We start from the raw sequence: 113,611 nt of genomic DNA on the forward strand, positions 1-113,611 counted from the left end.
AAACAAAATGGAGCCGCGGCTCGCCCCGCTGTACCGGGCCATGGACATCCTGGGGGAGCCGAACAAGGCGTTCCCGATCATCCACGTGACCGGTACCAACGGCAAGACCTCAACGGCCCGGATGATCGAGGCCGGGCTGCGCGCCCACGGGCTGAGCACCGGCCGGTACACGAGCCCGCACCTGTCCAAGGTCACCGAACGGATCAGCATCGACGGCGAACCGGTCCCGGACGAGACGTTCGTGCGGATCTGGGACGAGATCCGCCCGTACCTGGAAATCGTGGACAACGAACTCCTCGCCGAAGGCCAGCCCCGGCTGACGTACTTCGAGTGCCTGACCATCCTCGGATTCGCCGTCTTCGCGGACCAGCCGGTCAACGTGGCCGTGATCGAGGTCGGCCTGGGCGGCATCACCGATGCGACCAACGTCGGTGACGGCCAGGTTGCCGTGGTGACCCCGATTTCGCTGGACCACACGGAGCTGCTGGGGGAGACCACCGAGGAAATCGCCTACGAAAAGGCCGGCATCATCAAACCGGGAGGCTTCCTCGTCAGCGCCGCCCAGCCCGTCGACGCGGCGCAGGTGCTGCTGGAGAAGGCCCGCGAAGTGGATGTGCCGTTCCGCTTCGAAGGAGTGGAGTTCGGCGTCGAGTCCCGCACGGTTGCTGTCGGCGGCCAGATGGTCACCATTCAGGGCCTGGCCGGGCGCTACGAGGACCTGCTGGTCCCGCTGCACGGGGCGCACCAGGCAGAAAACGCTGCCGTCGCCGTGGCCGCGCTGGAGGCTTTCTTCGGCGCCGACAAGCCGCTGGACGCCGAGGTGATCCAGGAAGCGTTCGCCTCCGTCACCTCGCCGGGCCGCCTGGAGGTGCTCCGTACCGCGCCGACCATCATTGTGGACGCCGCACACAACCCGGAAGGGATCCGGGTCTCCGCCGAGGCCATCCACGAGGCGTTCAGCTTCAGCAAGCTGGTGGTGGTGGTTGGTGTCCTCAAGGAAAAGGACGCCGAGGAAATCCTCCGCCAACTCAAAGATTCACTGGGCGACCTCTCCGCCGAGTACTGCCTCACCCAGTCCAACTCACCCCGCGCCGTCCCCGCCGAGGACCTCGCGGAGCTTGCCGTGGACCTGGGCTTTGGCGAGGAGAACATTCACATCGCCGAGAAGCTGGACGATGCCCTCGAATGGGCCGTCGAACGGGCCGAATCCAACGATGACCTCGCCGGCGGCATCCTGGTCACGGGATCCATCACACTCGTGGCCGAAGCCCGGATCCTGCTCGGCAAGGACGGCGTGTAACCATGGCGCGACTGACAAAAGCACAGCGCGAATGGCGTCCCGGCATGCCCAAGAAGCGCCGCTCCACCAAGGTGATGTTTGCCTCCACCGTGCTGCTCCTGGAGGCGTTCGTGGCCGTCTTCGGCACCTTGGCGGTCTTCGGCCTTCGGCGCGGCGAACTCGCGCCGGGGCTGATTTTCGGGGTAGGCCTCGGCCTGAGCGTGGTCCTCGTCCTGGCCTGCGCGGTGCTCTCGAAGCCGTGGGGTGTGGCCTTGGGCTGGATCCTGCAGGTGATCCTGATCCTCACCGGCTTCGTGGAGCCCACCATGTTCATCGTGGGCGGCCTGTTTGCGATCTCCTGGTGGTACGGAATCAGGACCGGCATCCGGATCGACCGGGAAGCGGCCCAGCGCGAGCGTGAGCAGGCGGCCTGGGAGGCCGCCAATCCTGAAGGCCAGACCAACTAGACTTGTTCCCAAACCCCACCCCAACATATTGGAGCAGCTGTGAGCACTGAGCGCACCCTCGTCCTGATTAAGCCCGACGGCGTCGCCCGTAACCTGACCGGCAGCATCATCGCCCGGATCGAAGCCAAGGGATACACCCTGGCGGAACTGAAGAAGGTCAACGCGAGCCGCGAACTCCTCGAACAGCACTACGAAGAGCACGTCGGCAAGCCGTTCTACGAGCCGCTGGTCGAGTTCATGCTCAGCGGTCCCGTGGTGGCAGCCATCTTCGAAGGCCACCGTGTTATTGAAGGCTTCCGCTCCCTCGCCGGTACCACGGACCCGACGACGGCGGCGCCCGGCACCATCCGCGGCGACTTCGGCCGCGACTGGGGCGTTAAGGTCCAGCAGAACCTGGTCCACGGCTCCGACTCGGCGGAGTCCGCCGAACGCGAGATCAAGATCTGGTTCTAGGATTTCCCGCCCCGCCGCCGGGCAACAGTAGCAACAGTAAAGGCCAATGTTCCTATGTGAACATTGGCCTTTACTGTTGCCCCGGTGGCGGTTAAAGCCTCAGTAGCCCGAGGTCCCGACAAACACCTGGATGAATGCGAAGAAGATCGTGGCGATAACTGCTACGTAAAGAAGCGCCGTGAGGATCCAACCGGAGTCTCCGACGATGCGGGCCGCGCCGGCCGGCAGCGGGATGACCCCGTGGCTGATATTGCGGACCGTGACCCAGACGAACAGCGGGATCATGGCCGCCCAGACGATCATGCAGAAGGGGCACAGGATATGGATCGAGTACAGGGCCTGTGACCAGAGCCAGACCACAAACACAAAGCCCAGGGTGACGCCGGCCTGCAGGCCAAGCCAGTACCACCGTGCGAATTTGGCGCCAGCCAGGATGCCCATCGCCGTGGTGATGATGATCGCAAAGGCGACGATGCCGATGAACATGTTCGGGAAGCCGAACGCGGAGCTTTGCCACGTCTGCATGACCTGCCCGCAGGAAATCCACGGATTGACGTCACAAACCGTGACGTGATTCGGGTCCTTGAGGACTTCCAGCTTCTCCAGCACCAGCGTCCCCGAAGCCAGCCAGCCCACAACACCGGTGATCAGCAGGAGCCAGGCGAAGGGTCGGTCACGCGTCATCAGCGGAAGCGGACGCTCCGCTGCGGCCGTGCCGGCGGCGCGCTCAGGGGCGGCCACATCGCCGGTGGCGTGGGAGATGCTGGGCATGGGATTTCAGTCCTTTGCGTCGGGAGCTCTTGGGCCGATTCTATCGCCGGAGCCTGAACATACGCGGAGAGTGCCCGTTCCGGAGCCGTGATTCGCCGGCGGCGCGGACCGGCCGGCCTCCTTACCCCTGCTTTGACGGCTGTTGTGAGACAATGAACCTGGCTGGGACGCGATCCACATTCGGGTCTCAGTCCGGCGACATTGTTTTCAAGACCGCCAATGATGAGCAGGGCATACTTCGGATCCCTCGATCCGGCCTATCCCGCAATGCCATTGGACGGCACCTGGTTGTGATGTACAGATCAACGGGTTCAGGGCAATCTTGCCGGCCTTCCAGGGCTGCCGCACCCCACTGCCGGTGCGAACCTGGAGGTATCCAATTGACTTCTGTCAATGCCTGCGGGTGTTGACAAATATTTGCCCCCGCGGGTGCCGGATGTGGCGGCACATCAGGGGCAGGAGTGTCGCCACATATGGATAATGACCAGCTAGTAGCCGGTAACAACGAAGCAGCCGCTACCGGGGAAGCACCGGAAACCACCGCCGCGGCGGAAGCCCCGAAGAAGGCAACCCGGACCCGCCGCAAGGGCGTGCCGAAGACGGCCGCCGAGCCCGCCGCAGAAACCCCGGCCGACGCAGCCGTTCCGGCGGAGGACGCCGTCGACGCCCCCGCTGCCGACGCCCCCGAGGCCGCTCCGGAAGCGAAGGCCCCCGTGAGGCGCAGCCGGGCACGGAAGAAAGTCGAACCCGAGGCGGAGGCCGCCGTCGTCGACGCAGCCGTTCCGGCGGACGACGCCGCCGACGCAGAGCCGGCCGAACTGCCCGCCGCAGCACCGGAGAAGCCGGTCCGTCGCCGGGCGTCCCGTGCCAAGGCCGCCGCCCCGGCCCCTGTGGAGGAAACCGCCGCTACGGCCGAAACCGCCGCCGCCGAGATCCAGCCGACGGAGCCGGAAGCCGAAACTGTCGCGGCTGCTGAGTCGGCGCAGGCCACTGAAACCGCCGAGGCACCCTCGCTCTTCCTCGCACCCGGCGCCGTGACGTCGATGATTTTCCAGGCCCCGGACCTGAGCACCGTTGTCCGCCCGGTTCCCGCAGCTGCCGAGGAAGCCCCGGCCGACGAGGACGAAGAGGACGAAGACGGCGACGACGCCGGAAACCGCCGCCGCCGCCGCAGCCGTGGCCGCCGCGGCCGCAGCCGCACCGGTGAGGCCGACACTGAGACCGATGGCTCCGACGAGTCCGCAGACGAATCCGAAGGCACCCTTGAGGACGGCGTGACCTCCCGCCGCCGCCGCCGTCGCCGCCGTGGCGACCAGGACCTCGAACTGACCGGAGGCGGGGACGACGATCCGCCCAACACTGTGACCCGCGTGCGGGCGCCCCGGACGGTCAGCGAGGCGCCGGCCAGCAACCGCGTCACCTCCGTCAAGGGCTCCACCCGGCTCGAAGCCAAGAAGCAGCGCCGCCGCGAATCCCGCGACACCGGACGCCGCCGCACCGTTATCACCGAGGCGGAATTCCTGGCCCGCCGCGAATCCGTGGACCGGCAGATGATCGTCCGCCAGCGTGACGACAGAATCCAGATCGGTGTCCTGGAAGACGGCGTCCTGGCCGAGCACTTCGTGTCCAAGACCCAGCAGGACTCCCTGATCGGCAACGTCTACCTGGGCAAAGTCCAGAACGTGCTCCCGTCCATGGAAGCCGCCTTCGTTGACATCGGCCGCGGCCGCAACGCCGTGCTGTACGCCGGCGAAGTCAACTGGGACGCTGTGAACCTTGAAGGCAAGCAGCGCCGGATCGAAAACGCGCTGAAGTCCGGCGACTCCGTGCTTGTCCAGGTCACCAAGGACCCGGTCGGCCACAAGGGTGCCCGCCTGACCAGCCAGATCTCCCTCCCCGGCCGCTACCTGGTGTACGTGCCCGGCGGATCCATGACCGGCATCTCCCGCAAGCTGCCCGACGTCGAACGCAACCGGCTCAAGCGGATCCTCAAGGACCGGCTCCCGGAAGACGCGGGTGTCATTGTCCGCACCGCGGCCGAGGGTGCCTCCGAGGAGGAACTGACGCATGACATCAACCGTCTGCGCGCGCAGTGGGAAGGCATCGAAAGCCAGTCCACGTCCACCAAGATCCTCGCGCCCGAGCTCCTTTACGGGGAACCTGACCTGACCATCAAGGTGGTCCGCGACGTCTTCAACGAGGACTTCTCCAAGCTGATCGTCTCCGGCGAGGAAGCCTGGGACACCATCGAGGCCTACGTCACCTACGTGGCACCGGACCTGGTGGGCCGGCTCGAGAAGTGGACCAAGGACACCGACATCTTCGCCGCCTGGCGCATCGACGAGCAGATCCACAAGGCGCTTGACCGCAAGGTCTTCCTGCCGTCCGGCGGTTCGCTCGTGATCGACCGCACCGAAGCCATGACCGTGGTGGACGTCAACACGGGCAAGTTCACCGGCAGCGGCGGCAACCTCGAGGAAACCGTCACCAAGAACAACCTGGAAGCGGCCGAGGAAGTTGTCCGGCAGCTGCGCCTGCGCGACATCGGCGGCATCATCGTCATCGACTTCATCGACATGGTGCTCGAATCCAACCGGGATCTCGTACTGCGCCGCATGGTGGAGTGCCTGGGCCGGGACCGGACCAAGCACCAGGTCGCCGAGGTGACCTCACTCGGCCTTGTGCAGATGACCCGCAAGCGGATGGGCACCGGGCTCCTGGAAGTCTTCGGCGAGCAGTGCGAAGCGTGTGCCGGCCGGGGCATCGTCACCCACGACGAACCCGTCGAGCACCGCCGCGCCAACACCGTCGCCGCTGAGCACCACGTCCCGCGGACCGAACACCAGCCTGCAGCCCGAAGTGAGCGCAAGCGTCGCCGCGGCAAGGGCGGCCAGGGGAACGGCGAGGCCATGCCGTCCACGCCGGCCGTTGCAGCCCACCCCGAGCCGACGGAAGCGGAACGCCACGCCAAGGCGGAGGCAACCCGCGCGGCACTGGCGAACATCGCCGCCGCCGCGCACGCCGCCCACCTGCACGACGGCGACGCGCATTCCGCGCCGGACGCCGCCACCCGGCAGGCCGCGCTCGATGCCGCGGTAGAGCTCGCTTCGACGGAGGAAGCCGCCGGACGTCCGGCCGCGGTCCTGACCTTCGGCGGCGAACAGGTCGCCCTGCCGTTCGTCGAGCACGCCGAGGAAACCCGGCAACCGGCGCTGACCCTGGACCTGCTGACCGAGGCTTTCGCGAGCCTGGGCGACTCCGAGTCCGGTGCGCAGACGGCGGCGGCCCCTGCGGTCGAGACGGCTGCAGCCGAAACTCCGGCGGCCGGGACCGCCGGCGAGGCCCCAGCGGCGTCGCCCCGTGCCACCCGGGGACGGGGACGGGCCCGCACTGCCCGGATCCAGCCGCCAGGCACCCGCACCCGCGAAGAGCAGGCATCGGCACGCCAGGAGGCCGCCAAGGCCCCGGCCCAACAGGCCCCGGCACGCCAGGAGCCCGCCAAGGCCCCCGCGGCTAAGGCTCCGGCCGCAGCAGCGCCTGCTGCCAAGGCTCCCGTCAACCAGGCCCCTGCGGGTTCGGCAGACGGCACGGCACCCCGCCGGGTCCGCCGTAACCGCAGCGCCAGCCGCGCCCAGGGTGCCGCCAACGAGACGTCCGTGCAGCAGCGCGAGAACGCACCGTCGGTAGCAGCAGTCTCCGTCCACGAGGCCAAGGCGCCGGAACCGGCAACGCCCGCCGCTAAGTCCGCCGCTGCGGAACCGGTCATCCTCGGCGTCGGCGTACCGGCCTCGGAGCTCTAGGCCCGGGAAAACCCCACCGCCCGCGGGTATCGTCCGGGCCCGACGTAACATCACGTCGGGCCCGGACGGTGCCCGCGAGTGCGTTAACGGCCCGGAGCTGCGGGGCGGCTAGGCTGGGGAACTGACACGGGGTGCCGCGCATCGAGCCGGCTGAGATCCAGACCCGTTGAACCTGTCCGGTTAGCACCGGCGAAGGGATGTCTTATGCTTTCAACCACCCCGCAGGTAACCGCGCCCCCGGCGGCCCAGCCGGACCCCTCCCGCCCTGCCCCCATCCTGCATTCGGCGTTCCCGGGCCGGGCGGCAGCCCATACGCGGCCCGCTACCGCCCGGATACCCCGCGTCCTGGCCATCGCCGGGTCCGACCCGTCCGGCGGGGCCGGCATCCAGGCGGACCTGAAGAGCATCGCGGCGAACGGAGGCTACGGGATGGCCGCCGTCACGGCCCTGACCGCCCAAAACACCCGGGGTGTGCGGGCCGTGCACGTGCCCCCGGCCTCCTTCCTCACCGCCCAGCTCGAGGCTGTCAGCGATGACATCACCATCGACGCCGTCAAAATCGGGATGCTCGGCGACGCCGCGGTGATTACCGCCGTCCGGGACTGGCTCGAGAAGGTGCGGCCCGCCGTCGTCGTCCTGGACCCGGTCATGGTGGCAACCAGCGGCGACAGGCTGCTCCGCGAATCCGCGGAGGACGCCCTGAGGTCCCTCCTGCCCCTGGCGCACCTCATCACCCCCAACCTGGCCGAGCTCGCCATCCTGGTCGGAGAACCGACCGCCCGGGACTGGGCCGGGGCGTTGGAACAGGGCAAACGCCTCGCGGCGCAAACCGGGACCACGGTGCTGGTCAAGGGCGGACACCTGCCCGATGGCGGCACCTGTCCGGACGCGCTGGTCAACACCGGGGGAGTGCTCCGCGGGGAGACCGTGGAGGTGCCCGGTGAGCGGATCGCCACCCGCAACAGCCACGGTACGGGCTGTTCCCTGTCCTCGGCGCTGGCCACCGCCCAGGTCCGGTGCCAGGACTGGGAAGCGGCGCTGCGGGAAGTCAAACCGTGGCTTCAGGGGGCGCTGGCGGACGCCGGACGCCTCGAAGTTGGCACCGGCAACGGCCCGGTGCACCACTTCCACCACGTAACCGGCGCCCGGCCGCCGGCTGACGGCGACTTCGCCGAGGGCCTCGACGGGATCGCCACCGGCGGCCTGGACGCTATTTATGGTCTGGACTTCATCCGGGGGCTGGCCAGCGGCGCCCTGCCCGAACACGAGTTCGCCTACTACCTGCGCCAGGACGCCTTGTACCTCAACGGCTATTCACGGGTCCTGGCCCGCGCGGCCGCCCTGGCGCCGTCGGAAGCGGAACAGCTCTTCTGGGCCCGGTCGGCGCAACAGTGCCTCGAGGTCGAATCCGAGCTGCACCGGACCTGGCTGGCCGGACGCGCGGGGGAGGCGCGGCCCGGTCCGGTCACGAAGGCCTACGTGGACCATCTCCTCGCGGCCTCGCTGGGCAGTTACGGCGTCCTCACCGCGGCAGCGCTGCCTTGTTTCTGGCTCTACGCCGAGGTGGGCGCAACCTTGCACAGGCAATACCTCGACGCCGGCGCGCCGGCCGAGCACCCCTACGCGGAGTGGCTTCGCACCTACGCCGACGAGGCCTTCGCCGAGGCTACGCGGCAGGCAATCCGGTACACCGACGCCGCGGCCCGGCGCGGTTTCGAGTCGGAGCGGACCGCCATGACCGAGGCGTTCCGGCAGTCCTGCGACTACGAGGTGGCGTTCTTCGACGCGCCGAGGCTGCACGCCTGACGCGGCCCCGGCCCTGCGGCCGGTAACATTATGGGGCGCGGTTCCGGAAGTCGCCGCGGCAGCACCGCTCCAGCCCCTCGGGGACGGGGTGTGGCGGCCGTCACGCATCACTCTCCGGAGCCGGCCTCGTTTGCGGCCGAAGGCAAAATTAGCGTAGTCTAGATCTTCGGTGCTTACGCCAACACTTGGGTTATGACCTTGATGAACAGTTCACCCGTACTCCGGGCAGGACTTTCCACGGTATAGCTCATGGGTTCCCCCGGGGAATCCACCGGCGTTGAGGCACAGCGTGAGCCGGTCTACAAAATGTGGCCCCAGGTTCCGCACGCAAATCTAGTAATAAACGTCGAGAGAAGTGAGTCCCCCAAGTGGTGTACGCGATTGTCCGCGCAGGCGGCCGCCAAGAGAAGGTTTCCGTTGGAGACTTCGTTACCCTGAACCGCGTCGCCGGTGGCGCCGGCAGCACCATCGAGCTGCCCGCCCTGCTCCTGGTTGACGGCGAGAAGGTTACGTCCGCTGCTGCGGACCTGGCCAAGGTAACGGTTACGGCTGAGATCCTCGAAGACCTCCGTGGTCCGAAGATCGTCATCCAGAAGTTCAAGAACAAGACCGGTTACAAGAAGCGCCAGGGTCACCGTCAGGAACTGACCAAGGTCAAGATCACCGGTATCAAGTAACTAGCGTTACTGTTCAGGTTTTCAACAGATTCCCCAGAATTTTAAAGGCAGGCATTTCAAATGGCACATAAAAAAGGCGCGAGCTCCACTCGCAACGGTCGTGACTCCAACGCCCAGTACCTCGGCGTCAAGCGCTTCGGCGGCCAGGTAGTTTCCGCAGGCGAGATCATCGTCCGCCAGCGCGGCACCCACTTCCACCCGGGCGCCGGCGTCGGCCGCGGCGGCGACGACACCCTGTTCGCCCTGACCCCCGGTGCTGTCGAGTTCGGCACCCGCCGTGGTCGTCGCGTTGTGAACATCGTGGCTGCTGCAGCTGCAGAGTAACAACCAGTTCTAAATCGGTGGGGCGGACCAGTAGGTCCGCTCCACCGGTGTTTTAACCGCATTACAATCAACTTGGACCTTTTGCGGTCCGGGGAACAGCACTGAGGAGATCCACGTGGCGAGCTTTGTAGACCGGGTAGTACTGCACGTATCCGGCGGTACCGGCGGCCACGGGTGTGTCTCCGTACACCGCGAGAAATTCAAGCCCCTCGGCGGTCCCGACGGCGGCAATGGCGGCAACGGAGGCGACGTGATCCTTCGCGTCGACCCGCAGACCACCACCCTCCTCGACTACCACCACGCCCCGCACCGGCACGCCACCAACGGCGGCCCCGGCATGGGCGACTGGCGCGGCGGCAAGAACGGCGAAACCCTGATCCTGCCGGTTCCCGAGGGCACCGTCGTCAAGAGCAAGGACGGAACCGTCCTGGCCGACATGGTGGGCGAAGGTACCGAGTTCATCGCCGCGGCCGGCGGCATCGGCGGCCTGGGCAACGCCGCCCTGTCCTCGCAGAAGCGCCGCGCCCCCGGCTTCGCGCTGCTCGGCATTGAAGGCGAATCCAGCGACATCGTCCTGGAACTGAAGTCCATCGCGGACATTGCCCTGGTCGGGTTCCCCTCCGCCGGCAAGTCCAGCCTGATCGCCGCGATGTCCGCGGCACGGCCGAAGATCGCCGATTACCCGTTCACCACGCTGATCCCCAACCTCGGCGTCGTCCAGGCCGGCGACGTGCGGTTCACCATCGCCGACGTCCCGGGCCTGATCGAAGGTGCCAGCGAGGGCAAGGGACTGGGCCACCACTTCCTGCGCCACGTCGAACGCTGCGCCGCCCTGGTCCACGTCCTGGACTGCGGCACGCTCGAATCCGAGCGCGACCCGCTCTCTGACCTTTCCGTCATCGAAGCCGAACTTGAGAAGTACGCAGTCGACATGAGCTACGCCGGTTCCGACGGCGAAGTTGTGCCCCTGAACCACCGCCCCCGCCTGGTGGCCCTGAACAAGGTGGACCTGCCTGACGGCAAGGACATGGCCGAATTCGTCCGCCCGGAACTCGAAAGCCGCGGCTACAAGGTGTTCGAAATCTCCGCCACGAGCCACGAGGGCCTCCGCCAGCTGGGCTTCGCCATGGCAGAGATCGTCAAGGCCGCCCGTGATGCGGTGGCCGCGACCCCGCCGAAGGTCCAGGCACCCGTCCTGCGGCCCCGCGCCGTCAACGAAAGCGGCTTCACCATCCGCCGCGAGGAGAAGAACCTCGAGCCGCTCTTCCGCGTGCTCGGCGAGAAGCCCGTGCGCTGGGTCAAGCAGACCGACTTCACCAACGAAGAAGCCATCGGCTACCTCGCGGACCGCCTCGCCAAGCTCGGCGTCGAAAGCGAACTGTTCAAGCAGGGCGCCAAGCCGGGCGACACCGTGGTCATCGGCGAGGACGACGGCGTCGTCTTCGACTGGGAGCCCACCATGATGGCCGGCGCGGAACTCCTCGCCTCACCCCGCGGCACCGACGTGCGTTTCGCCGACATCGGCGACCGCCCCACCCGCGGTCAGAAGCGCGAGGAGCAGCAGGAACGCCGGGATGCCAAGGCCGCCGCCCGGGCCGAGCTCGAGGCCGAGCGGAAGGCCGGGATCTGGACCGAATCGGTCAGCTCCCGCCGCGCACCGCAGCCGCTCAAGGAGAGTGGACTCGGCGAAGCCGATGACGAGTAACACGGTCGTGGCGCCCGGAACCGGGGCGGCTCCCGGCCGGGCCCTGCTCGCAGGTGCCCGCCGGATTGTGGTCAAAGTCGGCTCCTCGTCCCTGACCTCCATCAAGGGCGGCATCGACGAGGAAGCCCTCACCGGCCTCGCCGACGCCCTGGCGCACAAGCGGAACGCCGGCACCGAGATCATCCTCGTCTCCTCCGGCGCGATCGCGGCCGGGCTCGCCCCGCTGGGCCTGGCGAAACGCCCCCGCGACCTCGCCACCCAGCAGGCTGCCGCAAGTGTGGGCCAGGGCCTGCTGATGGCCCGGTACACCCATGCCTTCGGCGCGCACGGCGTGACCGTGAGCCAGGTCCTGCTGACCGCGGACGACTTCATGCGCCGCAGCCAGCACACCAACGCGTTCCGTGCCCTGGACCGGCTGCTGAACCTCGGCGTCGTCCCCGTGGTGAACGAAAACGACACCGTCGCGACCCACGAGATCCGCTTCGGCGACAACGACCGGCTCGCGGCGCTGGTGGCCCACCTGGTCCGCGCCGACGCCCTGGTGCTGCTCTCCGACGTCGATTCGCTGTACGACGGTCCGCCTTCGCATGGAGCCAAACGGATCGCCAGCGTCACCGGCCCACGCGACCTCGACGGCGTCTCCATCGGCAGCACCGGCAAAGCCGGCGTGGGCACCGGCGGCATGGTCACCAAGGTCGAGGCCGCCTCCATCGCCGCCGGATCCGGAATCAGTGCGCTGGTGACCTCCACCCCCAACGCGGCCGCCGCGCTGGCGGGGGAGGACGTGGGAACCTGGTTCTCCGTCAACGGCGCCCGGAAACCGATCCGGCTGCTCTGGCTGGCCCACCTCGCATCCGTACAGGGGACCCTGGTGCTCGACGACGGCGCTGTCCGGGCCGTCCGGGACCGCCACACCTCGCTGCTGCCCGCCGGCATTTCCGCCGTGAGCGGCGACTTCGAAGCCGGCGACGCCGTGGAGATGGTCGGGACCGACGGGACCGTCGTGGCCCGCGGCCTGGTCAACTACGGCGCCGGGGAACTGCCCCAGATGCTGGGCCGCTCCACCCGGGAACTCGGCAAGGCGCTGGGGCGCGGCTATGACCGTGAAGTTGTTCATGTTGACGACCTGGTGCTGGTCTAAGCGGCCTGCTCGCCTAAACTTGGAGCATGACTGAGGCCCTGACTTCGCACCCCGACCTGCCGGTTCACGACGCGCCCTCCACGGGCCTGCCGCCGGCCGTGACGGACGTCGAGTCAGCCGTGCACGCCATCGCCGACCGCTCCCGGGAGGCCTCCCGCCGGATGGCCCGTGCCAACCGTGCCTGGAAGGACCGCGGACTGCGCGCCGTGGCCGCCGCACTGCTCCAGCACCAGGACCGAATCCTGTCCGCCAACGCCAGGGACGTCGCCGCGGGCCGGGACAACGGCACCTCCGCGGCGCTGCTGGACCGGCTGACCCTGACCGGCGCCCGGGTCCAGGCCCTCGCCGCGGCCCTGGAGAACCTCGCCAACCTGCCCGATCCGGTCGGCAACGTGGTTCGCGGCCAGACCTTGCCCAACGGCCTGCGCCTGCGCCAGATCAACGTGCCCATGGGCGTTGTCGCCGCGATCTACGAAGCACGTCCCAACGTCACCGTCGATATTGCGGGGCTGGCCCTCAAGAGCGGCAACGCCGTCATCCTCCGCGGCGGGAGCGCTGCCGCAGCGACCAACGAGGCGCTGGTGGGGATTCTCCGCGACGCCCTGGAATCGGTCGGCCTGCCCGCCGACGCCGTCCAGACCGTGGACCAGTTCGGCCGCGACGGCGCCAACGTCCTGATGAAGTCACGCGGCCGTGTGGACGTCCTGATTCCCCGCGGCGGACGCGACCTGATCCAGACCGTGGTCACTAACTCCTCCGTTCCGGTCATCGAAACCGGCGAAGGCAACGTGCACATCTTCATTGACGCCTCGGCAGACGAGCAGATGGCCGTCGACATCCTGCTCAACGCCAAAACCCAGCGCCCCAGCGTCTGCAACACCGTCGAGACACTCCTGGTCCACTCCGGCTCGACCGTGCTCCCGGCCGTCGCCGCCGCCCTGCGCGAAGCCGGTGTCACGCTGCACACGGACGACCGGATCCGGGCCGCGCTCCCGGCCGGCCTCGACTCGGTGCCGGCCACCAACGAGGACTGGGCCACCGAGTACATGGACCTGGACCTGGCGGTGGCCATGGTGGACAGCCTGGATGAAGCAGTCCGGCACATCCGTACCTGGTCCACCGGACACACCGAGGCGATCCTCACCAACGACCTCGCTAACGCCGAGAGGTTCATCGCCGAGATCGATTCGGCCGCGGTCATCGTGAACGCTTCCACCCGGTTCACCGACGGAGGGGAGCTTGGCCTGGGCGCCGAGGTGGGCATATCCACCCAGAAGCTGCACGCCCGGGGCCCGATGGGCCTCACCGAGCTCACCACCACGAAGTGGATCGTGCAGGGCGAAGGCCAGATCCGCGGCTAGTAACGCGGTAACATGGAACAGAAGCCAGGGACGAGGGCGCATACCGCCGTCGTCCAACAATCGTATTTTTTGTGAACTCACTAGGGGAGAACATGCTGTTCCAGCAGATCGCCACATCCATCGCCGCAGCGGTCGAACACGAGGAACTCGCGCCGCTCATCGCGCCGCCGTTCGTCATTGGCGGCACCATGTTCGTGTTCCTGCTGGTCCTGATGTTCATCACGCTCTCCTACGGCAACCTTGGCAAGCGCCACGAGGCCGTCGAGGAGCACGCGGACCCGCACCGCCAGCACCCGAACAAGCACGACCACGGCCAGGGCCACTAGTTATTTCCGCCACAGTGAAGCAGCACGGCGCGAAGCGCCGCCTGCGGCTGGGTGTGATGGGTGGCACGTTCGACCCCATCCACCATGGCCACCTGGTAGCGGCCAGTGAGGTCGCGGCGAAGTTCGACCTCGACGAAGTGGTGTTCGTCCCCACCGGGCAACCCTGGCAAAAAAGCAGCAAAAAAGTCAGCGAGGCCGAGCACCGGTACCTCATGACGGTCATTGCCACGGCATCGAACCCGCGCTTCACCGTCAGCAGGGTCGACGTCGACCGCCCGGGTCCCACCTACACGATCGACACCCTGCGGGACCTCCGCACGCTGCGGCCGGATGCGGACCTGTTCTTCATCACCGGCGCGGATGCCCTGGCCCAGATCCTGTCGTGGAAAGACATCGACGAACTCTGGTCCCTGGCCCACTTTGTGGGTGTCACCCGCCCGGGCCACGTGCTGGACGGCATGGGCCGCAAGGACGTCAGCCTGCTCGAGGTGCCCGCCATGGCGATCTCGTCGACGGACTGCCGGGCACGGGTGGCCGCAGGAAACCCCGTCTGGTACCTCGTGCCGGATGGCGTGGTCCAGTACATTGCCAAATACGATCTCTATGACGGCCAGGCCAGCCCCGAACCGGAACACCAGGAGCCCCGGCCGGCCCGCGAGACCCACCTAACCGCCAGCACCGAATGAGCCTTTAATGAGTCAGGAACAGCCTCCCATCCGCAGCCGCCGCGAATTGCGCCAGGCCAGGGATGAACGCCAGGACACCAAGCCCGGCGCCGGTACCGACGGTGCCGGCGCTGCTCCGGCTGCCCCGGGCCAGGAGGGCTCCGCGGGCTCCGCGGGCTCAGCACCACAGCCGGAGGAGGCCGCCCCCGCGTTCTCGGAACGCCCGGAGGCTCCTACGGAGGCCGAGACCACCGGCCGCCGCCGCATCCCCGGCCCCGTGGACTCCGTCCCTGCGTCCACCCCCGCAGAACGGTCATCCCAGGTCCGCGCCCGCGACCGCGCAGCACTGCGGACCATCAAGGAACTCGCGGAAAAGGAAGGCCAGCTCTCACCCGGCGGCCCGCCCACCCGCCGGCAGCTGCGGCTCCAGCAACTCGCCGAGGAAACTGCGCCCGCCACGTCGGCCAATCCGATCGTCCCGTCGCCGCGCACCCGCACCCACCCGGCCGTGCCGCCGGCTGCGAAGCGACCGGCAGACCAGCCCGAGGCCGCCCAGCACACGGCGCCCGCGGCGGACGCTGAGCCTACTCCGGGCACGTCGCCCGCGGCGCAGGCAGCTGAAGCGGGTAACGAACCGGACGGGAAGCTTCCGGAGGGAATGAGCGTGGAGCAGGCTCTGGCCGCGCGCGAACTCCTCGCCGCCCAGGCCCGGAACCAGGTGGCGAAGATGGAGCACATCGCTGCCACGGACCCGGACGCCGTCGACCCCGAAATGCTCGCCGAGCAGATCGCCCTGGCCGAGCGCGCAGCCGTCCTCAACCGGCGGGCCGCCGCCAAGCAAAAACTGGCCCAGCAGAACAGCCAGCCGGCGCAGCAGCGGACCGAAGCACCAAAGAACGACCCCTCGACGGCCAGCAACCTGGCCATGGTCACCCCGCTGGAATTCGTCCAGGTGCCCGGCGTGGAGCGGCCGGTCATGAAGCGGCCCGCCACCTCCTACGTCCCGCTGGTCACCAATTCCAGCCCGAAGGTGCAGCCTTCAAAGACCTCCCGTCGGAACGGCCAGCCGCGGAAGCGGGACGCAGCGGCGGTCAATGGCCGCGCGGGCGTCCTGGCCCGTGCCGAGGCGGCCGCGCAGGCCGCGTCAAGCCGTCGTCCGGCCCGCGCCGCCGAGCCGGAGAACGCCAGTGTCCAGGCAGTGGAAGAGGATTTCGCCGCACGGCCACCGGTAGCCGCCAATGCCGCCTACGGCCTGGATCCACTCGATGCCGCCACCGCGGGCCTCGGCAGGGCGCAGCGCCTCCGCGCCCTGCAGCTTGGCGTGCTGGCCCTGGGGCTGCTGGCGCTCATCGCCGGCATCATCCTGATTATCACCGGAATGGCGCACTAACCGCCGGGAAGCCCCGGCAGGTCCCGGCGTCGGGCCGGTGACCGCACCAGCGGATGAGCCTCCGCAACAATTTTCAATAATCACCAGGTTTTATCTTCAACAAGGAGTCCCGTGACTGCAACCGATTCATCCATCGCCACAGCCCGCCACGCAGCCCGCGCTGCCGCCGAAAAGTTGGCCGAGGACATTGTGGGCCTCGACGTCAGTGAGCGGCTTGCCCTCGCCGACGTCTTCCTGATCGCCTCCGCTCCGTCCGAGCGCCAGGTCAACGCAATCGTCGACGGCATCGAGGACGAACTGTCCAAGTTCGACCTCAAGCCCGTCCGCCGTGAAGGGCGCTCCGGCGGCCGCTGGGTACTGCTGGACTACGCCGACGTCGTCATCCACGTCCAGCACGAGGAAGACCGCGTCTTCTACGCCCTGGAACGCCTCTGGAAGGACTGCCCCGTCGTGGACCTGCAGCTCGGCGACGACGCCTCCGCGAAGGCCGGCGCAGCTACAGAAACCGACTAGGCGCCGCGTCCCTCCGGCGCGGAACCCCGAATATACCCGATTTGGAATTTTCGGAAGTGCTGGTCTAAGATATTTGAGTTGCTTCGGAGAGAACGAAACCGGGGCAGCGAAAATTCGGGGCTGTGGCGCAGCTGGTAGCGCACCTGCATGGCATGCAGGGGGTCAGGGGTTCGAGTCCCCTCAGCTCCACCGAATGATCCGCCGGAATCGTAAGATTCCGGCGGATTTTTTTGTGTTCCGACCGCCGAATGACGCCGGTTTCGGACGGCATCGACGCACACCCTCTGCCGATTAGCGTCCGCGGGAAATGTAGATTACGCTAATCAGGTTGCTTGATCGGCGGGCTTCTCCGGAAGCCCAGATGAACAACAAATTCGGGGCTGTGGCGCAGCTGGTAGCGCACCTGCATGGCATGCAGGGGGTCAGGGGTTCGAGTCCCCTCAGCTCCACCGAACGAGGTCCCGCTCACTGAGCGGGACCTCGAGTCATTTAAGCCTGGCTTAGGATGGGGACCGTGAACGAAACCCGGCCGCTTCGATTCGCCGATGTTGTGGTGATCGGCGCCGGACAGGCCGGGCTCTCGGCCGCCTACCACCTGCAGCGACGGGGCTTCGTGTCCGCGCTGCGGCCGGCGCCGGCGCCAGCCCAGGGTCCGGGCGATTCGGGCGACGACAGGCAACAGCGCAGCTATGTGGTGCTCGACGCCGAGGACGGCCCCGGCGGTGCCTGGCGGCACCGCTGGAAGAGCCTGCTGATGGCCACCGTGAACGGCATCAGCGACCTTCCGGGCATCCCGCAACCCTCCGTGGACCCGGCGGAGGCAAGCTCCAGCTTCCTCTCACGCTATTTCGGCGGCTATGAGACCCAGCTGGGCCTCGCCATCCAGCGGCCCGTTAAGGTCCACTCCGTTGCCCGCGAAGATGCCGACCCGGCCGGACGGCTCCGGATTACCACCTCCCGGGGATCCTGGTCCGCCCGGGCACTCATCAACGCCACGGGGACCTGGACCCGGCCCTTCTGGCCCATCTACCCGGGCCAGGCGAGCTTCCTTGGCCGCCAGCTGCACGTGGCCGACTACGTTTCGGCCGAGGAGTTCCGGGGACGGCACGTGGTGGTGGTCGGTGGCGGAATCTCCGCCGTGGGCCTGCTGGACGAAATTTCCCGGGTCACCAGCACCACCTGGTTCACCCGGCGGGAGCCCGTCTGGCGGGACGAAGCCTTTGACCGGCAAGCGGGCCACAACGCCGTCGCCCTCGTGGAGGAACGGGTCCGGCAGGGACTGCCGCCGCAGAGCGTGGTCGCCGTGACCGGCCTGATCTGGACCCCAGCCCTGCGCGCCGCCGAAGCCCGCGGGGTCCTGCAGCGCCAGCCCATGTTCACCGGCATAGAACCCGGGGGAGTGAGTTTGGCCGACGGCGGCTTCCTGCCCGCCGACGTCATCCTCTGGGCCACCGGCTTCCGGGCCGAACTGGAACATCTCGCGCCGCTGCGCCTGCGGGGTCCCGGCGGCGGCATCGCCATGGACGGCACGCAGGTCGCCGCGGAGCCACGCGTCCACCTTGTTGGCTACGGCCCGTCGTCCTCCACCATCGGGGCCAACCGTGCCGGGCGTGCGGCTGTGACGGCGATGGTCCGGCTGCTGGCCGGTTCCGATAACGTAGAGCGTGGCAATTGACCCGTGCCTGATCTGAGACGGCCCGACAAGGAACGGCGGTAAAGCCCCGCGTGGCGGACCACATTCTTGACTCCCTTTTCCCTCGGCTCCGGAGGTTTCCCGACGTCGAAGCGGCCAACCTGCAGGCCTGGGACGCCACCGACCGCCTGCTGCTGGACACCGCCTCGGACCTGAGGTCCGAGGCCCTGCTGCCGTCGGACGGACCCGTCGCCGTCGTGGGCGACCGGTATGGCGCGCTGACCCTCGGCCTGCTGGCACTGCGCCGTCAGCAGGGTACCGGGCCGGACACGGGCCCACAGAACGGCGCCGTGCGCGTGCACGAGGACCTGGTTACCGGCGAACGCGCCCTGCTCCGGAACGCGGCGGCCACGGGGCTCACTGAGGAATTCGTCCAGCTGTCATTGGAAGAGACCGTGGCGGGTGCCGGCGTCGTCCTCCTCCAGCTGCCCCGCTCGCTCGCCGAGCTGGAAGAGATCGCCGACGCCGTAGCCCGCCACGCGGCGCCCGGCGTGGTGCTGCTTGCGGGCGGCAGGGTCAAACACATGAGCCTGGGCATGAATGCTGTCCTGGACCGCTACTTCGGGTCGGTGCAGCCGCAGCTGGCCCGGCAAAAATCGCGGCTCCTGCTGGCCCGTGAAGCGCGGCCGGCCACCGGCCCTGCGCCGTTCCCCGTCACAGAGCGGAACGCCGGCCTCGACCTCTCAATCTGCGCCCGGGGGGCCGTCTTCGCCGGCACTGGGCTGGACATCGGCACCCGCTTCCTTCTGGACTTCCTCGACGACATACCGAGTGCTCGCCACGTCGTCGACCTCGGCTGCGGCACCGGCATCCTCGCGGCCATGTACGCGCGCCGCCACCCGGACGCCCGGGTTACCGCCACCGACCGGTCCGCGGCGGCCGTGGAGTCGGCACGGGCCACGGCTTTGGCCAACGGGCTCGAGGGGCAGATCGAGGTCCTGCAGGACGACGCCATGAGCACCATGCCGGACGCCAGTGCCGGGCTTGTACTGCTCAACCCGCCGTTCCACCTCGGGGCAGCCGTGCATGCCGGCGCCGGGATCAAGCTCATCGAAGCCGCCGCCAGGGTGCTGGCCCCGGACGGGGAGCTGTGGACGGTGTTCAACAGCCACCTGCACTACCGGCCGCTCCTGGAGCGACTGGTGGGCCCCACCCGCGAGATCGGCCGCAACCCGAAATTCACGGTCACCGCCAGCACCCGGCGCCCCGGCACGGGCGCTGCCGGCCCGCTCTGACGCTCCTTGTGGGGCCGGAGGCCGCCGGTAACGTACCATTCTGAGATCAGCAGTGCTTGGCCGAAGACGTTTAGAGGTATCAGTGACTGAGATCCGAACACCCTCGCCGCGGCGCGGGACGAACCTTCCACGGATGGGGGATTTCAACCTCACAGTCATCCTGGACGCAATCCGGCGCGCCCCCGGCGGGCTGAGCCGGGTCGAGCTCGCGCAGATCGTGGGCCTCTCACCGCAGACCATTTCCAACATTTCCCGCCGCCTGCTGGACCAGAACCTGATCGTCGAGGCCGGCAAGGAAGGCACGGGCCCGGGCAAGCCCAGGACCATGCTCCGGCTGAACCCGGGCGGGATGTACGCCGTCGGAGTCCACCTGGATCCCGCCGTCCTGACCTTCGTCCTGCTGGACCTGGTGGGCGCCGTCGTGATGCATTCACGGATCAAGACCCCGTCCCGCCCCGAGCCGCAGTCCATCATCGCCACCATCGCCGCCGAGATCCTGCAACTCATCGAGGACTCCGGCGTGGACCGGGCCAAGGTCGCAGGCCTTGGCATCGCCTCGCCGGGCCCGATCGATCTCGAGGAAGGCGCGGTGGTGGACCCGCCGCTGCTGCCGGGGTGGGAACGCGTTCCACTGAGGGACGCCCTGGCCGAGGCCACCGGGCTGTCCACGCTGATGGACAAGGACGTCACCAGCGCAGCCGTCGCCGAAACCTGGGCCGGCGGTCCCAGCGGCGCGGGCAGCTTTGTGTTTATGTACATGGGCTCGGGGATCGGCTGCAGCATAGTCCTCAACGATGAAGTGGTCCGCGGCACATCCGGCAACGCCGGGGAAATCGGACATATCATCGTGGATCCCGACGGGCCCCCGTGTGACTGCGGCCAGCGCGGCTGCGTGAAATCCTCGGCCATCCCGCAGGTCCTGGTGGCACAGGCCGAGGCTGCCGGGGTCCTTGACAGCGCCTCCGAGGACCGCAGTGCCCCCGTGATCCAGGAGCGCTTCGCCGAACTCTGCGCCCTGGCCTACGGCGGGAACACCGTGGCGCTGGACATCATCCGGAAATCCGCCGTCCTGGTGGGGCGGGCCATCTCCGCGGTGACCAACGCCCTGGACGTGGACCGCGTCGTCTTTGGCGGGCCTTTCTGGTCATGCCTATCCCCGGCCTACCTGGAGCTTATCCCGGGGTTCATCGCGGAGGGCAGCGCCACCCGTAAGATCCACGGCATCGAAGTGGTAGGCACAGGCGTGGGCGAGGACGTGGGCGCCGTCGGGGCCGCGTGTCTGGTCCTTGAGCACACGCTGGCGCCCCGCTCGCAGCGCCTCCTGCTGGACGGCTAGCCCGGAACCTTCAGTCGATGTCCTCGATGACGGTGCCGAACGGAATGGTGTCGTCCAGGTGCGCCTGATGGTCGTGCGGGTGCACCACCACCCGGACGCCGTGCAACCGGTCCGCCGCCGACTGCATCAGGATCGGCCGGACAGTGTTGATGAGGCTCTCGCTCTTACCGGCGAGATACTCCTGGTAGCTGGCTGGAAGCTGGATCATGCCCCCAGAATAGACCTGCGCCGCGTCCAGGGGGAGGGGCCGTGGTGCCCTGGTTCCGGTGAGGCGCTGGCCATAAAAGCAGCCTTTCCAACGAAGAATCTTCTGCCGCATGCCGCCAACAGGCGTAAAGTCTCGTCTTAATTCGGCTGCCGGCTTGAATGCCGCCCCGGCGGCCCCTAAAGTCGTACACAAGTTACCGCGGTAACGTGTCAGCGATCCTCCGCTGCAGGCCCGCCCGACGGAACATTCCACGGGCAGCCAAGGAGGGTGTGGGTGCCCCCATGTGGGCCTGACATTTGCTCACGGACAACTTCGTACCAGGCGTAACAGTCGCGGCTGCGCCCTGCTGAAGTTCCCTCCGTGTTCCCCAAACTCAACTCATTGGTGCCAGCAGGCCGCATCAGGCCCGGCAGGCACCAATGGCTCACAGCCAAGGACGCAAATGTCGCCACCAAGCCTCATTGACACCCATCCAAATCTTGCCGGCGCGGCCCCCGTCGCCCTGTCCTACGAACTGTTTCCGCCCCGCTCACCCGCGGCATCCAAATCGCTCTGGACCACCATCGGCGAACTCGAAGCCACCGGTCCTGACTACGTATCGGTCACGTACGGGGCGAGCGGCTCCAACCGGAACACCGCCGTCGAACTCATCAACCGGCTGGTGCAGGACACCACCCTGCGCCCCCTCGCGCATCTGACCTGCGTGGGCAACACCCCGCAGGAACTGGCCGACATCATCGGCGAACTCCTCGACGTCGGCGTCCGCGGCATCCTCGCCCTGCGCGGCGACCAGCCCAAGGACGGGGGAGTACCGGCCGAGGGATCCCTGCGATACGCCCAGGACCTGATCGAGCTCATCCGCCGGGTCGAACAACGCCGGTCAGCGCTGCTGTGCGCCGGGAAGGTCGCGGTGGGCGTGGCGGCGTACCCCACCCGCCATCCCGAATCGCCCAGTGAGGCCCACGACGTCGAGGTTCTGCTCGCCAAGCAGCGCTCCGGCGCCGACTTTGCCATCACCCAGGTCTTCTTTCACACCGAGCAATACGCGCAGCTGCTGTCCCGGGCACGCCGCGCCGGCGTGACCATCCCGATCATCCCCGGCGTGATGCCGCTGACCAGCATCCGCCGGCTCACCCGGCTGGGTGAACTGACCGGCGTCGAACCGGCACCCGAGCTGCTCGAACGGCTCGCCGCCGCGGACACCGACGCCGAACGGAACCGCATCGGGGTCAGCGCCACGGTGGACCTGGCCAACGCCGCCCTGGATGCCGGCGCGCCCGGCCTGCACCTCTACACCTTCAACGAGCACGCCAGTGCCCTCGACGTGCTGGACAAGCTGGCGTTGCCACGCCCGCACCGCGGCCACCAGCGCCCGTCCGCCCGCCGCCAGCTCGCCAGCTGAGCGGCAGCCCACACTTTCTTCCCACTGCACCACCCAACACTTAGGACTTCCCATGACTGATCAGAACACCGTTGTCCCCACCCCGTTCCCGGCCGCCTCGCTCCTCGGCTACCCGCGCATCGGACGCCGCCGCGAACTGAAGAAAGCCGTCGAGGCCTACTGGGCCGGCGCCATCGACGCCGCCGTCCTGGACGCCGCCGCAAAGGAGATCCAGCTCGGCACCGCCAAGCGCCTCCAGGACCTGGGCCTGGTGGAAGCCGCGGCTGTCCCCGGCACCTTCTCCTACTACGACCAGGTGCTCGACGCAGCCGCGCACCTCGGCGCCGTTCCCGCCCGCTTCGGGAACCTCCTCGACGCCGACGGCCAGCTCGACATCGACGGCTACTTCACCCTGGCCCGCGGCACCAAGGACCAGCAGCCGCTCGAAATGACCAAATGGTTCGACACCAACTACCACTACCTCGTCCCGGAAATCGGCCCCGAGACCAGCTTCGCGCTGACCTCCACCCGGATCGTGGACGAATTCGCCTACGCCCTCGCCAACGGGATCGAGACCCGCCCTTACATCGTCGGACCGGTCACCTTCCTGCTGCTGAGCAAGGCGTCGGACGACGCGCCGGCGGTCTTCAACCCGTTGTCCCGCCTGGAGGACGTCCTCCCCGTATACACGGCCCTGCTGGAGAAGCTCGCCGCGGCCGGAGCCAGCTGGGTCCAGCTCGACGAGCCCGCCCTTGTTGTGGACCAGGACACCCCGGCCGTCGAGATCCAGGCCGCCGTCGCCCGCTCCTACGAGGTCCTGACCGGCGCCGCGCACCGGCCGCAGCTCTTCGTTTCCACCCCGTACGGTGCACTGAACGGCCAGCTAGGCACCCTCGCCGCTACCGGCATCGACGCCCTGCACCTGGATGTCTTCAAGGGCGACGTTCCTTCCGCCGCCGCCCTGGCCGCGCTGGGCACCACCACCCTGGTGGCGGGCGTCGTGGACGGCCACAACATCTGGCGCAACGACCTCGCGGCCTCGGCGGCGAAAATCGCGGAACTGCAGAACTCGGTGTCCCGCCTCGCGATCAGCACCTCCACCAGCACCGCCCACGTCCCGCACGACGTCGAGGAGGAAGTCCAGCTCTCGGCGCAGCTGCGCAGCTGGCTCGCGTTCGCCGACCAGAAGGCCGTCGAAGTGGTGACCCTCGCCGGGCTGCTGAGTGACGCCGCGGCGGTCCAGCCTGCGATCGACGAGGCCACCCGCGTCATCGCCTCTCGCGCAGCCGCCGAGGGTGTCCGCCGGGACGAGGTCCGGGCCCGCACCGGAGCCCTGACCGACGCCGACTTCAGCCGTTCCGCCTACACCGTCCGCGAAGCCGCGCAGGCCGAGGCGCTGCACCTGCCGCCGCTGCCCACCACCACCATCGGGTCCTTCCCGCAGACCGCCGAGGTCCGTACTGCTAGGGCCCGCGCCAACCGCGGAGATCTCAGCACCGGGCAGTACGAGCAGCTGATGAAGGACGAAATTAAGCGCGTCGTGGAGCTGCAGGAAGAGCTCGGCTTCGACGTCCTGGTCCACGGCGAGCCGGAGCGCAACGACATGGTGCAGTACTTCGCCGAAAACCTCGAAGGCTTCGACGTCACAGTGCACGGCTGGGTCCAGTCCTACGGCTCACGCTGCACCCGTCCGTCCATCCTGTGGGGCGATGTCACCCGCAGCGCCCCGATCACGGTGGAATGGGCCAAGTACGCGCAGTCCCTGACCAACAAGCCGATGAAGGGCATGCTCACCGGCCCGGTCACCATCCTGGCCTGGTCCTTCGTCCGCGACGACCAGCCGCTCGGCGAGACAGCCAACCAGGTGGCGCTGGCCCTCCGCGACGAGATCGCCGACCTCGAGGCGGCCGGTATCAAGGTCATCCAGGTGGACGAGCCCGCCCTCCGCGAACTCCTGCCGCTGCGCAAGGCGGACCAGGCGGCGTACCTGGACTGGTCCGTGAAGTCGTTCCGCTTGGCCACGGCCGGCGCCGGCGACGCCACCCAGGTGCACACGCACCTGTGCTACTCCGAGTTCGGCGCCATCATCGACGCGATCGACGGCCTCGACGCCGACGTCACCTCGATCGAGGCCGCCCGCTCCCGCATGGAGGTAGTGCACGATCTCGAATCCCACGGCTTTGGCCGCGGCGTAGGCCCGGGCGTCTACGACATCCACTCGCCCCGCGTCCCCGGCGAGCAGGAAGTCACCGACCTGCTCAGCACCGCCGTCAAGCACGTTCCGTCGCGCCAGCTCTGGGTCAACCCGGACTGCGGCCTGAAGACCCGCGGTTACGCCGAGACGGAGGAGTCGCTGCGCAACCTGGTCGAGGCCACCAAGGTGGTCCGCGCAGGATTGCTGGAAGCGGCCAAGTAACACCAGGGTCCGCTCCAAAGCCCGTCTCACCAATCGACGGCACCAAACGGCGCCGGCCGGCCTCCCGCAGGGTGACCGGCCGGCGTCGTCCGTTTCAGTCATCGATTGCTGAGTAGGCGCCGTTCTGAGGGGTCAAAAGGGCATCCTCGGAGCAATCGATTCAGGATTCCCAGAGGATCTCGTCATCGACGACGCCGTCCTCGTCCGCCGAAGCGACCAGGATCTCGTCCGTAAAGTGCGCGCCGAGCGTGAAGTCCAGCACGAAGTACCGTTCCGGCTGGCCCGGGTAGATGCCCACGTGGCCGAGTTTGAGGGCCTTCAGGAAGACCTGGTTGGTCAGCTGCGACTTCTCCTCGACGCCGAACACCTGCTTGAGGTGTTCGGGCTTGAGCGCGTTGCAATGGAAACGGAGATACTCCTGCGGGCTGGTGCCGTCCTGCTCCAGCTCCTCGGCGATCATCTCGCGGACCTGGTCCACGAGCTCCGGAAGGAACCGCAGCCGGTAGTCGACCTTGTGCATGGCGGCCTCGTCGAAATGGTCATGGGCGTCGACGTTGAGGTCCAGCTCGAGGGGCTGGCCGGCCAGTTCGTGTCTAGCGGCGAAGTTGTGGTCACGCCCGTGGTTGAGCTCGATCTCCCCAAAGTGCCGGCTCGCTACCTTGCTCATGTCTTCAACATAGTCCTCAAAAGTGGTCCGTTCCAGCACCGCCCGGCATTTATCCGATACCGGCGGCGGAGTCCGGCGGGGGACCGGTACATTGATCGGATGCAAACTGTTGCCGCCGCCGTCGCCCGTGCCCGCGCCGTTTTCGACGGCGGAACCACCCGCCCGCAGGCGTGGCGGCTGGAGCAGCTCCGCAACCTGCGGCGGATGCTCACCGAGCGGCGGGGCGAGTTCGCCGCCGCCCTGGCCGCTGACCTGGGCAAGCACGGAACCGAGGCGCAGCTGACGGAAATCGGGTTCGTCACCGCGGAAGCGTCGCACCTCGAAAAGCACCTGGAAGCCTGGCTCCGGCCGCGCCCGGTTCCCGTTCCGCTGGCCGTCCAGCCGGCGAAAGCCTGGACCGAGCTCACTCCGCTGGGTGTGGTCCTGGTGATCGGGCCCTGGAACTACCCGCTGCAGTTGCTGCTCGCCCCGCTGGCCGGCGCCCTCGCGGCCGGCAACACCGCGGTGCTCAAGCCCAGCGAGCATGCCCCCGCCACCTCAGCGGCGCTGGCGCGCTGGATTCCGGACTACCTGCCCGGCGCGGCCGAGGTGGTCGAAGGCGGCATCCCCGAGGCGACCGCGCTGCTGGCTGAGCAGTTCGACCACATCTTCTTCACCGGCGGCGAAGCGGCCGCCAAGGTGGTGCTGCGGGCTGCGGCCGAACACCTGACGCCGGTCACCCTGGAGCTCGGCGGCAAGTCCCCGGCCTACGTCGACGCGACCACGGACCTGGCCAAGGCGGCCAAGCGGATTGCCTGGGGCCGGTTCATGAACGCCGGGCAGACCTGTGTGGCGCCGGACTACGTCCTGGCCGCAGAGGACGTCCTTGAGCCCCTGGAAGCCGAACTGGTCAAGGCCATCACCGCGCTGTTCGGGACGGACGCGGCGGCCAGCGGCTCCTACGGCCGGATCATCAACCGCCGGCACTTCGACCGGATCGCCGCGCTCGCGGACACCAGCACCGTGGTGCACGGAGGGGGCCGGGACGCGGCGAGCCGGTACTTCGAGCCGACGCTGCTGCGCCCGGCGCCGGGGGACGCCGTGATGGGGGAGGAGATCTTCGGCCCGCTGCTGCCGCTGGTCCCGGTCAACGGGCGGGACGATGCGATCCGGACCATCAACGCCGGTCCCAAGCCGCTGGCCCTCTACGTGTTCAGCGACGACGCCGACACCCGGCGGGCGTTCGCCGGGCAGACCTCCTCGGGGGCGCTGTGCTTCGACGTGCCTGCCGCGCACCTGATGGTGCCGGGCCTGCCGTTCGGCGGGGTGGGCGGCAGCGGGATGGGCGCCTACCACGGGGAGCACTCCCTGCGGACCTTCTCCCACGAGCGAGCCACGCTGTCCAAACCCACGCGGCCGGACACCCTGGAACTGATCTACCCGCCGTACACCACGCTCAAGGACCGGATCATCAGCACCCTGGTGGCTCCGGCCGGGAAGACGGCGGGCCAAGCGACCGGGAAAGCAGCCTGGAAGCGCGCGAAGAAGCGCCGGACCCCCTAGCCGTCACTCCCGGCGCGTGGTTCCCAGCTTGTGCAGCGTGTCCGAGAGCAGCTCCACGAACAGCTGGACCTGGGCCGTCTGCTGCTCCTTGGGAAGCAGGGCAAAAACGTTGCGGGCCAGCCGGATCTCGGGGACGTCCAGCACCACCACCCCGGCCGGCCGGTGCAGCAGGGCCAGTTCCGGAACCAGGGCCGCGCCCAGGCCGGCCGCCGCCATTTCCAGGCTGGCGTGGAAGTCGTCGCTGTACGCCACCACACGCGGGTGCAGGTTGCAGCTGGCGAACAGGCGTTCAATGACCGTGGCGTCGGACGTCCCGGGGTGGTGCATGATCCACGGCATGTCGGACAGGTGGTCGGCCGCAACCTTGGATCCGGGACCGATGCCCCAGGCCGCCGGCAGCACCACCCGGAAGTCGTCGTCACCAATCCACTGCCGGTTGACCGTATGCGGCCACGCCAGCCCGGACTGGCCCACCTGATAGACCAGGGCGACGTCGAGTTCGCCGCCGGTCCGCAGGCCCTGGATGGTCTGGCCCGGCTCGGCCACGGACACCCGCAGCTCGATCCCCAGTTTCTTCCAGTCAGGATTCTGCAGGATGCGGGGGAGCACATAGGTGGCAAGGCTCGGGAAGATGCCCAGCCGGAGCTCCTGGCTGGCGCTGTCACTGGTCCGGGCGGCCGCGGCCATCAGCGCGTCAATGTCCGTCAGGACCTTGGACGCGTGCCGGGTCATTACGACGGCGGCTTCCGTGGGATGGATGCTGCGGGCCGAGCGCTGGAACAAATCCACCCCGGTGTCCCGCTCCAGCGCCGACATCTGCTGCGACACCGCCGACGCCGTGTAACCCAGCCTGGTGGCGGCCGCGGCGAAGGAGCCCAGCCGGACCACTTCCACCAGCGTTCGGAGGTGCACGGGGTTGATCACGGACTGCCCTTCAGTGGTTACGGTGAGCCGGGACCGAAATCCCGCTTCATTCTGGCACATTGGACTGCAGGCAGCCGCTGGGAATTCGGACTCATCCGGCCGCCCCGCAGTTACGAATTGCCCTGTAGACGGTCCATGAGGACAATTCAGGCGAGGCAACAGGAGCAGATCAGTGCAGCAAGAAGCGAGTATTCCGAACGGGCGGCGCATTGCCGTGATCGGCAGCGGAGTGGCAGGGCTGACCGCCGCTTACGTCCTTAACCGTCGGGACCACGTCACCGTGTTCGAAGCTGATGCCCGTCTGGGCGGCCACGCCCACACCCACGACGTCGCCCAGGCTGACGGCCCCACCTTGGGTATCGACACCGGGTTTATCGTCCACAACAACCGGACCTACCCCACGTTGCTGCGGCTTTTCAAGGAACTGGGCGTGCAGACCCAGGACTCGGAGATGAGCATGTCCATCCGCTGCGACGGCTGCGGCCTGGAATACGCCGGCGCCCGGGCAGGAGCACGCGGCATCATCCCGCAGCTGTCCACCCTGCTGCGCGGGCGCTACCTGCTGATGCTCCTGGAAGTCACGCGTTTCTACCGCCGGGCCCGCGCGCTCCTGAACGAGGACACCACCCCGGGCGCATCCGAGCTGACCCTTGGCGAGTTCCTGGACCGGGAGAAATTCAGCAGCTACTTCATCGTGCACTTCATGACCCCGGTGGTCAGCGCGGTCTGGTCCTGCGACCCCGTCACCGCCCTGGCCTACCCGGCCCGCTACCTCTTCACCTTCCTCGGCCACCACGGCCTGCTGGGCGTCAAGGGCTCCCCGCAGTGGCGCACGGTCACTGGCGGATCCCGCAGCTACGTGGACAAGATCGCCGCGGCGCTGCCCGACGTCCGGCTCTCCAGCCCTGTCACCCGCGTCCGCCGCCACGACGGCGGGGTAGACGTGACCACCACCGGCTCCGCGGGCGGCCAGGAGAGCACCGAGACCTTTGACGCCGTCGTCATCGCCACCCACCCGGCGCAGGCCCTGCGGATGCTTGAGGACGCCACGCCCGCCGAGCGGGAGGCCCTCGCCGGCATGCCGTACTCGGTCAACCACACCGTCTTCCACCGCGACGACGCCGTCCTGCCCGCCAGTGACAACGCCAAGGCGTCCTGGAACTACCGGCTCCCCTCCTGCGACGCCCGCCCCGACCGCGTGCTGGTCAGCTACGACATGACCCGGCTGCAGCGGCTCGAGCCCGCCGACGGGAAGCGCTACATCGTCAGCCTCGGCGAATCCGAGCTGATCGGGGATGGCGCCGTCCTGGAGACGATGACCTACGAACACCCGCAGTACACGCCGGACTCCGTGCGTGCCCAGCAGCAGATCCTCAGCCTCGGCGACGGGAGCCTCGCGTTCGCCGGCGCCTACCACGGCTGGGGTTTCCACGAGGACGGGGCGCTCTCCGGAGTCCACGCCGCCGCGAAGCTGGGACGCGAGTGGGAAGACGCGGGCGCGCCGGAGCTGCAGGTCGCAGCCCTGGAGGGCGCATGAGCACCCGCGCGGCCATCTACCGCACCTCCATAGCGCACGTGCGGCGCACCCCGCTGCGCAACGCCTTCACCTACCGCAGCTACAGCTGGTACGTCGACGTCGACGCCCTCCCGGCCCTGCCGCGCTGGCTGGCGCCACTGGCCGGCTTCTCCGCGGCCGACCACCTCGGTGACCCCAACGGAACGCTGCGCGGAAACGTTGAGCGCTACCTCGCCACCCAGGGCATCGTGCTCGACGGCGGCCGCATCACCATGCTGGCCAGCGCACGCGTCCTCGGCCATGTGTTCAACCCGCTCAGCCTGTTCTGGTGCCACGACGCGGCCGGAAAGCTGCGCTGCGTCGTCGCCGAAGTCCACAACACGTACGGTGAACGGCACTGCTACCTGCTGGAGACGGACGACGCCGGCCGGGCCACCGTGCCCAAGACGTTCTACGTCTCGCCGTTCAACGACGTCGAAGGGCAGTACCGGATGAAGCTGCCCGAACCTTCGGATCGGCTCTCCGTCTCGATCGTGCTGGAACGGGAGGGCCAGAAACCTTTCGTTGCCACCATGGACGGCGCCCGCAGCGAAGCCACCGTGCCGAACATCCTGGCCGCGGCGCTCGCCGTCCCGCTGGCCCCGCTGCGCGTTGCAGCGCAGATCCGCTGGCAGGGAATCAAGCTTTGGGCACGTCGGTTGCCCATCATCAAACGACCACACCACCCCTCACAGGAGGCAGTCCAGTGACTATGACCGAAGCGACCGGACCCCGCCCATCGGCGCAGACCCCGGCGCAGACCACCCCGGCGGCCCTGGACCAGGTGCCGTCGACCCCGGCGGACCTCCAGCGGCCAGTTCCCTACACGGTTCCGCAGGCTCCCGCGACCATCGACGCCGCGATCTGGCCGAGCATCGCCGTCGTACCCTCCAGTCTCAAGGCCCGCGTTGCGGGCAAGGCTGCGGACGCGATTTTCCGCGCCGCGGTACGCCGCCTGCCGCTGGAGGTGCGCTACCCGGACGGCACCGTCCTGGGCACGGCCGGAGAGGGGTTCCCGGTCATGACGATGAACCGGCCGGAGGCCTTCGCCGCCCGGCTCGGCGACGGCGGCCTGATCGGGCTTGGCGAGTCCTACATGGCCGGTGACTGGGATGCCGATGACCTAACGGCTGTGATGGAGGTCTTCGCCGCCCGGGTGGGCACCCTGGTACCGGAGCCGCTGCAGAAACTGCGGGGCCTCTACCTGCCCCGCACCCCCCGGACCGAGCGGAACACGGAGCAGAACACCCGCTCCAACATCTCCCGCCATTACGACCTCTCCAACGACCTCTTCGCGACCTTCCTCGACAGCACCATGACGTACTCCAGCGCGCTGTTCCCGGAGAGCGGCGACGCGCTGCGGACCGTGGCGTGGGACGGGCTGGCCGGTGCGCAGCAGGCCAAGATCGACCGGCTGCTGGACAAGGCCGGAGTCACGGAGGGCACCCGGGTCCTGGAAATCGGCACCGGCTGGGGCGAGCTCGCCCTCCGGGCCGCCGCCCGCGGAGCGACCGTCTACTCCGTCACCCTCTCCAGCGAGCAGCAGGAACTCGCACGCCAGCGGGTGGCCGAGGCCGGCTACGCCGACGCCGTTACGATCGAACTCAAGGATTACCGCGCCGTCGAGGGCGAGTTCGACGCCGTCGTCTCGGTCGAGATGATCGAGGCCGTCGGCTATGAGTACTGGGCCACCTACTTCCAGACCATCGAACGTGTGCTGGCCCCCGGCGGGAAGGTCGCCATCCAGGCCATCACCATCGGCCACGACCGGCTGATCGCCACCCGGACCAGCTACACCTGGGTGCACAAATACATCTTCCCGGGCGGCGTCATCCCGTCCGTGCGGGCCATCGAGGAAGTCACCGAAAAGCAGACCGGCCTCCGGGTCCGTGAACGCCTCGCCATGGGCGAGCACTACGCCCAGACACTCCGGCTCTGGGAAGAGCGTTTTATGGCCCGGGCCGAAGACGTCCGGGCGCTCGGCTTCGACGCCGTCTTCCAGCGTATGTGGCTCTTCTACCTGTGCTACTCCCGCGCCGGATTTGAGACCGGCTACCTCAATGTCCAGCAGATCGTCCTGGACAAGGTGGCCGCCAAGCCCGCGGCGCGCGCCTCCGTTGCCGGTACCGGCGATCGGAACGCCAAGTGACGGCCGCTCTCGCGACCACCATCGCCGAGGTCCTGCGCCCGGTGGTCGGCGGCGAACTCCCGGTGCGCCTGGTGGCTTGGGACGGAAGCGAAGCCGGACCCTCCGGCGCCCCGGTGGTCCGGCTCAACTCGCCGGACGCCGTCCGGCGGCTGCTCTGGGCACCGGGTGAGCTGGGCGCTGCCCAGGCCTACGTCACCGGCGAGCTGGACGTCGACGGCGACCTCAATGCCGCGCTCGAACACCTCTGGAAGGTGGTCCGCGACCGCGGACTCACCGGGATCCGCCCCACCCCCGGCGTGCTTGCCGGCGTGGGACGGATCGCCAAGGCCGCCGGTGCCCTGGGCGCGCCGCCCGCGCCGCCCGCGAGCCAGGCCCAGGTGAAGGGGCGCCTGCACAGCCTGATCCGCGACCGCGCCGCCATCAGCCACCACTACGACCTCAGCAACGATTTCTACGCGCTGATCCTCGATCCGCAGATGGCCTACTCCAGTGGCTACTGGACGGATTCGTCCGACGGGTACGGGCTGGAGGATGCCCAGCGGGACAAGCTGGACCTGGTGTGCCGCAAGATCGGTCTGCGGCCCGGGATGCGGCTGCTCGACGTCGGCTGCGGCTGGGGTTCGCTGAGCCTGCACGCCGCCCGGCACTACGGAGTCGACGTCGTAGGCGTCACCCTCTCGGTCGAACAGAAGGCGTTCATCGACGCCCGGATCAAAGACCTCGGCCTGGACGGCAGCGGGGCCGGCGGCAGCGTGGAGATCCGGGTCCAGGACTACCGCGAGATCCCCGACGGGCCCTTCGACGCCGTGGCCTCACTGGAAATGGGGGAGCACGTCGGACAGCGGAACTACCCCGTGTACGCCTCCGCCCTGTTCAACAACGTGGTCCCGGGCGGCCGCGTCCTTGTGCAGCAGATGTCCCGGCGCGGCAAGCATCCGGGCGGCGGGCCGTTCATTGAATCGTTCATCGCCCCGGACATGCACATGCGGCCGGTGGGGGAGACGCTTGGCTTCCTGGAGGATGCCGGTTTCGAGGTGGAGGGAGTCCAGGCGATGCGCCGGGACTACGTTCGGACCCTGGAGGCCTGGTACGCGCGGTTCGAGGAGAACCACGGCGCGGCGGTGGAGATGATGGGCGCTGAAATCGCCCGGGTCTGGCGGCTTTACCTGGTGGGCGCGCTGCGCAGCTTCGCCGAGGGGCGGATGGGCGTCGAGCAGATCCTCTGCAGCCGCCCCGGATAGGGCCGGTTCAGCCGGTGAAGGATTTGCCCAGGACGGACGCGAACTTCCCGGGCACCTGCTTCGTGCCGCTGCAGCTGTTCGAAGCGTTGCTGCCGGGTTCGGGCTGGCTGCTGGCAGTGCACGCCTTATCCCGGTTGAGGGACCACATGGAAATCCGTCCCATGCCCCGCTCCGCGGCGTAACTGTTGAGGCCGGCCGCATCCGCCAGGGTGAAGGTCTGCCCTTTGACGTCGTTGGTGCCGATCATGGGGGTGAGGCCCATCCTGCGCCACACGGCCGCCGTGTCCAGTGGCTTCCCGGCGCGCTCATAGAGGGCAGTGAGCGTCTGGTGGGTGGACTCGGCCGCCATCGTCGCGGCGTTCAGCATGGTCTTGCCCGGGTCCAGGGGTTCGAAGTCCATCACCATAATGTTCACGCCGGCAAGATCCACGCCGGCGTCGAGCATAGCGGTGATGGATTTTTCGCCGTCGGGGGTGAGCCCATCCAGGGAGACGGGAAGGGTCAGCCACACCTTGAGCGGGTTGCGGTTGGGACGGGCGGCCTGCAATTTTGCGGCGGCAGCGGCGCGCCGTTCGGCAGCGGCACGGTCGGCGAGGCCCGTGCCTTCGACGTCGAAGTCCACGGTGTCGAGGCCGTACCGCGAGATGACCTTCGTGTAGGCCTTCACCAGCGCCGCGGTGTCAGTGCACGTCCCGGACAGTTCCTTGCCGAGCTGGCCGCCGAAAGAGACGGCAACGTCGTTGCCTGCCGCCCGGTAGGGATCGACTTGGGCGTCAACATCCAGCCGTCCGCCCGCCTCGTCAAGGGTGTGGGTGCCGTCCCACGTCGGCTCGCACGGCTTTTGCGGGTGGGCGCTGATGAAGGACAGGACCGTGGTGACGGAACCTTGCTTCGGCAGGTCCTGCAGCCGCAGGCCCGGCGTCAGCGTGACATCGATGTAGCCGCCAAACCACTGGCCGTTCGGTGAGGTCCTGCTCACCCCTTCCTCCTGACCGTAGTTGCCCGGCGGCGTGGAGGTGCAGCCGGCGCTGGCCATCACGACGGCCAGCGCCGCCACAGTGGTGGCCCATCGGCGGGGTGCGGGCACTTTTCGGGGTCGCATTAGTGCCCATTATGTCCGCCGGCCAGGGCGGCCGCCATGGGGGAATTGTTTCCCGCCCGCCGGGCCGGCGTTCACAGATGCGCCAACCGGTCCGCGGGAACGGGCGCGGGTGCCAGTGCGGCTGCGGTGGCGGGCGCCGCCGGCATCAGCGCGCTGTTGGTGCGCTCCGGTTTGTACCAGCCGACGGCGGTGCCCCGCAGTGCCAGGAGAGCCGAGCCGAACACCACGTACGCACGGAGGGGTTCGTAGATGAGCCGGTAGATGGGCACTACGAGCAGGTGCATGGGGCTCTCGCGGACCATTAGGACCGCCACGATCGAGATGAGCATGTGGGTGCCGGCTACGAAGGCCGAGAACCATGCGACGGCCTGCCATTCGCCGTGGATCAGGCTGTTGACTGCGACGATCACCGTCAGGGGCATAAAGATCAGGGGGACCACCACGGAAATCAGGGCGTACGGCATGGTCAGCAGGCCGAGCGCGCCGAAGCGCGGGTTGAAGAGCATCGACCGGTGCTTGTACAGGGTCTGGATGTTGCCGTAGGTCCAGCGGAGCCGCTGCTTGAACAACCCCTTCATGGTCATGGGTGCCTCGGTCCAGGCGATAGCGGAATTCTCCTGGACAATGCTGTATCCCAGTTGCTGAAGTGACAGGGTCAGGTCGGCGTCCTCAGCCAGTGTGTCGTGGGAGTAGCCGCCGGCCTCCAGGAGTGCCTCGCGCCGCCACGCGGCGCACGCGCCCGGGACAATGGAGATCGCGCCCATCAGTCCCTCAGCCATCCGGGTGACGCAGATGCCGGACAGGTATTCGAGGCTCTGCCAGGCGGTCAGGAGGTTGCGGCGGTTTCCGACCTTGACGTGCCCGGCCACGGCGCCCACAATCTTCCCGTGCCGAGGTGCCAGGAAATGCCGGGCGAACATCTTGATGGTCTGGGGCTCAAAGAGGGTATCGCCGTCCAGGGTCACCACAATGTCGCCCCTTGACTGGGCAATCCCGTGGTTGCTCGCTGCCGACTTTCCACCGTTGGGCTGGTCAATAACCCGCAGTTGGGGCCAGGTCTCTGCGTATTCGGAAAGCACGGCAAGGGTGCTGTCCGTGGAGCCGTCATTGATCGCCACCACTTCCAGGCGCGGGTAGTCGCTGGCTTTCAGGGCATCCAGGGTTTTGGACACCACTAGTTCTTCGTTGAAGACCGGAAGGACCACGCTTACGAACGGCCAGTCCTCGTCCTTGACGTCGGCCCATCGGCGCTTCTTCTGGCGGTTGTTGCTGATGACCGCCAGCACCACGTACAGGAAGGTCAGGATGGTCAGGGAACCGATGCCGAACCAGAACAGCCAGGTCAGCACTACGTTAGGGGTGACCAGATACGACGTCATTGCGGCGAGGGTGGCGTCGTCTGCGACCGATCCCTTAACGCCGGTCTGGGGAACGTACTCGGCCGGCAGGATGGGCTGGACCGTCGTGAAGGTGTAGCCCTGGGCTTTGGCCATGGGAATAAACGTCTTCAGCATTTCAATAGTTGCACTGCGATCGCCGCCGCCGTCATGCACCAGGACAATATGGCCCTGGCCATCCAGTTTCTGGGGTTTGATCGGCACGCCGGGGGGATAGGACCAGTCCCTCGTATCGAAATCCATATTGATGTGCAGGTACCCCAGTTGCTGGGCCTGAAGCAGGGCGAGCGAATTGTTTCCCGGGTCGCCGGTGGGGATCCTGAACAACCGCGTCGCGTAGTTGTCCGCGGCGCGCATCACCCGGTCCGCGCCAATGATTTGCTGGCGGTTGAAGGCGTCATCGTGGGCCCAGAAATCAATGTGGGACATTGTGTGGTTGCCCACCATATGGCCTTCCTTGACCATACGGCTGAAGATATCCGGGAATTTGACGATGTTGTCACCGACGGAAAAGAACGTGGCCGGCACTCCTTCGCGGGAGAGCAGGTCCAGGATTTGCGGCGTGTTGCGCGGATCCGGCCCGTCATCAAAGGTCAGCATCAGGGTGTGGTCCGCCGGCTTGCCGAAAGTTTCCATGGCGTACTTGCTGTTGCCGATCAGGTCGATTTCGTCCGCAGTAGCCTCCCGCCAGATGGTGCTGCTGAAGGGATCCTTCAGGTAGACCTTGCCGTTCTTCCGTTCAATAAGGGCAATGCGGTCAAAGGCAAAGCCCCCCTCGGGACCAATCCTGGGAATGTTCCGGAGGTCCTGGCTGGAGAGCAGCTTCCGCGGATAATCGGCGGCCTGGTTTTCCTGCACGTTCCAGACCGGAGCGCTGGCGGCCGGCAGGATCCAGACAATGGACAGGGCAATCAAAAGGATGCTCGCAACGAGGGCAGCAAGAACCCGCCGCCACCTTTTCCCGCTGGGGTCAAAGAAGACTGGTGCTGTGCCGGAAACAGGGGATGATTTCGTCATGGATTGCCTCGCCATGGAATCGTTTGCTGAAGTCCTGGCCTGGGCCAGGGCGTGAGCGCCACCGCTGGTGGCCGGGGATCCAACCCGGGCCTGGCGATCGATTTCCATGAGAAGAAACCGGCGCTCGTTTGATCTCTCCCCTGAAGCCCTACGGGCCGCCGGCCTATGGCGGGCCCCCTTGTCTTTTGAGGTTAGGAGCGCCCTATGGGGTCACACACGCGTGGGTAACACTCGCGTTTTTTGGCCGGTTCTACTTGTTTTCCGGCACCAAGTACGCCGTCTGATAACCGGTTTTTGGGGGCGCGCCGCGGCAGCCGGGCGGACACGCGCGGTTGACTTTCCAGGCCCGCGGAATTGGTGCTATCGCCATCGCGGAGGCAGGGGTAGCGTTCAACCTACGGGCCCGACTGAGTGGAGGCGGATGACCAATGCGCAGGGAAACCGGACTGCTGGCTGCCGCGCTGTCAATCCTCCTTGTGGCCGCTGCCTGTGAGAGTGCGCCCCCGGTACCGCCCGCCCCACCCGCCCCGCCGGCGTCGGCTCTGCCCGTTGCGCGGACGGCGGTTCCGGACACCTACATCACGGCCTACACCTGGTACGACAACACCCCCGAGGGTTCGCCGGACATCAGCCACCCGGTGCTGCACCGGAAAGCCGGCGGGACCGGGAGCTACGCGGACCCGGTGACCATCGCCGTCGGGCATTCCCTCGCAACGGGACGGGACGTCCTGGATTTCCCGGCGGGGACCCGGATCTATCTTCCTGACGTCCGCCGCTACTTCATTGTCGAAGACACCTGCGGGGACGGACCGACTCCCGAAGCCGGGCCGTGCCATGCCACCGCTTCCAGGCACAGGGGTGCCGCCAGGTGGGTTGACATTTGGATCGGTGGCCAAGGTGCCGGAGAGTCGTTCACCAAGCGGTGCGCGGACCAGGTGACCGGCGTGCGGGTTGCCGTCTTTAACCCCGCGGCCAACCTGGTGGTGGCGCCCGGAGCGGGAATCATCCACGACGGCAAATGCGACAGCGGCTACGGCAACCAGCTCTTCACGACGTCGACCACGACGACGCCGTCCGGCTGAGGTGTGGGATTTCCCACGATTAGCCACCCCGGCCGGGACAAGGTAACGTTTAGGTCACCGGTTGGCCCACATGCCTGTCGGAGTGTTTTGAATGCTCTTGCGTGTGATAAGTCCCGCGGCGGCAGCGCCCCTGCGCTCCGCAGACCGTGACCGATTCCGGGCGAGGCTTCCAGAGGGCTTTCCCGATTCCGCACTCCCATGAATAGGCTTTATTTTCCATGCGCAGAAACTATCTGCTGGCTGCCGGCATGCTCTCCGTCCTCCTCGCCACCTCGGCGTGCGGCGCGGGAGCCGGCGCCTCAAACTCATCCGCTCAATCCTCGGAGTCGGCCGCAGCCGGCGTTCAGGCCACCTCCAGCGCCTCGCCGGAGAAGACGAATCCCGAGGTCGGCGCCTCGCAGCGTGCCGCCGCCGAGAAGGCCAAGGCCGCCGCCGTTGCCGCCAAGAAGGCCAAGGCAGTGGCTGCTGCCGCTGCGCAGAAGGCTGCTGCCCAGGCGCAGGCCGCCGCGCAGAAGGCCGCAGCTGTGCCCGCTGCACCCGCCCCCGCGGTCCACGCCGTGGTTCCGGCGGCCCCGAAGCCGGCCCCGGCTCCCGTGGTGCCGGCGTCGTCCTCCGAGCGGGTCGTGAACACCACGTACACGACCGCGTACACCTGGTACGACAACACCCCCGTGGGCTCCGCCACGATCAGCCACCCGATCCTGCACCAGTCGGCTGGCGGCGCCGGGACGTACAACGACCCCATCACCATCGCCGTGGGCCACTCCACCGCTTCCGGCAAGGACGTGTTGGACTTCCCGGCCGGCACGCGCATCTACCTTCCGGACGTGCGCCGCTACTTCATCGTTGAGGACAGCTGCGGCGACGGGAACGATCCGCAGGGCGGCCCCTGCCACCAAGGCGTGAACGCCGGCGGCACCAACTCCACCATTTGGATCGACATGTGGATCGGCGGTCAGAGCATGAGCTCTGACGGGGCAGACGCCTGCGCCAGCCAGGTCACCAACATGCGCACCGCCGTCTTCAACCCGGCCAGCAACTACGCTGTGGCCCCGGGTGCGGGCGTCATCCACGACGGCAAGTGCGACGCCGGTTACGGCAACACGCTCCTGAAGCGGTAATCCACGCACCATTGAGCGTCCGGCTGAGATCGGAAGCTTCAGCGGGGACCGGCGACTCGTCGCCGGTCCCCGCTGCCGTGTTCCCTGCCGTGTGGATACACGGAGGCTGGATGAGGCCGGCCGATTCCCGGCCGGAGGCCCAAAGACCCTACTGTCCCGGTGGGGATGGACCAGAATAGGCGGAGTACTTGCACCCGGGAGGGGAGGGCGCCATGAGCCGGTCCGGTCCAGCCAGCAGGAGAGTTTCTGCCGCAGTCTTTGTTGCTGCACTGCTGACCGCCTGCTCGTCGCCCAGCAGCCTGCCGGTGGATCCGGGAACCTCCGCCGGTGTGACCACACCCGCCACCTCAAAGCCGGCGCCCAAACCGGCGAAGGCGTCGCCGCGGGCGTCCGCGCAGCTCGAATGGAAGACTTATACGACGCCAGACGGCAAGCTGATGTTCGACTACCCGTCCACCTGGACCGTCAAGGACAGGGCGCGTGAGGCGGCGCCGGGCGGAATCTTTGTCGAAGTCCTCACCGCCGCCGGAAAGTCCGTGGCGACGCTGCGGACCAACATCATCCTCAAAGCCGATTGCCCCGCGAAGTATCCCTATGCCCTGATGGACTCGGGGGAGGTGCCGGCCCTGGAGCAAAAGGGGACCGCACCCATGTTTGTCTTTGAGGGCCGGGACGACCAGGCGGCGTACCCGTCGCGGCCGGCGTCGCTGTCCTACGGCATTACCTCAGCGCCGCTGCCAACCGGACCGAGCGCGTGTCCGATCTTCCAGTTCTTCACCTGGCCGCCCGGTGTGGCGGCCTTCAGCGGTGTCTACGATCCGCTTGCCGCGATCCCCGGTGACACACCCAACGTCGATACCCCGGAGGCGTACACCGGGACCGAAGAGTACGAAGAGATCCGGCAGACCATCACCTCCCTCCGCCCGGCGGAGTAGCCGCCCGCAGGCAGCCTGCAGGCCGCCCGTAGGCCGTTCGCGGGACCGGCCGCCCGGCGTCGTCGTCGCCCTTGTGCCGTTAGGCACTACATGCAGTGCCATGTGCCACGTTGGAGCCTCTGGCGGGAGTACCGCGACACGCCGTCCAGTGCGCGACACGCGGGAGGGTTAATTGTGGCTAACTACTCCACAGGGTGTGGATTTCGTCCGTGAAAATGGCTGAAATCCGGACATTTTGAAGGCCCCCGGCTGTGGATTAAAGGTGCGTTAAATGACATACTTGTAATACATCATCTTGGGGTCCGCGCGGGACTCTTGCACTACATGTAGTATCGACATACAGTTCGAGCGGAGCGGTCGCTGACCGCTAAACGAGGCCAGTAACGGATAAGGATTCCTGTTCCGAGTCGGCCCCACCGGACACGAACCACAGACTTCAACAAAGGGGACCAGGACATGACCGTTACGGTGTACACGAAGCCGGCTTGCGTGCAGTGCAACGCCACCTACCGCGCGCTCGACAAGAAGGGCATCGCCTACCAGAGCGTCGACATCTCCCAGGATGCCGAGGCCCTTGATCGCCTCAAGTCCCTGGGCTACATGCAGGCTCCGGTCGTCGTTACGGACCAGGACCACTGGTCCGGATTCCGCCCGGACAAGATCGAAGAACTGGCACAGGCTGCCGCCGTCGCGGTTGCCTGAAAGCCCCTCCAAAGCACCACCACATCGGATGAGGTGACTCCCATGGCACTGGCAACCGCCGGCACGTCGCCGGCAGCAGTCGCCCGGACCACGGCCAGCCACCTCATCTACTTCTCCTCCACCTCAGAGAACACCGAACGCTTCGTCCTGAAGCTGGGTATCGACGCCGCCCGCATCCCCCTCCACGCGAGGGAACCGGCCCTGCTGGCGACTGAGCCCTTTGTCCTGGTGGTTCCCACGTACGGCGGAACCGGGGGAGAGGGATCCGTTCCGAAGCAGGTCATCCGCTTTTTGAACGATCCGAGGAACCGGCATCAGCTCCGTGGAGTGATCGGGGCGGGCAACACGAACTTTGGGGACAACTACTGCATGGCCGGCGACATCATCGCCGCCAAATGCCAGGTCCCGCACCTATATCGATTCGAACTCATGGGGACGCCGGAAGACGTCAGCCGAGTACAACAAGGATTGGAAGAATTTTGGACACGACTGTCGCAGACACCGCAGTAGACGCGGCGGGTGCCCCGGCGCCCTCCGCCGTCGAGAGGCACACCGAGAAGCACACCGTTCCGGGCGAGAAGCCCGCGCTGCCCGCCGCCTATCAGGGCCTGGGCTACCACGAGCTGAACGCCATGCTGAACCTTTACGGCGCCAACGGCGAGATCCAGTTCGAGGCTGACCGCGAGGCCGCCCACCAGTACTTCCTGCAGCACGTGAACAACAACACCGTGTTCTTCCACGACCTTGAGGAAAAGCTCGACTACCTCGTCAAGAACGAGTACTACGAGCGGGAAACCCTCGACCAGTACACGATGAACTTCATCCGCGAGCTCTTCAACCGCGCCTACAAGAAGAAGTTCCGCTTCGAGACCTTCCTGGGCGCGTTCAAGTTCTACACCTCCTACACGCTGAAGACGTTCGACGGAAAGCGCTTCCTGGAGCGCTACGAGGACCGCGTCTGCATGGTGGCCCTGCACCTGGCCCGCGGCGACGAGAAGCTCGCCACCCAGATGGTGGACGAGGTCATCGAAGGCCGCTTCCAGCCGGCCACCCCGACGTTCCTGAACGCCGGCAAGAAGCAGCGCGGCGAGCTGGTCTCCTGCTTCCTGCTCCGCATCGAAGACAACATGGAGTCGATCGGGCGTTCCATCAACTCCGCGCTGCAGCTCTCCAAGCGCGGCGGCGGCGTGGCGTTCGCGCTGACCAACATCCGCGAGGTGGGCGCGCCCATCAAGCAGATCGAGAACCAGTCCTCCGGCGTCATCCCCGTGATGAAGCTCCTCGAGGACAGCTTCTCCTACGCCAACCAGCTCGGTGCCCGCCAGGGTGCCGGCGCGGTGTACCTGCACGCGCACCACCCGGACATCTACCGGTTCCTGGACACCAAGAGGGAGAACGCGGACGAGAAGATCCGCATCAAGACCCTCTCGCTCGGCGTTGTGATCCCGGACATCACCTTCGAGCTCGCCAAGCGGGACGAGGACATGTACCTCTTCTCCCCGTACGACGTCGAAAAGGTCTACGGCATGCCGTTCTCCGATGTCTCGGTCACCGAGAAGTACTACGAGATGGTGGACGACTCCCGGATCAAGAAGACCAAGATCAAGGCGCGCGAGTTCTTCCAGACCCTCGCCGAGATCCAGTTCGAATCCGGCTACCCGTACATCATGTTCGAGGACACCGTAAACCGGGAAAACCCGATCGACGGCAAGATCATCATGTCCAACCTGTGCTCGGAAATCCTCCAGGTTTCCCAGCCCACCACCTACCACGATGACCTGTCCTACGACGCCACCGGCAAGGACATCTCCTGCAACCTGGGTTCGCTGAACATCGCCAAGACCATGGACTCGCCGGACTTCGGCCTGACCATCGAGACGGCCATCCGGTCCCTCTCCGCGGTCTCGGACATGTCCAACATCACCTCGGTGCCCTCGATCGCCCGCGGCAATGACCAGAGCCACGCAATCGGCCTCGGCCAGATGAACCTGCACGGCTACCTGGCCCGCGAGCGGGTCCACTACGGTTCCGAGGAGGGCTTGGACTTCACCAACATCTACTTCTACTCGGTGGTGTACCACGCTGTCCGGGCCTCGAACCTGCTGGCCATCCAGACCGGCCAGACCTTCGGCGGCTTCGAGAAGTCCAAGTACGCCTCCGGCGAGTTCTTCGACAAGTACACCGAGCAGGAATGGGTCCCGCAGACGGCCAAGGTTGCCGAGCTGTTCCAGAACATCCACATCCCCACGCAGGATGACTGGCGCGAGCTGAAGGCTTCCGTCATGGAGCACGGTATCTACAACCAGAACCTGCAGGCCGTCCCGCCGACCGGCTCGATCTCCTACATCAACAACTCCACCTCCTCGATCCACCCGGTGGCGTCCAAGATCGAGATCCGCAAGGAAGGCAAGCTGGGCCGCGTGTACTACCCGGCGCCGTACCTGACCAACGACAACCTGGAGTACTACCAGGACGCGTACGAGATCGGCTACGAGAAGGTCATCGACACCTACGCCGCAGCCACCCAGCACGTGGACCAGGGCCTGTCCCTGACCCTGTTCTTCAAGGACACCGCCACCACGCGCGACATCAACAAGGCCCAGATCTACGCCTGGAAGAAGGGCATCAAGACCATCTACTACATCCGTCTCCGCCAGCTCGCGCTGGAAGGGACCGAGGTAGAGGGCTGCGTCAGCTGCATGCTGTAGCAACCCTTCGCGGGTAAGTACGACGGCGGGCGCCCGCCCGCCGTCGTACGCTTTAACTTAGAGAACTAACCCAACATTGAGGGGATGACATGACCGAGAAGGTCAAGCTGCTTAGCCACGTCGAGGCGATCAACTGGAACCGCATCCAGGACGACAAGGACGTGGACGTCTGGAACCGCCTGGTCAACAACTTCTGGCTGCCGGAGAAGGTGCCGCTGTCCAACGACGTGCAGTCCTGGAACACCCTGACGCCGGCCGAGCAGCAGCTCACCATGCGCGTGTTCACGGGCCTGACCCTGCTGGACACCATCCAGGGCACCGTCGGCGCCGTGTCGCTGATTCCGGACGCGCTGACCCCGCATGAAGAGGCCGTCTACACGAACATCGCGTTCATGGAGTCCGTGCACGCCAAGAGCTACTCCTCGATCTTCTCCACGCTGGCCTCCACCAAGGAGATCGACGAGGCGTTCCGCTGGTCCACCGAGAACGAGAACCTTCAGAAGAAGGCCCAGATCGTCATGGACTACTACCAGGGCGACGATCCCCTGAAGCGCAAGGTCGCCTCCACACTGCTGGAGAGCTTCCTGTTCTACTCGGGCTTCTACCTGCCGATGTACTGGTCCTCGCGGGCAAAGCTCACGAACACGGCTGACCTGATCCGCCTCATCATCCGCGACGAGGCAGTGCACGGTTACTACATTGGCTACAAGTTCCAGAAGGGCTTGGAAAAGGTCTCCGAGGAGAAGCGCCAGGAGATCAAGGACTACACGTTCGAACTGCTCTTCGAGCTGTACGAGAACGAGGTTCAGTACACGCACGATCTCTACGACGGCGTCGGCCTGGCCGAGGACGTCAAGAAGTTCCTGCACTACAACGCCAATAAGGCCCTGATGAACCTTGGCTACGAGGCCATGTTCCCGGCTTCCGTCACCGACGTGAACCCGGCGATCCTCTCGGCCCTGTCGCCGAACGCCGACGAGAACCACGACTTCTTCTCGGGCTCGGGTTCGTCCTATGTGATTGGCAAGGCTGTTAATACTGAGGACGAGGACTGGGACTTTTAGGTTCCGCTTTCCACGAAACGCATCAGGCCCCGCACGTTGTCACCGACGTGCGGGGCCTTTGTTTGGCGGCGCGTTAGGTTCCGCTCTTGCCTGCAATTACAGGGGTGGCCGGCAGTCGTGGACTGCCGGCCACCCTTGCGTGCGGATTGCGATTAGAGGCCCGCGACTCCGTTTGGCGAGCCGACGCCGGTAGGTCCGTCCCAGCCAGTGCCTGCCAGGCACCACTGCGTAGTCGGGCAACTGCCCGTGGAACCTGCGGTGACATCGTTGAAACTGCTGGTGTGTGAATAGGGAATCGAGTTAGCCAGTGTGGAGGAGTTCCCGGTGTTTCCTGAGAGTGCATACATGGCGGCGATCAGGGGGGAGGAAAGGCTGGTGCCTCCGTACTGGGCCCAGGACGATGCAGAGCTGGTGGTCGGCGCATAGACCGACAGGCCGGTCTGCGGATCTGCGTCGGCGGAGACGTCGGCCGAGGCGCGCTTGCTGCAGCCCGTGCCGAATGACGCCGCTGCTGTCAGAGCCGCATTAACACTGGAGCATCCGGATCCCGAACCGGACCATGCGGATTCGCCCCAACCCCTGGTGCTCGAGTCCTTGACCAAAGACGTGCCACCCACTGCTGTGACGTAGCTCGATGATGACGGGTAGGACGATCCGGTGTAGCCGTTGTCGCCGGTGGAGGCCGTCACGGCGATGCCGGGGTGGTTGTAGTAGGCGCCGTAGCTGGAATCCGCGGAGTCGCCTCCGCCGTAGCTGTTGGAGATAGCGGCGACACCCGGCTGCTTGGCGGCTGTGGCGACAGCCGTTCCAAGATTGGCCAGGCTGGCTGTTGATGCCTGGACTACCAGGATTTTGCAGCCCGGGCAGGCGGCAGAGACCGCGTCGACGTCAAGGGCCGTCTCGCCAGCCCAGCCCGCGTCGAAGCGGGGAAGTTTACTGCCGCCGTTCTGGTCCATGATGGTTAGGCACTTGTTGCTGACAGTGCAGGCCGGCAGGCCAAACTGGGCGCGGTAAACGCCAAGGTCGCGCTCGAGGTTCGGATAACCGTATGCGTCCACGATGGCCACGGTACGCCCGCCGGGGTTGAGGCCGGCGATGTTATAGGCGCTCTGAATATCGGCCGGAGTCTTACCGGTGGGCGGCGGCGTGGTGGACGCGGGCTGGACCTTTCCACCCTGGGCTGCGTTTGCCGTGGCTGAGTCGTCGACAAGTTTTAGCGCAAAGCATGAGGCGTGACCGCTTGGAGCGTCGGCGCAGACTCTCTGCGCATGCCAGTTGGCGGATGGAGCCGGCTGGGCGTTTGCCGGCGGCGCGAACGACGAGAGCGCACCAGCCAACAGCAGTAAGGTCCCTGAGACGCTAAGAATTTTCTTCACAAACTCTCCCTGAGGATCAACGTGATCCGTGTTGACAAAACCTGTCAGCACGTCGTGACAGAGAGTGTTGCACTATTTGTGAGAGTTGTCACTCATTTATTTTTCGGGGGTGACAGCCCGTCCGAGAGCAGCGGGGGAGTGGTTCGGGGCGGAAGCGGACCGGCGATGGCGAATTGGGCTTTGTCTGAGTCGCCACCGAAATCGATCCGGATAATTTTCTTTAAGGAGTAGCGGCTCATTTCACGATGCCACCGCGCCTGAGCGTCGACTTCCAAGAGCCAGACATGCTTGTCCCCCAATTCACCGCAGCTCCGATGAAAGATTTGTCCGGCCACGTCCGCTCTGTGAGCGCTGACCGTCGGGAGCGCCTTCGTTCAAGTAACCCTCGCCCCGGGTATTCTGCGAGGGCCGCGAAAGTCCGACAGCAGTGGAGAGGAATGGGTGACGACGCCCCGTACGTTGACGCTCCGGCCCCTGTTTGTCACGAGGGCTGCCATGGGCGCCTTTGTGCTGACGTTTCTGGCCTTGGTTGTCGCCCAGGCGCCGCCTCCGCCGACTGGTCCCGAGGAGAGCGAATGGTTCGTGGCTGTACTTGATGTGGCGACGTTTGCGCTTTTCGTCGGTTTTCTCTTGTGGATGAGTTGGCGGAACTGGCGATTGGCCGTTCTCCTGTCCGAGTCCGAAGTAACGGTTCAAGGATTTTTCCGGCACCGGACCGTTCCGCGGGCGGCGGTGTTGGACTTAGTAGTGGACCAGCTTGTCTGGGAGCGGGCGGATGGGGAAATCCAGGTCACTCGGATCACGGCTTTCCTGACGCCCCCAGCGGGTCTGGCCGGCGTCGTGGTTCGCCACAACGAAAGATGCCTCGCCCTGTTACGCAGCGAGTTCCCGGGCATTTCCAGCGGGGAACCAGGGATCGGCGGTTGGAATGGCCGACTCCGGGCCGAGGAGGACCGTCATTACGACACACCAACTTTTCAACGCCCGCGACAGGGGGACGAGCCACCCAAGCATGCAGGGGCGTTTAGGTCCTGGCGGGATGCACTCCCCATGATGGCGCAGTTGGCAGGCAGTCTTCTCCTCACCGCCTTCGCCTTGTGGCAGCTGCTGAGATCGTTGGGAGGGGTGGCGGGCGCAGATGTTCCGAGTGCTAACGTTCCCGGCCCCTTTGCACCAGAGAACGTCCTCGGCGCGACCTTGCCATATTTGCTTATGGCTGCATTGGCGCTGGGCTCCACGGTCCGGCTTTTCCGCTTCGCTCTTCGAAAGCGTCCGAACTCAAAGTGAGACCCCAGCTGTGAGGCCACCCATGATACGCCCGAGCTTAGGCTTCCCGCTGCCGCTTGGATGGGGTGAATGCACTCATTGATTTCGCCAACACGATGCGCCAGCCGACGTGAGTATTAGCTAAAAAACCGCGAAATTACGGTGGTGCACATTTGGCGCTTTCCGCCATAAGTCTCACATTCATGCCGGGCGGACTGTTCCTTGCCTACTCCCGGGGCACGCCCGCGGCGGACTCGGCTACCTTCAGGGCCTCGCCGTACGCCGTGACCGCGGACCGGTAAGTGGCCACGCTGCCCTCCGACTTGGCCTCTTCGGCTTTCCTTCTGGCCCGGATCATGGCCGCAGTCGCGGGGAAGGCGGTATCGGACATGGCGGGGAAGTCGAACTGGAGTTTCGGGTCGACCTCGTAGGCCAGCCACCGGCTGTCAAGCTGTTTGTGCCGGGCGGCCACCGAAGCGAAGGCCTGGGCATCCACCACCGACAGGGCGCCCAGGGCCGCGGGTGCAACGCCGGCGGCTTCCGCGGCCTTCCAGACGGCCTCGCGCTGGCGCTGCAAGGCGTGTGCCGTCCCCAGTTCCCGGGGGTCTTTGAGCCGGTGTTTGAGCATCATGTTGTTCTCGTAGATCCGGATCTCCTCCGGCGTCAGGTTGTCGAGCTCCCCGGCGCTTTTGCTGACGACGTCGGCAGGGCCTCTTCGGCTGGCGATGCTGCTGCTCGGAATAGGGAACAGGAATTTGCCGGCCAGGAAGCCGCCGGCCAGGACAGCGAGGACAACCCAGTCCGGTGCACCTGCGGAGCCGCTCGAGCCGGCTAGAAAGAAGCCGCCCGCACTGGTGACCGCCTGGCCCGTGGTGAACGTCAGTCGGGTCTTCCTGAAGCGGCGTACCGTGCGATGCGTGGTGAGCTGCCTGTAATGACACGAGCGGGCATCAGCGATCCACTTGCGGGCTCGGTCCACCGGTTGCGGGCTTTCAGTCATGGTCCCGAGGGTACCGTGGACCACCGACGTCACCAGCCGCCGCGCGTCGACGTGTGACCTTTCCGGGCGTCGTCGGGCATCGCCATCTCAGCCCGCAGGCCCAGGAGCCGGATGGGCCGGTCCGCCTCGATGGCGGCAGCGAGGTCCAGGCTCTGCGCGAGGATGGTATCCCGGTCAAAAGTCTCCGGAATCTTCCGGGCGTGGGTCTTCGTCAGGAACGGTGCATAGCGAACCTTCAGGGTCAGTCCCACGACCGGACGGCCCTCGGCCACAACGTCCTCGAGGACCCGCGCTGTCAGGTCCCTCACGGCGTCATCCACCTGGACAGGGTCGGTCAGGTCCTGCTGGAAGGTGGTTTCCCGGCTGTGTCCCCGGGCGACCCAGGGGGTGGCGTCCACCGTGCTGGAGCCGTCGCCCCGGCCCAGCTCCGCGTACCAGGGCCCCATCCGGGGACCGAACTCGGGAACCAGGTCCTGGGGATCGGCCGCAGCGAGCTCGGCGACTGTCGTGATGCCAAGTTTGGCCAGGCGGCCGGAGACCTTGGTTCCGACGCCCCACAGCTCCTTGGTGGGACGGCTGCCCATAACCTCGAGCCAGTTAGCCGCGGTGAGGCGGAAGACACCGGCCGGTTTGCCGAACCCGGTGGCCACCTTGGCCCGGACCAGGGTATCGCCGATGCCCACGCTGCAGTGCAGCTGCGTGCGCTCCAGCACGGCGGACTGGACCTGCCGGGCATAGGCTTCCGGATCAGCCGTTTGAACGCCGACGAAGGCTTCATCCCAACCCAGCACCTGCACGGTGGCGCCAGGCTGCGTGCGAAGGGTAGCCATCACCACCTCAGACGCCGCGAGGTAGGCCTCCTGGTCGACCGGCAGGATCACGGCGTCGGGAACTTTCCTGGCCGCGATACGCAACGGCATGCCGGAGCCCACCCCGTAGGCCCGGGCCTCATAGGAAGCCGTTGACACCACTGCCCGTTCCGTGGGGTCACCGCGGCCGCCGACGATGATCGGCTTGCCGGCAAGCTCGGGCCGCCGGAGCACTTCGACCGCCGCGATGAACTGGTCGAGGTCGACGTGCAGCACCCACGGGATTCCGTTCACGCCAACAGTCTGCCCTAAACCGTCCTGGCCGGCATCCGTTCGCCGACGTTCCGTTCGCCAGAGTTCCGAGGGCCGTTCCGAAACACCCGGCAACCGGCCTACCGGATATGGAACGTTGCCAGGCCCCAGTAGATGAGCGCATTGCGGACACCCGGGAGCGCCTCGAGGGTGTGGGGGCCGGTCCCGTGCATCAGGATGACGCCGCCGGCCCGCGCGCGCGGGGTAAAACGGTCGCCGAACTGTACGCGCCGGATGATGGTGGCGGCCGATGAGCCGTCCCAGTCCCGGGTGTCGACGGTCCAGAAGGCAGGGCGGCAGCCGGCGCGGGCCAGGGCGTTGTAGACCCGGAGGCTGAATGCCCCGGCTCCATAGGGAGGCCGGCACAGTTTGGGCGATGTGGTGGGAATGACGCTGCCGAAGCGGCGGACCTCAACGTTGATCTGGTTGGCGGTCATCCGTGAGTAGTCGCCGTGGTCAAAGCTGTGGTTGCCCAGCAGTTGGCGGGCTCCGATGAGCTGCGCGCGGTACGTCGGGTGGGCCAGCATGCACTTGCCCGTGAAGAAAAAGATTGCCTGCACGTTGTACTTGCGCAGCCAGTTGAGGATCCCGGTGAGACGGGCCTGGGTGGCGCAATCATCAAACGTCAGGCGCACGTTCGCGCTGTGCGCGTAGAGATGAAGGATGTTGGACTGGTCGGCGGCCGACAGGCGGGCCGCGGTGAGCAGCTGCGGCATCGGGTTCGTGGCCATCCTGACCACGGCCGGATGCACGGCGGCAGCGGTCGGCGTCGGCGTCGGGGCGTTAAGCCCGAGGATGATCATCAGAGGGACGAGCATCAGCCGCAGGATCTTCATGTGCGCAGCCACCTCATTCTCAGGGAACAACCCGCGATTAGCACGCGGATTGGAGCGTTCCCGATTCAAGTCTGAGGCCTGTGCTCCGGCAGCACTAGGGCCAAGCGTCCCGTCGGCGGACCTCCGGGGGAGAGGAGACACGCAACAGGACTCATTACTTGACTTTTCAAGTATTAGTGGGAAACTATATGCATACGCATATAATAGCGTAGGGCGGGAGCGCCGGCCCGGATGCGCCCGCAACATTGCTCATAGATTGGACTGACTCATGCAGCTCGAGAACAAGGTCGCATTCATCACCGGCGGCGGATCGGGGCTGGGATTGGCTACGGCCAAGACCTTCATCGCCGAGGGGGCGAAAGTCATGATCTTCGACTACAACCCCAAGTCGCAGGAAGTGGCCGACGAAATCGGCGCCAAGTTCTTCCAGGGTGATGTCTCAAAGGCTGAGAGTGTGGCAGCGGCGGTGGCGCAGACCGTTGCGGAGTTCGGCGGCGTGGATATCGCCGTTGCCTCGGCGGGCGTCGGAGGCGAGGGCGACGTGGTCACCTCGACCGTCGACAACTGGGAGCGCACCAATGGCATCGATTACTCGGGGGTGTTCTACACCAACAAATACGTCATCGAGCAGTTGCTCAAGCAGGGCCGCGGCGGTGTGGTGGTGAACCTCGCCTCCATGTTCGGCCTTGTAGCGGTCTCGAACAACATCGCGTACTCCGCGTCCAAGGGCGGTGTGGTGAACATGACCCGCGCTGCCGGCACGATGTACGCCAAGGAGGGCATCCGCGTGAACGCCGTGGCCCCGGGTGTCATCCGCACCCCGCTCATCGATGAACCCACGCTCGAGCAGTACGCCGGCCTGCACCCGGCCGGCCGGGTCGGGGAGGCCCAGGAGGTTGCCGACCTCATCACGTTCCTCGCCAGTGACAAGGCGAAGTTCATTACCGGCGCCACCATTCCGATCGACGGCGGCTACACGGCTGTCTAGCCGGACGCCCGCTGCACCCCTGGCCGCGCTTCCTTTCGAGGAAGTGCGGCCATTCTTTTGACACTTGAACCTTCAAGTAAACTTGGATAGAATAGTTTCCATGACACAGACCACCGGCCGCCCTCCCGTCCTTTTCCTCAGCCATGGAGCGCCGCCCCTCGCGGATGACGCCACGTGGACCCGGGAGCTGAGCAGCTGGTCCGGCACTTTTGAGAAGCCGAAGGACATCCTTATGGTGTCCGCGCACTGGGAGAACGCACCGGTCACCCTGAGTGCCACGGAACGCAACCCCGGCCTGGTCTACGACTTCGGCGGGTTCGCGCAGAAGTACTACGACGTCACCTACGCCGCCCCGCAGGCCCCCGTTCTCGCCGCCGAGGTGGAGAAGCTGGTGGCCGGCCACGGCCACCACGTCGAACGTGACGAGACCCGCGGCCTGGATCATGGCGCATACGTTCCGCTCAAGGAGATGTTCCCCGAGGCTGACGTGCCGATCGTGCAGATGTCCATGCCCACCCTGGATCCGCAGGGCCTGTTCGACCTCGGCAAGTCCCTGGCTCCCCTGCGTGACCGCGGCACCCTCATCGTCGGGTCCGGTTTCACCACGCACAACCTGCGCTGGTTCAACCCCGCCGGCGGCCCGGACAGCACCCCGCCGTCGGTTTCCCGCGAGTTCGACCACTGGGCGGAGGAAGCAATGGCGCGCGGCGACGTCGACTCCATCCTCGACTTCCTGCACAAGGCCCCGGCCGCCCGCGAAGCCCATCCCCGCAGCGAACACTGGGCCCCGCTGTACGTGGCTCTCGGCGCCGCTTACGAATCCGGCGACCTGCACGCCAAAACGGCCATCGACGGGTTCTGGTTCGGCCTCTCCAAGCGCTCCTGGACGCTGACCTAAACTGTAGCCCGCACCTCCGACCGGCCGGCCCCCGGTCGGCCGGTCGCCAGATCGCCGGGCGTGCCGCGCCGGGCCAGGAAGTCCTCAACCAGGGCGGCGAACTCATCGGCCCGCTCAATCTGGGGCATATGGCCGGTCTTGGGGAAGACGTGCGATTCCGCGCCCGGCAGCGACGCCAGGGCGGCCTCGAGGTGGCTGAACGGCAGGACGTGGTCGTGGTCGCCCCAGACCACCAGCGTGGGAAGGTCCAGCCGCGCCACCGCGTCCAGCAGGGCCGCCCGCCACTCGGCCCGGATGCCCGAGATCGTACCGAGGTCGCGGGCAACGTCAAGGACTGTTTGGCGGTGCTGAGCCCGCTGCGACAAGGCAAAGGCATGGCCAATGCGGTCCTCGGTCACCAGCGTCCTGTCGTAGAAGATCGACTGGACGGTCCGGCGGGACGCCGTCGGGTCGGGGCGCATCAGCAGCGCCGCCAGCGGCCTGATCGCGAGCAGCCGAAGTGCCAGCGCCACCTCCTTCCCGAACCCGGCACTGTTCGCCAGCACCAGTGCGGACACGCGGCCCGGATGGTCGGCTGCCAGCTTCATGGCGACGGCGCCGCCGAGCGAGTTGCCCATCACGGGCACCGGGCCGTTGACCCCGACGGCGTCGAGGAACGCGGGCAGCGCGTCGGCAAGCGCCGCCAGCGTCGTCCGTCCCGGCAGCCGGTCTGAGTAAGCGAAACCGGGCAGGTCAACACTGATCACGGTGTGCTTCGCCGCGAGCCGTTCGTGCTGTTCGCTCCAGTCGTCCAGGCTCTGGCCAATGCCGTGCAGAAGCAGGACAGGGTCGCCGCTGCCGGTCCTTCGGAACCGCAGCCGGGTCCCTCCGGCGTTGATGTAGCCGGTGCCCGGAAGCCGGAGCGGATCCGCGAATATCTCCGGGGTTCTGGCGGCGGCGCGCTGCCCGCGCCGGCCGAAGCGGACATGGTCCGTAAGCCTCCCGGCCCGAAGGAGTGCGAAGTCGCGGAAGTAGTTCTGGTGCAGCCGCCAGGGGGAGACGGCACCCTGCCGCGGCAACTGGTCCGCCCCGCGGAAGATGTAGCCGGCCTTGAGGTCGATCAGGGAGCCCAGCTCGGCGTTGACCACCTCGGCCGGGGCGGCCGGCGCCACCCACTGCAGGTCTTTGCGGTCCAGGTGCTTCAGGAGCCGGCAGATGTAGCCGGCCACGAGATCCGCCTTCAGCGTCCAGGACGCATTGGTGTACCCGACGGTGAGCGCAAAGTTGGGGACGCCGTCGAGCATCATGCCCTTGTAGGTGAGGGTATTTCCCACGTCCACCGGGACGCCGTCGACGCTCAGCGCCATCCCGCCAAGCACCAGCAGGTTCAGTCCCGTGGCCGTGACAATCACGTCGGCCGGGATCGAGCCGCCGGAGGCCAGCTCAAGGCCGTCGGGCGTGATCCGGGTGATGCTGTCGGTCACGATGTCGGCGGTCCCGGCACTGATTGCCCGGTAGAGGTCGCCGTTGGGAATGGCGCAGACCCGCTGGTCCCACGGCTGGTACGTCGGCGCCAGATGCGTGTCCACGGCAAAGCCCGCGGGCAGTTTGGCGACGGCCGACTTCCGGAGGATGGCCTTCATGGTCTCCGGCCTCCGCCGGCTGAGCTGGTAGGTGAACATCGAAAAGAGGATGTTTTTGGCCCGGACGACGTCGTAGGCCAGTTGCGCGGGCACCTTGCCGCGGAGCCGGTCGGCGAGGTGGTCCCGGGACGGCACCGGGGCAATGTAGGTGGGGGAGCGCTGCAGCATGGTCACCTTGGCCGCGGACTTCGCCATGGTCGGTACGAGGGTCACGGCGGTGGCTCCGCTGCCGATGACCACCACCTGCTTTCCGGTGTAGTCGAGGCCGGCCGGCCAGTGCTGCGGATGCACGATCGCTCCGGCGAAGCTGTCGGCCCCCTCGATGGCCGGGGTGAACCCCTCGTCGTAGCGGTAATAGCCCGAGCAGACCGACAGGAACGAACACGTGAAGGTAACGTTCTCCCCGGCGTCGGGAGCGGCGTCGGCACTGTATTCGCCGGCCGCCGTGCGGACGGCGGTCACCGTCCACAACGCCGTGTCACTGGACCAGTCCGCCGCGACAACCCGCGTGTTCAGGCGGATCTGCGGTTCGAGTCCCTCATCTGCGACGGTGGCGTGGATGTAGTCACGGATGGAGTCACCGTCGGCAATGGCTTTGGCGCCTGCCCACGGCCGGAAGGAGTAACCGAGTGTGTACATGTCGCTGTCAGAGCGGATGCCCGGGTACCGGAAGAGGTCCCAGGTACCGCCAACGGCGCCGCGTGATTCGAGCAGCATAAAGGTTTTCCCCGGAAGGTCACGCTTCAGCCGGCTGGCGAAACCCACGCCGCTCAGCCCTGCTCCGACAATCAACACATCCACGTGCTCGCTCATCCCGCCAAGGTATCGACTCACAGTCGAGAGAGTCAACACCGTGTTGATTGGGAGGGTTAGGATGGGCGCATGGCTCAACGAGGACGACGCAGCGCACGGGTCTCGGGGGACGAACGCCAGGACGGAATCCTCGTGACTGCCGAGGCTCTCCTAGGCGAAGGGTCCTTCGATGACGTCTCGATCGAGGACCTCGCCCGCGGGGCCGGGATCTCCCGGCCCACGTTCTACTTCTATTTCCCGGGCAAAGACGCCGTCCTGCTGGCCCTCCTGGACCGTGTCATCACCGAAGTGGAGCACCGGGTGGGGGGCCTGCCGCGGGACTTCGACAGTGACCCCGCCGGAGCATGGACCCGGTCCATCGGCATGTTCGTCGAGGTGTTCGTTGCCCACCGCGGGGTGGCCACCGCAGCCATCGCCGCTCGGGCACGCAACGAGGAAGTCCGTGAGCTCTGGTCCAGGTCGATGCAGTCGTGGGTCGACTACTCCAGCGGCGTGATCCGGTCCGAGCGGATGCGCGGCGCCGCTCCGGAGGGGATCGACGCCCACGACCTCGCGGTCAGCCTGAACCTGATGAACGAACGGGTGATCACCGCCGTCCTCAACCGGGAGACCCCTGCCATCACTGAGGCGCACGCCCTCGAGGTCCTATCAACCATCTGGATCCGCAGCATCTACGGGTCCGATACACCGGGCCGCTCCTAGCGCCCGGCCCCGAAAGGAAGAACCGTATGCCCCCGATCAAGACCCTGACCGTGCTCGGCACCGGAGTGCTCGGCTCACAAATCGCCTTCCAGGCAGCCTTCCACGGCTTCGCGGTGACAGCGTACGACGTCGACGACGCCGCCCTCGAGCTGGCCCGGGGCCGGTTCGCCAGGCTCGCCGGCATCTACCACGCCAGCATGCCCGGCGCGGAGGAGGGCCGGGCCGGGTCGGCCCTGGAAAGCCTCCGGCTCACCGCTGACCTGGCCGAGGCCGCAGCGGATGCCGACCTTGTTATCGAGGCAGTGCCCGAGCTGCTCGAGCTCAAACGCGGGCTCTACCGCCAGCTTGCCGGGCTCGCCCCGGACCGGACCATTTTCGCCACCAACTCCTCCACGCTGCTGCCCAGCGACCTGAAAGACTCCACCGGCCGCCCCGACCGATTCCTCGCCCTCCACTACGCCAACAACATCTGGGCGCAGAACATCGCGGAGGTGATGGGTACAGCCGAGACCGATCCGGCGGTGTTCAGCGCCGTCGTCGAGTTCGCCCGGAACAGCGGGCTGGAGCCAATCGAGATCAGGAAGGAGAAAGCCGGCTATGTGCTGAACTCGCTGCTGGTGCCGCTCCTGAACGCTGCCGCGGGATTGTTGTTGGAGGGTGTCGCGGACCCGCGGACCATCGACAAGACGTGGCGTATTGCCACCGGCGCCCCCAGCGGGCCGTTCCAGATTTTCGACGTCGTCGGCCTGGGCACCGCCTACAACATTGCCGCGTCGTCACCGGCGGCGGGATCGCAGGCGTTTGCCCGGCACCTGAAGGAGAACTACCTCGACGCCGGCAAACTCGGTGTCGCGACGGGCGAGGGCTTCTACAAGTACTAGGCCAGGACGGCCGCCGGGTCCGGCATGACTACTTCCCGTCGGTAAAGAGCTGCTGGGCCACGCCCATCGCGGCCATACCCTGGGGCCAGCCGGCATAAAGAGTGACGTGGGTGATGGCCTCGATGAGCTCCTCCTGGGTGACTCCGTTCTCAACGGCGCGTCCGAGGTGGAAGCCCAATTGCCCGGTGTTGCCGGCGGCGGTGAGCACGGCCACAGTGATCAGGCTGCGGTCCCGTGCGGAGAGTTCGGGGCGGTTCCAGACGTCCGCGAACAGGACGTCGTCGGTGAGTTCGGCGAGTTTCGGGGCGAAGTCGCCGAACATCTTGCGGCCGCCTCCCACCTGCAGGGGTTGTTCAGTCATGATGTTCCTTTCATGGGGTGCAGCGCGCGGGCTGCCGGTTGGGGGTTAGGTTTGGGGCTGCCGGCGTGTTCGACGGCGGTTCAGAGCCGGCGTGGAAATGCTGAACGGCGGCCGTACAAGGTGACCAGGAGGGCTGCCGCGCCCAGGCCGACCATCACCACCGGCAGCACCGAGCCGTCAAAAGGAACCAGCAGAACAGCGCCCAGAATACCGGCGCCGAAGATCGCGAGGTTGAAGGCAACCGGCAGGAATGAGTTGGCGACGTCTGCGTTCTCGCCGCCCGCCGTCGTCAGCGGTCCCTGCAGCTGCGGGGCCGCACCGCCAAAGGCGACTCCCCAGAGCGCCGCGGCGGTCAGGACGGCCGGGGCCGAACCGTGCCCGGCCAGCAGGATGATTCCGGCGCTGACAAACGCGGCGACACTCAGGTGCAGCAGCGGGCGCGGGTAGCGGTCCAGCAGGGCCCCGGTCAGCCCGACGCCGAGGACGGAGGCGATGCCGTAGACCAGCAGCACGAGGTCGGCGGTGAGGCCGGTGCCCCCGGAACGGAGATACGGGGCGATGTAGGTGTAAAGGGTGCTGTGGGCCAGCATCCAGACGACGATGACGGCCAGGATCAGGGCGACGCCGGGCAGCCGGAAGACGCGGCCCAGCGGAAGGCGGGTGGTGGCTGGCTGCCCGGGGGCATCCGGGACAAAGGCGATGATGAGCCCGACCACGGCGAGCGCCAGGACCGACAGAGCGCCAAAGGACCAGCGCCAGTCAGACGCCGTCCCGATCCAGGCGCCCAACGGCGTGCCGAACGCGAAGCCCAGCGGGGCTCCGGTGGAGACGATGGCCAGCGACAGGCCGGCGTTCCGCGGCGGGCTGATACGGCGGCCGTAAGCGGCCAGCATTCCCCAGATGACGCCGGAGAACGCGCCGGCCAGGAAACGGGAGACGAGGGACAACGCGACATCGGGGGAGAGCGCGGTGACAGTGTTGGCCACCACGAGTCCGGCGATGCCGGCGAGCAGCAGCGGCTTCCGCCGGAGACCCCGTGTCAGGGTGATCGCCGGGATGGTCGCGAGGACGGTGCCGAGGGCGTAGGCGCTGACCAGCAGGCCCACGGTTCCTTCGCTGGTGTGCAGGCCCGCAGCGATCACCGGCAGGAGGCCGGCCGGCATGGTCTCTGCGCTGATCAGGACGAAGCCCATCGCGGTCAGGAGGATCAGCGCCCCCAGCGGCAGGCGCGACGGGGCGGAAGGCGGTGTGGATGGTGCACTGACGGTGGCGGTGGTCATGGGTCTCCTGTGTGCGCTGTTTTCCGGGTCCAACCAGTCAAGCGCCGTTTCCGCGGGCGGGGGAGTCACTGCTGAGGGGTGTACCGGGAGGGGACCCCTTGTCCGGTCGCCGCGGCATAATCTTGAAGCATGGATAACCGGGCCGAAGTACGAGAGTTTCTGATGTCGCGGCGTGCCCGGCTCACCCCGGAAGAAGCGGGCCTCGCAGCCGGCGGCAACCGTCGGGTGGCCGGTCTGAGGCGCAGCGAAGTCGCCCTGCTGGCCGACGTCAGCGTGGAGTATTACGCGAAGCTCGAGCGCGGCTCGATCGCCGGCGCGTCGTCGTCGGTGCTGGAATCGCTCGCCCGTGCCCTCCGCCTCGACGACGCCGAGCACGCGCACCTGCTGCACCTGGCCCGTGCGGCGGACGGGATCCCTACGTCCGGCCGGCAGCGGAAGCGCTCCGGCCAGCAAACGGGTCCGCGCCTCAGCCTGCAATGGGCCCTGGACGCCGTGACCGACGGCGTCGCCTTTGTCCGGGACCCCTACCAGAACCTCTTGGCCACCAATGAGCTGGGGCGCGCCTTCTACTCGCCGGTGATCGGCGACGGCGGCCGCACCCCCAATCTGGCACGCTTCCAGTTCCTGGACCCGGCCTCGCGGGACTTCTATCCCGACTGGGAGCTGTTCAGCGAGATGTGCGTCGGCATCATGCGCGCCGAAGCCGGACGGGACCCGCACGACCGGACCATGCAGGACCTCGTCGGGGAACTCTCCACGCGGAGTGAAGTGTTCCGAGCGCTCTGGGGTGCCCACAATGTCCGCACCCACGGCTCGGGAACCAAGCGTTTCCAGCACCCGGTGGCCGGCGAGCTGATCCTCGCGTACGAGGAGCTGGCCATTACCGCCGAACCGGGCCAGGTGATGATGGTCTACACCGCGGAGCCGGGCTCGCCCTCGGCGGAAAGGCTCCGGCTGCTTGCAAGCTGGAGTGCCAGCGCGGACCCCGCGGCGGAGCGCCACCGCACCACGAGTTAACCCGTCAGGCCCCGGGCACCGCGGAGGGGCCGGCCGGGGCTGCCGCGAGGTAGGACAGGGCGGCGACAACGTGGGCCTGGACGCCCAGCGACAGCGTCGGATCCAGGACGGGCGCGAAGAAGGGCGAGTGGTTGGCCGGAATGTCCTGCGGCACGGTGCCCGCCGCGACGGCGGCCCGGTACCTCACGGGGTCCACCCCTCCGAGCAGCCAAAACGTGTACGGCACCCCGAAGGCGTCCGGGATGCGGCTGAAATCCTCCGAGGCGGTCTGCGGCGCGGCGCGCAGAACCGCGTCCGGACCAAAATGCGCGGCGAACGCGGCGCTCACCCGGGCAGTGACCGCGGCGTCGTTGCTGGTCAGCGGAAACTGGTCGTAGTACTCGAAGTCGGGCTCCCGGGGCGACCCGGCCGCAGCACACTCGCCCCGGGTGATCCGCTCAATCGCCGCCAGGACGGTGCGCCTGACCTGGTTGTCGTACGTGCGGATGTTCAGCAGGAGGACCGCGCGGTCCGGAATGATGTTCGACGTCGTCCCGGCGTTCAGGGCCCCTACGGTGACCACCGCGAAGTCCCCGGGTTTGGTCTCACGCGCCACCACGCTCTGCAGCCGCAGCACGATCGCGGCGGCCAGCACCACCGGGTCCACCGCCATGTGCGGCATGGACCCGTGGGCGCCCTTGCCGTGGACAGTAATCCTCAGCGAATCCCCGGCCGAGAGGACCGGCCCGGCCGTGGTGGCCAGGGTCCCGGCCGCTATCGGCATCACGTGCTGGGCCAGGGCGACGTCGGGCCGCGGCACGCGGGTGACCAGCCCGTCGTCGATCATGGCCTGGGAACCCGCGCCGATCTCTTCACCGGGCTGGAACAGTGCGACGTAAGTGCCCGACCACGCCCGGCGTCCGTCCGCCATCAGCTTCGCCGCTCCCAGCAGGGTGGCGACGTGGACGTCGTGGCCGCACGCATGCATGGTCCCGGGCACCTCCGAGGCATAGTCCAGTCCGGTGTCTTCGGTGACCGGCAGCGCGTCCATGTCTGCCCGGGCCAGCACGGTGGGGCCGTTCCCGTTTGCCAGGACGCCGACGACGCCGGTGCCGCCGCACCGGGTCACGGCGTACCCGAATGCGGTGAGTTTTTCCTCGACCAGCCCGGCCGTCTGGTGCTCCGCGAGGCTGAGCTCAGGCCGCCGGTGCACGGCCGTGTACGTTTCGCGGATCCAGCCGAGTTCCCGGTCCAGGTCCGCCAGAACCAGCTCCGAACTTTCCATGCGCCCGCGCTCCTTTGCGGTGGGGGCGCCCGGCCGTCCGGGCGCCGCTGGCACTGTCCACCCTAGACCCGAGGGCGGCACGTGCGCCTTGGAGGCTAGGAGGCCAACACCCCAAAAATTTGGCGTCGGGTCGCCCATATCCCATTTTCGCGGAGTAGCTTGGAAATTATGTTGACCGGATTCAAGAATTTCATCCTGAAGGGCAACGTCGTAGACCTTGCCGTCGCTGTCGTGATTGGTGCCGCTTTCGGTGCAGTGGTCACGGCCCTAGTCCAAAGCGTCCTCATGCCTTTTATCGCGGGCCTGACCGGAGCGCACAACTTTGACAGCTTCGCCGTTGTTACCCTCAACGGCAACGACATTAAATTCGGTGTCCTCCTCACGGCCATCGTCAATTTCCTGCTCGTGGCGGCGGCCATCTACTTCGTGGTGGTCGCGCCGATGAACCACATGATTGAACGCCGCAATCGCCGGCTCGGCATCAACACCGAAGTCAAGGACGAGGCGGCCGAAGACCCGCAGATCGCCCTGCTCACCGAGATCCGCGATGCCCTGCAGCAGGACCGCCGGGTCTAGCAGCGGCGCCGGCCCCGCAGGGTCCGGATACGGGCCCTGCGGGGCGGCGGGGTCCGGCAAAATTGATCCTGATTTTCCCGTCAATTATGGCCGGCTCTGCGATAGCCTAGCCGTCAGGGGTGCCGGGAATTTCCCGGTATCTGCGCAGTCCCTGGTCCGCCCCCGCGGTGGGAATGCGCATATTTCCGCATCGACGAAAGGAAATGAACATGGCTGTTTCCATTGAATTGGGCAAGGCACTCGATAAGGCCTACGAGAATGCCAGCCTCGAGGAAGTTCTCTCCGCGCCGCCCTCAGCCCTCGCGGGGCTGACGGAAAAGCACGACGAGCTTCTGGCCGGCCTCGGCATCAAGACCATTCGCGACCTGGGAAGCAACAAATACTTCGCCACAGCCGGTGTGCTTGTGGCACTGTCCGGCAAAGTCGGCTAGTTTCAGCGGCATTCGGTTCGACCAACAGGATGACAGTCCGGCCGGGGTTCCCGGCCGGACTTTTCTGTGCCCTGGGCTGGCACCTTGACTCTTCCCGGAGAATGCGAATCGCTGGTAGACCAGCGGGTACCAGTTTCGGCCCGAGGCTCCGGAGGCGGCCATGTCCGAGGTGTTCATTGGAACCAGACGCGGCCGCATGCCGGCCTACCTTGCCGTGCCCGCTGGGCCGGGACCGTGGCCCGGCGTCGTGGTCATCCACGACGCACTCGGGCTCAGCACGGATACCCGCGCGCAGGCGGATTGGCTCGCGGCAGAAGGATTCCTTGCGGTGGCGCCGGACCTGTTTCACTGGGCACGCCGGGCGCTGTGCCTGTGGGCGCTGATCCGCGGCTGGCGTCCCCTCGGCGAGCTTGACCTCACCCGCGCCTGGCTGGCACGACGCCCGGATTGCACCGGCCGGGTGGGAGTGATGGGTTTCTGCATGGGCGGCGGTTTCGCCCTTATGCTGGCGCCGGACCATGACTTCGCCGCTGCCAGTGTCAACTACGGCGGACTGGATGAGGCGACGGCGGCGGCGTTACCGCGCGCCTGCCCGATCGTTGCCAGCTACGGGGCCAGGGACCGCTGGCCGGGGGTGCGGGGTGTGCCGGACCGGCTGGAACCGGTCCTGGCAGAGGCCGGGATCGCCCACGACATCAAGGTCTACCCCGGCGCAGGCCACGGCTTCATCAACCGGCACGGCCCGGCGGACCTGTCGGTGGGGGACCGTGTGCTGGCGAAGCTCGTGGCGGCCGCGTATCACGAGCCGTCGGCGGAGGACGCGCGTCGGCGGATCCTTGCGTTCTTCCACGAGCACCTGCTCAGCCCGGGAACGGGGCGCTGAACCCGCCCCCGGCGCCCGGCGGCGGAGTAAAGGGCCCGGCACCCGGCGGCGGGGCAGAGGGCCCGGCACCGGTTCCGCCCCCGGTGCCGAGCAGACTGCGGGTGAGTGCCTCGCCGTCGGCCATCAGGTGCTCCACGGCCGTCAGCAGGTGGCCGTCCGCCACCGCGGTGCCGTCCATCGCGGCCGCGACGACGGCACGGCGGATCAGTTCCCGGGCAAAAGAAGCCGTTGTGTCCCCGGTCCGGGCGGCCGCCTCGTCCAGGGCGGCGTCGCTGAACGGAATGTCCCGGGCATACAGCTTGAGCAGTGCGACCCGCTCCGGCAATGCCGGCAGTGGTATCTCCACGGCAAGGTCCACCCGCCCCGGGCGCTGGGCCAGGGCCCGTTCAAGCATGTCCACCCTGTTAGTGGTGAGCACAAAGGCAACATCGGCGTCGCTGGCCAGTCCGTCCATGGCATCAAGGACCTCAAACAACAGCGGCTGCGGCCCGTGCCCGAAGCTGCGGTCCTCGGCAATCAGGTCACAGTCCTCCAGAACGACAATTGACGGCTGAAGCGCCCGCGCCATGGCGGCTGCCTCCGAGATCCGGGCGAGCGATCCGCCCGCCAGGAGGATGGCAGTGGTGTCCGCGCTTCGGCTCAGCAGATACCGCACCGTGTGGGTCTTGCCCGTGCCCGGTCGACCGTACAGCAGGACGCCGCGCTTGAGGTGCTGGCCGTACCGGGCGAGGGTGCTCCTGTGCTCGGCAATGGCCAGGGCATGGTCCGAGACCCGCTGCAGCAGGCCCTCAGGAAGGACCACCTCGGACGCGGACAGCTCCGGCCGGGCATGGAAGGTCACGCCCGCTGCGCTGGGCCCGTATTCGCCCATGACCAGTGAGATGACCTGGCCCTTGAGGACGCTGTGATTCTGCATCCGACGGCGGAACTCCGCCAGGAATGCCGCGGCCAGGTCACTGGATCCGGCCAGCACCTCCAGGGATGCCGACTGCCGGCCGTACCGGGGGTTCGCGTCGCGTTGCAGCACTGCGAGCGGTCGGCCCTCGTAGCGGAAGAGCCATAGGCCCAGCGCCACAGCCTGCCGCTGCTCGTCCGGACCCACCGCGAGGTTGGTGTAGTCCGGCTGGGCCAGCGGAAAGTTGGGGTACTGCTGTGCCTGTTGCAGCATGTCGCTGAGGGAGTGGTGGTGGCGTTGGTCCCCGCCGCCGATGCCGGCCAGCCGGAACTGTGGGTCCGCGCCGGCGAGTTCCGCCAGCTGAATGTCGGCGTCCACGAAGCGGTGCGGCGGAATCTCCTCGACCACCACGGGTAGTGAACCCGCCGGGCTGTCCAAATGCGCGGTTAGCGTTGGCAGGAGCTGTTCGCCCGCTGGTTCCCGGCGCTGCCCGGACTGTGCCAGCTGAACAAGCAGCGCGAAATCGTCGATGAACTTCCCCAGTTTTTCATCCATGGGCAGACCCTACCAGTGCGCCTGCGGCCGCGGAGCGGAGCCCTTACCGGAGGTCGCTGGCGTACGTCAGGCCGATCCTGCCGCGCACTGCGTCTAGGGCCGCCATCACCGCGACACTTTCGCTTGGCGGGAGGATCTCGTTGGCGGTCGCACCGGCGGCGACCAGCCGTTCCAGCTCCCACGCCTGGTATTGCATGCCCCGGCCGGACACCGGCTCGTCGAAGCGTTCGACGACGTTCCCGCCGTCGTCGTACCGGGTAAACCCGGTGGGCGTGTACCAGACGGGGTCCACCTCAATGCTGCCGGCAGTTCCGATGACGGCCGCCCGGTTGGGGCCGGCGGTGTCCAGCGCGCAATGCAGCACCGCTTGCTGGCCGTCCGGGTACTCGAAGATCATGGCGGTCTGGCGGTCGACGCCGGTGGTGGTCATGCTGGCGGCCGCCTGGATGGTGGCCGGTGCGCCAAACACGTCGAACGCGAACGACACGGGATAGATGCCGAGGTCCAGCAGGGCGCCGCCGCCCAGCGCGGGATCGTTCAGCCGGTGGCCGGGGTCCTTGGGGAGGTTCTGGTTGTGGTCCGCGATGACCGTGCGGACCTCGCCGAGGGCACCCGTGGTGATCAGCTCCCGGATCCGCACCATGTGGGGCAGGTAGCGGGTCCACATGGCTTCCAACGCGACCAGGCCCCGTGCCGCAGCGAGGTCCACGATCTCCTGCGCCTGGCCGGCGTTCATTGCGAAGGGCTTCTCGACCAGCACGTGTTTGCCGGCGTTGAGGGCCAGCAGCGCGTGCTCGTGGTGGAACGGGTGCGGCGAGGCGATGTACACCACGTCCACGTCGGGGTCGTTGACCAGGGCCTCGTAGCTGCCGTGCGCCGTCGGCAGTTGAAACTTGGCGGTGAATTCCTGGGCCGTTGCGGCGTTGCGGGACCCTGCGGCCTGAACTGTGAAACCGTGGTCCACGAGGTCGGACGCCTGCAGCCCGGCAATCAGCCCGGTGCCGAGGATTCCCCAGCGGAGGCCGCTTCCGGAGCCTCCCGGGCCCCCGGACCGGTCGGCGGGAGCATGGATGGCGGTTTCTGGCATGGCTCGGATCTCCTCGGACGTGGTCATTACGGCGGTTGGGTGCTGAGCGGAATACGCAACGGAACCGTGTCTGCATGCTAGCCCAGGTCGGCGCAGGCCCGCCCGGTGTTGTCGCCTGCTAGGTGCCCACCCTGGCCATGACTTTGTTGATGGTGGCGGCCAGCCCGCGTGCTGCCTGCAGGGCCGTGGCCTCGGAGCGGGCCTCGGTTTCCGCTTCCACGGAGAGAGTGCCCTTCCGGGCGGCCACCAGGATGTGCCGGACTGGGGATCCGCCGGAGACCCCGTAGGAGAGGGCATAACCCGTTTCGCCGCTGGTATCGACCGCGAGGCGGCGGACGGCCGTCCAGGTACGGGAGGGCACTCCCGGCACCTTCTGCTCGATGGCCTTACAGCCGGCGAGCCCGGCGGCCCGGCGGTCGAAGGGCATCGCGGCCGATGGGCCCCGGGCAAACCGCACAAGCCGGAGGCTGATGTGCTCCGACGTCGGCAGTGCCGCCGGAATCTCCGCGACCACCAGGGGTGCGCCATGGAGCGTCCCGAGGTACTTCACGTCGTCGTAGGTGCACGGAGGCGACGGTGGTCCGGGCTCAGGGCCGGCCGGCGCGTACCGGCCGGCGAGGACCCGGGCTTCGTCACCGTGCGGGCCGGTGATGTGCTGCAGGAGCCGGGCCAGGTGCTGCGGCGTCTCCTGCGGCAGAGGGGCCGGCGCTGGAGCGGGTACGGCCGGAGGGGCTGTGGGAGACGGGGACTCCGCCGGCTGGCCAACCATGCGCTTTCCGATCCGGAGCAGCGGTTCCAGCGCGGCCCTGAGTTCGACGTCGGAACTGGCACCGGGTGCCTGCCGGCTCAGCCCGATCGTCAGGGAGCCTTTGAAGACCTGAAGGGCAAGTGTGGCCGGCGGCGGGGGAGTTCCTGCAGCGGCCGCGGGAACGGTGACGGTGGCGTAAGCCTTCTCGCCCACCGCTGCCAGGGGGAGCAGCCGGACCGTGGAGGCCGGTCCGCTGCCGGCGGTCCGCCGGAACCGGGCGCACCTGCGCGCCTGCTCATCCGTGTAGGAAAAATCAGCGGCCTGTACGTCACTGCGGGGAGCGCTGCGGACCAGGACAAAGGCGAGGGCCTCCCTGGACCATTCTCCGGTTAGCGTCAGCACTCCGGCCGCAAAATGCATCCCAAGGTCGGCGCTGCTGGTTGGGGCGCTGTGCGGCCGAAACACGCCGCACTCGGCGGGATCGACGGCGGGGCCGGGCCCCGGCTGCGGCTGATTCTGGAGCCGGGAGCGGAGATCGTTGCTGTCCGCGACCCGGGCAGTCCCGTTGTGCGCGGTGTTGATGGCCGCGTCCATCAGGGCCATCAGTTCCTGGTCGGAAAGTACCTTCTCTGCTGCGGAAGCTGGCGGCCCCGTGGTGGTAGCGGGTGTGGACGGCGCGGCTGTGGCCGGGGTTGCAGTGTGGGGGGCCGCAGTCGCCGGTGGCGGCGCGGCCGGCGGGGAGGAAGTGCAGCCGGCGAGGGCGACGGCGGCGAGGGCGGCGGCAACAGCAAACCGGCAGGACGATAACCTGCCCCGCCGCAGCGGGACGCGGGTACTTCGCATGGGTGCAGCGCCTGGACACACGGCTGGGCTCCCTGCCGTCGGACGTTGTGCTCCATCCATGGTGGGCCCCGGTTGCCGCCGGTGCCAGAGGATTTGGGCCCGTCCGGGACGGGGCTGTCGTCCTAGTAGCAGTCGCTCTAGTTGCGGTCGCCCTAGTTGTAGACGCGCACCCAGTCAATGTTCATCTGGGACGGGCCGCTGGTTCCGGCGTCGGGGAACCAGTCGAGCTGCATCATCTGGCGCATGTCCACCGCGGGCTGATGGCCGGGGTCCGGATCGTTGAAAGTGCTGACGCCGTCGACGTAGCCCGTGATGCCGGAAGCGGTCCACTCCACGGCGTAGTTGTGCCACTGTGTTGTGTCGACGGGCGCCGCCGCCGCGGACGGTCCCGTGGCGCCGCCGCATGCGTAGTGCAGCAGGAAATCCACGCCGGTCCCTTTGGCAGTGCCCGTGGCGTAGTCCACCTCTGCGCAATTCGGTGAGGTGTTGTTGCTGGGCCAGAGCAGGACCAGGGGCCGGTAGTGGGCATCGCGGGTGGTGGTCTTCATCCGTGTTTCCCAGCGGCCGTACTTCTGCGCACCGAACCGCGCCGCCATGGCGCCGGTCGCCCCGGTGGCGTCGCCGCGGACGGTGGCGACCCCGTCGGCAACCGTCCAGGCTTCGGGCCGCCGGTTTCCCAGCCCGGCGTGGCCCGGGCCGGTGGCAACGTTCCACTTCGTGGCGTCAGGCGCTCCGGCATAGCCGAATTCGTCTCCGGCAATCACCGGCCCCCACCGGTGAGCAGTGGCCGCCTCCACGCCGTCTCCGGCCGCCGGTGCTGCGGGAGCGGGTACCGCGGGAGGTGCTGTCCCCGCCGGCACGGAGGTTACAGCCGGGGAGCCTGGGACGGACGGTGCGTCTGACGTGGTCGGTGCCGCGGCAACTGGCCCGTTGGTGGCTGTGCCCGGGGAAGTGCTGTCGGTGGCGGAAGCGGCGGGGGAGTGCCCCGGGCCGCGAGACGATGGCGTCGATGCGCCGGTATCGGCGGGGGAGGTCGACGCCGGCGTGCCCGATCTTTCAGGGGACGAGGGGGACGCCGCGCCGGTGGTGGGGGCAGCGCTGCATCCGGCCAGGGACAGGGCGCCGAGCGCAGCGGTAATGGCGATTTTCTTGAGCAAGCTACCCCTCCGGGCTGTTGACGTGGCAAACGCTTCTCCGCACGGACCTCGCGGACCAGCCGTCAACGTTACCTGATCGTGACCTGCGCCTGCAATGCCGCACCCTGCCCGCAAGCCGGAAAAGAGCGCGCGAAATGGGGGCTGCGGGTCGCCGTGCAAGTGGTCCCGCGGAGGGACCAAGTAGTGCGGCACGAAAAGCGCGAAATGCCCCGCAGAAGACGGGTGGAGCCCACTCGCGACCCCGTCTTTCCGCGCTTTTAGGCTCCTGAGTACTGGGTCATGAAAGTCAAATGCAGTGGTCAGAAATCGGGTCTCAACCATGCGTGCAGCAACAGAATCTGGGGTAACTGTCGATCAAATCCGCCGGCATGCCGGCCGGCGGCGCCGAGGCGCTAAACCGCGCTCGCAGGGCGCCTGGGCCGGGCTGTTGGCAGCCTCACTGACGCTCGCCGGGCTGAGCGTCGGTGCCGGTGCTGCCGCCGACGTCGGCACCATCGCCCACGACCTGCTGCGGACCGGGTGGGACAGCAACGAGACCATCCTGTCGCCGACGTCGGTCGCGTCCTCGAACTTCGGCAAACTGTTCTCCGCAACGGTGGACGGCCAGGTCTACGCCCAACCCCTGGTGGTGGGCGGCACCGTGATCGCCGCGACCGAGAACAACAACGCCTACGGCCTGGACAGCAGCACCGGAGCGCTGAGGTGGCAGCGGAACCTCGGGCCGGCGTGGCCGTCCGCAACCGTCAGCTGCGGCGACCTCGCCCCCAACGTAGGTGTCACCTCGACCCCTGTCTACGACGCCGCGACCAACAGTGTTTTTATGCTGGCCAAGACGAACGACGGCGCCACCCCGCAGCTCCCGCACTGGTACATGCACTCCCTGGACCGGACCACGGGTGCCGAACGGCCCGGGTTCCCCGTCCTGATCGGGGGCGCCCCGACCAACGACCCGACCCGGCCGTTCAACGCCATGACCGCCATGCAGCGGCCCGGGTTGTTGCTGCTGGGCGGGGTTGTGTACGCCGGTTTCGCGAGCCACTGTGACTGGGCGCCCTTCGTGGGCTACGTCGTCGGTGTTTCCACCGCCGGCCGCCAGACCACCATGTGGGCCACCGAATCGGGCAACAGCAGCGCGGAGGGCGGCATCTGGCAGTCCGGCGGGGGACTGGTCTCCGACGGCGCCGGCCAGATCCTCTTCTCCACCGGCAACGGCATCTCCCCGAAAGCCGGTCCCGGGAAGACCCCGCCCGCCACGCTGGCCGAGTCCGTCGTCCGGCTCACCGTCGGCGCCGACGGCAACCTCAAACCCACCGACTTCTTCAGCCCCGCCAACAACGCCAAGCTGGACCAGAACGACGCCGACCTCGGATCCGGTGCGCCCATCGCCATCCCGGCCGGCTACGGAACCGCAGCGCATCCCCGGCTGCTGGTGCAGGTCGGGAAGGACGGGCGCGTCTACCTGCTGGACCGGGACAACCTGGGCGGCATGGGGCAGGGGGCCGGCGGTACCGATGCGGTCGTCGACGAGGCCGGGCCGTACAGCGGAGTCTGGGGACGGCCGGCCTTCCTTGGGACCACCAGCGGCGGCTACGTCTACACCGTCGAGAACAAGGGGTACCTCCGGGCGCATAAGCTCCTGCCCAGCAGCACCGGCGGCATCCAGCTGGCCTCGGTCGGGACCTCCGTAGGCACGTTCGGCTATACCTCCGGGGCTCCGTCCGTAACCTCCAACGGCACCAACGCGTCCACCGCCCTGGTGTGGGCGGTCTACGTCACCGGCCCCACCGGTACCGGAGCTGAGCTTCGGGCTTACCGCGCCCTTCCGGACAGCGCCGGCAAACTCCAGCAGGTCTTCACTGCGCCGCTGGGCATTGCAGCCAAGTTCTCAACTGTGGCAACCGACAACGGCCGGGTTTACGTCGGGACGCGGGACGGCCACATCATCGGGTTCGGCGCGCCGACCACGTCCGCGATGGGCACCGCCAGCGGAGACCTCGGGACGGCTGAGGTCGGCACGGTGAAGACCGGCACCGTGACCATCACCGCCACCCGCGCCGTCACGGTCCAGACCGTCACGGCGGCCGCTCCGTTCGGGATTGGCACGCTGGCGCTGCCGCGCACGCTGGCGAACGGGGCAAGCTTGACGGTTCCGGTGACGTTCGCGCCGGCGGCCCCGGGACAGGCGGACGGTGCGCTGACTGTCACCATGGCCGACGGCGAGGTGGACCTTTTGGGGGTCCACGCCATAGGAACCAAGGAAGGCCTGGGCGCCACCCCGGCGACGCTCACGTACACCAGTGTCCCGACCCAAACCAGCAGCCGGCAGACGGTCAACGTCGTCAACACGGGCCTGAGCGTTGCAACCGTTACGGGTGTGACCCTGCCGGCCAATGCATCCCTGAGCGTCGACCCCGCCACGGTTCCGGCGGTGGGCCAGGTCATCCAGCCCCTCACCTCGGTCCCTGTCTCGGTGACGTTCAGCCCCACAACGGCGACCCCCGTCACTGACCAGCTGGTGGTCACCACCAACCGCGGCTCGCTGACCGTCCCCGTGAACGCCACCGCCGTCTCGGGAGCGGCCCACCTGCAGCTCCCGCCGTCCCTGGCGTTCGGCAATGTTCCGATCGGGACCTCGGCCACGTGGGACTTCACGATTGTGAACACCGGCAATATCCCAATGACCATCACCAAGGCGAAGGCGCCGCTCGGGGTCTTCTCCACCACCAATCCCATCGCCGAAGGCCTCGTGATCCCCGCGGGTGAATCCGCCTACCAGAGCGTCACGTTCAAGCCCACGGCGGTCGGCCAGGCCGGAACCGCGGACACCTACTACCTGATTACCGCCGACGACGGGCAGGGCGCGCAGAAGGTCATGCTCACCGGGGCCGGCGTCGATGACCCCATCGCCCTGAAGGCCTACCAGACCGGCGCCGGCGACCCGAGGTCGGTTTTGGGCAGGTCGCTGACCCTGGAGTACCCGGTCGGGGCAGGAAAGTGCCAGGACTACGTCAAGGGCGTCATCTGCTGGTCCCAGGCCACCGGGGCGCACTGGGTGGGCGGCGCCATCTACGCCCGCTACAAGGCCATGGGCGGGGCCGCCGGAATCCTCGGGTTCCCGACCACTGACCAGCTGACCACCCCGGACACGATCGGCCGGTACGGCCACTTCTCCGGCTCGGGCGGGGCCTCGATCTACTGGTCACCCGCCACCGGGGCGCACTACATTGTGGGGGTCATCCGGGCCAAGTGGACGGCGATGGGCCGGGAGCGCGGCCCGCTCGGTTATCCGACGCAGGACGAGACCCGCACCCCGGACGGGCTGGGACGCTACAACCACTTCGCCGGCTCGTCCGGATCGTCCATCTACTGGACCGCGAAGACAGGCGCCCACTTTGTCCTGGGCGCGATCCGCGGCCGCTGGACTGCCCTGGGCAGGGAAAGCGGACGGCTCGGGTACCCCACCACGGATGAGTACGCGGTCACCGTCGGCCGGGCCTCGGACTTCCAGCGGGGCCGGCTGACCTGGAACCGGACAACCAGGCTGGTCACCGGCTGAGACGGGCCACGGCCGCCGCGCGGCGCACCGCAGCGGCGGCACACCCCGGCGGCGGCACGACAGAATGGACCCATGAGCGAGGCCGGTGAATTCATTGACTCGGCCCTGCAGCGGGAGGGCTCGTGGCAGCGGGCGGAGGAGGCCCGGGCCCGTTTCGGGACCGGGCTGGCAAGCTACGGTTCATCCGTCGGGGCCATCCGGGGAACGGTCCGGGACGCACTGCGGCGGTACCGGAACCTAAGCCATGACGACATCACCGCCCTCTGCTCGGAACTGTGGGAGGCGCCCGTCTTCGAGCGCCGGTTCGCCGCCGTCGTCCTGCTCCAGTCCCGCCTTCCGGTGCTGGATAACTCGGACCTGACCCGGATCGAAGGTTTCCTGCGGACCGCGCGCCTGCGCGAGCTGGCCGATCCGCTGGCGACCGACGTCGTCGGGCCGCTCACCGCAGGCCTCGCCGGCCAGAACCGTTCCCGCGCGGAGGCCGTGCTGGGCCGCTGGCTGCAGGATCCGGACGATTGGCTGCGGCGGGCCGCCCTGCTGGCCCCGCTCCGCGGGCTCCGGGCCGGGGACGGCGACTGGGACCGCTGGCAGCGGCAGGCGGGGCTGGCCCGGACGGGGACCGCGGACGACGCCGGGCTGGTCCGGGAAGCAGTCGAAACGGGCGGTACGGAAAAGGCGAAGAGCGGTTACGTGCCGGGCCGGCGCTCCACCACGGCGTAGGCTTTCCCGTCCAGGAACTGCCAGTCCGTGACCACCATAAACCCCAGCGCGTCCACCCGGTCGTTCAGGACGTGCACATCGAAGCCCCCGTCACGCGGCTCGGCGTCCCAGGTGCCGACATGGATCTCGGTTCCTTCCAGGACCAGCAATTCGGTGTTGACATCAAAATCCTCCCGGGGCTGGTCGCTCAGCTGGCAGATTGCCACACAGGGACTGGTCATGTTCGGGCCTCCGCTCCGGGAACGCTGGATGCCTTCATCCTATGCGCGGCGGGGCACCCGGACGTAGGGAAATTTTGCCGCCACAACACGGTCCCGTTACCTGAATGTGACAATCCGGCGCGGAGTCGTTACCGTTGATGGGTGCCTGTTTGTATCCGATACGGGCGCTCCCGAGCCGATTGCCTAACTCTGCCGCGGCCCGGGATCCGAATGCAACCATCTGGCAGAGACGGGGAAACCACTTTCGACCTGCGCTCTTAGCGGGTCTTGGGGTGAAGCCGCACAGCGTCCGTTTCAGACGGGCCCGCGGCCGGGTGCCTCCCATCCGAATCCGACAGCTCACCTCGCAGGCATTGGGAGAGGCAACATTCATGTCTTCAAGCATTACTTCTGCGCGCCATCGCTCCGACGCAACCGCCGGGCGGGGTTCAGCATTCTCGGTCAAGTCCGGCACCATCGGCCGCCAGGCCGCGGTGATCTTCGCAGCCTCCGGCCTGGTCCTCACCAGCGGCATGGCCGCCAACGCCGCCACCGCACCGGCCGAGCGTGACGCCGCCCCGGCATCCTCCGTGGACGTCGGCAGCAAGGTTTCGGCGCCCGTCTCGGCGGACTCCGCCGTGCGCATCAGCTTCGACCGCCCGGCAGTCGCCACCACGCCGGCACCCGTCATCGAACAGCCGAAGCCCGTGGCTGCGGCACCGGCTCCCGCCGCCGTCCCCGCCCCTGTGGTTGCCCAGGCTCCGGCCGCACCCCAGATCACGGTCCAGGCAAAGGCTGCAGTCGCACCTGCCCCGGCAGCCGGCGGAGTCAACGCCGCGATGCTCTCGGCCGCCTACAGCCAGATCGGTATCACCCAGGACTGCACCGCCATGGTCGAAAAGGCCCTGGGCGCAGCCGGCATCCCGGTGGGCGACCTTGGTCCGCAGCAGTTCATGAACTACGGCAAGGTTGTCAGCACCCCGCAGCCTGGCGACATGATCGTCCAGTCCGGCCACGTGGCCATCTACGCCGGCGACGGCCAGGCCATCAGTGGTGGCATGAACGGCAGCAACCAGACCATCAAGCACCCCCTGTCGTGGCTCACCGCCACCGGCAGCGTGACGTTCGTCCGCGCCGGCGCCTAATTACCGCGCAAGGCCTCTTTCCAAGGCCGGCGGCCGGTTGCCCTCGGGCACCCGGCCGCCGGCCTTTTGGTGTTTTGAACGCCTAGCTGCCGTACCGCAGCAGGACCACGCCGTTGCCGAACCTGCGGGTTTCAGCGAGGGCCATTGCCGTCCTGCCCTCCGCAGGCTTGAACAACGGCTTACCCCGGCCCAGCAGGACGGGATGGACAAAGATCCAGTACTCGTCGATCAGTCCGTGCCGGCGGAAAGTGTCTGCAAGTTCCGCGCCGCCGAGCGCCAGGTCCCCGCCGGGCTCGGCCTTGAGCGCCAGCACCTCCTCCGCAACGACGTCGCGCACCACCGTGGTGTTCCAGCCGGCTTCCCGGAGGGTCCGGGAGTAGACGATTTTCGGCATGTCACGCCAGATCCGGGCAAACTCGACCTCCCGCGGTGAGCTGTCCGGGTCCTGGTCCGCCGTCGGCCAGTAGTCGGCCATCAGCTGGTAGGTGACCCGGCCATCCAGGAACGCCCCCATGGTGCTTAGCTGGTCGTTAAAGTAGCCGTGGAGTTCGTCATCGACCATGTGCCAGCCAATGTCGCCGTCCGGTCCCTCGAAGAAGCCGTCCAGGGAAACCTGCATCGCTACGATGATCTTCCGCATGGCCCGAGCGTACCCGTGGCCCCGCCGCTACGGGAAGGGCCGTGCGGGTGGTGCCTAGTCCGGTAATTTGGCGTAGGCGGCCGCACTCAGGAACTCAACCCCGACGAACGGATCGCCGCCTTCAACCCAGGCGTCGTGGCCCGGCGGAATGGTGTAGGAGTCGCCGGCGGCGATGTCGATCCGGCCGCCGTCGGTGGTCTCGACAGTCAGCTTGCCAGACACGCAGAAGCCAACGTGGCTGTTCTGGCAGGAATCGGTGTTCACCACGGGTTTGATGCATTCGGACCAGCGCCATCCCGGCTCGAAACTCAGCCGGCCGATGGTGTAGTCGCCGACCGACACGATGTCGATCTCGCTCTTGTCCGGCCGGCGCTTTTCATCAGGGGAATTGTGGGATTTTACTTGCAGCTGGGTGACAACGTTGGTGGACATTGCACTCCCTCTTTTCGCTCAGGGAATTTAACTGCTTACGGAGCCAAGAATCCTCGGTTGGCCGCCGGTTGTCGATACACCTTTCCTAGAAGCTGGAGGAGCTCCCGGAACCGGAAAAACTGCCGCCCGAGCCGCCGTATCCCGTGGTGCTTCCGCCCCGGGCTGAGCTGACGCTGGAAACCCCGGTGCTGAGCCCAGTATTAAAGGTGGGGACCGAGAAAAAGTAGTACGACGGATACACCGTGCCCAGGATGCTTGGCTCGTAACTGCGCCGTTGCTTCTTCCCCGTTCCTTCCTGCGCTTCCTCCATCTGCGTCCGCATGAGCTCGGCCTCCCGGTCATTGCGTGCATAGCCCGCGATTACCGTGTCGGCGTGGGCCTTGAGCAGCCCGGACAGTTCAGTCCTGGCGTCGCGCAAGCGGTCAAGCGCCGTCTCAGGGGTGATGGTGCCGTCCGCGAGGTCTGCGGTCCAGCGTTCCATGTCCCGCTGGCTGGCGTCGCGGAAGGACCGCAGGGAAGCGGCCGTCGCGGAATCGCCTTCACCGTGGCCCTTGGCGAGCATGCCCTCAATGCCGGCCAGGTCGCTGCGGAACGGTGCCAGTTGACGGTCCCACGCCGTCGCCCACGTGGACCCGCGGTTCAGCAGGGCGTTTGTGTCGGCGATGACGTCGTCCAGGGCATCGAGTTCCGCGGCCGCATCGGCGTACTCCCGGGCCAGCGCCAGGCCGGGACTGCGCGATAGTTCCCGGGACGTCAGCGCGTGTACCTGGTTGGCGAGGCCCGTGGCGGCTTTATAGCGGCTCAGGAAGGTGCGGTGTTTCTCCAGCACCGTGCTGCCGTAGCGCGAGGACGCCGGGATGGTGCCCGCGTTGAGCTCGGTCACCTGCAGGTCCATGCTGACGTTGGAGTAGTTTGCGTCACCGCGGGCTATTTCCTTGCGGCTGCCCACCCGGGTGCGCCACCGCACCAGCAACCAGGCGCCCGCACCGGCAACCACCGTTCCTGCGGCGCTCCAGGCGGTGACCAGGAAGGCGGTGGAGCGGTACCAGGGCTGGTTGATTAGCTCCGCGCCGCGGCGGATGCCGGCAATGGTCCCGTCCGTCCACTGTGCGTCGCGCAGCAGTTCCTTGGCTGCGTCCTGGATGTCGGTGCGCTGCTCCAGGGATACCTTCCGGTCTTCGCCCATGTAGGTCCCGACGTGTCGGGCCACCGGATCCAGCGCGAAGATGAACAGGCCGTCGGCCCATTTCTGGCCGTCCTTGCTGATCCAGTCCGGGTGCTCCGCCCGGGCGAAGCGCAGGACCTCCTCATTCAGATTGTCCGCCGCGCTGCCGTTGTACGTATATATGGCGACGGTGGTGGGCTGGTAGAACTCGATCTGCTGCACGGCCGGGAGCAGCGTATTGCGGTCCAGGACCCCGGCCTTGTCCTCCACGACGACGCCGACCGGCGCAACAGCGAACGCCGCCGCGGCGGGTCCCAGCAGGAGACCCGCCACGGCGGTGAACAGCACTAGTACAGCAGGCGGTTTGTGGCCAAAGACGTTCCGGATGATCCCCATGGTCAGAGACTAGTGTCTGCTGCCGGCGTCGTCGACGATCAGAAGCCCCAAAACCCCCGGAAGCCCCCGGTTCCCGGTTAGACGCAGCTTGGCCGGTACGCAGGATCCGCCGGCTGCCCGGCGGGCCGGCCCAGCGCGTTGGAGACGAGGCGCTGCACCACGGGGTCGTTCGGCGTCTGGTCGTGCTCGATCACATCCGCCGGGCACTTGTCCTGGATGGTGATGTTGGTGACCTTCTGCGCGGATCCGGCCAGGAACTGGCTCTGGTACGGGGTCACCACCTCATCGTGCGTGGTGGAGATGACGGTGTACACCGGTCCGGCCACGGTGTCTCCGATGGAGTTCAGCTTGGTCAGGAACGCGGAGCCGGCCTGCTGGTCGGCGCAGGCCTGGCAATTGGAGCCGCCAACCGACGTTGCCGGCGGCACGGAGCCCGGGGCCGGTGTAATCAGTCCCTGGGTCCCGTGGTTCGACGGGGCGATGCCCACCAGCTGGTTGACCTTTTTCGCCCCGTTCAGGAACCCCAGGTAGTACCGGGGCATCATCCCGCCCTGGCTGTGCCCCACCAGGTCCACCTGCTTTGCTCCGGTCGAGGCCAGCACGGCGTCCACGAACGGGGCAAGCTGGGCCGCGGAGTCTGCGACCGGTCCGGTGGCATCGATCCCGTTGGTCGCTCCGTAATTGAGGGCATAGACGCAGTAGCCCTGGTTCTTGAGGGCAGGCGCCATGGTGGCCCAGTTCTTCGCCATGTTCTCAAAGGTGCCCGGGACGAGAATCACGGGACGGGGGTGCGCCGCGCTGGGCTTGCAGGACCAGTCGTTTGCCCCGGGCGGGGAGACGTCAACAGTGTCTGCGGTGGCCGCGGGGGCCGACGCCAGGGATCCGCAGAGCAGGGCGATGGCTGCGAGCGCGGCGGACTTGGCGACTGCGCGGGCCGGTCGGGACGCAATATTGGGCTTGGTCACGGGACTACCTCTTAGGTTGGGCCCCTCAACGGTGAGGGGCTTGATGGATGCAGGCGAGTTGCCGGCCCTTCCCCACTGTGACCTGACTCACGCCCACCCTTTCCACGGTAGGGACCATGGCGCGACGTTCAGAGGGTTCTGCACGTTTGTGCACGCCTATTTGGCCGAACGGGGTTACTTTCCGGTAACCGGGCGGCCAGGGTGCACGTTTTCGCGTTTCGCACCTCCGGTTTCCGCTGGCTTAGCCGACGGCTGCGGCGCCGGACGGCGGGGCGAAGTCCCGGGCGGCCCGCGATCCCGCCCAAGCGCTCGTGGCGATAGTCACCAGCGCGCCCAGGAGCAGGGCCGCGTTCTCTCCGGGCTGCAGGACATGGAGCTGTGTGCCGATGCTGGCTGCCGCCACCGGCACACCCAGCTGGGCGGCGGAGAGTACGCCGAGCGGCAGCGGCATTCCGAACACCCTGAGGCCGGCATGGAGCAGAAGGGTGCCGATCCCCAGCGACAATCCCAGGAGGACCATGTCCGGATGCCCGGCGAGGTCACGCAGGTTAAGGGAAGCGCCCAGCCAGACGAAAAAGATGGGGCCAAGAAAGCCGTCGCTCACGGCAAAAAGCTGGCGGGCCAGGCGCCGGGGTTCGCCGACGGCGGAGACCACCAGTCCGAACGAGAACCCCGCCAGCATCACCGATACGTGGCCGAAGCTCGCCACTCCGGCCAGGGCAAACAGCAGTGCCAGCTGGATCCGCAGCTCCAGGGCAAACTTGCGGTCCTCGGACAACCGGTGCATCCGCTGCCGGGTCCCGTTTCGCTCCAGGGCTCGCAGCACGAAGAAGAGGGCGACGGCGGCGGCTCCCACCGCGAGCGCCCCCAGGGCGGCGCGTCCTGCATTCGGCGGGTCCACCGCCAGCGGCAGGGCGAGAATGCAGGCGATGTCGGCAATGGCCACCTGGGCTGTCGTGGCGACGACGTCCGGTCCGCGCAGGCGCAGTGAGTCGACGATCGGGAGCACCAGGGCCGCGGACGAGGACGCCAGGAGCACGGCGTACAACGGGGCATGGCCGGTGCCGAACGCCAGGCCCACCCCCGTGCCGACGATCACTGCCGCCGCGGCCGCCAGCGCGGTCCGGGCCGACCCCTTCCCCAGGGCCGCTCGGATTTCCGGGTCCCGGACCGGGACGTGGGTTCCGGCGACGAACATCATCAGTGCGAAGCCGATGCTGGCCAAGAGGCTGAGGGTGGGGTCTTCGGGATCGACGAGGGAGAAGCCGGTCCGGCCTATCACCACGCCGGCGAGCAGCTCGCCGAGGACAACGGGCAGCCGCCAGCGGGCCGGCAATGCGAGGAGCGGCCCGGCCAGCGCGACCACCGCGATCAGCGACAGGGACAGGAACGTCATCCGGTGCCTGCCCGGCTGGCACGCGTCCTGCATTCTCTCGCCATGGAATGAGAGTAGCCCCGCGGACGTTCGGGTGCCCGCGTCTGGGCGCCCCGGCGTCGGAGTTAGGGTGCGGCCGGGGGAAGGATGATCTGCATAACCGTTCCGTCGGCCCCCGTCCGGGCAACCTCAACGGTGCCGCCGGCAGCCATGGCAATTTCACGGACCAGGGACAGGCCGATGCCGAAGCTCCGCTGGCGTGCGGCGCCGTCGGACCCGGGCGTCCGGACAAAACGGTCGAAGATGCGCTCCTGATCGACGCCGGTGATCCCCGTCCCGGTGTCCGCCACGGTGATAACAGCCTGGTGCGGCGTGGCCTCGGTTGAAATGGAGACCCGGCCGCCCGGGGGAGTGTGGGCAAGGGCGTTGTCCGCGAGTGCCAGCACCGCACGGCGCAGCGCGTTCCGTTCGATCCGGGCGTGCGGACGGTCGACGGCGGAGAAATCCACGCTGACGTTGCCGGCGGCCGCCAGCTGCTCGAGGCTCTCGGCGACGGAGGCCGCGACGTCGGCCAGATCCACCGGTTCGGCGGCCGGGTCCGGGGTGTCGGCCGTGGCCGCCAGCAGGAGTTCGTTGACGATCCCGGTGAGTGTTGCCGCGTCCTCTCGGATCCGGGCCAGCTGCCTGGCCGCCGCTGACTCCGGCTCTGCGCCGCGCTGCGCCAGCTGGATGCGGGTATCCAGGATGGCGAGCGGGGTGCGGAGTTCGTGGCTGGCGTCCTGGACGAACCTGCGCTGCAGGGCCAGGGCTTCGCCCAGCGGCCGGATGGCGCTGCGGGCGCTGAGCCACCCCACCAGCCCGGCGAGCGCGATGCCGGCGACTCCGGCAACGATCATGGCCTCGAGCAGGTCCTTCGAGTCCAGGTAGGCGTAGGTTGTGCCGCCAGGGCCCGGGGGCACCAGCTCCGGCCGGGCAAGTTTGTTCATCAGATACAGGGCGGCTACGGCGAGCAGGCCCAGGACCATCACGGCGCAGGCAGCACTGATGCGCACAGCCACCTTCAGGGATGCCCTGCGCAGGGTGGACTGGTCCGGGGTTCCACCGCGCGATGGTCCTGGTGTCATCTCTTCCTTAGTCATCGGCGTCGCCGATCTGGTAGCCGACGCCGTGGACGGTCCGGATGACGGACCGGGTGATCTTGCGGCGGAGGTGGTGGACGTAGGTGTCGATCACTCCGGGCTGGTCCGTGGGGTCGAACAGGGCGGCCAAGAGCTCGTCGCGGGTAAACACCCGGCCGGGTTCGGCGGCCAGGGCTGCCAGGAGTTCGGATTCCTTCGCCGTCAGCGACACCAGCCCGCCGTACACCGAGCGGACAGTGCGCGAGGACGGGTCCAGCTCCCAGCCGCCGATGGTGACCGGCCCGCCGGCCGGGGCGTAGCTGCGGGTCAGTGCGCGCAGCCGTGCGGCCAGCTCGCCGGCGTCGAAGGGTTTGGTGACGTAGTCGTTGGCGCCGGCATCCAGCCCGCGGACCTTCTCGTCCGGCTCCGCCAGCGCAGTCAGGATCAGGATGGGCGTGGCGATTCCCTTGGACCGCAGGGCCGCGATCACGGCTATCCCGTCCATCCCGGGCAGGCCGCGGTCGATCACCAGCACGTCCCACGGCTCGGTGAGGCCCAGGTGCAGGCCGTCCTGGCCGTTGGCGGCCAGGCGCACGCGGTAGTCCGGTTCCAGCAGTTCGGCGATCAGCGGTCCCAGGACGGGGTCGTCCTCGACGAGCAGGAGGGCGGGCCGGTCAGTGACTGTCATGCGGCTATTCTTTCGCGGCCAGCTCCCGGTTGGGTTCGACGTCGCCCGTGTCGCCGCCGTCCGCGGCCGGCGTGCCACCGGCATCCGCGGCGTCGCGCCGGTTCTGGCGGCGGCGCTTGAGCAGTTGGATGATCCAGGGAACGACCGAGACGAGGACCATAACGACGGCGATGACGTCGATGTTCTTGGCGATGATCTCGTAGTGGCCCAGCCAGGTACCGAGCAGGGTCACGGACACCGCCCACGCGAACGCCCCGACGATGTTCCAGAGCGTGAAGGCCTTGTACCCGTAGCGGCCGATGCCGGCCGTCAGCGGGGCGAACGTCCGGACCATGGGCACAAACCGGGCAAGTACGACGGCGGCACCACCGTGCCGGCGGAAGAACTCCTCGGTGGTTGCCAGGTGGGCGGTCTTGAGGATCCGTGCGTCATCTTTGAACCACCGTCGGCCGAAGGTGCGCCCCAGCATGTAGCCGACCTGGTCGCCCGCCACGGCGGCAGCGGTGACGACGCCGATCAGCACGGGCAATGTCAGGTGGAGCTGCTGGTGCAGCAGTCCGGCGGTGAAGAGCAGGGAATCGCCGGGCAGGAACGGGAACAGGACGCCGGACTCCACAAACACCATGGCGGCGATGACGCCGAGGGCGGCGGGTCCGAGCCCGGCGAGCAGGCTGGCCGGGTCCAGCAGGGACGGCGTGCCGGCCGCGGCCGCCAGGGCCGGGGCCAGCCCGGTGGTCAAAATGCTGTGCATGGTCACGTCCTTAGGGTCGGTGTGCGCGGACGACGGCGGCGGGCAGCCTGTCGACAAGCCGCGGCGCGAAGCGGTTCCAGAGTCCGGAGAGCAGAACGACTGCAGCTCCTGCGGCCAGGAACGAGCCTGTGACGTCAGTGGGGTAGTGGACCCCGATGTATAGGCGTGACCAGGCAACCACGAGGGCCATGGCGGCGCCGGCGTAGGCGGCCACCTTGGACCAGCGGGTGCCGCGGGCCAGGAAGTAGAGCGCGAAGGCGAGGGCGACGGCGAAGGAGACGTGGCCGGAGGGGAAGCTGTCCGTTCCTGACTCGGGGGCCAGCGGATCGAACAGCTGGGCCTGATCGGGCCGGTGGCGGGCGATCAGGAGTTTGAAGACCTCGCTCGCCGCCCAGCCGGAGCAGGCAACCAGGCCGAACGCCACAGCCGTGACGAGGTCGCGGCGGAACAGCAGGACGCAGAGCGCGATGGCGCCGATCAGCACCAGCCCGGGCAGCGGGCCGAACAGCACACTGATGCCCATGGCGAGCGCGGTCAGCGCCGCGGCGTGGTGCTGGCTGAGGCCCTGGTCCACACTTAGCTCGGCCTGGGTGTCGCCCGGCACCAGCTGAACGGTCAGGCCCAGGGCGATCACGGCGGCGCAAAGGAGCAGGCCCACCAGGAGCCAGTGGCGGACCTGCGGGAGTGCCCGGAAGCGCAGCCCGGCGGCGGGCGGGCCCACCGGGAAGCTGGGTGGTGCTAGGCGGTCCTCAGGGGCAGGTCCAGTCATCGAATCCTCCGGCTCGGTGGTGGGGGGGGCAGGTACGGCAGGCCGAAGGTGTCTTGGATGCTGGCCAGCAGGCTGTAGTGGTTGTAGGGCGTGGTGGACCAGGTGCCGCCCTTGGTGAAGGGCGAGAGCACCAGTGCGCCCACCCGGCCGCCGCCGGGGCCCGTGATGCCCGGCAGCGCGGAATTCGGTCCCGGGCCCTCGCCGCAGCACGCACTGGCGTCACTCTGCGGTCCGTCCGATTCGTCGAAGGTGATCACCAGGACCCCGTCCTGTTTGAACGCGGGGGAGGAGGTGATGGCGGGCACCCACTGCTTGAGCCACGCGTCGGCGCTGGCCAGGCCGCCCGGCTGTCCATCGACGCAGGGGGAGTCGTGGCCGTCGTGGCAGAGGTTGGGGGTGATCATGGACAGGTTTGGGGTGGAGGCGGCGGAGGCGAGGTCCGTTTTCAGGGATGTGAGGTCGACGTCGTTGGCAGCGCAATCGGGCGAGCCCGTGATCCCGGCGAAGTAGACGAAGGGGTTGTGGCGGGCCGCGTACTGGTCCCCGACTTTGGCTTTCTGGGTGTCGTCAACGGCGCCCAGGGCGGGGTGCCGGCACGGGGTTCCCATGTCCTCCATGTATCCCTTCCACGTCTTGCCGGCGGCCTTCAGCTGGCCGGCGACCGTGGGCACGCTGGCCGGGAAGACGCACCCGTCACCCACGGCCTGGCCGGGGCTGGCCGTGCCGGTGCCGGTGAACGGCGTGTAGCTCTGGCAGTCGGCCTGCATCTGGGGGTTTGGGCCCTGCCCGGAAATCTGGGCCACGTAGTTGGGCTGCGAGTTGTGGGCCGTGCCGAAGTACTGGTTCAACAGCACACCCTGGCTCCGGAGCGTCTGCGAAAGGTAGGGCGCGGCCGACGCCGGTCCCCATGTTTCGTCATACCCCTTGTTTTCCAGGTTGATCACAAAGACGTGCTTGGCGCCGGGCAGGTAACTGCCTGCGGCGGCCGTTGCGGGAGCCGCGGCGTTTGCCGGTGTGCCTGCCGTCGCGGACGGGGGCCCGTAGCTGAGTGCCGCGGCGCCGAGCAGCACCAGCGCGGCCGCAGCGGCCCTCCGGAGGTAGCGGCGGCTGCGGCCGCGGGGCTGCGCGGTGGCGGGCGGTGCGGTGGTGGTGTTCACGGGAGCTTCCATCCGTCGGCGAGGGCTTTCTGTTTCAGGCCGGACCATTCCTCGGCCGCCGGCGGTCCTACGGGAGTGCAGGCCGGCCCGGCGGCGAAGGGCGGCACGAGGTACTTGGGGGCGGCCAGGTTGGGCGGTGTCCCGAAGTCCAGGACTTCGGCGATGTTGCGGGCCGCGGTGTCGCGCGGGGTCAGCGGGGGCAGGTTCCAGCGCCATTCGATCGCCTTGAGGACCGAGGTGTGGTCGTAGACGTCGTGCGCCACGTACCGGCGCCGGGCACGCGGGGAGATCACCACGGAGGGGACCCGGAAGCCGCGCAGCGCGGTGGCGGCGCTGGTGTCGGGGGCGGCGGCCGGTGCGACGTGGTCGAAGAAGCCACCCCACTCGTCGTGGTTGACCACCAGCAGAGTGTTGGCCCAGCTCGGTCCGCTGGTGACAGCGTTGTAGACCTCGGCGAGGAACGTCTCGCCGGAGCGGATGTCCGCGTGGGGGTGGTCATCACCCGAGGTGCCGGAGCCCTCGTCGGTGAACCGCGGGTCGACGAACGACACCGCCGGCAGCGTCCCCGCCGAGCAGTCCGTGAGGAACTCCGAGTAGTGGTGTGAGATGCCCTGGTACTTGGTGCCCCACAGCGCGGTGAAGGGGATGTCGCCGTAGTAGTACTTGCCGGCGACGCCGGCGGCGGCCAGCCGGTCCCAGATGGTGGGCAGGGTGGACGTGACGGTCGAGTTATGGATCCGGTCCGTGGCCGCGGAGTGCTGGTAGAAGCGGTTGGGATAGGTCTCGGCCATGGTCGCCGCGAAGTACCGGTCGCAGACGGTCCAGTCCGGGCCGGCCTGCCGCCAGAAGTCGAGGTCGGCGGCGTCGTAGTAGCCGACGGCGAACTCGTCGTTCTCGCCGGCCAGGAGCCAGCCGTTGTTCTTGCCGCCGTTGTACTGGATCCGGCCGCCCTCGTAGGAGTGGTCCGGGTCAGGATGGCCGCAGCCCTGGAAGTCCGTCAGGTGATGGGTCGCATGCGGGATCCCGTAGCGGTCCGTGAAGCTGAGCCCGGACTGTTTGCCGTCCGCGCCGGGCATCCAGCCCAGGAAGTGGTCAAAGGAGCGGTTCTCCATCATCACCACGATGATGTGCTCGATTCCGGAGCCTGCCGGCGTCGGCAGGGCCGCTGCCGTCTGGGCCGCACGGGCCGCGCCCCCGGTGGCGAGGGCGGTGGCCGCGACGGTCCGGGCGGCGGTCATAAAGTGACGTCGAGTTAAGTTCACGCCCAAAAGTAGATCACGAAAAGATCACGGGTCCGGGCCGTTTGTTGGCCCGTTCATGAACAGTTAACCGGGTGTTTAGCAGCCCGAGTGGCTCAGGCCGCGCCGCTCACCCCGGTGGCGCCCTTGGCGTCCTGCCCGTACTCCGCCGTGATGAGGATGGGCAGGTGGTCGGAGGCGCCGCGGGGCAGCGTTTCGACGTTGTCAATCATCAGGCCCTGGGACGTGGCGAAATCAAAGTGGCCCTTGAACACCTTGTACCGGGTGTAGGTCCTCCGGTCGCTGAGCGAGAGTTCGTAGCCCGCGTCCTTCATCTGCTCCGTCAGGTACTTGGTGAAGAACGGATAGTTGAAGTCGCCCACCATCAGCGTCATCGGCCCGCCGCCCATGCTCAGCAGTTCCCCGTGCGCGGCGTGGATCTGGTTCCGGCGCAGGGAGTTCGAGGCCGTAAGCGGCGCGGCGTGGAAGGAGGCGATCACCAGGTCATGGTCTGTTTGGTTGTCCACCACCCGGGTGCCGATCAGCCGTTCGTGTGCTGGTGCCAGGACCCGGTCGTGCAGGGATTTCTTCAGCGCGAAGGTCTTGGTCTCGTAGGCGGTGAAACGGTCCTGGCGGTAGTAGATGGCCAGGCCCAGCCGGTTGCCTCGCGTGGCGTCCGCCAGCTGAAGGTCGCCGATGCTGTCCGGCAGGTCTTCGGTGTCGCACTCCTGGAGGCAGAGCGCATCGATTGCATAGCCGCTGGCCAGGGCTTCCAGTTCGCCGCTGGCCTTGTGTTTCCGGAGGTTGTAGCTGATTACTCGGATCAGGGGGAGCACCTCTTCGCACGATAGTCGGGGTAAGCCTGATCCCGAGTCTACCCAGTCCGGCCGGGGGAGGAGGCGATAGGGTGGTGGGGATTCTCTGATTGTTGCTGCGAAAGGGTCGACGTTGACTGCTGAATTACCGGTGCTGGCCGAGGGCGATTTCTACTACGAGGTGCTCGGCGGCGGGCGTTTCCGCTCCACCGTCCACGCCCAGGGCGCCTGGAACGAGCACGAACAGCACATGGCACCGGCGTCGGGCATTATGGCCGACTGCCTGGCCCGGCACGAGCCGCGCGATGACATGCGCATGGCCCGCATCAGCTATGAGATCCTCGGCCTCATCCCCGGCGGCGAATTCGAGGTCACCACCACCACGCTGCGCCCCGGCCGCACCATCGAACTGCTGCAGGCCGAGTTGGTTGCCGGCGGCCGCGTGGCCATCCGGGCGACGGCCTGGCGGATGGTGACCTCCGATACCTCGGCTGTCGCCGCGTTTGAAGATCCGCGGATCCCGGCACCGGAGAATTGCGAGCCGTACGACGCCGCCACGGTCTGGCCCGGCGGGTACATCGCCTCCCTGAGCATGCGGATCGCCGAGGGGCACCGTGCCGGTTCCGGAACCGTCTGGCTGCACACCGACTACCCGCTGACCGACCGGGCGGACAGCAGCGACCTCGCCCGGCTGATCGGACTGGTGGATACGGCCAACGGCATTGCCGCCCGGGTTCCGCCGGGAAAGGGCAGCTACGCGTTCCCCAACCTGGACCTCCAGATCCACATGTACCGGCGGCCCGAGGGCGAGTGGCTTGGCCTGGACAACGAGGTCTCCTTCGGTACGGACGGCATCGGCCTGACCTCCACCGTGCTGCACGACCTCACGGGACCGTTCGGGCGAGCCGAACAGATCCTGACGCTGCGGAAGAGCTGACCGGCGGCCGCGGCGCCGGCTAGTGGAAAACGAGCCAGCCGACGACGGTGGCCAGGCCGGTCAGGAACGCGCCCCAGAGGATGTCCGCGACCACGATCGCCAGCGGCCAGTTTTTCAGGGTGGCGGCGTTGGTGAGGTCATAGGTTGCATAGGCGAAGCCGCCCAGCGCGGCGCCGTAACCCAGCGCCGTCAGCCAGCTGCCGCCGTCGAGCGCGGGCCGGAGGGCAAAGAAGAGGATCCCGGCGATGTACAGCACGTAGAACACCACGGCGTACCCTAGATGGGGCTTGTCCGACATCAGGTGGCCCAAGTGCCGGCGGTAGAACTTGTTCATCGACTTGAGCCAGACGGCGTCGATGACGGCGAACGCGGCGGCTACCACCAGGAATTGCAGAATGACCATAAGGGAGCATAACAACATGCAGCAGGCCGCGGCGGGACCCCGGAACCTGACGGTGTTCCGGCAGGATCACTCCCTCGGCCCGGCGGCGGACCTCGACTTCGCCCTGACCCTTCTGCAGCGGGTCAAGACCGGGTCCCTGGTCCCCCTGCTGCGGCTCTACCGGCCCGCCCCCACGGTGGCGTTCGGCCAGCGTGACACCCACTTGCCTGGCTTTGACGCCGCCACCCTGGCCTGCCGGGAACTTGGTTTCGAACCGCTGGTCCGGAAGGCCGGGGGCAGGGCCGCCGCGTACCACGAGGGCACCCTGGTGATCGACCACCTGGAGCCCCATGCTGACGCGATTGCCGGGGCCAAAGGCCGGTTCTCCCTCTTCGGCGAGCTGCTGGCGCAGGCCCTGCGCGACGCCGGGGTGGCGGCCGCTGTCGGCGAGATTCCGGGGGAGTACTGCCCGGGCGAATTCAGTGTCCACGGCCGGGATCCCCTGGTCCCGGAGCACCCCATCAAGCTGGTCGGCACCGCCCAGCGAGTGGTGGCCGGCGGCTGGCTGTTCAGCTCCGTGATCATCGTGGAGAACTCCGCGCCCATCAGGGCAGTCCTCGAGGCGAGTTACGCCGCGCTGGGCCTTGACTGGGACCCGGCCACCGCCGGCGCCGCCGATGACCTGGTCCCGGGCCTGGACGTGCCCGCCGTGGAGGCAGCCGTACTGGCCGCCTACGCCCGGTACGCCACGCTCGACGACGGCGACTTCGGCGCCCTGCTGCCCTAACGGCCGAGACGGCTCACGCTGGGCGGGCGGCCAGGAGCTGTTCGCGCAGGATATCGGCGTGCCCGCAGTGCTGGGCCAGTTCCCGCAACAGGTGCAGGTAAACCCACCGCAGCGGCAGCGGGCCGCGCCTGTTTCCGGTCACCAGGTGGTCCAGGCCCAGGGGTGCGGCGCGCTCACGCGACTGGGCGCAGGCTTCCCGGTACGCGGCCTGGACGCCGGCGATCGAGTCATCGGCAGCCAGGATGAAGGACTCGTCCGGGGTGGCCGGAATACCGATGTCCTGCCGGCTGCGGCGGGTGATGGCCTCGTCGAACCAGACCTTCTCCACGAACGTGGCGTGCTTGACCAGCCCCAGCAGCGTGGTGCGGGAGGGGACCAGGGACGCGCGGGCCTCCTGTTCGGTCATTCCGTCCAGGCAATCGTGCAGCGCGGCCCGGTGTTCGTCGAGGAACGCGTCGAACTGCGTCCGCAGATCCGCCGCGAAAATACCGGGCTCCGTGCTGGGGTGATGGCTCATAGGCCACATCCTAATAGCACCCGGCCCGGCACCGGCCCCTGCGGCCCCTGCGGCCCCTCCGGCCCGGCCGGTGCTATCCGCCCGGAGGACCTACCGGCGGGTAGCGCCGGAACGCGGGCTGCGTCACAAATCCGGCGGTTTGACTTTCCGGCGTGATCCATCCCACACTGAATCCGCCGGACAATCCTTCCGAGGAGGTCCCGGCGATCATGTTTGGCGGTTACCGGCCCGAGCCAGGGCACGGCAACCATGACGACGCGTTCTTGCCCGGAGCCACCCTCCGCAGCGCCGCGTCACCCCCTATAAGTAAACAAGCCTATGATCTGCGGCGGGAGAGTCCTGCCGGTACATGCAGCAGGCGCCGTAGGAGCAAATCCTCCCCAGGAATCTCTCAGGCCCACGTACCGCCGCGGCGAGGCAACTCTGGAAAGCAGCCGGATCATTTCCCGGCTCACCGACGGTGCAAGCGGTTCCTGCGGGGGCAGGTACGCGGAAACTCTCAGGTCCAAGACAGAGCGGGGAGGAACCCGAATCATCGTGGCACCAGCCACTTGAACGATGGAGTTCCTTATGACGATTCAGCGACCACCTTCCACCATGGTTGAAGCTCCCCACCTCGAGCGGCAGCTCAGCAACCGGCACATCCAGCTCATCGCGATCGGCGGCGCCATCGGCACGGGCCTGTTTATGGGCTCGGGCAAGACCATCTCCGCGGCCGGCCCCTCGGTCATTTTCGTCTACATGATCATCGGCTTCATGCTGTTCTTCGTCATGCGGGCCATGGGCGAACTGTTGCTCTCCAACCTGCACTACAAGTCCTTCAGCGATTTCGCCGCCGATCTGCTGGGCCCGTGGGCGGGCTTCTTCACCGGCTGGACGTACTGGTTCTGCTGGGTGATCACCGGCATTGCCGACGTTATTGCCATTGCCGGGTACTCCCAGGAGCTCTGGCCCGGCCTGCCCCTCTGGATTCCGGGCCTGGTCACCATCGCGATCCTGCTGCTGCTGAACCTGACCACCGTCAAGGCCTTCGGCGAGACCGAATTCTGGTTCGCGCTGATCAAGATCGTCGCGATAGCGGCGTTGATTGTGGTGGGCCTGTTTATGATCTTCAGCGGGTTCAGCTCCGACGCCGGACCGGCGACTTTCAGCAACCTCTGGAGCCACGGCGGGTTCTTCCCGAACGAGTTCATGGGCTTTGTGGCCGGCTTCCAGATCGCCGTCTTCGCCTTCGTCGGCATCGAACTGGTCGGCACCACCGCAGCCGAGGCCAAGGACCCCGAGAAAAACCTGCCGCGGGCCATCAACTCCATTCCGATCCGTGTCCTGCTGTTCTACGTCGGCGCACTTATCATCCTGATGTCGGTCACGCCGTGGACCCAGTTCGCCGCCGGACACAGCCCGTTCATCGCCATGTTCTCCCTGGCCGGTCTCGGCGCCGCCGCCACCGTGGTCAACCTGGTGGTCCTGACCTCGGCCATGTCCTCGGCCAACTCCGGGATTTACTCCACCTCCCGCATGGTCTACGGCCTCGCCCAGGAAGGTGACGCCCCCGCCCCCTTCGCAGCGCTGTCCCGCCGCAAGGTTCCGCAGAACGCCTTGTTCCTCTCGTGCGTGCTGCTGCTCTCCGGCGTCGTGCTGATGTACGCGGGGGAGAACATCGGCAAGGCCTTCGAAATGGTTACAACCGTGTCCGCCGTCTGCTTCGTCTTCGTGTGGTCCATCATCCTGGCCAGCTACCTGGCCTTCCGCAGGCGCCGCCCGCAGCTGCACGATGCCTCGAAGTTCAAGATGCCCGGCGGCGTGCCCATGGTCTGGGTCGTCTTCGCCTTCTTCGCCTTCGTGCTCTGGACGCTGACCACGCAGCCGGACACGTTGTCGGCCCTGCTGGTGACGCCGGTCTGGTTCATCATCCTCGGCGCCGCATGGCTGGTCCTGCGCCGCCGTCCGGTGCACCTGGCCCGTTACGAGGCCTTCAAGGCCGAACTCCAGTCCGAGCAGGATGAAGCTGCCGGATCCCGGAAGGTGGAGAGCCAGTGAGCACCGCAGCAACCCCACAGCCCGGCGGCCCCGCAACTGAACAGCGGGAAGAGCCCGGCGCCGAGTTCGTCCTCACCCTCGACTGCGCCGAATCACCCGGCATCATCAACGCCGTGTCCAAATTCCTCCTGGACCACGGCTGCAACATTGTGGACATCAAGCAGTTCGGCGACCGGCTCGTGGAGCACTTCTTTATGCGCGTGCACTTCGTCTCAACCGGCACCGCGGCGGACGTCGAGGAGCTCCGGCAGGATTTCGCGCCGGTCGCCGCCGAGTGGGCGATGACCTGGCGGCTGGAACGCCACGGCCGGAAGCAGCGGATCCTCGTTATGGTCTCCAAATACGGGCACTGCCTGAACGATCTTCTCTTCCGCGCCAGGATCGGTGAACTCCCGGTCGAGATTGTCGCCGTCGTGTCCAACCACCCGGACCACGAGGGCCTGGTCACCTGGCACGGGATCCCCTTCCACCACGTGCCCGTCAGCCCCGCGACCAAACCGGAGGCAGAAGCAACGCTCCTGGACCTGGTGGAGGCGTACAACGTGGAACTGGTGGTCCTCGCCCGGTACATGCAAGTCCTCAGCGACAACCTCACGGCCAGGCTCGCCGGCAGGGCCATCAACATCCACCACTCCTTCCTGCCGAGCTTCAAAGGAGCCAAGCCCTACCACCAGGCTTACGCCCGCGGCGTCAAGACTGTCGGGGCCACGGCGCACTATGTGAACTCGGAACTGGATGAGGGGCCAATCATCGCCCAGCAGGTCATCGAGGTGGACCACACCTATACCCCGGAGGACCTCGTCGCCGTGGGCCGGGACGCCGAATGCAAGGCCCTGACGAACGCCGTCCGCTGGCACTCCGAGGGGCGCATCATCCTCTCAGGGAACCGCACCGTCATCCTGCGCTGACCCGCGCCCGCCTGCCCAAATTCTGGAGTTCCCTGTGAAGACCCACCTTCCTCTGTCAACCGCGTCCCATGCCCCGCCCGCCCAGCCGGACACAACACTGCCAGCGCGGCTGGAAATCATTCCCACCTCCGGCATCGTCACCAGAGTCCAGGCCGGACTCGCGCCGGGAACGGCACTGACCGTGACCTGCCTTCCCCATCACGGTGTCCAACCCACCCTGGAAACGGCCGTCCAGCTGCGCCGGCTCGGCCACAGCGTAGTCCCGCACCTGGCAGCGAGGAGCCTTGAAAGCCGTGCGCAACTGGCCGGCATCCTTACCGAGTGCCGAACCGCCGGGATCAACGAGGTTTTTGCCGTCGGCGGTGATGCCGCGCAGCCGGCCGGCCCGTACCAGAACAGTGCACGGCTCCTGGAGGACATCGCCGATTTGTCCGGCGGGGCCATGTCCGCCGGCGTTGCCGGGTACCCGGAAGGGCATCCCGGGCAAAGCCAGCTCTACATGCTGGATGCGCTGCTGGAAAAACAGCACCTCGCTACCAGCGTGGTGACGCAGATGTGCTTCTCGGCGGCCCGGATCAGCTGGTATGTCGAGTTGCTCCGCCGCGAAGGCGTTACCCTTCCGGTGTGGGCCGGCGTCGCCGGGTCCGTTCCCCGGACCAAGCTCATTTCGCTGGCGACCAAGATCGGGGTGGGACCGTCCCTGCGGTTCATCAGCCGCAAGGGCCCGCTGGCCCGGCGGCTCCTCGACGGCGGCAACTACTCGCCCAGCCGCCTCGTGGCCGAATTGTCGGCGGCGCAGCCGGCCCTGGCGGGCGTCCACCTCTATACATTCAACAATCTGGAACCGTACGCCGCCGCCGGCGCCGGCGTAACGGCGGCTTCTGGAACGGCGGCGCCGGTGGAGCGGCAGCCATGACCGCGCCGGCGGGCGACGCCGGGCAGCTCCCGCGTCCCGGGCGGCGGCTGCCGTGGGCAGCTCTGCCGCGCGGCCTGCCGGTACGGATTACGGCCGGCGGCCGTTACCTGGGGCCGGGAACAGTGGACGGGTCGACGCCGGACGGTGCGGTGATGTGGGTCCGCTTCAACGGCCTCGAGGGCCGCCGTATGTTCCACCGCGACGACACGGTGTTCGTCGAAGTGGGCAAGTCGAAGTGGGCTAGTCGAAGTCGACTGGGCGGCGGTGGCGGCCCGCGGCGCTGTCAGTGGCCGCGGGCTATCCACTCCTCCAGGTGCGGCGCCTCGGCGCGCACCGTCGTCGGATCGCCATGACCGGTGCGCACCACGGTGTCTGCGGGCAGCGTGAGCAGCCGGTCGCGGATGGAACCGATGATGGTGGGGAAATCGCTGTAGGACCGGCCGGTGGCGCCCGGACCGCCCTGGAAGAGCGTGTCACCGGTGAACACGGTTCCCTTCGCGGGCAGGTAGAAGCTCACCGAGCCGGGGGAGTGGCCCGGGGTGTGCAGCGCCTCGAGGCGGGCGCCGGCCACCTCGAACGTATCGCCGTCGTCGATGCCGTGCTCCGGTTCGGTCCCGGGGAAGACGCGGTCCCACAGCATCCAGTCCTGCTGGTTCAGGTAGACCGGGGCGTTGACCAGGCTGCGGAAGGCGCCGACCGCTGCGATGTGGTCGTCGTGGCCGTGGGTGAGCAGGATGGCCTTGACGTTCCGGCCGGCGACGGCGGCCGCGGTGGCGTCGGCGTCGTGGGCGGGGTCGATCACCACGCAGTCCTCGTCATTGCCGACGATCCAGACGTTGTTGTCCACGTCCCAGGTGCCGCCGTCGAGCGAGAACGTCCCGGACGTGACCAGGCGGTCGATCCGCAGTGCTCCGCCGCTCACAGTTCCACCACCGAACGCAGCACGGCACCGTCGTGCATCTTGTCGAAGGCGTCCTCGATCTGGTCGATGGTGATCCGCTCCGTGACGAAGGCGTCGAGGTCGAGCCTGCCCTGCCGGTACAGGTCGATCAGCATGGGGAAGTCGCGGGACGGGAGGCAATCGCCGTACCAGGAGGACTTCAGGGAGCCGCCGCGGCCGAACACGTCCAGCAGCGGCAGTTCCAGGGTCATCTCCGGGCTGGGAACGCCCACCAGGACCACGGTGCCGGCGAGGTCGCGGGCATAAAACGCCTGCTTGTAGGTCTCCGGGCGGCCGACGGCGTCGATCACGACGTCGGCGCCGAAGCCGCCGGTCAGTTCGCGGATCGCCTCGACGGGGTCCACCCCGGAGGAGTCCACGGTGTGGGTTGCGCCGAGTTCCTTGGCGCGATCGAGTTTCTTGGCGTCGATGTCCACTGCGATGACAGTGGTGGCGCCGGCCAGGGCCGCGCCGGCCACGGCCGCCACGCCCACTCCGCCGCAGCCGATCACGGCCACGGAATTGCCGCGGCCGACGTTGCCGGTGTTGATCGCGGCGCCGAGGCCGGCCATCACGCCGCAGCCGAGCAAGCCGATGGCGGCGGGGTCGGCGTCGGCGTCCACCTTGGTGCACTGTCCGGCGGCCACCAGGGTTTTCTCGGCGAAGGCGCCAATGCCGAGCGCCGCGGTGAGCTCCGTGCCGTCCGCCAGGGTCATCTTCTGGGTGGCGTTGTGCGTGTTGAAGCAGTACTGCGGCTCGCCGCGGCGGCACGCGCGGCACTCGCCGCAGACAGCGCGCCAGTTCAGGACAACCCGGTCACCGGGGGCAACTTCGGTGACGCCGGGCCCCACCGCGCTGACCACCCCAGTGGCCTCATGGCCGAGCAGGAACGGGAAGTCATCGTTGATGGCGCCCTGCTTGTAGTGCAGGTCCGTGTGGCAGACCCCGCATGTGAGGATATCCACCAGGGCCTCGCCGGGCCCGGGGTCCGGAACCAGGATGGTCTCCAGGGTGACGGGGGCGTTCTTGGAGCGGACAACCGCGCCTTTGACTTCGTGGACCATGGGTAGCTCCTTTCATCACCGCGTCCGCGACGGGATGCGGCACGGCGCGGAATCCCGGGGTTAGCTGGGAGTCCGCGCCGTGGTGGTGTGGTGGTGGGTGTCCTGGTGGGGCTTAGGCCGCGAGGCGGGTCTTGACCTCGGCCGCCGAGGGATTGGTGGCTGCCGTGCCGTCCGGGAAAAGGACGGTGGGGACGGTGCGGTTGCCGCCGTTGAGCTTCTCCACAAGTTCGGCGGTGCCTTCGACTTCCTCGATGTTGATCTCGGTGTAGCCGATGCCCTGGGCGTCCAGCTGCTTCTTCAACCGGTTGCAGTAACCGCACCAGGTGGTCGAAAACATGGTGATGGTGCCGGAATCGGGGGTGAAGTCCACGAAGTTCTCCTCAACGCTGGTGGGCGGCGCGCAGTTGGCAGCGCCTCTGCCGGCAAAGCCGGATGTCACTGTGATCAACCGTAACCCGGGAGGCCCTATTCCCGCACGGCGGGTCCCGATGGCATGCTGGTGCCATGTGTGGACGCTACGTGATGGCCCGGGCTGTCGGGGACCTTCTGGCCGAGTTCGACGCCGGACTCGAGGAGGAGGTGGTCATCCCGCCGTCGTGGAATGTGGCCCCGACGGCGGACGTGCCCATCCTGCTGGAGCGGCTGGTGGACGGCGAACCGGTGCGGCAACTGCACATTGCCCGCTGGGGCCTGGTTCCCTCGTGGGCCAAGGATCCGGGCATCGGCTCCAAGATGATCAACGCCCGCAGTGAGAGTGTGCTGGAGAAGCCGGCCTTCCGGAAAGCCACCCGCGCCCGGCGCTGCGCTGTGCCGGCGGACGGATATTACGAATGGAAGGGTGAGGGCCGCGGCAAACAGCCCTATTACGTGCACCCGGCGGACGGCTCCCCGGTGGTCTTCGCCGGCCTCTACGAATGGTGGAAAGACCCGTCCAAGGCCGAGGGGGATCCGGAACGCTGGCTGCTGTCCACGTCGATCCTGACCACTGACTCCCCGCCGGAGGGCTACGCCGACGGGATGCTCGCCGAACTGACAGCGCTGCACGACCGCGTTCCGCTGCCAATGGACCGGGCTACCATGGCGACCTGGCTGGACCCGCAGGCCGATGACGCCGCCGCCCTGGTGGGGCTGGTCCGGGCCGGTGCGCACGACGTCGCCGAGGGCTGGAGGATCGACGCCGTGGGCACCGCCGTCGGGAATGTCCGGAACGATTCCCCGGAGCTGATCGAACCGGTCGGCAGCCTGTTCTAGGGGACACCCCGCCGGTCGCGCGAACGGCTGCGGCGGGCGGCCCGAGGCCGCGCCTAGACCGTGACTTTGCCGCCGGCGTCGACCGTCCACGTGGGGTTGAAGGCGACCTCCCAGCGGAAGCCGTCAGGGTCCGCGAAGTAGCCCGTGTACCCGCCCCAGGGCTGCGTCTTCGGAGCAGCGACGACGGCGCCCCCGGCGGCTTCTGCCTGGCGCAGTGCGGCATCAACTTCCGCGGCGCTGCCCACGTTGTGGCTCAGGGTAATGCAGGGGATGCCGGCCGGGGCGTCCGTGGCCGCCTCTGCCTGCATTTGGCCGGCATCCCACAGGGAGAGAACCAGGCCGTGGTTGGCCTGCAGGAAGAGCACTTCGCCGGGAACCTCGCGGTGGACAGGCCACCCCAGTCCCTCGACATAAAAGCGGCGGGAGGCGTCAACGCTGCGGACACCCAATGAGATGAAGTCGACTCGTGGTTGCATGATTCGATACTGTCATGCACATGTCCACACATCACCGTGACGCCAAACACGCCCAGGCCGACAAGGAACAGCTCGCCGCCGTGCGGGTGGCCGTCGACGAAGTGGATGAGCAAATCGTCGCGCTGATCGGCCGGCGCGAACGGCTAATCCGGATCGCCGGAACCCTGAAAGCCGACAGCGCAGAGGTCAGGGCGCCGGGCCGTGTTGAACGTGTCCTGGAGCACGTCAAGGCAACGGCTGAGCAGAAGGACATCGACACCGACATTGTCGAACAGACTTACCGGGGCATGATCGATGCCTTTATCCGGCTGGAGCTGGAAGTTTACAAGGCCAGCAGCTAAGGCTGCGGCAGGACGCCCCTAGAGCGAACCTAGAGGGATTCTTCTACGGGCACGTTGGACTGGTAGTCCCTGCCCTCACAGTCGCTGTACGCCGTCATGAGGTGGCCCTTGGCCAGGCCCATGACCGTGCTGAGCGGAAAATTCCCGGTAATGGTGTTTCCGGAGTGCTCCACGCCCTTGATGTCGAAGTTCTCCTCCGTGCCGTCGTGGCTGAAGCAGAAAAAGGAGACGGCCTCGCCGTTCATGAACTCGATTTCCATCCGGCGCTGGTGGGAGTGGTCCGGGGTGGCCGCTACGAGCCCCACCACGTAGGCCCCGGAACTCGGGATGTTCCCGTCAATATCGAACTTCGCCACCAAGGTTGAATCCTTGGCGGCGATGCTTACGTGCTTCAGGAGTGCGCTGTGGGAGCTCATGGCTCAATCCTGCTACCTCGGCTTGCGTCCGTCCACCCCCATCTAGGTTTTGCCCCGGCCCCGGCGTAGACTTGATTTGTTCGAAGATATATTCGAATCAATCTGTAGGGTTTGTACTTGCCGGGAGGCCTCATGGGGATGTTCAGCGAGTCGGTGGACGTCGCCTGTTCCCCGGCAGGCCAGCCGCAGACGGTCGTCTGGAAGGGCAGGCAGTACGAGGTCTGCGCCGAACCCGTCCGCTGGTTCGAGCGGCGGCAGTGGTGGGCCGAGGAACAGCGGGCACCCCTGGGCAGCGGACCGGGACTGGTGGACCACGAGATCTGGCGGGTCCAGGTCCGGGACACCGTCACGCCGGACCGGACTTTCACCCTAGACCTCACCAGGCACCTGGGTAGCGGCCGCTGGCGGGTGCTGCGGATCCATGATGCCCTGCATGCCTCGCGGGAGCCTGAATCGGCATGAGCTTCACCCACCTGCATGTCTCCACCGCCTTCAGCGCCCACTACGGGGTGTCCTGGCCGGAGGAACTCGCGGCGGCCGCGTCCGCCGACGGGGCCACGGCGCTCGCCTGCACTGACCGCGACGGACTCTACGGCACTGTCAAGCACCTTAAAGCCTGCATGGCGGCGGGGCTGGACCCCGTGGTGGGTGTGGATCTGGCGGTCTTTGACGACGACGGCGACCTCCGCACCCAGCTGGGCGGACGTGTTGTGGTGCTCGCCCACGGGCATAACCAGGGAGCCGGCTACCGTGCCCTGTGCCGGCTGGTCTCTGACGCACATGCCCGCACCACGGGGAAAGCGGGGGGAGTGGTGCCTGTTGCCGTGACCAGGGCGGAGCTGGCCTCACGCGCCCTCGATCCCTCAACGCTTGAACCGGTACTGACCGTTCTGATCGGTCCCGATTCGGACGTGGGGCGGGCCATGGGCGGGCGCCGGTACCTACGCCCCCGCACCCTCTTCAAACGCTGGCTGGATGTGATGCCTGCGGGAACCGTCGCGGCAGAGGTTGTGTCCCAGCTCAGCCCGCCCGGGGAACCCTTCAGCACCGCCCATGCCGTGCGGATGCTCAAACTCGCCGCCGAGCACTCGGTCCCCGCGGTCCTCAGCAACGCGGTGCGCTATTGCGCCGAAGACGGGGCAGCTACGGCTGACGTGCTGGATTCCGCCCGCACCCTGAAATCCCTTCCCGAGCTCTCCGCCGCCCCCCAGCTGCAGCCCAACGGCCAGGGCTGGCTGAAGACACCGGCTCAAATGCTGCGTCTGGGCCAGGAAATCATGCATGCCGCTGGCTACGGCGCCGCGGACCTCAAGAGCCTGCTGGCCCACACCGAGGCGCTCGCGGACCGCTGCCGGATGGACCCGGTCACGGACATGGGGTGGAAGCAGCCGGTGGTGCCCGAAGCCTCCGTGATCGGGATCGCCGGCGACCCGCTGGTAGAGCTTACCCAGCGGTGTGAGGCCGGGATCAACCGGCGCTTCCCGGGGATCACCGGGAAGGCTGCAGAGGAACTGCGCGCCCGGCTGGAACACGAGCTGCGGATCATCGACGGGCTCGGCTTCGCCTCCTACTTCCTGACGGTTGCCGAGGTGTCCCGGATGATCCTGGACATGGGTGTCCGGGCGGCGGCGCGCGGGTCGGGTGCCTCCAGCCTTGTGAATTTCCTGATCGATGTCAGCCAGGTCAACCCGCTGCAGCACGACCTCATTTTCGAACGCTTCCTTTCCCGCGACCGGGCCACGCTGCCGGACATTGACATCGACGTTGAAAGCGCCGAACGGCATAACGTCTACCGGAAGATCTTTGAACGGTTCGGCTCCGAGCGCGTCACGTTGATGAGCATGCAGAACGGATACCGTGCCCGCGGGGCGGTACGCGATGCCGGCCTGGCGCTGGGTATGGATGGCGGGGACATCGATGAGATCGCCAAGCAACTGTGGCGGTTCTCGGCCCGGAACTTCCGCGAAGCACTGGTGGAAAAACCAGAGCTGAAGGAATTCGCCGGCCGGGTAGAGCAGCGGGACTTCACGGAGAACCAGCAGTTGGATCTTCTGGTGGACCTGACCGAACGGCTGGACCGCCTGCCGCGCCACATTTCGATGCACCCCTGCGGGGTCATCCTGGGCGATGCCACCCTGCTGAACCGCACCCCGGTCCAGCCCAGCGGCCTGGGCCTGCCGATGAGCCAGTTCGACAAGCACGACATGGACCCGATGGGCATGCTCAAACTTGATGTGCTGGGCGTCCGGATGCAAAGCGCCATGGCTTTCGCGGTCCGGGAAGTGATCCGGCTGCACCCGTCCAAGGCCGAGGTGGTGGCGGCCGGCCGCCACCCCGTAGGCTCCGACGGGACCGGCCCGGACTACATCGCCGCTGACGGCCGGATCGACCTCAACGCCGTGCCGCTCGACGACGAACCCACCTATGAGCTGATCCGCAGCACCCACACCCTGGGCTGCTTCCAGATCGAATCTCCGGGGCAGCGGGAACTGATCGGCAAGCTGGCGCCCCGGGAATTCAACGACCTCATCATCGACATCTCACTCTTCCGGCCCGGACCCATGAAGTCGGACATGGTGCGGCCCTTCCTGGAACACCGGCACGGTTTCGCCCCTGAGGTCTATCCGCATCCGGACCTCAAGCCCGTGCTGCAGGAGACCCATGGTGTGACGGTTTTCCACGAGCAAATCCTTAAGACCTTCGATGTGATGACCGGCTGCGGGCTGGCCCGGGCGGACGAGTTCCGGCGTGCCCTCGGCAATGAGGTCATGGAAGGCAAGGTGGAGGAATTCTTCCGCCGTGAGGCACGGGCACGGAACTATACCCCTGCCGTGGTGGACAAGGTTTGGGGAACCCTCAAGGCGTTTGGCAGCTTCGGGTTCTGCAAAGCCCACGGGGCGGCCTTCGCCGTGCCCACCTACCAGTCGGCCTGGCTGAAGACCCACCATCCCGAGGCGTTCCTGGCCGGGCTCTGGGAGCACGACCCCGGTATGTACCCCAAACGGCTGCTGGTGGCAGAAGCCCGGCGCCTGGGCATTCCCATCCTGCCCCTGGACATCAACCGCAGCCAGGCCGAATACCGGGTGGAAAGGGTGGAGGCCGGCCCGGACCAGGGCAAACTCGGCATCCGGCTGAGCCTGAACGGTATCTACGGGCTGTCCGGGGCCGAGCTGAAACGTACCGTGGCCGGCCAGCCCTACGATTCCCTCGCTGACCTGCGCGCCCGTTCACGGCTGAGCAAACCCAGCATCCAGCGGCTTGCCCAGCTGGGGGCCTTCGATTCCCTGCACCGCTCCTCCGGGGGAACTGCCAACAGGGCTGACCTGGTCCAGCATCTGCAGCAACTGCAAACCCGTCCGCAGCGCAAGGGCGTAGAGATCATAGAGGGCCAGCTCGCCCTGCCCCTGGGCGATGTCGAGCTCAAAAACCTGAAAGGAGGCCTGCCTGCCCCCACCCTGGTGGAGACGGTCCGCGCCGAACTGGATCTGTTGGCCCTGGACGTCAGCGGGCACCTGATGGCCAGCCACGCGCCGCTGCTGGAAAGGCTGGGCGTGACGACGGCGGACAAGCTCCTGGGGTTGCGAAACGGCACCGAAGTCCTGGTGGCCGGGGTGCGGGTAGCCACCCAGACCCCGCCGATGCGCGGCGGCCGTCGGGTGGTCTTCATCAGCATCGATGACGGCACCGGCTGCGTGGATTCCGTGTTCTTCCACGAGGCCCAGGAACAGTCAGGTCCCCTACTCTTCGGCACCCGGCTGCTGCTGATCCGCGGGACCACCCGGCGGACCGGACCGCGCGGCATCAGCATCAGCGCCTCCATGGCCTGGGACCTCAGCCGTACCGAGACCCTGCCGTTCCCTCCGGCGGCGGAGGGTCCCGGCCGGGGCGGCGGACCCGGCACGGCCGGGCATCCGGGGTATCCCGACGCCGCGGTCCCCGGTCCGCTGGACGGGATCCGGCGCAACCTTGCCATCACTGGCATGGGCGGCTGACCAACGGTAGACCTTCTGCGCACTGGCGGCCGGGCGGCGGCGGGCCGCGTTGGTTGGCCTCCCGGGAACCGATAGCATGGACGAGGCTGGCTGTGGTCCCCGTATGCCACAAGCTACGAAGCCTTAACTTTGAATAGGAGACACCCGTGTCAGATGCCCAGCAGATCACCCTTCTCGTCGACGGCGAAGAGACCAAGGTGACTACCGGGACCACCGGCGCGGAACTCTTTTTTGAGCGCCGCGACGTTGTTGTGGCCCGCGTCAACGGCGAACTGAAGGACCTGGACCAGGCGCTCCCGGAGGGTGCCGCCGTCGAATCCGTCACCATTGACTCCCCGGACGGCCTCAATGTCCTGCGGCACTCAACAGCCCACGTTATGGCCCAGGCGGTGCAGCAGTTGCGCCCCGACGCCAAGCTCGGCATCGGCCCGTACATCACCGACGGCTTCTACTTCGACTTCGACGTCGAGGAACCCTTCACCCCTGAAGACCTGCGCCAGCTGGAAAAGATGATGCAGAAGATCATCAACCAGAACCAGAAGTTCGTCCGCCGGGTTGTCTCCGAGGACGAGGCGCGCGAGGCCATGAAGGACGAGCCCTACAAACTCGAACTGATCGGCCTTAAGGGCGCCGGGTCCGACGCCGACGGCTCCAACGTCGAGGTCGGCGGCGGCGAACTGAGCATCTATGACAACGTCGAGCGCAAGGAAGGCACCGCCGTCTGGTGCGACCTGTGCCGCGGGCCGCACCTGCCCAACACCAAGCTGATCTCCAACGCGTTCGCCCTGACCCGCTCCTCGGCGGCCTACTGGCGCGGCAGCGAGAAAAACAAGCAGCTGCAGCGCATCTACGGCACTGCCTGGCCCACCAAGGAGGCCCTGAAGGCCTACCAGGAACGGGTTGCCGAGGCAGAGCGCCGCGACCACCGCAAGCTCGGCGCCGAACTGGACCTGTTCTCCTTCCCGGACGAGCTGGGTTCCGGCCTGCCGGTGTTCCACCCCAAGGGCGGCATCATCCGCAAGGCCATGGAGGATTACTCCCGCCAGCGCCACGTCGACGCCGGGTACGAGTTCGTCTACACCCCGCACATCACCAAGGGCCACCTTTACGAGGTCTCCGGACACCTCGACTGGTACCGGGACGGGATGTTCCCCCCGATGCACATCGACGCGGAACTGAACGAGGACGGCACGGTGCGCAAGCCCGGCCAGGATTACTACCTGAAGCCGATGAACTGCCCCATGCACAACCTCATCTTCGGCTCCCGGGGACGGTCCTACCGCGAACTGCCGCTGCGCCTCTTCGAATTCGGCTCGGTGTACCGCTACGAGAAGTCCGGCGTGGTGCACGGCCTCACCCGCGTCCGGGGCATGACCCAGGACGACGCCCACATCTACTGCACCCGCGAGCAGATGAAGGACGAGCTCACCACCACGCTCAACTTCGTCCTCGGGCTGCTGAAGGATTACGGCCTTGAGGACTTCTACCTGGAGCTGTCCACCAAGGACCCCGAGAAGTTCGTCGGTTCCGACGAGGTCTGGGAGGAAGCCACCCAGACCCTGGCCGAGGTCGCGCAGGAATCGGGACTGGAGCTTGTCCCGGATCCGGGCGGAGCAGCGTTCTACGGCCCCAAGATCTCGGTCCAGGCCCGGGACGCCATCGGCCGGACCTGGCAGATGTCCACCATCCAGCTGGACTTCAACCTGCCGGAGCGGTTCGAGCTTGAGTTCCAGGCCGCCGACGGCACCCGGCAGCGGCCGGTCATGATCCACCGCGCCCTCTTCGGCTCGATCGAACGGTTTATGGGTGTCCTGACCGAGCACTACGCCGGGGCGTTCCCCGCGTGGCTGGCGCCGGTCCAGGTGGTGGGCATTCCCGTGGCCGAAGCCTTCAACGACTACATGTTCGACGTCGTCGGCCAGCTCAAGGCCGCCGGGATCCGCGCCGAGGTGGACATTTCCTCGGACCGTTTCCCGAAGAAGATCCGGACTGCCAGCAAGGACAAGATCCCGTTTGTGCTGATCGCAGGCGGGGACGACGCCGAGGCCGGCGCCGTGTCCTTCCGCTTCCGTGACGGCAGCCAGGACAACGGGGTGCCCGTGGCCGAGGCCGTCCAGCGGATCGTCGACGCCGTCCGTAACCGGGCCAGCTAGCGGGGGAGCAGCACGTGCAGGAGACCACAGGCGCTGTCCCGGGCTACCCGGGGGACGACGGCGTGACCGACGACTTTGGCCTGGCCGGGGTGCCGGACGCGTTCCAGCGCCTGTGGACTCCGCACCGCATGGCCTACATCAAGGGCGGCCAGCACCAGTTCAAGAACCCGGACGACTGCCCGTTCTGCGTCGCTCCGGAACGTGAGGACGACGATTCCCTGATCGTGTACCGGGGACAGACCTGCTACGTCGTCCTGAACCTCTTCCCGTACAACCCCGGCCATCTCCTGGTCTGCCCCTACCGGCACATCCCGGACTACACGGACCTGACCGTCGAGGAAACCGCCGAGTTCGCCGACCTGACGCAGACAGCCATGCGGGTGCTGCGCAAGGTTGCCAACCCCAGCGGGTTCAACCTGGGAATGAACCAGGGGGTGACCGGCGGCGCCGGGATCGCCGGCCACCTGCACCAGCACGTGGTGCCGCGCTGGGGCGGGGACGGTAACTTCTTCCCGATCATCGCGCAGACCAAGGCGATCACCCAGACGCTCGGCGAAGTCCGCCAGCAGGTGGCCGAGGCGTGGCCGCAGGCCGCCGACAGCGGCAGCGACGCCGGTCCGTCGACCCCGGGGACCGCGAATGCTGAATAAGCACGCCCGGAGTTTCTTCACCGCACTCTTCTCGCCGCTGGCCCGGTGGCTGCTGCGGATGGGCATTTCACCGGACGCCGTCACCATCATCGGCACCGCCGGTGTGGTGGTCGGTGCCCTGGTGTTCTACCCCCTGGGTCAGTTGTGGTGGGGAACGTTGTTCATCACGGCCTTTATTTTTTCCGACGTCATTGACGGCATCATGGCCCGCATGCAGGAACGCGGCGGACGCTGGGGCAACTTCCTGGATTCCACCCTGGACCGCGTCGCCGACGGTGCGCTCTTCGCCGGCGTCGCCATCTGGTTCTTCACCGGCGGCGCCGATACCCCCATCGCCATCGCCGCCGTCGTCTGCCTGGTGCTGGGCATGGTGGTGTCCTACGCGCGGGCCAAGGCGGAGGCGCTCGGCTACCACGCGAACGTTGGGATCGCAGAGCGGGCCGAACGGCTGGTCTCGGTGCTGGTAGTCACCGGTTTTACGGGTCTCGGCCTGCCCACGGTGGTCCTTCTCGCCACCCTCTGCCTGCTGGCCGTGGCCAGCTTCGTGACCATTGTGCAGCGGATCGCCGCCGTGCACCGCCAGTCCGTCGACGAGATCGAGGGAACGGCCAGCGAACAGGCCGCCTGAACACCGTAACCGGAATACAACCGGGCCCCGGCGGGGGACTAGTATTAGCCTTACCGGCCAATGGTTCCCGGTAATCCGGTGTGTGCGAGCCGGTGTACGCCAGATTGTCATCTGCGTGCCGCCCGTGCCCCGGCGAGGTCATCTATCTACCCATAGGGGTTTTTGTGTCTACACCTGATGTAAGCAACGAAGCCGGCGCGTCCGCCAAGAACGTAACGGGCAGCAGCCGCGTCAAGCGCGGCATGGCGGAGATGCTCAAGGGCGGCGTCATCATGGACGTCGTCAACGTCGAGCAGGCCCTCATCGCCGAGGATGCCGGCGCCGTTGCCGTCATGGCGCTCGAGCGCGTTCCCGCCGATATCCGCGCCCAGGGCGGCGTGTCCCGCATGAGCGACCCGGACATGATCGACAAGATCATCGACGCCGTGTCCGTCCCCGTGATGGCCAAGGCCCGGATCGGCCACTTCGTCGAAGCCCAGGTCCTGCAGTCCCTCGGAGTCGACTACATCGACGAGTCCGAGGTCCTGACCCCGGCCGACTACACCAACCACATCGACAAGTGGAACTTCACCGTCCCGTTCGTCTGCGGTGCCACCAACCTCGGTGAGGCGTTGCGCCGCATCAACGAGGGCGCGGCCATGATCCGCTCCAAGGGTGAGGCCGGCACCGGAGACGTCTCCAACGCCACCACCCACATGCGCCAGATCCGCGCCGAGATCCTGAAGCTGGCCGCCCTGCCCGAGGACGAACTCTACGTCGCCGCCAAGGAACTGCAGGCCCCGTACGAACTGGTCAAGGAAGTTGCCTCCACCGGCAAGCTCCCGGTCGTGCTGTTCACCGCCGGGGGCATCGCCACCCCGGCTGACGCCGCCATGATGATGCAGCTTGGCGCCGACGGTGTCTTCGTCGGCTCCGGCATCTTCAAGTCCGGCAACCCGGCCCAGCGCGCCGCCGCCGTCGTGAAGGCCACCACCTTCTTCGACGACCCGGACGTTATCGCCAAGGCCTCCCGCGGCCTGGGCGAAGCCATGGTCGGGATCAACGTCGACGAGATCCCGCAGCCGCACCGCCTCGCCGAGCGCGGCTGGTAACTCGCGCTAATGAGGGCGCCGGACGGCGCTGATCCTCGGCGTGCTATTCCCCGCGCCTTGTTGGCAGCTAAGCGGCAGCCCGGGGCGCGGGGCCCCTTTTACGCACGCTGCCGGATCACACCGCCCGGGGCCTTGCGCTTTTGATGAGTACGACGGCGGCGGGTCACCTTATTTGGGTGGCCCGCCGCCGTCGTTTCCTCTTAAGGGACCTACTCGAGGCCGCGGCGCTTGAGCAGAGGTTCCAGCTGGGCGTCCCGGCCGCGGAATGCACGGAAGGACTCCAGCGGGTCCCGGCTGTTGCCGCGGGAGAGGAGTTCGGCGCGGAAGAAGTCACCGTTCGCCCGGGTCAGCCCGCCGTTGGCCTTGAACCACTCCACGGTTTCGGCGTCGAGGACTTCGCTCCAGATGTAGGAGTAGTACCCGGCCGCGTACCAGCCGCCGGCGAAGATGTGCTGGAAGTAGCCGGTCCGGTAGCGGGGCGGGATCAGGCTGTGCGCCACCCCGGCCGCGGCGAGGGCCTTCGCTTCGAACTCCAGCGCGTCGTCGGGAATCTCCGAGCCGTCGAGCACATGCCAGGCAAGGTCCAGCAGGGCCGCGCCCAGGTACTCCGTGGTGCCAAACCCCTCGCCCCACAGGGCGGCCTCGTTGAGCTTGTCCACCGCTTCCTTCGGGAGCGGCTCGCCGGTGGCGTGGTGCCGGGCGTAGTTGGCGAGCACCTCCGGCCACATGATCCACATTTCGTTGACCTGGGACGGGTACTCGACGAAGTCGCGCGGCACGGAGGTGCCGGCGAACCGCGGGTAGGTGACCGAGGAGAACAGGCCATGCAGGGCGTGCCCGAACTCGTGGAACGTAGTCCGGAGCTCGTCCAGCGTCAGCAGGGTGGGTTCCCCGGCGGGCGGCTTGGAGATGTTCAGGTTGTTGATCACCACCGGCCGGGTATTCAGCAGTCCGGACTGCTCCACCAGCGAGTTCATCCACGCCCCGCCGCGTTTGGAATCCCGGGTGTAGTAGTCGCCCAGGAACAGCCCGAGGTCGGTGCCGTCGGCGTTTTTCACTTCCCAGACCCGGACATCCGGGTGGTAGCCGGCAAGGTCGGTGCGCTCGTGGAACGTGATGCCGTACAGGGCGTTGGCGGCGAAGAACACCCCGTCGCGGAGCACCCGGTCCAGCTCGAAGTACGGCCGCAGGGCCTGTTCGTCCACGGAATACCGCTCGCGTTTGACCTTCGCCGAGTAGTACGCCCAGTCCCAGGCCTCCAGCGGGTGGCCGGCGACCTCTGCCAGGGCCTCGGCCTCGGCGTCGGCGTTCCGGACAGCGGCCGGGGCCAGCCGGTTCATCATGGCCTGCACCGCTTCGAAGTCCGGGGCGGTCTGCTGGTCGACGCTGAGCTCGGCAAAGTTCGCGAACCCGAGCAGCGCCGCCTTCTCGGCACGGAGCCGGACCATGTCCTTGACCAGATCCAGCACGTCCAGGCTGCCGCCGCCCGTGCCGCGGCTGACGGAAGCCTCGAACAGCCGGCGCCGCACATCACGGTTCTCGAGCGCGGCCAGTGCCGGCTGGTTGCTCGGCTGGATCAGGGTGAGCAGGAACTTCCCCTCGTGGCCCGCGGTCCGGGCGGCCTCGGCGGCGCTGGCGACGTCGTCGGCGGGAAGCCCGGCGAGGTCGGCGGCGTCATCGAGCAGCAGCGAGGCTGACTTCATGCCCTCCTTCACGCGTTGGCCGAACTCGGTGCCAAGCGTGGACAGCTCGGCGTTGATCGCCTTCAACCGCTCCTGGCCGGCGTCGTCGAGCTGGATGCCCGACTGGCGGAACTCCTTGAGGTATTCGGTCACCAGCCGGCCCGATTCGGCGTCAAGCCGGTCGGTATTGATCGCAGCGAAACGCTCGAACAGCCCCCGGTTCAAATAGACTGCGTCCTGGTGCGCCGAGAACGCGGGGGAGAGCTGCGTCTCAAGATCCCGGATGGCGTCCGAGGCATCCGCGGAGACCAGCGTGAAGAACGACGCCGCCGCACGCTGCAGGAGCTGTCCGGAGCGCTCCATGGCCAGCGCGGTGTTTTCGAAGGTCGCCGGTTCCGGGTCGTCCACGATCGCCTGGATTTCGGCCAAATGTTCGGCCAGGCCCGCTTCGACGGCTTCGGAGTAATGCCGGACCTCGATGTCCGCGAAAGGCGGCAGTCCGTAGGGCAAGGGGCTGGGGCTCAGCAAGGGGTTGGTCATGAAATAACTCTTTCATGTACGGCGCCGGTTCTCAATGGAGTGCTGCGCGTGTTGTGATCCCGGCCACCGTACGATGGCGGAATGCATATCATCACCACCGGGCTGCGCGGGCGGCTGCTGGCCGGATCTGCAGCGCTTGCGCTGACGGCCACCCTGGCCTCCTGCGGACTTGTGGCCCGCCCGGACGCCAACTCCGCGCCGTCGTCGTCCGGCACCTCAGCAGGCGCGCCCGCCGGTGCCTCCGCCGGTACATCCGCGGGCTCCAGCCCCGGCAGCACAGCTTCGGCGCCGGGCACACAAGGACCGTCCACGCCCGCTCCCACGCCGACCCCCGGAAAGGGGCCCGCCTGCGCGGCCGTCCGCTGCACCTCGGTGCTGATGACCGGAGACATGCTGGTCCACGCCCAGCTGTGGGAACAGGCGCGCGCGGACGCCCTGGCCGCCGGCTCCAAGGGCCTCGACTTCGGCCCACTCCTGGCCGGCCAGCGCAGATACATAGAAAAGAGCGACCTCGCCATCTGCCACCAGGAGACGCCGGTGTCCACGCCCACCGGCCCGTTCTCCGCCTACCCGTCGTTCAACGTTCCGCCGCAGATCATCACCGCTGCCCAGCAGGTGGGGTATCAGGCCTGCACCACGGCCAGCAACCACACCATCGATCAAGGCACCAAGGGCCTGGTCCGGACTCTGGACGCCCTCGACGCCGCGGGCCTCCAGCACACCGGGTCCTACCGCAGCGAAGCCGATTCCCGCGGCATCATGATCATTCCTACCGCCGCCGCAAACATCGCCGTGATCGAAGGGGCCTACGGGCTGAACGGCCAGACCCCGGAGTTCGCGTGGCAGGTGGACATGCTCAATCCTGCCGCGATGATTGCCAAAGCCAAGAAAGCGCGGGCGCTGGGGGCGGACATTGTCCTCGGGGTGATGCACGCGGGGGATGAGTATGCCAGCGTGCCGAACGCGGAACAGCGCAGCGTGGCACACGCCCTGGTGGACAGCGGCCAGTTCACCATGATCTACGGCCACCACACCCACTCGGTCCTCCCCATCGAACGGTACAAGGGGACCTGGATTGCCTACGGGCTTGGGAACGGCGTAACGGAACTTTCACCCTGGTACGTGGTGAACAACGAAGGGCTGCTGCTGCGCGCACAGTTCAGCCAGGACGACGCCGGTAAGTGGTCCGCGTCGGACCTCGCCTGGGCGCCGTCTGTCATTGTCCGCAGCCCCTACCGCTGGTGCTCTGTGGCCTCCGACGCCCCGCAGGGTCCCTGTGCCGGCGCCGCGGCGGACGCGGCCACCCGGCTGCGGACCCGTACCGTGGTGGAATCGATGGGCGCCGCCGCCGCGGGCGCCCACGAACTCCTGATCACCAAGGAACGCTAGGGGTGGCCGCGCCGCTGCCCGCAACCGTCCACCTGTTGTGCGGCCTGAATGGTGCCGGAAAAACAACCCTGGCGGGCGAACTCCAGGCATCCCTTCCCGCAGTCCGGTACAGCCTGGATGACTGGATGCTCCGGCTCTACCCGGAACTGCACTACGCAACAGGCGAGTATGGCCGCCGGGCGGAGGCCTGCAAACTCCTGATATGGGATACAGCCCGGCAGGTCCTGGAGGCCGGTACCGACGTCGTCCTCGACTGGAACCAGTGGAGCCGCGCCCGGCGGGCGGAGTGGCGGGACCGGGCCACGGGCGCCGGTTTCGCCGTTCTCCTGCACCACGTCCGGACTCCGCTACACACAGCCATAGAGCGCACGCGGCTCCGGACGTTGGCCGGAGAGCCGAACTCGCACCCGTTGGACGAAGCTGGTGTCCGGCACCTGGCGGGCATCTTCGAGGACCCCGAGGCCTCGGAAGGCTTGCCGGTAGTCACCGTGTCCACCTAACGACGGCGGGACTTGGGACTGCGGCCGGCCGCCAACAGGCGCCGCCCGTCAGCGCGGCGGGCGCTCCGAAACCGCGCGGACCATAAAGACGCTGTGCGGGTCCAGGACGTAGTCCGCGAATGGGGGGCAAACGGTGAACCCGTGACGTTCGTAGAGCCTGCGGGCCGGGGCGAAGAACTCCTGCGACCCGGTCTCAAGGAACAGCCGCTGGTAACCACGCCGCGCCGCCTCGTCCAGGATCCCGGCGAGCAGAAGCGAAGCCACACCGCGGCCGCGGGCGTGGTTGGCCGTGCGCATCGACTTGATCTCACCTTCGGCGGTCCCGAGTTCCTTCAAAGCCCCGCAGCCAAGGAGACGGCCGCCGTCCGGGCCGCCGTCGTCGCGAGCAGTCCAGAAGGCGATGTCCGGACCGGCCAAAGCCTCCGGGTCGAGGGCGTGGACACTCTCGGCCGGTGATGTGGCGGCCATGTCGGCGAGGTGCTCTGCCAGCAGGTTCAGCACGTCCGGCCGTGCCGGGGTGTCGCGCGCGATGGTGATCATGCACGGGCCTCGGGCGCCGGGATTGAAGCTACCCGTAGCATCCTGGGGACGTCCCGGTCAGCGCGGCCGGCGGGCTGCGTGCTCGCGTGCCTGCACGGCGTAGGTGTCATCGGGGGTGCCTGGAACGAAGCTGCCAAACTTCCGCTCCGCCGCAGTCTTGATCAGGAAGTCGGCCAGCGCAGGGTTCTTCGGCAGCAGCGACCCGTGGAGGTAGCTGGCGACGATGTTGCGGTAGCGGGCGCCTTCCTGGCCGTCGCTGCTGTTGTTGCCAGTGCCCTTCGCCGTGGTCCCCAGCGGTGTCACGCCCGGTCCCAGCGTCGTCTGGCCGCTGTGGTTTTCGTACCCCAGCACCGTGCCGAACTCCGGCGAGGACACCGCGACGTTGCCGATCAGCCGCTCGTCGGTGCCGTGGGTCTCGACGTCGAGGACGCCGATTCCGGGGATGACGGAGCCGGTCCTGGTCTTAAAGAACTTGCCGAACAGCTGGTAGAGCCCGCAGATGACCAGCATGGGCATCCCGTCCTCGGCCAGTTCCTTCAGGGTGGTTTCACGCGACAGAAGGTCGTCCTGGATGACCAGCTGGCCGCTGTCCTGGCCGCCGCCGCCCACGATCAGGTCCACATCGGCGGGAAACTCGTCACCGACGTTGTATTCGAGCAGTTCCGGGGTGTAACCGTGCCAGCGCAGCCGCTGGGCGAGGACCAGGGCGTTGCCCCAGTCGCCGTAGATGTTCATGTCCCGCGGGTAAAGCTGGAGGACGCGGATGGTGCCCTTGTCCGGGCCGGCCGGGTCCTCGGGCGGCAGGACATGCCCGAAGGAGAGTCCGTGCTGGGCGTCGGCGGGTGCCGGGGTCATGAGACCACCTCCACTGTGGTGATTTTGGACAGCTCGCGGCGGATGGCCAGCATGGCGGTGTAGGTGCAGAAGATCCGCTTTGGCTGGTCCTTCGCGCCGCGGATGAAAGCTGCCAGCGCCGGGGCAATGTCGGTGTCCACAGCGCCGATCGCAACGTCGTCGTACTGCAGCCGCAGGGCCATGTCGTAGGCGCGGGAGCCGGAGAGCTGGTCCACGCCGGCATCGCGCAGGGTGTCGAATTCGACGTCCCAGAGCCAGGACATGTCGCGGCCGTCGGCGTAGTTGTCGTTGATGGCGATCATGGTGGCGTAGCCGGCGGCCGGGAACGACTTCAGGCCCAGCCGGAATCCGCTGGGGTTCTTGACGAGGACCAGTTCCAGCGGGAGGCCGTCGACCACCAGGGATTCACCGCGCCCGAAGGCCGGAGCGACGTTGGCCAGCGCCGTCAGCAGTCCGGCCTGGTCGGTACCCGTGCCGCGGACGGCCGTGACCGCACGGGCCAGGGTCAGCGCGGCGGCGGCGTTGAAGATGTTGTACACGCCTCGCAGCTTCATGCCGGTGCTGACAATCTCGCCGTCGTACTCGAAGTCGGCGTCGCTGGCACCCACGCGGCGGAGCACGACGTCGGCATCCGGCTTGGCGGGTGCCGGCGGCACCGGGCTGCCCGGCGCGGCCCGCATTTCGTCGTCGTTGGGGAAGGTGCTGAGCAGTGAATGGTCCAGGCCGAAGTAGCGCACTTCAGGGCCGCCGTGGCCGGCCTGGGGGAGCGCGTCCGCGATCCGGGCGACGCGGGGGTCCTCACGGTTCAGGACGACGGTTCCGGTGGTTTTGGCGGCGATGTGCTGGAGCAGTTCCGCCGTCTTGTCGATTTCGCCGAATCGGTCCAGCTGGTCGCGAAGGACGTTCAGCAGCAGGCAATACCGCGGCGGGACCCTGTTGACGAAGTGCACGGCGTGGGCCTCGTCGAGTTCCAGGACGGCGACGTCGGCATCCAGCCGGCCGCGCCAGTCCACCTCGCCGAGCAGTGCTGCCGCAACGCCACGGGTGAAGTTGCTGCCGGTTCGGTTGGTGAAGACCTTCAGGCCCTGGCTCTCCAGGAGTTCGACGACCATCTTGGTGGTAGTGGTCTTGCCGTTGGTGCCGCTGACGACGGCGACCCCCAGCGGAAGGGTGGAGAGCGTCCGTTGCATAAACCCAGGGTCGATTTTCTCAACCACCAGGCCGGGGAGGGCAGAGCCTCCGCCCCGGAGCCGGGAAACCCGGCGAACGAACTTGCCGAGCGGAACGCTGAAGTAGAGCATGCTTTGTAATATATCCCAGCGGCGGCATGGAACCGGGTCCTGCGGTGCGCCCCGGTGCGGCCCCGAGCACTATGCTGGCAGGATGACCACCCCCCACTCTTCGCCTGGCTCCCGCGTGGGATCCGGCCTGCGGATTGGCGTCCTGGCCCTCCAGGGCGACTTCCGGGAACATCTCCACGCCGTTGAAGCCGCCGGCGCTGCCGGCACCGCCGTCCGCCGCCCCACCGAACTCGACGGCCTGGACGGCCTCATCATTCCAGGCGGCGAATCGACCACCATCGACAAGCTTTCGCGGATGTTCGACCTGCGGGACCCCCTCCGTGACCGCATCCGGTCCGGGCTTCCCGTCTATGGCTCCTGCGCGGGCATGATCCTGCTGGCCGATGAGATCGCGGACCCCGCGACCGACCTCGCCGGCAACCCGCAGCAGACCTTCGGCGGCCTTGACATCACTGTCCGCCGCAACGCCTTTGGCCGGCAGCGCGAGTCCTTCGAAACCGACCTTGAATTTGCGGGGCTGGAGTTCAGTGCCGATGAATCCGGCGTGGCCCCCGTGCACGCCGTCTTCATCCGCGGCCCCTGGGTGGAGCGCGTCGGCCCCGCCGTCGAAGTTCTAGCGAAGGTGGAACCGTCGAAGGCCGGCCACCCGGAATCCCTCGACGGGACAGCTAGAATTGTTGCAGTGCGTTCCGGCAAGCTGCTGGCCACCTCCTTCCACCCGGAAGTGACGGGGGAGAAGCGCGTGCATGAACTGTTTATTCGAATGATCAGAGGAGAAGCGTAAAGCATGTCAGGCCACTCCAAATGGGCGACGACCAAGCACAAAAAGGCCATCCTTGACAGCCGCAGGGCCAAGTCGTTCGCCAAGCTGATCAAGAACATCGAAGTTGCCGCGCGGATGGGCGGACCGGACCTCTCCGGCAACCCCGGCCTCGAGCTCGCCGTCACCAAAGCCAAAAAAACCTCGGTTCCGGCTGACAACATCGACCGCGCCATCAAGCGCGGCGCCGGGCTCACCGGCGAGGTAGTCGACTACACCGAAATCATGTACGAGTGCCGCGGACCCCAGGGCTCGGCCCTGCTCATCGAGTGCCTCACGGACAATAAGAACCGCGCGGCCTCCGAGGTCCGCTTGGCCATCTCCCGCAACGGCGGCACCATCGCCGATCCCGGGTCGGTCAGTTACCTGTTTTCCCGCAAGGGTGTTGTGTCGCTGCCGAAGAACGGCCTGACCGAAGACGACGTCCTGATGGCCGTCCTCGAGGCAGGGGCCGAGGAAGTCAAGGACAACGGCGAGACTTTTGAAATCCACTCCGAACCGACCGACCTCCAGGCCATCCGCGATGCGCTGAAGGAAGCCGGGATCGAGTACGACACCGACGAGGCCGAGTTCGTGCCCTCGATGCAGGTGCCGCTGGACGTGGACGCCGCCAAGAAGTTCATGAAGCTGGTGGACGCGCTGGAAGAGCTCGACGACGTGCAGAACGTCTACAGCAACGCCGACCTCAGCGACGAAGTACAGGCAGCGCTGGAAGCCGAGTGACCCTCCGCGTCCTCGGCGTCGATCCGGGCCTGACCCGCTGCGGCATCGGCGTCGTGGACGTGGAAAAAAACCGCCGCGCCACGATGGTGGCCTTCGGCGTCGTCGGCACGTCCCCGGACGAGAGCCTGGACCAGCGTCTTCTGGTCATCGCCACGTCCATCGACGAATGGCTGGATAAGCACGAGCCGCACGTCCTCGCCGTCGAACGGGTGTTTTCCCAGCTCAATGTCAGCACCGTGATGGGCGTGGCGCAGGCGTCCGGGGTGGTGATCGCCGCGGCGGCGCGCCGGGGCATCCCGGTGGCGCTGCACACGCCGTCGGAAGTCAAAGCGGCAGTGACCGGCAGCGGCACATCCAACAAGGACGCCGTCACCAAACTCGTCACCAAGATCCTCCGGCTGGACGCCCCGCCGCGGCCGGCCGACGCCGCCGACGCATTGGCCCTGGCCATCACGCACGCGTGGCGGGCCGGCAGCGGTGCGGCGGTAGCCACAACGGGCCCCGGAAGCCAGTCGCTGACCCCCGCCCAGCGCGCCTGGGCAGCGGCGGAAGCCAAAGCGCGCCGGGCGCGGTGAATGTCCCGCCGTCCCGACGCACTGCTTGGTAGGGTATTCGTAGATATGTTCGGATCGCGGGTCCGGCCGGTTAACACTGGCTGAACCAGCACCAGCCGGAAGTCCGGCTGAAAACCCAGGAGCCAGGCCTTGATCAGTTTTCTCCGCGGAACCGTAGCGCACGTTGGCCTGTCCTCGGCAGTGATCGACCTCAACGGCGCCGGCATGAGCGTCAACGCCACGCCGCAAACCCTCAGCAAACTCCGGGTCGGCGAGGAAGGCAAGCTGTTTACCTCCCTGATCGTCCGGGAAGACTCGCTGACCCTCTTCGGCTTTGGCAGTGACGACGAACGTGAGGTCTTTGATGTCCTGCTCAGTGTGAGCGGCGTCGGTCCCCGGCTGGCCCTGGCCGTCCTCGCCGTCCACGAACCCGAGGCGATCCGCGTCGCCGCGCATTCAGGGGACGGCAAGGCCTTCACCAAGGTGCCCGGCATTGGCCCCAAGGTCGCGGGCCGGATTGTGCTGGAACTCGCCGGCAAGCTGGTGCCGCACGGCACGCCGGGCGCGGCTGTGCCGTCCGTCTCCGCAGAAAGTGTGTGGAAGCCCCAGGTGGTGGCGGCCATGACCAGCCTGGGCTGGTCCGAAAAGGACGCCACCGCCAGCATCGACAAGTCGCTGGCGGATTCGCCCGAACTCGCCGAGCAGGGAAACGTCGCAGAGATCCTTCGCGCCACCCTGCGCTGGCTCGGCCAGGATGGCGCCCGTGCCGGGAACCGGGTAGGCGCGCGTGGCTGAGCCATCCATCGTCGGCGGGGGAGAGGAACCCGAGGAGCGCGCCATCGAGGCGGCCCTCCGGCCCAAGAACCTGCACGACTTCGTCGGACAGCACCGGGTCCGCAAGCAGCTCTCCCTGGTGCTTGAAGCGTCGCGGATGCGCGGCCGCAGTGCCGACCACGTGCTGCTCTCCGGGCCTCCCGGCCTGGGTAAAACAACGCTGTCCATGATCATCGCCGCAGAGATGAATGCCCCGCTGCGGATCAGCAGCGGCCCGGCGATTCAGCACGCCGGCGACCTCGCTGCGATCCTGTCGTCCCTGTCTGAAGGGGAGGTCCTGTTCCTCGACGAGATCCACCGGATGTCCCGCCCGGCCGAGGAAATGCTGTACATGGCCATGGAGGACTTCCGCGTCGACATCGTCGTCGGGAAGGGTGCCGGCGCCACGGCCATTCCGCTGGAACTGCCGCCCTTTACCCTGGTGGGCGCCACCACCCGCGCCGGCCTGCTCCCGGGGCCGCTGCGGGACAGGTTCGGCTTTACCGGGCACCTGGAGTTCTA

At 67.5% G+C, this 113,611-nt stretch carries 105 protein-coding genes, 2 tRNA genes and 3 riboswitches (2 of these 110 only partly in view); of the genes, 65 read left to right on the forward strand and 42 right to left on the reverse strand.

Annotated elements, in window-relative coordinates:
- The 3 genes in view from AC1DHY_RS05800 to ndk are tightly spaced (at most 39 nt apart) and all read left to right on the forward strand, a layout consistent with a single transcriptional unit that may run on beyond the window.
- Positions 1–1,300 carry the 3' portion of a bifunctional folylpolyglutamate synthase/dihydrofolate synthase gene (locus AC1DHY_RS05800; RefSeq protein WP_476879676.1) on the forward strand. Its footprint begins 59 nt before the window's first position, so only the last 1,300 of its 1,359 coding nucleotides appear in the window; the start codon falls outside the window, past its left edge; its stop codon occupies positions 1,298–1,300.
- A 2-nt stretch (positions 1,301–1,302) separates the two neighbouring features.
- Complete coding sequence (locus tag AC1DHY_RS05805; protein WP_476879675.1) at positions 1,303–1,746, forward strand: DUF4233 domain-containing protein; 444 nt, start codon at positions 1,303–1,305, stop codon at positions 1,744–1,746.
- Between the two features lie 39 nt (positions 1,747–1,785).
- Entirely contained in the window at positions 1,786–2,199 is a 414-nt protein-coding gene (gene ndk, locus AC1DHY_RS05810; protein WP_476879674.1) for a nucleoside-diphosphate kinase, read from the forward strand.
- Between the two features lie 99 nt (positions 2,200–2,298).
- On the opposite strand, the gene AC1DHY_RS05815 is transcribed toward ndk, so the two are convergent.
- Positions 2,299–2,970 carry a vitamin K epoxide reductase family protein gene (locus AC1DHY_RS05815; protein ID WP_476879673.1) on the reverse strand — a complete coding sequence of 224 codons (672 nt, stop codon included), beginning with the start codon at positions 2,968–2,970 and terminating at the stop codon, positions 2,299–2,301.
- Between the two features lie 473 nt (positions 2,971–3,443).
- On the opposite strand from AC1DHY_RS05815, the gene AC1DHY_RS05820 reads away from it, so the two are divergent.
- The 16 genes from AC1DHY_RS05820 (at position 3,444) to AC1DHY_RS05895 (ending at position 20,942) form a co-directional block, all read left to right on the forward strand.
- A complete protein-coding gene (locus tag AC1DHY_RS05820; RefSeq protein WP_476903304.1) occupies positions 3,444–6,770 on the forward strand; it encodes an Rne/Rng family ribonuclease in 3,327 nt (1,108 codons plus the stop codon).
- Between the two features lie 117 nt (positions 6,771–6,887).
- Positions 6,888–6,985: riboswitch (TPP riboswitch) on the forward strand.
- A complete protein-coding gene (gene thiD / locus AC1DHY_RS05825) occupies positions 6,975–8,576 on the forward strand; it encodes a bifunctional hydroxymethylpyrimidine kinase/phosphomethylpyrimidine kinase (RefSeq protein ID WP_476879043.1) in 1,602 nt (533 codons plus the stop codon). (Overlaps the previous riboswitch by 11 nt.)
- 368 nt (positions 8,577–8,944) lie before the next feature.
- Positions 8,945–9,253: a 50S ribosomal protein L21 gene (gene rplU / locus AC1DHY_RS05830; RefSeq protein WP_090953333.1), complete on the forward strand. Its 309-nt coding sequence runs from the start codon at positions 8,945–8,947 to the stop codon at positions 9,251–9,253.
- A gap of 60 nt (positions 9,254–9,313) precedes the next feature.
- Positions 9,314–9,577, forward strand: a complete 264-nt coding sequence (rpmA, locus tag AC1DHY_RS05835; RefSeq protein WP_009372867.1) for a 50S ribosomal protein L27 — start codon at positions 9,314–9,316, stop codon at positions 9,575–9,577.
- Between the two features lie 115 nt (positions 9,578–9,692).
- Positions 9,693–11,282, forward strand: coding sequence for a GTPase ObgE (gene obgE, locus AC1DHY_RS05840; protein ID WP_476879045.1), 1,590 nt, complete (start codon positions 9,693–9,695; stop codon positions 11,280–11,282).
- Positions 11,272–12,423 (forward strand): glutamate 5-kinase, encoded by a 1,152-nt coding sequence (proB, locus tag AC1DHY_RS05845; protein WP_476879046.1) that lies wholly within the window; start codon positions 11,272–11,274, stop codon positions 12,421–12,423. The genes obgE and proB overlap by 11 nt, the downstream gene beginning before the upstream one ends.
- Before the next feature lie 26 nt (positions 12,424–12,449).
- Complete coding sequence (locus tag AC1DHY_RS05850) at positions 12,450–13,784, forward strand: glutamate-5-semialdehyde dehydrogenase (RefSeq protein WP_476879047.1); 1,335 nt, start codon at positions 12,450–12,452, stop codon at positions 13,782–13,784.
- Positions 13,785–13,876: 92 nt separating this feature from the next.
- Positions 13,877–14,110, forward strand: a complete 234-nt coding sequence (locus AC1DHY_RS05855; protein ID WP_476903477.1) for a hypothetical protein — start codon at positions 13,877–13,879, stop codon at positions 14,108–14,110.
- Positions 14,111–14,124: 14 nt separating this feature from the next.
- Complete coding sequence (nadD, locus tag AC1DHY_RS05860; protein WP_476879048.1) at positions 14,125–14,796, forward strand: nicotinate-nucleotide adenylyltransferase; 672 nt, start codon at positions 14,125–14,127, stop codon at positions 14,794–14,796.
- 7 nt (positions 14,797–14,803) lie between these two features.
- The gene (locus tag AC1DHY_RS05865; RefSeq protein WP_476879049.1) at positions 14,804–16,165 is read left to right on the forward strand and encodes a hypothetical protein; all 1,362 of its coding nucleotides are present in this window, start codon (positions 14,804–14,806) and stop codon (positions 16,163–16,165) included.
- A 111-nt stretch (positions 16,166–16,276) separates the two neighbouring features.
- Positions 16,277–16,678 carry a ribosome silencing factor gene (gene rsfS, locus AC1DHY_RS05870; RefSeq protein WP_476903305.1) on the forward strand — a complete coding sequence of 134 codons (402 nt, stop codon included), beginning with the start codon at positions 16,277–16,279 and terminating at the stop codon, positions 16,676–16,678.
- Between the two features lie 116 nt (positions 16,679–16,794).
- Positions 16,795–16,867: transfer RNA gene (locus AC1DHY_RS05875), tRNA-Ala, on the forward strand.
- A 187-nt stretch (positions 16,868–17,054) separates the two neighbouring features.
- Positions 17,055–17,127, forward strand: a tRNA-Ala gene (locus tag AC1DHY_RS05880).
- Between the two features lie 65 nt (positions 17,128–17,192).
- Positions 17,193–18,353, forward strand: coding sequence for an NAD(P)-binding domain-containing protein (locus tag AC1DHY_RS05885; RefSeq protein ID WP_476879051.1), 1,161 nt, complete (start codon positions 17,193–17,195; stop codon positions 18,351–18,353).
- A 50-nt stretch (positions 18,354–18,403) separates the two neighbouring features.
- Positions 18,404–19,606 (forward strand): class I SAM-dependent methyltransferase, encoded by a 1,203-nt coding sequence (locus AC1DHY_RS05890; protein ID WP_476903306.1) that lies wholly within the window; start codon positions 18,404–18,406, stop codon positions 19,604–19,606.
- 133 nt (positions 19,607–19,739) lie between these two features.
- Positions 19,740–20,942 carry an ROK family transcriptional regulator gene (locus AC1DHY_RS05895; protein ID WP_476879545.1) on the forward strand — a complete coding sequence of 401 codons (1,203 nt, stop codon included), beginning with the start codon at positions 19,740–19,742 and terminating at the stop codon, positions 20,940–20,942.
- Positions 20,943–20,952: 10 nt separating this feature from the next.
- Here AC1DHY_RS05895 and AC1DHY_RS05900 read toward each other — a convergent pair whose 3' ends face one another.
- Positions 20,953–21,150, reverse strand: a complete 198-nt coding sequence (locus AC1DHY_RS05900; protein ID WP_476879544.1) for a hypothetical protein — start codon at positions 21,148–21,150, stop codon at positions 20,953–20,955.
- Positions 21,151–21,592: 442 nt separating this feature from the next.
- On the opposite strand from AC1DHY_RS05900, the gene AC1DHY_RS05905 reads away from it, so the two are divergent.
- Positions 21,593–22,552 carry a methylenetetrahydrofolate reductase gene (locus tag AC1DHY_RS05905; RefSeq protein WP_476879543.1) on the forward strand — a complete coding sequence of 320 codons (960 nt, stop codon included), beginning with the start codon at positions 21,593–21,595 and terminating at the stop codon, positions 22,550–22,552.
- A gap of 52 nt (positions 22,553–22,604) precedes the next feature.
- Positions 22,605–24,947, forward strand: a complete 2,343-nt coding sequence (metE, locus tag AC1DHY_RS05910; protein WP_476903307.1) for a 5-methyltetrahydropteroyltriglutamate--homocysteine S-methyltransferase — start codon at positions 22,605–22,607, stop codon at positions 24,945–24,947.
- 160 nt (positions 24,948–25,107) lie between these two features.
- Here the strand turns inward: metE and AC1DHY_RS05915 are convergent, their stop codons facing one another.
- A complete protein-coding gene (locus AC1DHY_RS05915; protein ID WP_476903308.1) occupies positions 25,108–25,614 on the reverse strand; it encodes a DUF2004 domain-containing protein in 507 nt (168 codons plus the stop codon).
- Positions 25,615–25,713: 99 nt separating this feature from the next.
- Between AC1DHY_RS05915 and AC1DHY_RS05920 the strand changes: the two genes are divergently transcribed.
- Entirely contained in the window at positions 25,714–27,156 is a 1,443-nt protein-coding gene (locus tag AC1DHY_RS05920; RefSeq protein ID WP_476903309.1) for an aldehyde dehydrogenase family protein, read from the forward strand.
- 3 nt (positions 27,157–27,159) lie between these two features.
- Here AC1DHY_RS05920 and AC1DHY_RS05925 read toward each other — a convergent pair whose 3' ends face one another.
- Positions 27,160–28,080 carry a LysR family transcriptional regulator gene (locus tag AC1DHY_RS05925; RefSeq protein WP_476879540.1) on the reverse strand — a complete coding sequence of 307 codons (921 nt, stop codon included), beginning with the start codon at positions 28,078–28,080 and terminating at the stop codon, positions 27,160–27,162.
- A 172-nt stretch (positions 28,081–28,252) separates the two neighbouring features.
- Between AC1DHY_RS05925 and AC1DHY_RS05930 the strand changes: the two genes are divergently transcribed.
- Genes AC1DHY_RS05930 through AC1DHY_RS05945 form a run of 4 tightly spaced genes read left to right on the forward strand, consistent with a single transcriptional unit; the run spans position 28,253 to position 33,025 of the window.
- Positions 28,253–29,617 carry an NAD(P)/FAD-dependent oxidoreductase gene (locus AC1DHY_RS05930; protein WP_476903310.1) on the forward strand — a complete coding sequence of 455 codons (1,365 nt, stop codon included), beginning with the start codon at positions 28,253–28,255 and terminating at the stop codon, positions 29,615–29,617.
- Positions 29,614–30,345, forward strand: coding sequence for a DUF1365 domain-containing protein (locus tag AC1DHY_RS05935; RefSeq protein WP_476879538.1), 732 nt, complete (start codon positions 29,614–29,616; stop codon positions 30,343–30,345). Before AC1DHY_RS05930 ends, AC1DHY_RS05935 begins: the two co-directional genes overlap by 4 nt.
- Positions 30,342–31,784: a class I SAM-dependent methyltransferase gene (locus tag AC1DHY_RS05940; protein WP_476879537.1), complete on the forward strand. Its 1,443-nt coding sequence runs from the start codon at positions 30,342–30,344 to the stop codon at positions 31,782–31,784. The genes AC1DHY_RS05935 and AC1DHY_RS05940 overlap by 4 nt, the downstream gene beginning before the upstream one ends.
- Positions 31,781–33,025, forward strand: a complete 1,245-nt coding sequence (locus AC1DHY_RS05945) for a class I SAM-dependent methyltransferase (RefSeq protein ID WP_476903311.1) — start codon at positions 31,781–31,783, stop codon at positions 33,023–33,025. The genes AC1DHY_RS05940 and AC1DHY_RS05945 overlap by 4 nt, the downstream gene beginning before the upstream one ends.
- A 7-nt stretch (positions 33,026–33,032) precedes the next feature.
- On the opposite strand, the gene AC1DHY_RS05950 is transcribed toward AC1DHY_RS05945, so the two are convergent.
- Positions 33,033–34,127 (reverse strand): chitinase, encoded by a 1,095-nt coding sequence (locus tag AC1DHY_RS05950; protein WP_476903312.1) that lies wholly within the window; start codon positions 34,125–34,127, stop codon positions 33,033–33,035.
- Between the two features lie 71 nt (positions 34,128–34,198).
- Positions 34,199–36,541, reverse strand: coding sequence for a bifunctional polysaccharide deacetylase/glycosyltransferase family 2 protein (locus AC1DHY_RS05955; protein ID WP_476903313.1), 2,343 nt, complete (start codon positions 36,539–36,541; stop codon positions 34,199–34,201).
- A gap of 428 nt (positions 36,542–36,969) precedes the next feature.
- Here AC1DHY_RS05955 and AC1DHY_RS05960 point away from each other — a divergent pair, with 428 nt between their 5' ends.
- From AC1DHY_RS05960 to nrdF, 7 genes are all read left to right on the forward strand, one after another.
- Positions 36,970–37,623, forward strand: coding sequence for a hypothetical protein (locus AC1DHY_RS05960; protein ID WP_476879810.1), 654 nt, complete (start codon positions 36,970–36,972; stop codon positions 37,621–37,623).
- A gap of 218 nt (positions 37,624–37,841) precedes the next feature.
- The gene (locus AC1DHY_RS05965) at positions 37,842–38,744 is read left to right on the forward strand and encodes a hypothetical protein (RefSeq protein ID WP_476879809.1); all 903 of its coding nucleotides are present in this window, start codon (positions 37,842–37,844) and stop codon (positions 38,742–38,744) included.
- Between the two features lie 212 nt (positions 38,745–38,956).
- Complete coding sequence (locus AC1DHY_RS05970) at positions 38,957–39,679, forward strand: hypothetical protein (RefSeq protein ID WP_476879808.1); 723 nt, start codon at positions 38,957–38,959, stop codon at positions 39,677–39,679.
- A gap of 456 nt (positions 39,680–40,135) precedes the next feature.
- Positions 40,136–40,381: a glutaredoxin-like protein NrdH gene (gene nrdH / locus AC1DHY_RS05975; RefSeq protein WP_476879807.1), complete on the forward strand. Its 246-nt coding sequence runs from the start codon at positions 40,136–40,138 to the stop codon at positions 40,379–40,381.
- A 42-nt stretch (positions 40,382–40,423) separates the two neighbouring features.
- On the forward strand, positions 40,424–40,891 hold the full coding sequence (gene nrdI, locus AC1DHY_RS05980; RefSeq protein WP_476879806.1) for a class Ib ribonucleoside-diphosphate reductase assembly flavoprotein NrdI: 468 nt from the start codon (positions 40,424–40,426) through the stop codon (positions 40,889–40,891).
- A gap of 77 nt (positions 40,892–40,968) precedes the next feature.
- Positions 40,969–43,089, forward strand: coding sequence for a class 1b ribonucleoside-diphosphate reductase subunit alpha (gene nrdE, locus AC1DHY_RS05985; protein ID WP_476879812.1), 2,121 nt, complete (start codon positions 40,969–40,971; stop codon positions 43,087–43,089).
- Positions 43,090–43,178: 89 nt separating this feature from the next.
- Positions 43,179–44,153 (forward strand): class 1b ribonucleoside-diphosphate reductase subunit beta, encoded by a 975-nt coding sequence (nrdF, locus tag AC1DHY_RS05990; protein WP_018761532.1) that lies wholly within the window; start codon positions 43,179–43,181, stop codon positions 44,151–44,153.
- Between the two features lie 152 nt (positions 44,154–44,305).
- Here nrdF and AC1DHY_RS05995 read toward each other — a convergent pair whose 3' ends face one another.
- Positions 44,306–45,211 carry a S53 family peptidase gene (locus AC1DHY_RS05995; protein WP_476903314.1) on the reverse strand — a complete coding sequence of 302 codons (906 nt, stop codon included), beginning with the start codon at positions 45,209–45,211 and terminating at the stop codon, positions 44,306–44,308.
- An 813-nt stretch (positions 45,212–46,024) separates the two neighbouring features.
- Here AC1DHY_RS05995 and AC1DHY_RS06000 point away from each other — a divergent pair.
- Entirely contained in the window at positions 46,025–46,816 is a 792-nt protein-coding gene (locus tag AC1DHY_RS06000) for a hypothetical protein (RefSeq protein WP_476903315.1), read from the forward strand.
- Positions 46,817–47,021: 205 nt separating this feature from the next.
- Here the strand turns inward: AC1DHY_RS06000 and AC1DHY_RS06005 are convergent, their stop codons facing one another.
- The 3 genes from AC1DHY_RS06005 to AC1DHY_RS06015 all read right to left on the reverse strand — a co-directional run bounded on the left by AC1DHY_RS06005 (position 47,022) and on the right by AC1DHY_RS06015 (position 49,752).
- The gene (locus AC1DHY_RS06005; RefSeq protein WP_476880124.1) at positions 47,022–47,795 is read right to left on the reverse strand and encodes a hypothetical protein; all 774 of its coding nucleotides are present in this window, start codon (positions 47,793–47,795) and stop codon (positions 47,022–47,024) included.
- A 29-nt stretch (positions 47,796–47,824) separates the two neighbouring features.
- Positions 47,825–48,898 (reverse strand): DNA polymerase IV, encoded by a 1,074-nt coding sequence (locus AC1DHY_RS06010; protein WP_476903316.1) that lies wholly within the window; start codon positions 48,896–48,898, stop codon positions 47,825–47,827.
- Between the two features lie 98 nt (positions 48,899–48,996).
- A complete protein-coding gene (locus AC1DHY_RS06015; protein ID WP_476903317.1) occupies positions 48,997–49,752 on the reverse strand; it encodes a polysaccharide deacetylase family protein in 756 nt (251 codons plus the stop codon).
- Between the two features lie 268 nt (positions 49,753–50,020).
- Between AC1DHY_RS06015 and AC1DHY_RS06020 the strand changes: the two genes are divergently transcribed.
- A complete protein-coding gene (locus AC1DHY_RS06020) occupies positions 50,021–50,740 on the forward strand; it encodes an SDR family NAD(P)-dependent oxidoreductase (protein WP_476903318.1) in 720 nt (239 codons plus the stop codon).
- Positions 50,741–50,840: 100 nt separating this feature from the next.
- Positions 50,841–51,638 (forward strand): dioxygenase family protein, encoded by a 798-nt coding sequence (locus AC1DHY_RS06025; RefSeq protein ID WP_476903319.1) that lies wholly within the window; start codon positions 50,841–50,843, stop codon positions 51,636–51,638.
- Here AC1DHY_RS06025 and AC1DHY_RS06030 read toward each other — a convergent pair.
- Entirely contained in the window at positions 51,635–54,073 is a 2,439-nt protein-coding gene (locus AC1DHY_RS06030; protein WP_476903320.1) for an alpha/beta fold hydrolase, read from the reverse strand. The genes AC1DHY_RS06025 and AC1DHY_RS06030 overlap by 4 nt on opposite strands.
- Positions 54,074–54,142: 69 nt before the next feature.
- Here AC1DHY_RS06030 and AC1DHY_RS06035 point away from each other — a divergent pair, with 69 nt between their 5' ends.
- Positions 54,143–54,775: a TetR/AcrR family transcriptional regulator gene (locus AC1DHY_RS06035; protein WP_476879956.1), complete on the forward strand. Its 633-nt coding sequence runs from the start codon at positions 54,143–54,145 to the stop codon at positions 54,773–54,775.
- 26 nt (positions 54,776–54,801) lie between these two features.
- A complete protein-coding gene (locus AC1DHY_RS06040; RefSeq protein ID WP_476879955.1) occupies positions 54,802–55,656 on the forward strand; it encodes a 3-hydroxyacyl-CoA dehydrogenase in 855 nt (284 codons plus the stop codon).
- A gap of 28 nt (positions 55,657–55,684) precedes the next feature.
- Here AC1DHY_RS06040 and AC1DHY_RS06045 read toward each other — a convergent pair whose 3' ends face one another.
- Both AC1DHY_RS06045 and AC1DHY_RS06050 read right to left on the reverse strand, forming a co-directional pair.
- Positions 55,685–56,017, reverse strand: coding sequence for a carboxymuconolactone decarboxylase family protein (locus tag AC1DHY_RS06045; protein ID WP_476879954.1), 333 nt, complete (start codon positions 56,015–56,017; stop codon positions 55,685–55,687).
- 80 nt (positions 56,018–56,097) lie between these two features.
- Positions 56,098–57,297: an MFS transporter gene (locus AC1DHY_RS06050; RefSeq protein WP_476879953.1), complete on the reverse strand. Its 1,200-nt coding sequence runs from the start codon at positions 57,295–57,297 to the stop codon at positions 56,098–56,100.
- Between the two features lie 129 nt (positions 57,298–57,426).
- Between AC1DHY_RS06050 and AC1DHY_RS06055 the strand changes: the two genes are divergently transcribed.
- Positions 57,427–58,314, forward strand: coding sequence for a helix-turn-helix transcriptional regulator (locus AC1DHY_RS06055; protein ID WP_476879952.1), 888 nt, complete (start codon positions 57,427–57,429; stop codon positions 58,312–58,314).
- 4 nt (positions 58,315–58,318) lie between these two features.
- Here the strand turns inward: AC1DHY_RS06055 and AC1DHY_RS06060 are convergent, their stop codons facing one another.
- Positions 58,319–59,578 carry an amidohydrolase gene (locus tag AC1DHY_RS06060; RefSeq protein ID WP_476879951.1) on the reverse strand — a complete coding sequence of 420 codons (1,260 nt, stop codon included), beginning with the start codon at positions 59,576–59,578 and terminating at the stop codon, positions 58,319–58,321.
- A 168-nt stretch (positions 59,579–59,746) separates the two neighbouring features.
- Between AC1DHY_RS06060 and mscL the strand changes: the two genes are divergently transcribed.
- The 3 genes from mscL (at position 59,747) to AC1DHY_RS06075 (ending at position 61,468) form a co-directional block, all read left to right on the forward strand.
- Positions 59,747–60,154: a large conductance mechanosensitive channel protein MscL gene (gene mscL, locus AC1DHY_RS06065; RefSeq protein ID WP_476879950.1), complete on the forward strand. Its 408-nt coding sequence runs from the start codon at positions 59,747–59,749 to the stop codon at positions 60,152–60,154.
- Between the two features lie 209 nt (positions 60,155–60,363).
- A complete protein-coding gene (locus AC1DHY_RS06070) occupies positions 60,364–60,585 on the forward strand; it encodes a hypothetical protein (RefSeq protein WP_476903321.1) in 222 nt (73 codons plus the stop codon).
- 196 nt (positions 60,586–60,781) lie between these two features.
- A complete protein-coding gene (locus AC1DHY_RS06075) occupies positions 60,782–61,468 on the forward strand; it encodes a dienelactone hydrolase family protein (protein ID WP_476880021.1) in 687 nt (228 codons plus the stop codon).
- On the opposite strand, the gene AC1DHY_RS06080 is transcribed toward AC1DHY_RS06075, so the two are convergent.
- From AC1DHY_RS06080 to AC1DHY_RS06095, 4 genes are all read right to left on the reverse strand, one after another.
- The gene (locus AC1DHY_RS06080) at positions 61,446–62,918 is read right to left on the reverse strand and encodes an AAA family ATPase (RefSeq protein ID WP_476880020.1); all 1,473 of its coding nucleotides are present in this window, start codon (positions 62,916–62,918) and stop codon (positions 61,446–61,448) included. The two genes, AC1DHY_RS06075 and AC1DHY_RS06080, sit on opposite strands and share 23 nt — an antisense overlap.
- 43 nt (positions 62,919–62,961) lie before the next feature.
- Positions 62,962–64,005, reverse strand: a complete 1,044-nt coding sequence (locus AC1DHY_RS06085; RefSeq protein WP_476903322.1) for a Gfo/Idh/MocA family protein — start codon at positions 64,003–64,005, stop codon at positions 62,962–62,964.
- A 118-nt stretch (positions 64,006–64,123) separates the two neighbouring features.
- Positions 64,124–65,596, reverse strand: coding sequence for a hypothetical protein (locus AC1DHY_RS06090; protein WP_476903323.1), 1,473 nt, complete (start codon positions 65,594–65,596; stop codon positions 64,124–64,126).
- 152 nt (positions 65,597–65,748) lie between these two features.
- Positions 65,749–66,360, reverse strand: a complete 612-nt coding sequence (locus AC1DHY_RS06095) for a family 16 glycosylhydrolase (protein ID WP_476880017.1) — start codon at positions 66,358–66,360, stop codon at positions 65,749–65,751.
- 820 nt (positions 66,361–67,180) lie between these two features.
- On the opposite strand from AC1DHY_RS06095, the gene AC1DHY_RS06100 reads away from it, so the two are divergent.
- The gene (locus tag AC1DHY_RS06100; protein WP_476903324.1) at positions 67,181–70,309 is read left to right on the forward strand and encodes an Ig-like domain-containing protein; all 3,129 of its coding nucleotides are present in this window, start codon (positions 67,181–67,183) and stop codon (positions 70,307–70,309) included.
- Positions 70,310–70,381: 72 nt separating this feature from the next.
- Positions 70,382–71,029: a DNA alkylation repair protein gene (locus tag AC1DHY_RS06105; RefSeq protein WP_476879943.1), complete on the forward strand. Its 648-nt coding sequence runs from the start codon at positions 70,382–70,384 to the stop codon at positions 71,027–71,029.
- On the opposite strand, the gene AC1DHY_RS06110 is transcribed toward AC1DHY_RS06105, so the two are convergent.
- A complete protein-coding gene (locus AC1DHY_RS06110; protein WP_476879944.1) occupies positions 70,996–71,250 on the reverse strand; it encodes a hypothetical protein in 255 nt (84 codons plus the stop codon). The two genes, AC1DHY_RS06105 and AC1DHY_RS06110, sit on opposite strands and share 34 nt — an antisense overlap.
- Positions 71,251–71,451: 201 nt before the next feature.
- Positions 71,452–71,617: riboswitch (cyclic di-AMP (ydaO/yuaA leader) on the forward strand.
- A gap of 4 nt (positions 71,618–71,621) precedes the next feature.
- Between AC1DHY_RS06110 and AC1DHY_RS06115 the strand changes: the two genes are divergently transcribed.
- Positions 71,622–72,374, forward strand: a complete 753-nt coding sequence (locus AC1DHY_RS06115; protein WP_476879945.1) for an NlpC/P60 family protein — start codon at positions 71,622–71,624, stop codon at positions 72,372–72,374.
- 82 nt (positions 72,375–72,456) lie between these two features.
- On the opposite strand, the gene AC1DHY_RS06120 is transcribed toward AC1DHY_RS06115, so the two are convergent.
- From AC1DHY_RS06120 to AC1DHY_RS06175, 12 genes are all read right to left on the reverse strand, one after another.
- Entirely contained in the window at positions 72,457–73,014 is a 558-nt protein-coding gene (locus AC1DHY_RS06120; RefSeq protein WP_476879946.1) for a dihydrofolate reductase family protein, read from the reverse strand.
- A 54-nt stretch (positions 73,015–73,068) separates the two neighbouring features.
- Positions 73,069–73,446 carry a cupin domain-containing protein gene (locus tag AC1DHY_RS06125; RefSeq protein WP_476879947.1) on the reverse strand — a complete coding sequence of 126 codons (378 nt, stop codon included), beginning with the start codon at positions 73,444–73,446 and terminating at the stop codon, positions 73,069–73,071.
- A gap of 85 nt (positions 73,447–73,531) precedes the next feature.
- Complete coding sequence (locus tag AC1DHY_RS06130) at positions 73,532–75,007, reverse strand: DUF5129 domain-containing protein (RefSeq protein ID WP_476903325.1); 1,476 nt, start codon at positions 75,005–75,007, stop codon at positions 73,532–73,534.
- A 77-nt stretch (positions 75,008–75,084) separates the two neighbouring features.
- On the reverse strand, positions 75,085–75,972 hold the full coding sequence (locus AC1DHY_RS06135; protein ID WP_476903326.1) for an esterase/lipase family protein: 888 nt from the start codon (positions 75,970–75,972) through the stop codon (positions 75,085–75,087).
- Between the two features lie 241 nt (positions 75,973–76,213).
- Entirely contained in the window at positions 76,214–77,368 is a 1,155-nt protein-coding gene (locus AC1DHY_RS06140; RefSeq protein ID WP_476903327.1) for a cation:proton antiporter, read from the reverse strand.
- Positions 77,369–77,472: 104 nt separating this feature from the next.
- Positions 77,473–78,471: a sensor histidine kinase gene (locus AC1DHY_RS06145; RefSeq protein WP_476879055.1), complete on the reverse strand. Its 999-nt coding sequence runs from the start codon at positions 78,469–78,471 to the stop codon at positions 77,473–77,475.
- Between the two features lie 7 nt (positions 78,472–78,478).
- The gene (locus tag AC1DHY_RS06150; RefSeq protein ID WP_476879056.1) at positions 78,479–79,153 is read right to left on the reverse strand and encodes a response regulator transcription factor; all 675 of its coding nucleotides are present in this window, start codon (positions 79,151–79,153) and stop codon (positions 78,479–78,481) included.
- A gap of 4 nt (positions 79,154–79,157) precedes the next feature.
- Entirely contained in the window at positions 79,158–79,904 is a 747-nt protein-coding gene (locus AC1DHY_RS06155) for a DedA family protein (protein WP_476879057.1), read from the reverse strand.
- A 10-nt stretch (positions 79,905–79,914) separates the two neighbouring features.
- The gene (locus tag AC1DHY_RS06160) at positions 79,915–80,673 is read right to left on the reverse strand and encodes a phosphatase PAP2 family protein (protein ID WP_476879058.1); all 759 of its coding nucleotides are present in this window, start codon (positions 80,671–80,673) and stop codon (positions 79,915–79,917) included.
- Positions 80,670–81,830 (reverse strand): alkaline phosphatase family protein, encoded by a 1,161-nt coding sequence (locus tag AC1DHY_RS06165; RefSeq protein WP_476903328.1) that lies wholly within the window; start codon positions 81,828–81,830, stop codon positions 80,670–80,672. Before AC1DHY_RS06165 ends, AC1DHY_RS06160 begins: the two co-directional genes overlap by 4 nt.
- Complete coding sequence (locus AC1DHY_RS06170) at positions 81,827–83,092, reverse strand: alkaline phosphatase family protein (protein WP_476903329.1); 1,266 nt, start codon at positions 83,090–83,092, stop codon at positions 81,827–81,829. Before AC1DHY_RS06170 ends, AC1DHY_RS06165 begins: the two co-directional genes overlap by 4 nt.
- A 92-nt stretch (positions 83,093–83,184) precedes the next feature.
- On the reverse strand, positions 83,185–83,892 hold the full coding sequence (locus tag AC1DHY_RS06175; RefSeq protein WP_476879073.1) for an endonuclease/exonuclease/phosphatase family protein: 708 nt from the start codon (positions 83,890–83,892) through the stop codon (positions 83,185–83,187).
- Between the two features lie 124 nt (positions 83,893–84,016).
- Here AC1DHY_RS06175 and AC1DHY_RS06180 point away from each other — a divergent pair, with 124 nt between their 5' ends.
- On the forward strand, positions 84,017–84,820 hold the full coding sequence (locus AC1DHY_RS06180) for a thioesterase family protein (protein ID WP_476879061.1): 804 nt from the start codon (positions 84,017–84,019) through the stop codon (positions 84,818–84,820).
- Positions 84,821–84,839: 19 nt separating this feature from the next.
- Here the strand turns inward: AC1DHY_RS06180 and AC1DHY_RS06185 are convergent, their stop codons facing one another.
- A complete protein-coding gene (locus tag AC1DHY_RS06185) occupies positions 84,840–85,223 on the reverse strand; it encodes a DUF2177 family protein (protein ID WP_476879062.1) in 384 nt (127 codons plus the stop codon).
- A 16-nt stretch (positions 85,224–85,239) separates the two neighbouring features.
- On the opposite strand from AC1DHY_RS06185, the gene AC1DHY_RS06190 reads away from it, so the two are divergent.
- The gene (locus tag AC1DHY_RS06190) at positions 85,240–85,989 is read left to right on the forward strand and encodes a lipoate--protein ligase family protein (protein ID WP_476879074.1); all 750 of its coding nucleotides are present in this window, start codon (positions 85,240–85,242) and stop codon (positions 85,987–85,989) included.
- Between the two features lie 13 nt (positions 85,990–86,002).
- On the opposite strand, the gene AC1DHY_RS06195 is transcribed toward AC1DHY_RS06190, so the two are convergent.
- The gene (locus AC1DHY_RS06195; RefSeq protein ID WP_476879063.1) at positions 86,003–86,506 is read right to left on the reverse strand and encodes a DinB family protein; all 504 of its coding nucleotides are present in this window, start codon (positions 86,504–86,506) and stop codon (positions 86,003–86,005) included.
- Between the two features lie 319 nt (positions 86,507–86,825).
- Positions 86,826–86,923, forward strand: a riboswitch (glycine riboswitch).
- A 153-nt stretch (positions 86,924–87,076) separates the two neighbouring features.
- On the opposite strand from AC1DHY_RS06195, the gene cycA reads away from it, so the two are divergent.
- From cycA to AC1DHY_RS06210, 3 genes are read left to right on the forward strand one after another with little or no spacing between them, the layout of a single operon-like run.
- Positions 87,077–88,546, forward strand: a complete 1,470-nt coding sequence (gene cycA / locus AC1DHY_RS06200; RefSeq protein ID WP_476879064.1) for a D-serine/D-alanine/glycine transporter — start codon at positions 87,077–87,079, stop codon at positions 88,544–88,546.
- On the forward strand, positions 88,543–89,454 hold the full coding sequence (gene purU / locus AC1DHY_RS06205; protein ID WP_476879065.1) for a formyltetrahydrofolate deformylase: 912 nt from the start codon (positions 88,543–88,545) through the stop codon (positions 89,452–89,454). The genes cycA and purU overlap by 4 nt, the downstream gene beginning before the upstream one ends.
- Positions 89,455–89,488: 34 nt before the next feature.
- Complete coding sequence (locus AC1DHY_RS06210) at positions 89,489–90,370, forward strand: methylenetetrahydrofolate reductase (RefSeq protein WP_476879066.1); 882 nt, start codon at positions 89,489–89,491, stop codon at positions 90,368–90,370.
- Positions 90,371–90,653: 283 nt separating this feature from the next.
- Here the strand turns inward: AC1DHY_RS06210 and AC1DHY_RS06215 are convergent, their stop codons facing one another.
- The 3 genes from AC1DHY_RS06215 to AC1DHY_RS06225 all read right to left on the reverse strand — a co-directional run bounded on the left by AC1DHY_RS06215 (position 90,654) and on the right by AC1DHY_RS06225 (position 92,744).
- Complete coding sequence (locus AC1DHY_RS06215; protein WP_476879067.1) at positions 90,654–91,292, reverse strand: MBL fold metallo-hydrolase; 639 nt, start codon at positions 91,290–91,292, stop codon at positions 90,654–90,656.
- Positions 91,289–92,374, reverse strand: coding sequence for an S-(hydroxymethyl)mycothiol dehydrogenase (locus tag AC1DHY_RS06220; protein WP_476879068.1), 1,086 nt, complete (start codon positions 92,372–92,374; stop codon positions 91,289–91,291). Before AC1DHY_RS06220 ends, AC1DHY_RS06215 begins: the two co-directional genes overlap by 4 nt.
- Before the next feature lie 112 nt (positions 92,375–92,486).
- On the reverse strand, positions 92,487–92,744 hold the full coding sequence (locus AC1DHY_RS06225) for a mycoredoxin (RefSeq protein ID WP_138769191.1): 258 nt from the start codon (positions 92,742–92,744) through the stop codon (positions 92,487–92,489).
- 134 nt (positions 92,745–92,878) lie between these two features.
- Between AC1DHY_RS06225 and AC1DHY_RS06230 the strand changes: the two genes are divergently transcribed.
- Positions 92,879–93,625 carry an SOS response-associated peptidase gene (locus AC1DHY_RS06230; protein ID WP_476879069.1) on the forward strand — a complete coding sequence of 249 codons (747 nt, stop codon included), beginning with the start codon at positions 92,879–92,881 and terminating at the stop codon, positions 93,623–93,625.
- Positions 93,626–93,678: 53 nt separating this feature from the next.
- Here AC1DHY_RS06230 and AC1DHY_RS06235 read toward each other — a convergent pair whose 3' ends face one another.
- A complete protein-coding gene (locus tag AC1DHY_RS06235) occupies positions 93,679–94,101 on the reverse strand; it encodes a VOC family protein (protein ID WP_476879070.1) in 423 nt (140 codons plus the stop codon).
- Between the two features lie 14 nt (positions 94,102–94,115).
- Between AC1DHY_RS06235 and AC1DHY_RS06240 the strand changes: the two genes are divergently transcribed.
- Complete coding sequence (locus tag AC1DHY_RS06240) at positions 94,116–94,442, forward strand: chorismate mutase (RefSeq protein WP_476879071.1); 327 nt, start codon at positions 94,116–94,118, stop codon at positions 94,440–94,442.
- Positions 94,443–94,471: 29 nt separating this feature from the next.
- Here AC1DHY_RS06240 and AC1DHY_RS06245 read toward each other — a convergent pair whose 3' ends face one another.
- Positions 94,472–94,858: a hypothetical protein gene (locus AC1DHY_RS06245; protein WP_476903330.1), complete on the reverse strand. Its 387-nt coding sequence runs from the start codon at positions 94,856–94,858 to the stop codon at positions 94,472–94,474.
- A gap of 132 nt (positions 94,859–94,990) precedes the next feature.
- Here AC1DHY_RS06245 and AC1DHY_RS06250 point away from each other — a divergent pair, with 132 nt between their 5' ends.
- The 6 genes from AC1DHY_RS06250 to pdxS all read left to right on the forward strand — a co-directional run bounded on the left by AC1DHY_RS06250 (position 94,991) and on the right by pdxS (position 103,372).
- Positions 94,991–95,320 carry a DUF6504 family protein gene (locus AC1DHY_RS06250; protein ID WP_476879958.1) on the forward strand — a complete coding sequence of 110 codons (330 nt, stop codon included), beginning with the start codon at positions 94,991–94,993 and terminating at the stop codon, positions 95,318–95,320.
- Positions 95,317–98,850 carry a DNA polymerase III subunit alpha gene (locus AC1DHY_RS06255; protein WP_476903331.1) on the forward strand — a complete coding sequence of 1,178 codons (3,534 nt, stop codon included), beginning with the start codon at positions 95,317–95,319 and terminating at the stop codon, positions 98,848–98,850. The genes AC1DHY_RS06250 and AC1DHY_RS06255 overlap by 4 nt, the downstream gene beginning before the upstream one ends.
- Positions 98,851–98,996: 146 nt before the next feature.
- Positions 98,997–101,003, forward strand: coding sequence for a threonine--tRNA ligase (gene thrS / locus AC1DHY_RS06260; RefSeq protein ID WP_476903332.1), 2,007 nt, complete (start codon positions 98,997–98,999; stop codon positions 101,001–101,003).
- 14 nt (positions 101,004–101,017) lie between these two features.
- A complete protein-coding gene (locus AC1DHY_RS06265) occupies positions 101,018–101,653 on the forward strand; it encodes an HIT family protein (RefSeq protein WP_476879961.1) in 636 nt (211 codons plus the stop codon).
- Positions 101,643–102,281, forward strand: coding sequence for a phosphatidylinositol phosphate synthase (pgsA, locus tag AC1DHY_RS06270; protein ID WP_476903333.1), 639 nt, complete (start codon positions 101,643–101,645; stop codon positions 102,279–102,281). Before AC1DHY_RS06265 ends, pgsA begins: the two co-directional genes overlap by 11 nt.
- A 164-nt stretch (positions 102,282–102,445) precedes the next feature.
- A complete protein-coding gene (gene pdxS / locus AC1DHY_RS06275) occupies positions 102,446–103,372 on the forward strand; it encodes a pyridoxal 5'-phosphate synthase lyase subunit PdxS (RefSeq protein ID WP_476903334.1) in 927 nt (308 codons plus the stop codon).
- Positions 103,373–103,581: 209 nt separating this feature from the next.
- On the opposite strand, the gene AC1DHY_RS06280 is transcribed toward pdxS, so the two are convergent.
- The gene (locus AC1DHY_RS06280) at positions 103,582–105,594 is read right to left on the reverse strand and encodes a M3 family metallopeptidase (protein WP_476903335.1); all 2,013 of its coding nucleotides are present in this window, start codon (positions 105,592–105,594) and stop codon (positions 103,582–103,584) included.
- Between the two features lie 81 nt (positions 105,595–105,675).
- On the opposite strand from AC1DHY_RS06280, the gene AC1DHY_RS06285 reads away from it, so the two are divergent.
- Both AC1DHY_RS06285 and AC1DHY_RS06290 read left to right on the forward strand, forming a co-directional pair.
- Positions 105,676–106,983 (forward strand): CapA family protein, encoded by a 1,308-nt coding sequence (locus AC1DHY_RS06285; protein WP_476903336.1) that lies wholly within the window; start codon positions 105,676–105,678, stop codon positions 106,981–106,983.
- 2 nt (positions 106,984–106,985) lie between these two features.
- Positions 106,986–107,483 carry a P-loop nucleotide/nucleoside kinase family protein gene (locus tag AC1DHY_RS06290; RefSeq protein WP_476879816.1) on the forward strand — a complete coding sequence of 166 codons (498 nt, stop codon included), beginning with the start codon at positions 106,986–106,988 and terminating at the stop codon, positions 107,481–107,483.
- A 48-nt stretch (positions 107,484–107,531) separates the two neighbouring features.
- Here AC1DHY_RS06290 and AC1DHY_RS06295 read toward each other — a convergent pair whose 3' ends face one another.
- From AC1DHY_RS06295 to AC1DHY_RS06305, 3 genes are all read right to left on the reverse strand, one after another.
- On the reverse strand, positions 107,532–108,023 hold the full coding sequence (locus AC1DHY_RS06295; RefSeq protein ID WP_476879817.1) for a GNAT family N-acetyltransferase: 492 nt from the start codon (positions 108,021–108,023) through the stop codon (positions 107,532–107,534).
- 57 nt (positions 108,024–108,080) lie between these two features.
- Positions 108,081–108,758 carry a type 1 glutamine amidotransferase gene (locus AC1DHY_RS06300; protein ID WP_476879819.1) on the reverse strand — a complete coding sequence of 226 codons (678 nt, stop codon included), beginning with the start codon at positions 108,756–108,758 and terminating at the stop codon, positions 108,081–108,083.
- Between the two features lie 116 nt (positions 108,759–108,874).
- On the reverse strand, positions 108,875–110,179 hold the full coding sequence (locus AC1DHY_RS06305) for a MurT ligase domain-containing protein (RefSeq protein WP_476879818.1): 1,305 nt from the start codon (positions 110,177–110,179) through the stop codon (positions 108,875–108,877).
- 82 nt (positions 110,180–110,261) lie between these two features.
- Between AC1DHY_RS06305 and pdxT the strand changes: the two genes are divergently transcribed.
- The 5 genes from pdxT to ruvB all read left to right on the forward strand — a co-directional run.
- Entirely contained in the window at positions 110,262–110,963 is a 702-nt protein-coding gene (gene pdxT / locus AC1DHY_RS06310) for a pyridoxal 5'-phosphate synthase glutaminase subunit PdxT (RefSeq protein ID WP_476903337.1), read from the forward strand.
- A 3-nt stretch (positions 110,964–110,966) separates the two neighbouring features.
- The gene (locus AC1DHY_RS06315) at positions 110,967–111,722 is read left to right on the forward strand and encodes a YebC/PmpR family DNA-binding transcriptional regulator (protein ID WP_476879271.1); all 756 of its coding nucleotides are present in this window, start codon (positions 110,967–110,969) and stop codon (positions 111,720–111,722) included.
- Positions 111,719–112,297, forward strand: a complete 579-nt coding sequence (gene ruvC / locus AC1DHY_RS06320) for a crossover junction endodeoxyribonuclease RuvC (protein WP_476879270.1) — start codon at positions 111,719–111,721, stop codon at positions 112,295–112,297. Before AC1DHY_RS06315 ends, ruvC begins: the two co-directional genes overlap by 4 nt.
- Positions 112,298–112,426: 129 nt before the next feature.
- Positions 112,427–113,071 (forward strand): Holliday junction branch migration protein RuvA, encoded by a 645-nt coding sequence (gene ruvA / locus AC1DHY_RS06325; protein ID WP_476879269.1) that lies wholly within the window; start codon positions 112,427–112,429, stop codon positions 113,069–113,071.
- Positions 113,064–113,611, forward strand: partial view of a Holliday junction branch migration DNA helicase RuvB gene (gene ruvB / locus AC1DHY_RS06330; protein ID WP_476903338.1) — the start only. The gene runs 574 nt beyond the window's last position; the window shows 548 of its 1,122 coding nt (coding positions 1–548); it begins with the start codon at positions 113,064–113,066; its stop codon lies off the right edge, out of view. The genes ruvA and ruvB overlap by 8 nt, the downstream gene beginning before the upstream one ends.

The sequence above is a fragment of the Arthrobacter sp. 05L44 genome, from assembly GCF_056397605.1.

Coding starts and splice junctions, on each gene's coding strand:
- AC1DHY_RS06280 (WP_476903335.1), bottom strand. CDS start 105,594: ATGACCAACCCCTTGCTGAGCCCCAGCCCCTTGCCCTACGGACTGCCG.
- AC1DHY_RS06115 (WP_476879945.1), top strand. CDS start 71,622: ATGTCTTCAAGCATTACTTCTGCGCGCCATCGCTCCGACGCAACCGCC.
- AC1DHY_RS05905 (WP_476879543.1), top strand. CDS start 21,593: ATGTCGCCACCAAGCCTCATTGACACCCATCCAAATCTTGCCGGCGCG.
- pgsA (WP_476903333.1), top strand. CDS start 101,643: ATGCTGAATAAGCACGCCCGGAGTTTCTTCACCGCACTCTTCTCGCCG.
- AC1DHY_RS06250 (WP_476879958.1), top strand. CDS start 94,991: ATGGGGATGTTCAGCGAGTCGGTGGACGTCGCCTGTTCCCCGGCAGGC.
- nrdH (WP_476879807.1), top strand. CDS start 40,136: ATGACCGTTACGGTGTACACGAAGCCGGCTTGCGTGCAGTGCAACGCC.
- AC1DHY_RS05855 (WP_476903477.1), top strand. CDS start 13,877: ATGCTGTTCCAGCAGATCGCCACATCCATCGCCGCAGCGGTCGAACAC.
- proB (WP_476879046.1), top strand. CDS start 11,272: ATGACGAGTAACACGGTCGTGGCGCCCGGAACCGGGGCGGCTCCCGGC.
- AC1DHY_RS06315 (WP_476879271.1), top strand. CDS start 110,967: ATGTCAGGCCACTCCAAATGGGCGACGACCAAGCACAAAAAGGCCATC.
- AC1DHY_RS05915 (WP_476903308.1), bottom strand. CDS start 25,614: ATGAGCAAGGTAGCGAGCCGGCACTTTGGGGAGATCGAGCTCAACCAC.
- cycA (WP_476879064.1), top strand. CDS start 87,077: ATGACGATTCAGCGACCACCTTCCACCATGGTTGAAGCTCCCCACCTC.
- mscL (WP_476879950.1), top strand. CDS start 59,747: ATGTTGACCGGATTCAAGAATTTCATCCTGAAGGGCAACGTCGTAGAC.
- AC1DHY_RS06045 (WP_476879954.1), bottom strand. CDS start 56,017: ATGACTGAACAACCCCTGCAGGTGGGAGGCGGCCGCAAGATGTTCGGC.
- AC1DHY_RS06195 (WP_476879063.1), bottom strand. CDS start 86,506: ATGAGCCATCACCCCAGCACGGAGCCCGGTATTTTCGCGGCGGATCTG.
- AC1DHY_RS06245 (WP_476903330.1), bottom strand. CDS start 94,858: ATGAGCTCCCACAGCGCACTCCTGAAGCACGTAAGCATCGCCGCCAAG.
- metE (WP_476903307.1), top strand. CDS start 22,605: ATGACTGATCAGAACACCGTTGTCCCCACCCCGTTCCCGGCCGCCTCG.
- AC1DHY_RS05895 (WP_476879545.1), top strand. CDS start 19,740: ATGGGGGATTTCAACCTCACAGTCATCCTGGACGCAATCCGGCGCGCC.
- thiD (WP_476879043.1), top strand. CDS start 6,975: ATGCTTTCAACCACCCCGCAGGTAACCGCGCCCCCGGCGGCCCAGCCG.
- AC1DHY_RS06090 (WP_476903323.1), bottom strand. CDS start 65,596: ATGCGAAGTACCCGCGTCCCGCTGCGGCGGGGCAGGTTATCGTCCTGC.
- AC1DHY_RS06020 (WP_476903318.1), top strand. CDS start 50,021: ATGCAGCTCGAGAACAAGGTCGCATTCATCACCGGCGGCGGATCGGGG.
- AC1DHY_RS06040 (WP_476879955.1), top strand. CDS start 54,802: ATGCCCCCGATCAAGACCCTGACCGTGCTCGGCACCGGAGTGCTCGGC.
- AC1DHY_RS05920 (WP_476903309.1), top strand. CDS start 25,714: ATGCAAACTGTTGCCGCCGCCGTCGCCCGTGCCCGCGCCGTTTTCGAC.
- AC1DHY_RS06150 (WP_476879056.1), bottom strand. CDS start 79,153: ATGACAGTCACTGACCGGCCCGCCCTCCTGCTCGTCGAGGACGACCCC.
- AC1DHY_RS06035 (WP_476879956.1), top strand. CDS start 54,143: ATGGCTCAACGAGGACGACGCAGCGCACGGGTCTCGGGGGACGAACGC.
- AC1DHY_RS05815 (WP_476879673.1), bottom strand. CDS start 2,970: ATGCCCAGCATCTCCCACGCCACCGGCGATGTGGCCGCCCCTGAGCGC.
- AC1DHY_RS06060 (WP_476879951.1), bottom strand. CDS start 59,578: ATGGAAAGTTCGGAGCTGGTTCTGGCGGACCTGGACCGGGAACTCGGC.
- pdxT (WP_476903337.1), top strand. CDS start 110,262: ATGACCACCCCCCACTCTTCGCCTGGCTCCCGCGTGGGATCCGGCCTG.
- AC1DHY_RS05850 (WP_476879047.1), top strand. CDS start 12,450: ATGACTGAGGCCCTGACTTCGCACCCCGACCTGCCGGTTCACGACGCG.
- AC1DHY_RS06075 (WP_476880021.1), top strand. CDS start 60,782: ATGCCGGCCTACCTTGCCGTGCCCGCTGGGCCGGGACCGTGGCCCGGC.
- AC1DHY_RS06120 (WP_476879946.1), bottom strand. CDS start 73,014: ATGCGGAAGATCATCGTAGCGATGCAGGTTTCCCTGGACGGCTTCTTC.
- AC1DHY_RS06000 (WP_476903315.1), top strand. CDS start 46,025: ATGGGCGCCTTTGTGCTGACGTTTCTGGCCTTGGTTGTCGCCCAGGCG.
- AC1DHY_RS05960 (WP_476879810.1), top strand. CDS start 36,970: ATGCGCAGGGAAACCGGACTGCTGGCTGCCGCGCTGTCAATCCTCCTT.
- AC1DHY_RS06085 (WP_476903322.1), bottom strand. CDS start 64,005: ATGCCAGAAACCGCCATCCATGCTCCCGCCGACCGGTCCGGGGGCCCG.
- AC1DHY_RS06030 (WP_476903320.1), bottom strand. CDS start 54,073: ATGAGCGAGCACGTGGATGTGTTGATTGTCGGAGCAGGGCTGAGCGGC.
- AC1DHY_RS06230 (WP_476879069.1), top strand. CDS start 92,879: ATGTGTGGACGCTACGTGATGGCCCGGGCTGTCGGGGACCTTCTGGCC.
- AC1DHY_RS06255 (WP_476903331.1), top strand. CDS start 95,317: ATGAGCTTCACCCACCTGCATGTCTCCACCGCCTTCAGCGCCCACTAC.
- AC1DHY_RS05955 (WP_476903313.1), bottom strand. CDS start 36,541: ATGACGAAATCATCCCCTGTTTCCGGCACAGCACCAGTCTTCTTTGAC.
- AC1DHY_RS06300 (WP_476879819.1), bottom strand. CDS start 108,758: ATGAACATCTACGGCGACTGGGGCAACGCCCTGGTCCTCGCCCAGCGG.
- AC1DHY_RS06050 (WP_476879953.1), bottom strand. CDS start 57,297: ATGACCACCGCCACCGTCAGTGCACCATCCACACCGCCTTCCGCCCCG.
- AC1DHY_RS06220 (WP_476879068.1), bottom strand. CDS start 92,374: ATGGTCCACGAAGTCAAAGGCGCGGTTGTCCGCTCCAAGAACGCCCCC.
- AC1DHY_RS06145 (WP_476879055.1), bottom strand. CDS start 78,471: ATGACACCAGGACCATCGCGCGGTGGAACCCCGGACCAGTCCACCCTG.
- AC1DHY_RS05900 (WP_476879544.1), bottom strand. CDS start 21,150: ATGATCCAGCTTCCAGCCAGCTACCAGGAGTATCTCGCCGGTAAGAGC.
- AC1DHY_RS06055 (WP_476879952.1), top strand. CDS start 57,427: ATGGATAACCGGGCCGAAGTACGAGAGTTTCTGATGTCGCGGCGTGCC.
- AC1DHY_RS06105 (WP_476879943.1), top strand. CDS start 70,382: ATGAGCGAGGCCGGTGAATTCATTGACTCGGCCCTGCAGCGGGAGGGC.
- AC1DHY_RS06015 (WP_476903317.1), bottom strand. CDS start 49,752: ATGAAGATCCTGCGGCTGATGCTCGTCCCTCTGATGATCATCCTCGGG.
- AC1DHY_RS06235 (WP_476879070.1), bottom strand. CDS start 94,101: ATGCAACCACGAGTCGACTTCATCTCATTGGGTGTCCGCAGCGTTGAC.
- AC1DHY_RS06295 (WP_476879817.1), bottom strand. CDS start 108,023: ATGATCACCATCGCGCGCGACACCCCGGCACGGCCGGACGTGCTGAAC.
- AC1DHY_RS06185 (WP_476879062.1), bottom strand. CDS start 85,223: ATGGTCATTCTGCAATTCCTGGTGGTAGCCGCCGCGTTCGCCGTCATC.
- AC1DHY_RS06080 (WP_476880020.1), bottom strand. CDS start 62,918: ATGGATGAAAAACTGGGGAAGTTCATCGACGATTTCGCGCTGCTTGTT.
- AC1DHY_RS05950 (WP_476903312.1), bottom strand. CDS start 34,127: ATGCGACCCCGAAAAGTGCCCGCACCCCGCCGATGGGCCACCACTGTG.
- AC1DHY_RS05865 (WP_476879049.1), top strand. CDS start 14,804: ATGAGTCAGGAACAGCCTCCCATCCGCAGCCGCCGCGAATTGCGCCAG.
- AC1DHY_RS06155 (WP_476879057.1), bottom strand. CDS start 79,904: ATGCACAGCATTTTGACCACCGGGCTGGCCCCGGCCCTGGCGGCCGCG.
- AC1DHY_RS06160 (WP_476879058.1), bottom strand. CDS start 80,673: ATGACTGGACCTGCCCCTGAGGACCGCCTAGCACCACCCAGCTTCCCG.
- AC1DHY_RS06070 (WP_476903321.1), top strand. CDS start 60,364: ATGGCTGTTTCCATTGAATTGGGCAAGGCACTCGATAAGGCCTACGAG.
- rpmA (WP_009372867.1), top strand. CDS start 9,314: ATGGCACATAAAAAAGGCGCGAGCTCCACTCGCAACGGTCGTGACTCC.
- AC1DHY_RS06285 (WP_476903336.1), top strand. CDS start 105,676: ATGCATATCATCACCACCGGGCTGCGCGGGCGGCTGCTGGCCGGATCT.
- AC1DHY_RS05965 (WP_476879809.1), top strand. CDS start 37,842: ATGCGCAGAAACTATCTGCTGGCTGCCGGCATGCTCTCCGTCCTCCTC.
- nrdI (WP_476879806.1), top strand. CDS start 40,424: ATGGCACTGGCAACCGCCGGCACGTCGCCGGCAGCAGTCGCCCGGACC.
- AC1DHY_RS06110 (WP_476879944.1), bottom strand. CDS start 71,250: ATGACCAGTCCCTGTGTGGCAATCTGCCAGCTGAGCGACCAGCCCCGG.
- AC1DHY_RS06005 (WP_476880124.1), bottom strand. CDS start 47,795: ATGACTGAAAGCCCGCAACCGGTGGACCGAGCCCGCAAGTGGATCGCT.
- AC1DHY_RS05935 (WP_476879538.1), top strand. CDS start 29,614: ATGAGCACCCGCGCGGCCATCTACCGCACCTCCATAGCGCACGTGCGG.
- AC1DHY_RS06125 (WP_476879947.1), bottom strand. CDS start 73,446: ATGTCCACCAACGTTGTCACCCAGCTGCAAGTAAAATCCCACAATTCC.
- AC1DHY_RS05805 (WP_476879675.1), top strand. CDS start 1,303: ATGGCGCGACTGACAAAAGCACAGCGCGAATGGCGTCCCGGCATGCCC.
- AC1DHY_RS06140 (WP_476903327.1), bottom strand. CDS start 77,368: ATGACGTTCCTGTCCCTGTCGCTGATCGCGGTGGTCGCGCTGGCCGGG.
- nrdF (WP_018761532.1), top strand. CDS start 43,179: ATGACCGAGAAGGTCAAGCTGCTTAGCCACGTCGAGGCGATCAACTGG.
- AC1DHY_RS06130 (WP_476903325.1), bottom strand. CDS start 75,007: ATGGGGATCATCCGGAACGTCTTTGGCCACAAACCGCCTGCTGTACTA.
- AC1DHY_RS06025 (WP_476903319.1), top strand. CDS start 50,841: ATGACACAGACCACCGGCCGCCCTCCCGTCCTTTTCCTCAGCCATGGA.
- AC1DHY_RS05970 (WP_476879808.1), top strand. CDS start 38,957: ATGAGCCGGTCCGGTCCAGCCAGCAGGAGAGTTTCTGCCGCAGTCTTT.
- AC1DHY_RS06240 (WP_476879071.1), top strand. CDS start 94,116: ATGCACATGTCCACACATCACCGTGACGCCAAACACGCCCAGGCCGAC.
- AC1DHY_RS06190 (WP_476879074.1), top strand. CDS start 85,240: ATGCAGCAGGCCGCGGCGGGACCCCGGAACCTGACGGTGTTCCGGCAG.
- AC1DHY_RS06305 (WP_476879818.1), bottom strand. CDS start 110,179: ATGCTCTACTTCAGCGTTCCGCTCGGCAAGTTCGTTCGCCGGGTTTCC.
- AC1DHY_RS05820 (WP_476903304.1), top strand. CDS start 3,444: ATGGATAATGACCAGCTAGTAGCCGGTAACAACGAAGCAGCCGCTACC.